91 protein-coding genes, 2 tRNA genes, 1 pseudogene and 1 riboswitch (2 of these 95 cut by a window edge) are annotated in these 115,343 nt (G+C 60.4%); of the genes and pseudogenes, 68 read left to right on the forward strand and 26 right to left on the reverse strand.

Features of this window, described 5'->3' with window-relative positions; translation table 11 throughout:
- From AC1DQM_RS20565 to AC1DQM_RS20580, 4 genes are all read left to right on the forward strand, one after another.
- Positions 1 to 1,759 carry the final stretch of an RHS repeat-associated core domain-containing protein gene (locus AC1DQM_RS20565; protein WP_477746763.1) on the forward strand. 2,999 nt of this gene lie to the left of the window's left edge, so the window shows 1,759 of its 4,758 coding nt (coding positions 3,000-4,758); its start codon lies beyond the left edge, outside the window; the stop codon is at positions 1,757 to 1,759.
- A gap of 8 nt (positions 1,760 to 1,767) precedes the next feature.
- Positions 1,768 to 2,190 (forward strand): hypothetical protein, encoded by a 423-nt coding sequence (locus AC1DQM_RS20570; protein ID WP_204123920.1) that lies wholly within the window; start codon positions 1,768 to 1,770, stop codon positions 2,188 to 2,190.
- 361 nt (positions 2,191 to 2,551) lie between these two features.
- Positions 2,552 to 2,875, forward strand: coding sequence for a hypothetical protein (locus AC1DQM_RS20575; RefSeq protein ID WP_477746764.1), 324 nt, complete (start codon positions 2,552 to 2,554; stop codon positions 2,873 to 2,875).
- Positions 2,876 to 3,198: 323 nt separating this feature from the next.
- Positions 3,199 to 4,038: a 23S rRNA (adenine(2030)-N(6))-methyltransferase RlmJ gene (locus tag AC1DQM_RS20580; RefSeq protein WP_018928567.1), complete on the forward strand. Its 840-nt coding sequence runs from the start codon at positions 3,199 to 3,201 to the stop codon at positions 4,036 to 4,038.
- 113 nt (positions 4,039 to 4,151) lie between these two features.
- On the opposite strand, the gene msrA is transcribed toward AC1DQM_RS20580, so the two are convergent.
- The 5 genes from msrA to aceE form a co-directional block, all read right to left on the reverse strand.
- On the reverse strand, positions 4,152 to 4,799 hold the full coding sequence (msrA, locus tag AC1DQM_RS20585; protein ID WP_018928566.1) for a peptide-methionine (S)-S-oxide reductase MsrA: 648 nt from the start codon (positions 4,797 to 4,799) through the stop codon (positions 4,152 to 4,154).
- A 68-nt stretch (positions 4,800 to 4,867) separates the two neighbouring features.
- Positions 4,868 to 7,561: a putative bifunctional diguanylate cyclase/phosphodiesterase gene (locus tag AC1DQM_RS20590; protein WP_477746765.1), complete on the reverse strand. Its 2,694-nt coding sequence runs from the start codon at positions 7,559 to 7,561 to the stop codon at positions 4,868 to 4,870.
- Positions 7,562 to 7,796: 235 nt separating this feature from the next.
- Positions 7,797 to 9,191 (reverse strand): alkaline phosphatase D family protein, encoded by a 1,395-nt coding sequence (locus tag AC1DQM_RS20595; RefSeq protein WP_477746766.1) that lies wholly within the window; start codon positions 9,189 to 9,191, stop codon positions 7,797 to 7,799.
- Positions 9,192 to 9,538: 347 nt separating this feature from the next.
- Positions 9,539 to 11,509, reverse strand: coding sequence for a dihydrolipoyllysine-residue acetyltransferase (gene aceF / locus AC1DQM_RS20600; protein WP_477746767.1), 1,971 nt, complete (start codon positions 11,507 to 11,509; stop codon positions 9,539 to 9,541).
- 11 nt (positions 11,510 to 11,520) lie between these two features.
- On the reverse strand, positions 11,521 to 14,166 hold the full coding sequence (aceE, locus tag AC1DQM_RS20605; protein WP_018928562.1) for a pyruvate dehydrogenase (acetyl-transferring), homodimeric type: 2,646 nt from the start codon (positions 14,164 to 14,166) through the stop codon (positions 11,521 to 11,523).
- A gap of 383 nt (positions 14,167 to 14,549) precedes the next feature.
- On the opposite strand from aceE, the gene glnE reads away from it, so the two are divergent.
- From glnE to AC1DQM_RS20685, 16 genes are all read left to right on the forward strand, one after another.
- Positions 14,550 to 17,489 (forward strand): bifunctional [glutamate--ammonia ligase]-adenylyl-L-tyrosine phosphorylase/[glutamate--ammonia-ligase] adenylyltransferase, encoded by a 2,940-nt coding sequence (glnE, locus tag AC1DQM_RS20610; protein WP_477746768.1) that lies wholly within the window; start codon positions 14,550 to 14,552, stop codon positions 17,487 to 17,489.
- 338 nt (positions 17,490 to 17,827) lie between these two features.
- Positions 17,828 to 18,862, forward strand: a complete 1,035-nt coding sequence (gene waaF / locus AC1DQM_RS20615) for a lipopolysaccharide heptosyltransferase II (RefSeq protein WP_477746769.1) — start codon at positions 17,828 to 17,830, stop codon at positions 18,860 to 18,862.
- 1 nt (position 18,863) lies between these two features.
- Positions 18,864 to 19,925, forward strand: a complete 1,062-nt coding sequence (gene waaC / locus AC1DQM_RS20620; protein WP_007939663.1) for a lipopolysaccharide heptosyltransferase I — start codon at positions 18,864 to 18,866, stop codon at positions 19,923 to 19,925.
- Entirely contained in the window at positions 19,925 to 21,046 is a 1,122-nt protein-coding gene (locus tag AC1DQM_RS20625) for a glycosyltransferase family 4 protein (protein ID WP_018928558.1), read from the forward strand. The genes waaC and AC1DQM_RS20625 overlap by 1 nt, the downstream gene beginning before the upstream one ends.
- The gene (gene rfaP / locus AC1DQM_RS20630) at positions 21,046 to 21,852 is read left to right on the forward strand and encodes a lipopolysaccharide core heptose(I) kinase RfaP (RefSeq protein ID WP_019582161.1); all 807 of its coding nucleotides are present in this window, start codon (positions 21,046 to 21,048) and stop codon (positions 21,850 to 21,852) included. Before AC1DQM_RS20625 ends, rfaP begins: the two co-directional genes overlap by 1 nt.
- On the forward strand, positions 21,852 to 22,586 hold the full coding sequence (locus AC1DQM_RS20635; RefSeq protein WP_477744212.1) for a lipopolysaccharide kinase InaA family protein: 735 nt from the start codon (positions 21,852 to 21,854) through the stop codon (positions 22,584 to 22,586). The genes rfaP and AC1DQM_RS20635 overlap by 1 nt, the downstream gene beginning before the upstream one ends.
- Entirely contained in the window at positions 22,583 to 23,335 is a 753-nt protein-coding gene (locus AC1DQM_RS20640) for a lipopolysaccharide kinase InaA family protein (RefSeq protein WP_064615984.1), read from the forward strand. The genes AC1DQM_RS20635 and AC1DQM_RS20640 overlap by 4 nt, the downstream gene beginning before the upstream one ends.
- Positions 23,335 to 24,786 (forward strand): lipopolysaccharide kinase InaA family protein, encoded by a 1,452-nt coding sequence (locus tag AC1DQM_RS20645; protein ID WP_064615985.1) that lies wholly within the window; start codon positions 23,335 to 23,337, stop codon positions 24,784 to 24,786. The genes AC1DQM_RS20640 and AC1DQM_RS20645 overlap by 1 nt, the downstream gene beginning before the upstream one ends.
- Positions 24,787 to 24,954: 168 nt before the next feature.
- Positions 24,955 to 25,290 (forward strand): YceK/YidQ family lipoprotein, encoded by a 336-nt coding sequence (locus AC1DQM_RS20650; protein ID WP_081626544.1) that lies wholly within the window; start codon positions 24,955 to 24,957, stop codon positions 25,288 to 25,290.
- Between the two features lie 174 nt (positions 25,291 to 25,464).
- Positions 25,465 to 27,222 (forward strand): carbamoyltransferase family protein, encoded by a 1,758-nt coding sequence (locus tag AC1DQM_RS20655; RefSeq protein ID WP_018928552.1) that lies wholly within the window; start codon positions 25,465 to 25,467, stop codon positions 27,220 to 27,222.
- Positions 27,206 to 28,336: a glycosyltransferase gene (locus AC1DQM_RS20660; protein ID WP_018928551.1), complete on the forward strand. Its 1,131-nt coding sequence runs from the start codon at positions 27,206 to 27,208 to the stop codon at positions 28,334 to 28,336. Before AC1DQM_RS20655 ends, AC1DQM_RS20660 begins: the two co-directional genes overlap by 17 nt.
- Positions 28,336 to 29,232, forward strand: a complete 897-nt coding sequence (locus AC1DQM_RS20665; RefSeq protein ID WP_111453898.1) for an antimicrobial resistance protein Mig-14 — start codon at positions 28,336 to 28,338, stop codon at positions 29,230 to 29,232. Before AC1DQM_RS20660 ends, AC1DQM_RS20665 begins: the two co-directional genes overlap by 1 nt.
- A gap of 8 nt (positions 29,233 to 29,240) precedes the next feature.
- Positions 29,241 to 30,674 (forward strand): PIG-L deacetylase family protein, encoded by a 1,434-nt coding sequence (locus AC1DQM_RS20670; RefSeq protein WP_064615988.1) that lies wholly within the window; start codon positions 29,241 to 29,243, stop codon positions 30,672 to 30,674.
- 52 nt (positions 30,675 to 30,726) lie between these two features.
- On the forward strand, positions 30,727 to 31,611 hold the full coding sequence (locus AC1DQM_RS20675) for a DUF6625 family protein (protein WP_477746770.1): 885 nt from the start codon (positions 30,727 to 30,729) through the stop codon (positions 31,609 to 31,611).
- On the forward strand, positions 31,608 to 32,762 hold the full coding sequence (locus AC1DQM_RS20680) for a glycosyltransferase family 4 protein (RefSeq protein ID WP_064615990.1): 1,155 nt from the start codon (positions 31,608 to 31,610) through the stop codon (positions 32,760 to 32,762). Before AC1DQM_RS20675 ends, AC1DQM_RS20680 begins: the two co-directional genes overlap by 4 nt.
- On the forward strand, positions 32,759 to 33,643 hold the full coding sequence (locus tag AC1DQM_RS20685) for a glycosyltransferase (RefSeq protein ID WP_064615991.1): 885 nt from the start codon (positions 32,759 to 32,761) through the stop codon (positions 33,641 to 33,643). The genes AC1DQM_RS20680 and AC1DQM_RS20685 overlap by 4 nt, the downstream gene beginning before the upstream one ends.
- A gap of 136 nt (positions 33,644 to 33,779) precedes the next feature.
- Here AC1DQM_RS20685 and AC1DQM_RS20690 read toward each other — a convergent pair whose 3' ends face one another.
- Complete coding sequence (locus AC1DQM_RS20690) at positions 33,780 to 35,645, reverse strand: O-antigen ligase family protein (RefSeq protein WP_477746771.1); 1,866 nt, start codon at positions 35,643 to 35,645, stop codon at positions 33,780 to 33,782.
- Positions 35,646 to 35,801: 156 nt separating this feature from the next.
- Here AC1DQM_RS20690 and msbA point away from each other — a divergent pair, with 156 nt between their 5' ends.
- The 4 genes and pseudogenes from msbA (at position 35,802) to hldE (ending at position 40,615) form a co-directional block, all read left to right on the forward strand.
- Positions 35,802 to 37,604, forward strand: a complete 1,803-nt coding sequence (msbA, locus tag AC1DQM_RS20695) for a lipid A export permease/ATP-binding protein MsbA (protein ID WP_064615993.1) — start codon at positions 35,802 to 35,804, stop codon at positions 37,602 to 37,604.
- Between the two features lie 185 nt (positions 37,605 to 37,789).
- A pseudogene (locus AC1DQM_RS20700) lies at positions 37,790 to 38,493 on the forward strand (sulfotransferase family 2 domain-containing protein).
- The gene (cysC, locus tag AC1DQM_RS20705) at positions 38,486 to 39,091 is read left to right on the forward strand and encodes an adenylyl-sulfate kinase (protein ID WP_477746772.1); all 606 of its coding nucleotides are present in this window, start codon (positions 38,486 to 38,488) and stop codon (positions 39,089 to 39,091) included. The pseudogene AC1DQM_RS20700 and the gene cysC overlap by 8 nt, the downstream one beginning before the upstream one ends.
- A 102-nt stretch (positions 39,092 to 39,193) precedes the next feature.
- Complete coding sequence (gene hldE, locus AC1DQM_RS20710) at positions 39,194 to 40,615, forward strand: bifunctional D-glycero-beta-D-manno-heptose-7-phosphate kinase/D-glycero-beta-D-manno-heptose 1-phosphate adenylyltransferase HldE (protein WP_477746773.1); 1,422 nt, start codon at positions 39,194 to 39,196, stop codon at positions 40,613 to 40,615.
- A 157-nt stretch (positions 40,616 to 40,772) separates the two neighbouring features.
- Here hldE and AC1DQM_RS20715 read toward each other — a convergent pair whose 3' ends face one another.
- The 4 genes from AC1DQM_RS20715 to AC1DQM_RS20730 form a co-directional block, all read right to left on the reverse strand.
- Positions 40,773 to 41,738, reverse strand: coding sequence for a hypothetical protein (locus AC1DQM_RS20715; RefSeq protein WP_019582177.1), 966 nt, complete (start codon positions 41,736 to 41,738; stop codon positions 40,773 to 40,775).
- Positions 41,739 to 41,770: 32 nt separating this feature from the next.
- Entirely contained in the window at positions 41,771 to 42,583 is an 813-nt protein-coding gene (locus AC1DQM_RS20720) for an aldo/keto reductase (protein WP_477746774.1), read from the reverse strand.
- Positions 42,580 to 43,755, reverse strand: a complete 1,176-nt coding sequence (locus tag AC1DQM_RS20725) for an NAD(P)/FAD-dependent oxidoreductase (protein WP_138866688.1) — start codon at positions 43,753 to 43,755, stop codon at positions 42,580 to 42,582. Before AC1DQM_RS20725 ends, AC1DQM_RS20720 begins: the two co-directional genes overlap by 4 nt.
- A gap of 231 nt (positions 43,756 to 43,986) precedes the next feature.
- Positions 43,987 to 44,319 carry a DMT family transporter gene (locus tag AC1DQM_RS20730; protein ID WP_007939639.1) on the reverse strand — a complete coding sequence of 111 codons (333 nt, stop codon included), beginning with the start codon at positions 44,317 to 44,319 and terminating at the stop codon, positions 43,987 to 43,989.
- A 103-nt stretch (positions 44,320 to 44,422) separates the two neighbouring features.
- On the opposite strand from AC1DQM_RS20730, the gene AC1DQM_RS20735 reads away from it, so the two are divergent.
- The gene (locus tag AC1DQM_RS20735; RefSeq protein WP_018928534.1) at positions 44,423 to 45,313 is read left to right on the forward strand and encodes a LysR family transcriptional regulator; all 891 of its coding nucleotides are present in this window, start codon (positions 44,423 to 44,425) and stop codon (positions 45,311 to 45,313) included.
- Positions 45,314 to 45,335: 22 nt separating this feature from the next.
- Positions 45,336 to 46,613, forward strand: coding sequence for a lipid IV(A) 3-deoxy-D-manno-octulosonic acid transferase (gene waaA, locus AC1DQM_RS20740; protein ID WP_477746775.1), 1,278 nt, complete (start codon positions 45,336 to 45,338; stop codon positions 46,611 to 46,613).
- A gap of 66 nt (positions 46,614 to 46,679) precedes the next feature.
- Here the strand turns inward: waaA and AC1DQM_RS20745 are convergent, their stop codons facing one another.
- Positions 46,680 to 48,113 (reverse strand): TolC family outer membrane protein, encoded by a 1,434-nt coding sequence (locus AC1DQM_RS20745; protein WP_477746776.1) that lies wholly within the window; start codon positions 48,111 to 48,113, stop codon positions 46,680 to 46,682.
- A gap of 51 nt (positions 48,114 to 48,164) precedes the next feature.
- Between AC1DQM_RS20745 and AC1DQM_RS20750 the strand changes: the two genes are divergently transcribed.
- The 3 genes from AC1DQM_RS20750 (at position 48,165) to cytX (ending at position 51,973) form a co-directional block, all read left to right on the forward strand.
- Positions 48,165 to 48,299 carry a hypothetical protein gene (locus AC1DQM_RS20750; RefSeq protein ID WP_477746777.1) on the forward strand — a complete coding sequence of 45 codons (135 nt, stop codon included), beginning with the start codon at positions 48,165 to 48,167 and terminating at the stop codon, positions 48,297 to 48,299.
- Positions 48,300 to 48,306: 7 nt separating this feature from the next.
- A riboswitch (TPP riboswitch) is annotated at positions 48,307 to 48,412 on the forward strand.
- 166 nt (positions 48,413 to 48,578) lie between these two features.
- On the forward strand, positions 48,579 to 50,468 hold the full coding sequence (thiC, locus tag AC1DQM_RS20755; protein ID WP_018928531.1) for a phosphomethylpyrimidine synthase ThiC: 1,890 nt from the start codon (positions 48,579 to 48,581) through the stop codon (positions 50,466 to 50,468).
- Between the two features lie 212 nt (positions 50,469 to 50,680).
- Complete coding sequence (cytX, locus tag AC1DQM_RS20760) at positions 50,681 to 51,973, forward strand: putative hydroxymethylpyrimidine transporter CytX (RefSeq protein WP_064616000.1); 1,293 nt, start codon at positions 50,681 to 50,683, stop codon at positions 51,971 to 51,973.
- Here cytX and AC1DQM_RS20765 read toward each other — a convergent pair.
- Positions 51,942 to 52,688 carry an RsiV family protein gene (locus AC1DQM_RS20765; RefSeq protein WP_064616001.1) on the reverse strand — a complete coding sequence of 249 codons (747 nt, stop codon included), beginning with the start codon at positions 52,686 to 52,688 and terminating at the stop codon, positions 51,942 to 51,944. The two genes, cytX and AC1DQM_RS20765, sit on opposite strands and share 32 nt — an antisense overlap.
- Before the next feature lie 229 nt (positions 52,689 to 52,917).
- On the opposite strand from AC1DQM_RS20765, the gene AC1DQM_RS20770 reads away from it, so the two are divergent.
- The 9 genes from AC1DQM_RS20770 (at position 52,918) to AC1DQM_RS20810 (ending at position 62,297) form a co-directional block, all read left to right on the forward strand.
- Complete coding sequence (locus AC1DQM_RS20770; protein WP_018928528.1) at positions 52,918 to 53,535, forward strand: NUDIX domain-containing protein; 618 nt, start codon at positions 52,918 to 52,920, stop codon at positions 53,533 to 53,535.
- Positions 53,526 to 53,978: a DUF1249 domain-containing protein gene (locus AC1DQM_RS20775; protein WP_007939629.1), complete on the forward strand. Its 453-nt coding sequence runs from the start codon at positions 53,526 to 53,528 to the stop codon at positions 53,976 to 53,978. Before AC1DQM_RS20770 ends, AC1DQM_RS20775 begins: the two co-directional genes overlap by 10 nt.
- 111 nt (positions 53,979 to 54,089) lie before the next feature.
- A complete protein-coding gene (gene cpdA / locus AC1DQM_RS20780; RefSeq protein ID WP_477746778.1) occupies positions 54,090 to 54,905 on the forward strand; it encodes a 3',5'-cyclic-AMP phosphodiesterase in 816 nt (271 codons plus the stop codon).
- A gap of 161 nt (positions 54,906 to 55,066) precedes the next feature.
- Positions 55,067 to 55,675 carry a YqiA/YcfP family alpha/beta fold hydrolase gene (locus AC1DQM_RS20785; protein ID WP_018928525.1) on the forward strand — a complete coding sequence of 203 codons (609 nt, stop codon included), beginning with the start codon at positions 55,067 to 55,069 and terminating at the stop codon, positions 55,673 to 55,675.
- 42 nt (positions 55,676 to 55,717) lie between these two features.
- Entirely contained in the window at positions 55,718 to 57,625 is a 1,908-nt protein-coding gene (gene parE / locus AC1DQM_RS20790; RefSeq protein ID WP_018928524.1) for a DNA topoisomerase IV subunit B, read from the forward strand.
- On the forward strand, positions 57,625 to 58,614 hold the full coding sequence (locus AC1DQM_RS20795) for an esterase-like activity of phytase family protein (RefSeq protein WP_064616003.1): 990 nt from the start codon (positions 57,625 to 57,627) through the stop codon (positions 58,612 to 58,614). Before parE ends, AC1DQM_RS20795 begins: the two co-directional genes overlap by 1 nt.
- A complete protein-coding gene (locus AC1DQM_RS20800; RefSeq protein ID WP_018928522.1) occupies positions 58,611 to 59,132 on the forward strand; it encodes a retropepsin-like aspartic protease family protein in 522 nt (173 codons plus the stop codon). Before AC1DQM_RS20795 ends, AC1DQM_RS20800 begins: the two co-directional genes overlap by 4 nt.
- A gap of 10 nt (positions 59,133 to 59,142) precedes the next feature.
- The gene (gene parC, locus AC1DQM_RS20805) at positions 59,143 to 61,407 is read left to right on the forward strand and encodes a DNA topoisomerase IV subunit A (RefSeq protein ID WP_064616004.1); all 2,265 of its coding nucleotides are present in this window, start codon (positions 59,143 to 59,145) and stop codon (positions 61,405 to 61,407) included.
- Between the two features lie 176 nt (positions 61,408 to 61,583).
- The gene (locus AC1DQM_RS20810) at positions 61,584 to 62,297 is read left to right on the forward strand and encodes a PqiC family protein (protein ID WP_018928520.1); all 714 of its coding nucleotides are present in this window, start codon (positions 61,584 to 61,586) and stop codon (positions 62,295 to 62,297) included.
- Positions 62,298 to 62,582: 285 nt separating this feature from the next.
- On the opposite strand, the gene AC1DQM_RS20815 is transcribed toward AC1DQM_RS20810, so the two are convergent.
- A complete protein-coding gene (locus AC1DQM_RS20815; protein ID WP_111453894.1) occupies positions 62,583 to 64,112 on the reverse strand; it encodes an AhpA/YtjB family protein in 1,530 nt (509 codons plus the stop codon).
- Between the two features lie 134 nt (positions 64,113 to 64,246).
- Between AC1DQM_RS20815 and serB the strand changes: the two genes are divergently transcribed.
- Positions 64,247 to 65,461 (forward strand): phosphoserine phosphatase SerB, encoded by a 1,215-nt coding sequence (gene serB, locus AC1DQM_RS20820; RefSeq protein WP_007939616.1) that lies wholly within the window; start codon positions 64,247 to 64,249, stop codon positions 65,459 to 65,461.
- 69 nt (positions 65,462 to 65,530) lie between these two features.
- Here the strand turns inward: serB and AC1DQM_RS20825 are convergent, their stop codons facing one another.
- The 4 genes from AC1DQM_RS20825 to AC1DQM_RS20840 form a co-directional block, all read right to left on the reverse strand.
- A complete protein-coding gene (locus AC1DQM_RS20825; protein ID WP_477746779.1) occupies positions 65,531 to 67,318 on the reverse strand; it encodes a molecular chaperone in 1,788 nt (595 codons plus the stop codon).
- A 135-nt stretch (positions 67,319 to 67,453) separates the two neighbouring features.
- Positions 67,454 to 68,314, reverse strand: coding sequence for an archaetidylserine decarboxylase (gene asd / locus AC1DQM_RS20830; RefSeq protein ID WP_007939614.1), 861 nt, complete (start codon positions 68,312 to 68,314; stop codon positions 67,454 to 67,456).
- A gap of 18 nt (positions 68,315 to 68,332) precedes the next feature.
- Entirely contained in the window at positions 68,333 to 69,148 is an 816-nt protein-coding gene (gene rhdA / locus AC1DQM_RS20835; protein WP_007939613.1) for a thiosulfate sulfurtransferase, read from the reverse strand.
- Between the two features lie 96 nt (positions 69,149 to 69,244).
- Complete coding sequence (locus AC1DQM_RS20840) at positions 69,245 to 70,777, reverse strand: HDOD domain-containing protein (protein WP_477746780.1); 1,533 nt, start codon at positions 70,775 to 70,777, stop codon at positions 69,245 to 69,247.
- A gap of 166 nt (positions 70,778 to 70,943) precedes the next feature.
- Here AC1DQM_RS20840 and motA point away from each other — a divergent pair, with 166 nt between their 5' ends.
- The 4 genes from motA (at position 70,944) to AC1DQM_RS20860 (ending at position 74,671) form a co-directional block, all read left to right on the forward strand.
- A complete protein-coding gene (motA, locus tag AC1DQM_RS20845; RefSeq protein ID WP_018928515.1) occupies positions 70,944 to 71,795 on the forward strand; it encodes a flagellar motor stator protein MotA in 852 nt (283 codons plus the stop codon).
- A 3-nt stretch (positions 71,796 to 71,798) separates the two neighbouring features.
- The gene (gene motB / locus AC1DQM_RS20850; protein WP_018928514.1) at positions 71,799 to 72,845 is read left to right on the forward strand and encodes a flagellar motor protein MotB; all 1,047 of its coding nucleotides are present in this window, start codon (positions 71,799 to 71,801) and stop codon (positions 72,843 to 72,845) included.
- Positions 72,846 to 72,955: 110 nt separating this feature from the next.
- Complete coding sequence (locus tag AC1DQM_RS20855) at positions 72,956 to 74,122, forward strand: sterol desaturase family protein (RefSeq protein ID WP_064616010.1); 1,167 nt, start codon at positions 72,956 to 72,958, stop codon at positions 74,120 to 74,122.
- A gap of 93 nt (positions 74,123 to 74,215) precedes the next feature.
- Positions 74,216 to 74,671 (forward strand): type VI secretion system amidase immunity protein Tai4, encoded by a 456-nt coding sequence (locus tag AC1DQM_RS20860; RefSeq protein WP_477746781.1) that lies wholly within the window; start codon positions 74,216 to 74,218, stop codon positions 74,669 to 74,671.
- Between the two features lie 86 nt (positions 74,672 to 74,757).
- Here the strand turns inward: AC1DQM_RS20860 and AC1DQM_RS20865 are convergent, their stop codons facing one another.
- Both AC1DQM_RS20865 and rsgA read right to left on the reverse strand, forming a co-directional pair.
- The gene (locus AC1DQM_RS20865; protein WP_086944084.1) at positions 74,758 to 75,243 is read right to left on the reverse strand and encodes a toll/interleukin-1 receptor domain-containing protein; all 486 of its coding nucleotides are present in this window, start codon (positions 75,241 to 75,243) and stop codon (positions 74,758 to 74,760) included.
- A gap of 300 nt (positions 75,244 to 75,543) precedes the next feature.
- Positions 75,544 to 76,575, reverse strand: a complete 1,032-nt coding sequence (gene rsgA / locus AC1DQM_RS20870; protein WP_018928510.1) for a small ribosomal subunit biogenesis GTPase RsgA — start codon at positions 76,573 to 76,575, stop codon at positions 75,544 to 75,546.
- A 107-nt stretch (positions 76,576 to 76,682) separates the two neighbouring features.
- Between rsgA and orn the strand changes: the two genes are divergently transcribed.
- Positions 76,683 to 77,225, forward strand: coding sequence for an oligoribonuclease (orn, locus tag AC1DQM_RS20875; protein WP_018928509.1), 543 nt, complete (start codon positions 76,683 to 76,685; stop codon positions 77,223 to 77,225).
- Between the two features lie 242 nt (positions 77,226 to 77,467).
- A complete protein-coding gene (locus AC1DQM_RS20880) occupies positions 77,468 to 78,079 on the forward strand; it encodes a trimeric intracellular cation channel family protein (protein ID WP_018928508.1) in 612 nt (203 codons plus the stop codon).
- A 93-nt stretch (positions 78,080 to 78,172) separates the two neighbouring features.
- Here AC1DQM_RS20880 and queG read toward each other — a convergent pair whose 3' ends face one another.
- Complete coding sequence (gene queG / locus AC1DQM_RS20885) at positions 78,173 to 79,237, reverse strand: tRNA epoxyqueuosine(34) reductase QueG (protein WP_086944082.1); 1,065 nt, start codon at positions 79,235 to 79,237, stop codon at positions 78,173 to 78,175.
- A gap of 63 nt (positions 79,238 to 79,300) precedes the next feature.
- Between queG and AC1DQM_RS20890 the strand changes: the two genes are divergently transcribed.
- The 12 genes from AC1DQM_RS20890 to AC1DQM_RS20945 all read left to right on the forward strand — a co-directional run bounded on the left by AC1DQM_RS20890 (position 79,301) and on the right by AC1DQM_RS20945 (position 94,300).
- Positions 79,301 to 80,800: an NAD(P)H-hydrate dehydratase gene (locus tag AC1DQM_RS20890; RefSeq protein WP_477746782.1), complete on the forward strand. Its 1,500-nt coding sequence runs from the start codon at positions 79,301 to 79,303 to the stop codon at positions 80,798 to 80,800.
- Positions 80,788 to 81,258, forward strand: a complete 471-nt coding sequence (gene tsaE / locus AC1DQM_RS20895; RefSeq protein WP_018928505.1) for a tRNA (adenosine(37)-N6)-threonylcarbamoyltransferase complex ATPase subunit type 1 TsaE — start codon at positions 80,788 to 80,790, stop codon at positions 81,256 to 81,258. The genes AC1DQM_RS20890 and tsaE overlap by 13 nt, the downstream gene beginning before the upstream one ends.
- On the forward strand, positions 81,259 to 82,689 hold the full coding sequence (locus AC1DQM_RS20900) for an N-acetylmuramoyl-L-alanine amidase (RefSeq protein ID WP_064616019.1): 1,431 nt from the start codon (positions 81,259 to 81,261) through the stop codon (positions 82,687 to 82,689).
- Entirely contained in the window at positions 82,686 to 84,596 is a 1,911-nt protein-coding gene (gene mutL, locus AC1DQM_RS20905) for a DNA mismatch repair endonuclease MutL (protein WP_018928503.1), read from the forward strand. Before AC1DQM_RS20900 ends, mutL begins: the two co-directional genes overlap by 4 nt.
- Positions 84,596 to 85,567, forward strand: a complete 972-nt coding sequence (miaA, locus tag AC1DQM_RS20910) for a tRNA (adenosine(37)-N6)-dimethylallyltransferase MiaA (protein WP_086944079.1) — start codon at positions 84,596 to 84,598, stop codon at positions 85,565 to 85,567. The genes mutL and miaA overlap by 1 nt, the downstream gene beginning before the upstream one ends.
- A gap of 94 nt (positions 85,568 to 85,661) precedes the next feature.
- Entirely contained in the window at positions 85,662 to 85,922 is a 261-nt protein-coding gene (hfq, locus tag AC1DQM_RS20915; RefSeq protein ID WP_007902656.1) for an RNA chaperone Hfq, read from the forward strand.
- A gap of 12 nt (positions 85,923 to 85,934) precedes the next feature.
- Positions 85,935 to 87,236, forward strand: a complete 1,302-nt coding sequence (hflX, locus tag AC1DQM_RS20920; protein ID WP_007939591.1) for a ribosome rescue GTPase HflX — start codon at positions 85,935 to 85,937, stop codon at positions 87,234 to 87,236.
- Positions 87,237 to 87,332: 96 nt separating this feature from the next.
- Positions 87,333 to 88,505 (forward strand): FtsH protease activity modulator HflK, encoded by a 1,173-nt coding sequence (gene hflK, locus AC1DQM_RS20925; RefSeq protein ID WP_018928501.1) that lies wholly within the window; start codon positions 87,333 to 87,335, stop codon positions 88,503 to 88,505.
- Positions 88,505 to 89,374 carry a protease modulator HflC gene (gene hflC, locus AC1DQM_RS20930; protein WP_007939589.1) on the forward strand — a complete coding sequence of 290 codons (870 nt, stop codon included), beginning with the start codon at positions 88,505 to 88,507 and terminating at the stop codon, positions 89,372 to 89,374. The genes hflK and hflC overlap by 1 nt, the downstream gene beginning before the upstream one ends.
- Positions 89,375 to 89,692: 318 nt before the next feature.
- The gene (locus tag AC1DQM_RS20935; protein WP_477746783.1) at positions 89,693 to 90,880 is read left to right on the forward strand and encodes an ATP phosphoribosyltransferase regulatory subunit; all 1,188 of its coding nucleotides are present in this window, start codon (positions 89,693 to 89,695) and stop codon (positions 90,878 to 90,880) included.
- A 54-nt stretch (positions 90,881 to 90,934) separates the two neighbouring features.
- A complete protein-coding gene (locus tag AC1DQM_RS20940) occupies positions 90,935 to 92,227 on the forward strand; it encodes an adenylosuccinate synthase (protein ID WP_018928499.1) in 1,293 nt (430 codons plus the stop codon).
- Positions 92,228 to 92,365: 138 nt separating this feature from the next.
- Positions 92,366 to 94,300: a methyl-accepting chemotaxis protein gene (locus tag AC1DQM_RS20945; protein ID WP_477746784.1), complete on the forward strand. Its 1,935-nt coding sequence runs from the start codon at positions 92,366 to 92,368 to the stop codon at positions 94,298 to 94,300.
- Positions 94,301 to 94,348: 48 nt separating this feature from the next.
- Here the strand turns inward: AC1DQM_RS20945 and AC1DQM_RS20950 are convergent, their stop codons facing one another.
- The 4 genes from AC1DQM_RS20950 to AC1DQM_RS20965 form a co-directional block, all read right to left on the reverse strand.
- Positions 94,349 to 95,914, reverse strand: coding sequence for an ABC transporter permease (locus tag AC1DQM_RS20950; protein WP_477746785.1), 1,566 nt, complete (start codon positions 95,912 to 95,914; stop codon positions 94,349 to 94,351).
- Positions 95,914 to 96,924 (reverse strand): extracellular solute-binding protein, encoded by a 1,011-nt coding sequence (locus AC1DQM_RS20955; RefSeq protein ID WP_018928496.1) that lies wholly within the window; start codon positions 96,922 to 96,924, stop codon positions 95,914 to 95,916. The genes AC1DQM_RS20950 and AC1DQM_RS20955 overlap by 1 nt, the downstream gene beginning before the upstream one ends.
- A gap of 333 nt (positions 96,925 to 97,257) precedes the next feature.
- Positions 97,258 to 97,344: transfer RNA gene (locus AC1DQM_RS20960), tRNA-Leu, on the reverse strand.
- A 165-nt stretch (positions 97,345 to 97,509) separates the two neighbouring features.
- Positions 97,510 to 97,596, reverse strand: a tRNA-Leu gene (locus AC1DQM_RS20965).
- Between the two features lie 226 nt (positions 97,597 to 97,822).
- Here AC1DQM_RS20965 and rnr point away from each other — a divergent pair.
- The 11 genes from rnr to AC1DQM_RS21020 all read left to right on the forward strand — a co-directional run bounded on the left by rnr (position 97,823) and on the right by AC1DQM_RS21020 (position 114,724).
- Entirely contained in the window at positions 97,823 to 100,453 is a 2,631-nt protein-coding gene (gene rnr / locus AC1DQM_RS20970) for a ribonuclease R (protein WP_477746786.1), read from the forward strand.
- Complete coding sequence (gene rlmB / locus AC1DQM_RS20975; RefSeq protein ID WP_018928494.1) at positions 100,450 to 101,217, forward strand: 23S rRNA (guanosine(2251)-2'-O)-methyltransferase RlmB; 768 nt, start codon at positions 100,450 to 100,452, stop codon at positions 101,215 to 101,217. Before rnr ends, rlmB begins: the two co-directional genes overlap by 4 nt.
- 234 nt (positions 101,218 to 101,451) lie before the next feature.
- Positions 101,452 to 101,874, forward strand: coding sequence for a 30S ribosomal protein S6 (gene rpsF / locus AC1DQM_RS20980; RefSeq protein ID WP_007939579.1), 423 nt, complete (start codon positions 101,452 to 101,454; stop codon positions 101,872 to 101,874).
- Between the two features lie 28 nt (positions 101,875 to 101,902).
- A complete protein-coding gene (gene rpsR, locus AC1DQM_RS20985; RefSeq protein ID WP_002551829.1) occupies positions 101,903 to 102,133 on the forward strand; it encodes a 30S ribosomal protein S18 in 231 nt (76 codons plus the stop codon).
- A gap of 36 nt (positions 102,134 to 102,169) precedes the next feature.
- Entirely contained in the window at positions 102,170 to 103,063 is an 894-nt protein-coding gene (locus AC1DQM_RS20990; protein ID WP_019582207.1) for a YybS family protein, read from the forward strand.
- A 19-nt stretch (positions 103,064 to 103,082) separates the two neighbouring features.
- Positions 103,083 to 103,529, forward strand: coding sequence for a 50S ribosomal protein L9 (gene rplI / locus AC1DQM_RS20995; protein ID WP_007939577.1), 447 nt, complete (start codon positions 103,083 to 103,085; stop codon positions 103,527 to 103,529).
- A gap of 136 nt (positions 103,530 to 103,665) precedes the next feature.
- On the forward strand, positions 103,666 to 105,063 hold the full coding sequence (gene dnaB, locus AC1DQM_RS21000; RefSeq protein ID WP_019650685.1) for a replicative DNA helicase: 1,398 nt from the start codon (positions 103,666 to 103,668) through the stop codon (positions 105,061 to 105,063).
- 271 nt (positions 105,064 to 105,334) lie between these two features.
- A complete protein-coding gene (locus AC1DQM_RS21005; RefSeq protein ID WP_026286605.1) occupies positions 105,335 to 107,638 on the forward strand; it encodes a YgiQ family radical SAM protein in 2,304 nt (767 codons plus the stop codon).
- A gap of 345 nt (positions 107,639 to 107,983) precedes the next feature.
- A complete protein-coding gene (locus AC1DQM_RS21010; RefSeq protein ID WP_477746787.1) occupies positions 107,984 to 111,259 on the forward strand; it encodes a transglutaminase family protein in 3,276 nt (1,091 codons plus the stop codon).
- 88 nt (positions 111,260 to 111,347) lie between these two features.
- Positions 111,348 to 113,834, forward strand: a complete 2,487-nt coding sequence (locus tag AC1DQM_RS21015; protein WP_204123902.1) for a circularly permuted type 2 ATP-grasp protein — start codon at positions 111,348 to 111,350, stop codon at positions 113,832 to 113,834.
- Positions 113,834 to 114,724: a transglutaminase family protein gene (locus tag AC1DQM_RS21020; RefSeq protein ID WP_477746788.1), complete on the forward strand. Its 891-nt coding sequence runs from the start codon at positions 113,834 to 113,836 to the stop codon at positions 114,722 to 114,724. Before AC1DQM_RS21015 ends, AC1DQM_RS21020 begins: the two co-directional genes overlap by 1 nt.
- A 129-nt stretch (positions 114,725 to 114,853) precedes the next feature.
- Here the strand turns inward: AC1DQM_RS21020 and AC1DQM_RS21025 are convergent, their stop codons facing one another.
- Positions 114,854 to 115,045 carry a hypothetical protein gene (locus AC1DQM_RS21025; RefSeq protein ID WP_018928487.1) on the reverse strand — a complete coding sequence of 64 codons (192 nt, stop codon included), beginning with the start codon at positions 115,043 to 115,045 and terminating at the stop codon, positions 114,854 to 114,856.
- Positions 115,046 to 115,113: 68 nt separating this feature from the next.
- Positions 115,114 to 115,343, reverse strand: partial view of an LOG family protein gene (locus AC1DQM_RS21030; protein WP_018928486.1) — the 3' portion only. Its footprint extends 358 nt past the window's final position; only the last 230 of its 588 coding nucleotides appear in the window; its start codon lies off the right edge, out of view; the stop codon is at positions 115,114 to 115,116.

Here is a 115,343-nt window from a genome sequence, read left to right on the forward strand (position 1 = left end):
CCGATTGGTCAGCGTCGACGACGGTCACGATCACCCGCTGGAGTTCGAGTACGACCAACAGGACCGCCTGATCACCGAGCATCAGGGCTGGGGAACGCTGCGCTATGGCTACGACGCCTGCGGCCAGCTCAACCGCCTGCGCCTGCCGGACGGCAGCAAACTCGACTACCACCACGCCAAGGGTGGTGCGCTGACGGCTATCGACCTTAATGGCACACGTCTTACAAACCACACGTACAAATCCGGTCGAGAACTACAGCGCCAGCAAGGCCTGCTGCTCAGCGAATATGCCTACGACGAACAGGGCCGGCTAAAGGCCCACGCCGTCAGTCAACAGCAAAAAAGCCTGTACCGCCGCGACTATGCCTACAGCCTCAACGGCAATCTCGACCACATCGCCGACACCCGCCACGGCCAGCGCAGTTACCAGTACGACCCGCTGAACCGGCTGACCCGCGTCCGCCGCACCCGCGACGACCCACCGGAAAGCTTCGCCCACGACCCCGCCGGCAACCTGCTGATGCAGGACCGCCCCGGCCCGACGACCGTCAAAGGCAATCGCCTGCTGATGCAAGGCGACCGCCATTACGACTACGACGCCTTCGGCAACCTGATCCGCGAACGCCGTGGCACCGCGCAAAAACTCGTCACCGAATACCGCTACGACTGCCAGCATCGGCTCATCGGTGTCACCACCCCGGACGGTCGTTGCTCAAATTACCGCTACGACGCCTTCGGCCGTCGTATCGCCAAAACCGTTGACGGCCACACCACCGAATTCTTCTGGCAAGGCGACAACCTCGTCGCCGAAAGCGGCCGCGAGCATTACCGCAGCTACGTCTACGAACCCGGCACCTTCCGCCCGCTGGCCATGCTCGACGGCAAAGGCCCGAAAAAGGCCTGCCCCTTCTACTACCAACTCGACCACCTGGGCACACCGCAGGAACTGACGGATTTCGGTGGCGAGATTGTCTGGTCGGCGAAGTACAACGCCTACGGCAAAGTCACGGACCTGGCACTCGGTGGAGGCGAGCAGCTTGACCAGCCACTACGTTTCCAGGGGCAGTATTTCGACGCCGAGAGCGGTCTGCACTACAACCGGCATCGGTACTATGATCCGGACGTTGGTCGGTACCTGACGTCGGACCCGATCAAGCTGGCGGGTGGGCTGAATCAGTATCAGTACACCCCGAATCCAACGGGTTGGGTTGATCCGTTGGGGTTGAGCGGGAATTGTCCGCCGCCCAATAAGCCAGGGTGTGGGGCGCCGGATGATACGACTGACGTTAGGGTTGATGAGGGTGAGCCTGAGTTACCGAAGCCTAAGTTAAGTGCTGCTGAGGTTGCTGAGAATGAAATTAGACGGTTGGATAAAAGCCAGGGCATGCACATGGTGGGGAAACATAGTCCAGCGGTACCAGATGCCAAATGGAAGCAGCGGGCTATTGATGGTACGGATCCGATAACTGGTAGAAGACCTCGGCACCAACGTGGCAATCCAAGCTCCAGATTTAGCTCTTGGGAGTTGATGCTCGAGGCTTACACTCTTGCAACAACGAGGACTGAGAGAGGGCTATCTCGATTTACGGGGACGGACGGGGAAGGTCATAACATCGTTAGAATGAGGCTTCCGGGTGCCGGGGAGGGATATATGCCAAACACTAGGTCAAAGGAAAATCCAAGGCTTATTAAGTTGGACGGCTTTGAAATGAAGTTTAGTGATGCTGGCGTTCCATTTACGTTATACCCGATCAAGTGAGGGAGATTATGTTTATTGATCCTGATACTCAGCAGCCATATATACCGACACCTTCATATTTTTTGGGGTGTTTTGATATTTATGATCGTGAAGAGACTCTTGGTGAGGAGTTAGAGAGGTTCGATCCTAATGATCCGACGGACAGGGAGGAGCTAATTCTCAAATACTGCCTCCCTAGAAAGCGATCATATAGGCAGAGATTTTTACTTTACAAATGTCTGGAGGAAGCTCTTCAGGACAAAAATTATGATTTCCAATCACTGCTGAAGTATGACCCTGAGGCGTATTCATCATTTCCTGATGGGTGGGATGAGATGAAAGATACCAGGGCATTTTTTGAAGACATTTTTCGCTTGGCAACTGTTGAGTGGAAAGACGACCTTCAAAAAGCCAGTCTCGAAGATCAATCCACTTGGACGGCTGTTGGTTAATTGCATGGACGTCGTACATCCTGCGAAATTTCTGGGCAAGGTCGTCGGAAGTTTCCTTCAAGTCGCGGCGGTTTCCATGAACTGGTGTGAAATGTTTTCCATCGATAGTCTTTGGCGGTCACTGAAAACTCAGTGGTGGGGTGTAGGAACCCTTCAAGACCGATGGGATGCTCTTAGCGTCAATGCTTGGTTTGCGGCCGTTAACATGCGCCCGTAAGATCAGTTGCGGCGGCTATGCGCGGGCACGCTTCGGCGTGGTCGAGTTTTCCCAAAGGTCTCGATATTCCTACCTCGCGCGTAGCTGCCACCCTAGCCTGTAGGAAGGCTGATGGCAGCTCTTATTCTTCTTTGGGAGCGTCTAATGAAAACATTTACACCCGATCCACCCTACGAAAAACTTATCCCCCATCCCACCAACCGCTTCATGGCCTTAACCGGCAACTGCACCGACATGCCCACCTTGTTCGTCGACACCCACGCGCCACTGGATATCTTGACCGACACTGCCAGCTACCGAATTCGCGCCGTCACTCAGGTGCTGGAAAACATGTCCATGCGCGGTTCGGTCGAGTGTGAATCTTTCATTCTTAGTGATTTTGCCTTGCTCTGTGCCATTTCATTGCGTGATGGGTGTGATGTGCTGGATGTGGTGGGGCGGCGGTTGCGGGCGCGGCCTTCGGAATAACGTCGAGTGGCTTTTGTGGCGAGGGAGCTTGCTCCCGTTGGGCTGCGTAGCAGCCCCAAAACCTGCAATCCCGTTTTGTCAGCTGTACCGAGTGGCTTGGTTTGGCGACTGCTTCGCAGTCGAGCGGGAGCAAGCTCCCTCGCCACAGGTTATGGGGTGGTCTGGATATTTTGGGGCTGCTTTGCAGCCCAACGGGGGCAAGCCCCCTCGCCACAGGGTTTATGGATTGGCGCGGTATTGGGGTTGTACTTGCCCGCTCAGCCACCAACCCCTGACGTCCTGCGCCGTACAGGGTAAACTTCCCGGCCTTCGCAGGAGCAGCCATGAATTATCGTCACGCCTTCCATGCCGGCAATCACGCCGATGTGTTCAAACACCTGACTTTGACCCGCCTCATCGCCTTGATGTCGCGCAAGGAGCAGCCGTTTGCTTATCTCGATACTCACGCCGGCATCGGCCTGTATGACCTGCAGGGCGATCAGGCCAGTCGTACCGGTGAGTACCTGGAAGGCATCGCGCGGTTGTGGGATCAGCCGGATTTGCCAGCGCTGACCGCCGATTACATGAAGGTGTTGCACGAGATGAACCCGGATGGCCAGTTGCGCTATTACCCGGGGTCGCCGGAGTTGGCGCGGCGTTTGACCCGGCCGCAGGATCGTGTGTTGCTCAATGAGAAGCACCCGGAAGACGGTGTGTTGCTCAAGGACAACATGAAGGGCGATCGTCGGGTGAAGGTTCACCTGGGCGAAGGCTGGCATGTGCCGCGTGCGTTGTTGCCGGTGCCGGAGAAGCGGGCGGTGATGTTGATCGATCCGCCGTTCGAACAGCTTGATGAGATGCAGCGTTGTGCGGCGTCGTTGAAAGAGGCGATTGGCCGTATGCGCCAGACGGTGGCGGCGATCTGGTATCCGGTGAAGGATCAGCGGGCGTTGCGGCGCTTCTATCAGGATTTGGCCGGAACGGGCGCGCCTAAGTTGTTGCGGGTGGAGTTGTTGGTGCATCCGCTGGATACGCCGAACAGCCTGAACGGTTCGGGGTTGGCGATTGCCAATCCGCCGTGGGGGCTGGAGGAAGAGTTGCGTGAGTTGCTGCCGTGGTTGTCCAAGAAGTTGGGGCAGACCCAGGGGGGGTGGCAGATGGATTGGTTGATTGCCGAGAGTTAATCAGTTGCATGTGTGGCGTCTAGTCGGACGCCTTCGCGGGCAAGCCTCGCTCCTACAGGTCGGTGTGACCGTAGGAGCGAGGCTTGCCCGCGAAGCTTTTCAGCGTCCGAAATTTAGATCGGGCACGTCACGCCAGTACCGCCAATCCCGCAATACCCCTCAGGATTCTTGGCCAGGTACTGCTGGTGATACGCCTCGGCGTAGTAGAACGTCGGGGCTTCGTCGATTTCAGTGGTGATGATGCCTTTGCCCGCTTTGGTCAGTTCCGCCTGGAACACTTTCGCGCTGTTCTTCGCCGCTTCCAGTTGTTCCGGTTTGGTGCAGTAGATCACCGAGCGGTACTGGGTGCCGATGTCGTTGCCCTGGCGCATGCCCTGGGTCGGGTTGTGCAGTTCCCAGAACATTTTCAGCAGCTGTTCGTAGCTGACTTTTTCCGGCTCATAGACCACGAGCACCACTTCGGTGTGCCCGGTCAGGCCCGAGCAGACTTCTTCGTAGGTCGGGTTCGGCGTGAAGCCGCCGGCATAACCGACCGAGGTGCTGAACACGCCTTCGCGCTGCCAGAATTTGCGTTCCGCGCCCCAGAAGCAACCCAGGCCGAAGATTGCGAATTCTACGTTGCCCGGAAACGGACCCAGCAGCGGGTTGCCGTTGACGAAGTGTTTCTCCGGAACCTTGATCGGGGTTTCGCGGCCAGGCAGAGCTTGTTCTTTAGTCGGGAGCACGTTTTTGTTCACCAGAATTTCCGAGCGCAGAACCATGATCAGTCCTCTCAGTCAGGTTGAGATGTAAATACAGACTGCCAGTTTGCCCGAGTGTTACGTCGCTGTCAGGCGATTGGGCCGCGCGGGTAGCGTTTGAGCTTTTCGATCAGCTCGGAGCCCGGGATCGGTCGGTCGAACAGGTAGCCCTGGCCGACGTCGCAGCGGTGGCGGCGCAGGAAGGCCAGTTGCTCGGCAGTCTCGATGCCTTCAGCCACGACCTTGAGTTTCAGGTTGTGGGCCATGGCAATCACGGCGGAGGTGATTTCCATGTCGTCCTGGTTGTCCGGGATTTCGTGGATGAAGCTTCGATCGATCTTGATGATGTCGATCGGGAATTTTTTCAAGTAGCTGAGCGACGAGTAACCGGTGCCGAAGTCGTCCATCGCCAGGGTCAGGCCCAGACGCTTGAGCTGATCGAGCTGCAAGTGCGTGTCTTCGGTGGCTTCCAGCAGCAGGCCTTCGGTCAGTTCCAACTCCAGCAGGTTCGCCGGCAGCGCTTCTTCCTTGAGGATGTTGGCGATGGACGCCACCAGGTCCGGGTCGGAGAACTGCTTGGGCGACAGGTTGATCGCCACCTGCAAGTTGCCCAGGCCAGCGGCGGTCAGGTCTTTGCTCATGCGGCAGGCCTGGCGGGCAATCCATTTGCCGATCGGGATGATCAGCCCGGTTTCTTCGGCCACGCTGATGAACTGGTCCGGGCGGATCATGCCTTTTTCCGGATGGTTCCAGCGCAGCAGCGCCTCCATCCCCAGCAACCGGCCGCTGCGCAGGCACAGCTTGGGCTGGTAGAACACGTCCAGCTCGTTCTGGGTCAGGGCGCGGCGCAGGTTGTTTTCGACGAACAGTTTGTAGCTGGCCTCGGCGTTCAGCGCTTCGGTGAACACTTGCACCTGGTGTTTGCCGTTGGCCTTGGCCTTGTGCAGCGCCAGGCCGGCGTTGCGCATCAGCGTCTGTGGGTCGCGACCGTGCAGCGGCGCGCAGGCCAGGCCCACGGAGCCGGTGACGCTGATCAACTGGTTGTCGACGAACATCGGTTTGTCGAGGGTTGCCAGCAATTGATTGGCAACCTGCTGGCCCGCCGAGAGGTCAGTGTCGTCCAGCAGCACCGCGAATTCGTTACTGGCAAACCGCGCCAGACTGCCGCTCGAACTCAGGCTGTTGCGCAGGCGCCGCGCCAGGCTGATCAGCAGTTTGTCGCCGGTCTGGTGGCCGAGGCTGTCGTTGATCCGCTTGAAGTTGTCGATGTCCACCAGCAGCAGGCTGATGGGTGTATCGCTGTCTCGGGCGAAGCGCTCATCGAGGTTGCGGATGAACGCCGGGCGGTTGCCGAGGTTGGTCAGGTTATCGGTGTAAGCCAGGCGCTCGATTCGTTGCTGGGCGAGCTTGGTCTGGGTGATGTCTTCGTAGATGCCGATGTAGTGCGTCAGCTCACGGTTGTCGCCGTAGACCTTGGAAATCGACAACTGGCCCCAGTAGGGTTCGAGGTTTTTACGCCGGCTCTTGAACTCGCCCTGCCAGCTGTTGCTTTTGGCCAGCGCGGACGGAGCGTCGAACAGCAGTTCGCTGAGGTTTTCCAGCGCCGGCAGTTCCGACAGCCGCTGACCGTGGACTTCCTCGGTGGTGTACTGGGTGATCGCGGTGAAGCTTGGGTTGACGTACTCCACCACGCCGTCGCAATTGACCAGCAGAAAGGCGTTGGCGCTTTGTTCCACCGCACGCTGGAACAGGTGCAGGGCGCTGGTGGCGGTACGGCGGTTGTGGTTGTTGATGACTTGGGCGAATTGATCCGCCAGTTCGCCGGCAAAGGCGATTTCGTCCGATTGCCAGGCGCGGGTCGCCCCGATCTGTTCCAGGCAGAGCACGCCGACCACCTGGCCATCGACACGGATGCTGGCGTCGAGCATGGCGTTGACGTCGCGCGGGCGCAGGTACTCGGCGATTTCCCGGGTGCGCGGGTCGCGCATGGCGTTGTGGGCGTCGATGGCGCGGCCGGTGTGCAAGGCCTCGAGGTAATCGGGAAAACCACTGGCGTCGATCGGCTCCGGCAGTTGGCGACCCCGGGTGGCGCGGTGATAGGCCGAGATCGGCGTCAGTAGCGAGCCATCGAGGTTCCACAGGCTGGCGCAGTCGATTTCATAGATGTCGCAGGCGCTGCGGGTGATCAGTTCGGCGGCTTCTTGCAGGGAGTTGTTGGTGCTATAGCGCTGGCGGGTCAGCAGCAGGATCAGGTCTTGCTGGGCGCGCACCCGGTCCAGGTGCTGCAGTTGTTCCTGCTGGGCACGTTGATTGAGTTCCAGGGCGATTTGCAGGCGTGAGTTCTGGGTTTCCAGATCCAGCGCCGGCAGCAAGGGTTCGCCGTCGAACAGACCGTCCACCACCATCAGGTAGCCGCGCAGCAGGTGCCGATTGTGTTGTTTGTAGGCTTCGCCCAGTTCCAGCAGGCTCAGAACGCCGGCGGCGGTGTGCAAGGTGTAGCGGATCAGGTAATGCGGGCTTTCGGTGAGTTGCTGCTGGATCGTGTCATGCAGTTGATAGCGCGCTTCGGGCTCCATCAGGCTGGCGTAGGGCGAGCCGACCAGAGCACAAAGCTCCACCGCCGGCAGGCCGAACTGTCGTTCGCAATTAGGATCGAGAAACAGCAGCGCCCAGCTTGGTTCATTCAGCCGTTCGAAACGCAGCATGCCGAGCCGCGAGGGCACAGGCAACTGCGTCACTACCTCGGCCACCATACGGCTGGCGGCATCGGGTTGGCTTTTCATTGAAGGAAACTCGCTTCGAATATGCTGATCGCGCCGGGCTCTCGCCCTCTTTACTGTTGCCTGCGGCAAGGTTGCATCATTGCGACACCGACTGACAAGAGACATGAAGGCCAAGTGCTATAAGAATATGTCGGCAGGCGCACAGTTTTCTCCAGCGAGGCGTCAAAAAGTAATGTTGTGGGCCAAAAGATTGCAGCCCGTAGGGGCTGCCGAAGGCTGTGATCTTTTCGAGGGATCAACGAAATTTGATGCTGATCGACTGCAATGGCTTGCCATCCCGATCGTGATAATTGACGCGAACCTGCTCGGCCTCGACGATCAGATGCGCGAAGTTGTCCTGGCTGATCACCTCGCTGGTCAGTTCATGCCGATAGTCGCCTGCCGCTGTTCGGGCCAGGGCCTGATCGAGGATGAAGGTCGATGCCTTGGCGTACGGCAGCAGTTTGCTGTTGCACAACGGTGAAGACACGATGGTGTGGACTTCGAAATCCGGGTCCTCGCTGTGGGTCAGGCGACTGGTGAGGGAGCCGTGAACATCGCCGGAGATGAACAAGACGTTCTTGATACCGCGTGTACGAATCGTCTCCAGCAGCCGTAGGCGTTGCTCCGGGAAAGCTTTCCAAGCGTCATCGCCGTGAAGTTTACGGTCGGGATAGAACATGACACTGGTGACCACGAATTTGACCCGGGCCGGGTTATTGATCAGCCATTTGAGCAGCGCCTGTTCCTGTTCTTCGTCAAGGATGCGCCGGTCGTTGGCCGACAGATTGCGTCGGGTTCGACTGTCGGTGACAAACCACCCGATATCACCCTCGGAGAACTGATACCAATACTTTTCCAGTCTTTTGCTTATTTGCCCATTGGCCAGCAGTTCATACGTGGGGCTGTGACTGGCTTGATACAACTCATATGCTGCAATGGCGTTTTTGTATAAGTAATCATCGGCGTTACTTTTGTTGGCGGGCCAGTTGTCTTCTATTTCATGGTCGTCGAGGATCATGTAAGTCGGCATGCCCGACATTAACTTGGAAATATGAGGCTGCGAAAAGGCTGTGCGGTATTTTTTGAGAATGTCCTTGTATTCCCGGTCGGGGGCCACGAGGTTCAAGTCGTCGACGTAAATCTGATCGCCAGTCATCAGCATGGCACTGACGGGCGGTTCGGCGCTGTCCGCCAGGCTGTTGATCGAGGCAAAAATCCGGTCGCCCAACTGTGGGGCCGACGCAATGCCGGCGGTCATTCGCAGGTAACGACACGAGCCGACGATATAGGCCCGTGGCTGGCTGATTTTGCTGGAGTGCGTGCGAAAGCGGTAAATCTCCCGTGGCCATTGCAGCGGCAGTTCCTGAACTGTCTCCACGGTATGCACCGGGCTCATGGGGCTGAACCAGCCTGCCTGGTACTCATAGTCGGTGTCGGTGACCAGGTCATTGAGTGCAATGACATCGGACATGTCGCGCAAGACGGACAGTTTTGCAAATACGCCTTTGGACCAGAGTTTCTCGCCTGTGCGTCGATAACGGATGCCCGCAAATACCAAGGCGTCGTTCTGTAATTCACCGCGCAAGAAAATACGCGCATGGTTAGTTGTGGTATGGCCGATAATTGGGCCGACAGTTGGTTTGAACATGTTCGAATCCATTCGAGGTAATGCTAACTAAGCAAATTAAGTCATCGAGGTTTCTATTAGAAATCTCCGAACTAAGCCTAGTTATTGGCTGGAGAAAAATATCGGGCAGAAGTGGACTGGGGTTGTAGGTGGCGTAAGCCTTAGATGTAGGAATAAGGCACGAAGAGGGTCAATCCCGTAGCAGCAGCCTCGCAAGCTCGACAGCTGCTACATAGGATGCTGAAACGCGGAGGGCTTTCTTCAGGGCAAAAAAAAGCCCCGCCAAATCGACGGGGTTGAGGTACGAGCGTGGCGCTCGGAAAACGTGGAACGCGATTGGCCCTCCGTGAGGGGAGGGCCAGTCGGTGTTACAGCAGGATGGTGCGGATGTCCGCCAGCAGGTCGCTCAGACGCTTGGTGAAGCGTGCAGCAGCGGCGCCGTTGATCACACGGTGATCGTAGGACAGCGACAGCGGCAGCATCAGTTTCGGCTGGAAGGCTTTGCCGTCCCAGACTGGCTGGATGGTTGCCTTGGAAACACCGAGGATCGCCACTTCCGGCGCGTTGACGATCGGCGTGAAGCCGGTGCCGCCAATGTGGCCGAGGCTGGAAATGGTGAAGCAGGCGCCTTGCATCTCGTCCGACGAAAGCTTCTTGGTCCGGGCTTTTTCAGCCAGGGAAGCAGCTTCGGCAGCCAGTTGCAGGAGGCTCTTCTGGTCGACGTTCTTGATGACCGGTACCAGCAGGCCATCCGGGGTGTCGACGGCGAAGCCGATGTTCACGTATTTCTTGCGGATGATCGCTTTGCCGCTTGGTGCCAGCGAGCTGTTGAAGTCCGGCAGTTCCTTGAGCAGGTGTGCGCAAGACTTGAGCAGCAGCGGCAGGATGGTCAGCTTGACGCCGGCCTTCTCTGCAACGGCTTTCTGGGCGTTACGGAACGCTTCCAGCTCGGTGATATCCGCCGAGTCGAATTGCGTCACGTGCGGCACGTTCAGCCAGCTGCGGTGCAGGTTGGCAGCGCCGACCTGCATCAGGCGTGTCATCGGCACTTCTTCGATTTCGCCGAAGCGGCTGAAGTCCACGACCGGAATCGGCGGGATGCCCGCGCCGCCGGTTGCACCAGCTGCAGCGGCCGGAGCTTCCTTGGCCTTCTGCATCATGGCCTTGACGTAAACCTGAACGTCTTCCTTCAGGATGCGACCGTGCGGACCGCTGGCGCCGACAGCGCTCAGCTCGACGCCGAACTCGCGAGCCAGTTGACGCACGGCAGGGCCGGCGTGAACTTTCGCGCCAGGCTTGGCAGGAGCAGCAGCCGGGGCAGCAGCAGGAGCGGCGGCAGCCGGAGCGGCAGCGGCAGGCGCTGGAGCACTCGGCGCGGCAGCGGCAGTCGGAGCCGGGGCTGCAGCAGGTGCCGCGCCTTTGACTTTCAGCTTCAGGATCAGGTCGCCGGTACCGACTTCGTCATCCAGCTTGATGGAAATGCTTTCCACCACGCCAGCGGCAGGCGATGGGATTTCCATGCTCGCCTTGTCGGATTCCAGGGTGATCAGCGACTGATCGGCGGCAACAGTGTCGCCAGCCTTGACCAGTACTTCGATGATCTTGGCCTTGCCCGCCGAACCGATGTCCGGGACGTGAATGTCCTGAACGCTGTCGGCAACCGGTGCAGCCGGAGCCGCGGCGGCTGGCGCCGGAGCAGCGGCAGCAGGCGCAGCAGCCTGGGCAGGAGCGGCAGCAGCAGGGGCCGCAGCACCCGCCACTTCCAGATCCAGAATCAGGTCGCCCGTGCCGACTTCGTCGTTGAGCTTGACGCTGATGGCCTTGACCACGCCAGCAGCGGGCGAAGGGATTTCCATGCTGGCCTTGTCGGATTCCAGGGTGATCAGCGACTGATCAGCCTCGACGGTGTCGCCGACCTTGACCTGGATCTCGATGATCTGGGCCTTGCCCGACGAACCGATGTCCGGCACGTGCACTTGCTGGATGCTGGCAGCAGCCGGCGCGGCAGCAGGCGCCGCCGGCGCAGGTGCGGCAGCCGGTTTGGCTTCAGCTTTGGCTGGCGCAGCGGCCGCCGCAGGGGGCTGTATAGAGGCTGGGGCAGCGGCACCTTCGACTTCCAGTTCCAGCAGTTCGTCGCCTTCTTTCAGGCGATCGCCCAGCTTCACTTTCAGGCTCTTGATGATGCCGGCCTTAGGCGCAGGCACTTCCATGCTCGCCTTGTCCGATTCCAGCGTCAGGATGCTCTGATCGGCTTCGATACGGTCGCCGACCTTCACAAACAGTTCAATTACTTCACCTTCACCGCTGCCGATGTCAGGTACGCGAATGAGTTCGCTCACAGAGTGTCTCCTCAGCAGTCCAGTGGGTTGCGTTTTTCCGGGTTGATGCCGAACTTGGCGATGGCTTCAGCCACCACTTTAGGTTCGATGTCACCACGGTCAGCCAAGGCTTCCAGGGCTGCCAACACCACGAAATGACGGTCTACTTCGAAGAAGTGACGCAGCTTCTTGCGGCTGTCACTGCGGCCGAAACCATCGGTGCCCAGGACTTTGAATTCCTTGGACGGGACCCACTGACGAATTTGTTCAGCGAACAGCTTCATGTAGTCGGTGGAGGCAATGACCGGACCTTTACGGCCGTTCAGGCACTCTTCCACGTAGCTCAGCTTAGGCTTCTGGCCAGGGTGCAGACGGTTAGTGCGTTCAACGGCCAGGCCATCGCGACGCAGTTCGTTGAAGCTGGTAACGCTCCATACGTCGGCGCCGACGTTGAACTCTTCACGCAGGATCTTCGCCGCTTCACGGACTTCACGCAGGATGGTGCCGGAGCCCATCAGCTGAACGTGGTGCGCCGCTTCGCGGGTGTCTTCCTCGAGCAGGTACATGCCTTTCTTGATGCCTTCTTCGGCACCGGCCGGCATGGCTGGCTGCTGGTAGGACTCGTTCATTACGGTGATGTAGTAGAAGACGTCCTGTTGCTCTTCGGTCATCTTCTTCATGCCGTCCTGAATGATCACCGCCAGCTCGTAGCCGTAGGTTGGATCGTAGGTGCGGCAGTTCGGGATGGTCGCGGCCAGCAGGTGGCTGTGACCGTCTTCGTGTTGCAGGCCTTCACCGTTCAGGGTGGTACGGCCGGCGGTGCCGCCGATCAGGAAGCCACGGGTACGGCTGTCGCCAGCGGCCCAGGCCAGGTCGCCAATACGCTGGAAGCCGAACATCGAGTAGAAGATGTAGAACGGCAGCATCGGCTGGTTGTGGCTGGAGTACGAAGTACCGGCAGCGATGAAGGAACTCATGGCGCCCGCTTCGTTGATGCCTTCCTCGAGGATCTGGCCCTTCTGGTCTTCCTTGTAGAACATCACCTGGTCTTTATCGACTGGCTCGTAGAGCTGGCCGACGGAGGAGTAGATGCCCAACTGACGGAACATGCCTTCCATACCGAAGGTACGGGCTTCGTCCGGGATGATCGGTACGATGCGCGGGCCGATTTCCTTGTCCTTGACCAGTTGCGCGAGGATTCGCACGAAGGCCATGGTGGTGGAGATTTCGCGGTCGCCCGAGCCGTCCAGGATCGCCTTGAGGGTGTCCAGTGGAGGGGTCGGGATGTTGAAGCTCTTGGCGCGACGCTGAGGCACGAAACCGCCCAGTGCGGTACGGCGCTCGGCCAGGTAGCGGGCTTCGGCGCTGCCTTCTTCCGGTTTGAAGAATGGCAGGTTCTCCAGCTCTTCGTCCCTGACCGGAATGTCGAAACGATCGCGGAACAACTTCAGGCTGTCGACATCGACTTTCTTGGTGTTGTGCGCAGTGTTTTTCGCTTCGCCGGCACCGGTGCCATAACCCTTGATGGTCTTGGCCAGGATGACAGTTGGTTGTTCCTTGTGGTTGACCGCTTCGTGGTATGCCGCGTAGACCTTGTACGGGTCGTGGCCGCCACGGTTGAGCTTCCAGATCTCGTCGTCGGACAGATCGGCAACCATCGCCTTGAGTTCTGGCGAGTTGAAGAAGTGTTCACGCACGAACGCGCCGTCTTTGGCTTTGTAGTTCTGGTACTCGCCGTCGATGACTTCGTCCATGCGGCGTTGCAGGATGCCGTCGACGTCCTTGGCCAGCAGTGGGTCCCAGAAGCGGCCCCAGATGACTTTGGTCACGTTCCACTGAGCACCGCGGAACACGCCTTCGAGTTCCTGGATGATCTTGCCGTTGCCGCGAACCGGGCCGTCGAGGCGCTGCAGGTTGCAGTTGATGACGAAGATCAGGTTGTCCAGCTTTTCGCGGCCGGCCAGGGAGATCGCGCCCAGGGATTCCGGCTCGTCGCACTCGCCGTCGCCCAGGAAGCACCAGACTTTCTGTTTGCCTGGCTGGATGAAGCCACGGTGTTCCAGGTACTTCATGAAGCGTGCCTGGTAGATCGCCTGGATCGGGCCCAGACCCATGGATACGGTCGGGAACTGCCAGAAGTCAGGCATCAGCCATGGGTGTGGGTAGGACGACAGGCCCTGACCGTCGACTTCCTGGCGGAAGTTGTTCATTTGGTCTTCGGTGATGCGGCCTTCCATGAATGCACGGGCGTAAACGCCTGGCGAGGTGTGGCCCTGGAAGTAGATCAGGTCGCCGCCATGTTCGTCGGTCGGGGCCTGGAAGAAATAGTTGAAGCCGATGTCGTACAGGGTTGCGCTGGAGGCGAAGCTGGAGATGTGACCGCCCAGGTCAGAATCTTTCAGGTTCGTGCGCATCACCATGGCCATCGCGTTCCAGCGTACCAGCGAGCGAATGCGGCGTTCCATGAACAGGTCGCCAGGCATGCGTGCTTCGTGGGTAACGGGAATGGTGTTGCGGTATGGCGTGGTGATGGCGTAAGGCAATTGCGAACCGCTACGGGTTGCGAGTTCGCCCATACGGGTCATCAGATAGTGAGCACGGTCTTCGCCTTCTTTGTCGAGAACCGATTCCAGGGCGTCCAGCCATTCCTGGGTTTCGACGGGATCGAGGTCTTGCATGGCTTGCTCCAGGGCGGAAAGGCTTCCAGAATCGGTTGCCTGAGTTTGCGACTGGCCTTGTGGGCAGACGATATAAATTCTTGGATTGCCGATAGGTTGTTCCGGCGGCGTGTAGTTTTACTACAAATCTTCGGGCATTTCAGCCTTTCGAATGTATAGACGAGTAGTAAAACTACAGATGATTGGCTTGTGGCCTCCGGCTGCGTTGTGAGAATAATCGTTAAGGTTGGTCTTTTGCCAATCGAAAAAGGTGGAAGCTTGATGATCGCTGCCAAAAAAAAAGAAATTTCAGCTATTTCTAACCTTTGTTCGACAGTCAGTCGCGTAGCGTGTTTTCACGAATCACTACATGCAGCCCTTCACACGCCGATCAAGGATAGACCATGAGCCTCCCTTCGCTTGCCGAACTGCCCGATGGGCTCCTGCCGTTAGTCACCCGCGCCGAGCAGTCGTTTCGTACGACGGTCGGGGTCCTTCCCGATGACCATGGCCTGTCTGCCTGGACGCCTGAGCGCTGGGCGCAATTTGCCCGCGTCGCCGCTGCCAGCGACTTTGTGATTGAACAGAGTCTGCGTGACCCTTTGATGTTGCTGGAACTGGTGCAGTCCGGCGAACTGGACCGCGCCTTGGCACCGGGCGAGTTGTGCGCACAGATCGCCACGGCGGTGAGCGCCGCCGAAAACGACGACCAGCTAGGTCGTGCCCTGCGCCGCCAGCGTAATCGTCACCAGGTGCGGATCATCTGGCGCGACCTGACTCGCCAGGCCGATCTGGTGCAGACCTGTCGCGACCTCTCGGACATGGCCGATGCCAGCATCGATCAGGCCTATCAGTGGTTGTACTCGCGGCATTGCCAGCAGTTCGGTGTGCCCACCGGGCGGCGCAGCGGCGAGCCGCAGCAGATGGTCATCCTCGGCATGGGCAAGCTCGGCGCGGTGGAGTTGAACCTGTCGTCGGACATCGACCTGATCTTTGCCTACCCCGAGGGCGGCGAAACCGTCGGCGTGAAGCGTTCGCTGGATAACCAGGAGTTTTTCATTCGCCTCGGCCAGCGTCTGATCAAGGCGCTGGACCCGATGACTGTCGACGGTTTTGTGTTCCGCGTCGACATGCGCCTGCGGCCTTACGGTTCGTCCGGCGCTCTGGTGCTGAGCTTCAATGCGCTGGAGCAGTATTACCAGGATCAGGGCCGTGACTGGGAACGCTACGCGATGATCAAGGCGCGGGTGGTGGCAGGTGATCAAGTGGCTGGCGCCCAGTTGCTCGAGATGCTGCGGCCGTTCGTTTACCGGCGTTACCTGGACTTCTCGGCCATCGAAGCGCTGCGCACCATGAAGCAGTTGATTCAGCAGGAAGTCCGGCGCAAGGGTATGGCCGACAACATCAAGCTTGGCTCCGGCGGCATCCGTGAAGTCGAGTTTATCGCCCAGGCCTTCCAGCTGATTCACGGTGGTCGCGACCTGAGCCTGCAGCAGCGTCCTCTATTAAAAGTACTGAGCACCCTGGAGGGGCAGGGCTATCTGCCGCCGGCGGTGGTCAGCGAACTGCGCCAAGGCTACGAATTCCTGCGTTACACCGAGCACGCGATTCAGGCGATTGCCGACCGCCAGACCCAGATGTTGCCGGACGGCCCGCAGGATCAGGCGCGCATTGCCTTCATGCTCGGGTTTGCCAACTGGACGGCATTCCACGAACAACTGATGTACTGGCGTGGCCGGGTGGCCTGGCACTTTGGTCAGGTGATTGCCGATCCCGATGAAGAGCAGGGCACCGAGAGCGAAGTGATGGTCGGCGGGGAATGGCTGCCGCTGTGGGAAGAAGCCCAGGACGAAGAAGCCGCGTGCCGCCAACTCGAAGAGGGCGGTTTCGCCGATGCCGCCAAGGCGCTGAAAGCATTGGCCAGTCTGCGCAGCAGTCCGCAATTGCGTGCCATGCAGCGCCTGGGGCGGGAACGCCTCGATGCTTTTATACCGCGCTTGCTGGCCCAGGCCGTGGAGCACGCCAATCCCGATCTGGTGCTGGAGCGCGTGCTGCCACTGGTTGAAGCGGTGGCGCGGCGTTCCGCCTATCTGGTGCTGCTGACCGAAAACCCCGGTGCGCTGCGCCGTCTGCTGACACTGTGCGCGGCGAGCCCGTGGATTGCCGAACAGATCACGCGCTTCCCGTTGCTGCTCGACGAATTGCTCAACGAAGGCCGGCTGTTCAAGCCGCCACTGGCGCCGGAACTGGCGGCCGAGTTGCGCGAGCGTCTGACGCGGATTCCCGAAGACGACCTCGAACAACAAATGGAAGCCCTGCGGCATTTCAAACTGGCGCACCGCTTGCGTGTCGCAGCTTCGGAAATTGCCGGTAGCCTGCCGTTGATGAAAGTCAGCGATTACCTGACCTGGCTTGCCGAAGCGATCCTCGAACAAGTGCTGGCCCTGGCCTGGCGCCAGACGGTGGCCAAGTACGGTACACCGCTGCGCACCGATGGCAGCGTGTGCGACCCTGGATTCATCATTGTCGGTTACGGGAAAGTCGGCGGCCTGGAATTGGGGCACAGTTCGGACCTGGACCTGGTGTTCATCCATGACGCGGATCCGCAAGCGGAAACCGACGGCCCGAAACCCATCGACGGTGCACAGTTCTTTACCCGGCTCGGGCAGCGGATCATTCACTTGCTGACGGCTCAGACCAACTCCGGTCAGCTATATGAAGTGGACATGCGCCTGCGGCCGTCCGGTGCTTCCGGTTTGCTGGTGAGTTCATTGGGCGCGTTTGCCCGGTATCAGGAAAACGAGGCCTGGACCTGGGAGCACCAGGCGCTGGTGCGGGCGCGGGTGCTGGTGGGCAGTCAGGATGTCGGCCAGGCATTCGAGAAGGTTCGCGCGACGGTATTGGCCAAATCGCGGGACTTGTCGACCTTGCGCCAGGAGGTCAGCGAGATGCGCGCCAAGATGCGCGATAATCTCGGCAGCAAGAGCACTGCGGCGGGCACGGCGGCAAATGCCTTCGAGGCCACGGCGCCGTTCGATCTCAAGCAGGACGCTGGAGGTATCGTCGATATTGAATTTATGGTGCAATACGCGGCTCTGGCGTGGTCTGAAACACATCCGTCATTGCTGCGCTATACCGACAATATCCGCATTCTGGAAGGGCTGGAGGAGGAAGGGTTGATACCCGCCGAAGACGCCAGCCTGTTGCGTGAGGCTTATAAAGCCTACCGCTCCGCCGCTCACCGGGAGGCCTTGCAGAAGGATGCCGGTGTGATACCGGGCGACCAGTTCGCGGATGAGCGACGGCAGGTCATGCGGATCTGGCGTGAGCTGGGGTTAAGCTGACATGAGTGTGGCAGGCTTTTGTGGCGAGGGAGCTTGCTGTGGCGAGGGGGCTTGCCCCCGTTCGACTGCGCAGCAGTCGCAAAGCGTTACACTCGATAATATGTGTAAGTGGTTGAAGATTTTGGGAGTGCTCCGCACTCCAGCGGGGGCAAGCCCCCTCGCCACATTAACAAGTCAGCCCAAGAGATTTACTGGCTAAGCTGCACGCACTGGATGTGCAAAAATTGATCTGACGAGCCTGTACAGGCTCGTCCAAATGACCTGGCGGCTCACCCCGCAGGTGCTGGATTCTCGAGGCGGGGAGGCGTATGCCTCCCCGGTTCGTTTTTGGAAACCACATGAAAATTCTGATCGTTGGGCCCAGTTGGGTCGGTGACATGGTGATGGCGCAGACACTTTTTCAGTGTCTCAAACAACGCCACCCGCAGTGCGAAATCGACGTGCTGGCCCCCGAGTGGAGCCGGCCGATCCTCGAGCGCATGCCCGAAGTACGCCAGGCCTTGAGCTTCCCGCTCGGCCACGGCGTGCTGGAACTGGCGACGCGTCGGCGCATCGGTAAATCCCTGGCCGGTCAGTACGACCAGGCCATCCTGCTGCCCAATTCGCTGAAATCGGCCCTGGTGCCGTTTTTTGCCGGCATCCCGAAACGCACCGGCTGGCGTGGCGAGTTCCGCTACGGCCTGCTCAATGATGTGCGCACGCTCGACAAAGAGCGTTATCCGTTGATGATCGAGCGCTTCATGGCCCTGGCCTTTGAGCCTGGCATCGAGCTGCCGAAACCTTATCCACGGCCGAGCTTGCAGATCGATCCGGTGACTCGCGACGGCGCGCGGGCCAAGTTCGGCCTGGCCCTTGACCGTCCGGTGTTGGCGCTGTGCCCTGGCGCCGAATTTGGCGAGTCCAAGCGCTGGCCGTCCGAGCACTATGCCAAGGTCGCCGAGGCGAAGATTCGTGAAGGCTGGCAAGTCTGGCTGTTCGGCTCGAAAAACGATCACGCGGTGGGCGAAGACATTCGTGGGCGGTTGATTCCGGGGCTGCGTGAAGAGTCGGTAAACCTCAGTGGCGGCACTTCCTTGGCCGAGGCGATCGATCTGCTGTCCTGCGCCGACGCGGTGGTCTCCAACGACTCCGGCCTGATGCACGTGGCTGCCGCGCTGAACCGCCCGTTGGTGGCGGTGTACGGCTCGACGTCGCCGGGCTTTACGCCACCGCTGGCCGAGCATGTCGAGATCGTGCGTCTGGGCATCGAATGCAGTCCGTGCTTCGATCGCACCTGTCGTTTCGGTCATTACAACTGCTTGCGCCAGCTCATGCCCAAAGCGGTGAACGAAGCCTTGCAGCGGTTGCTGGGCACTGTGGTCGAGGTCAAATAGTTTGCGGGTACTGTTGATCAAGACTTCTTCGCTGGGCGACGTGATTCACGCGTTGCCAGCGTTGACCGATGCGGCGAGGGCGATCCCCGGCATCAAGTTCGACTGGGTGGTGGAAGAAGGTTTCGCCGAGATTCCGACCTGGCACCCGGCCGTGGGCAAGGTGATTCCGGTGGCGATCCGTCGCTGGCGCAAGAACATCTGGCAGACCATCAAGAGTGGCGAGTGGAAGCGCTTCAAGCAAAGCGTTCGCGCGACGAAATACGACTTGGTGATCGATGCTCAGGGCCTGCTGAAAAGTGCGTTGCTGACGCGCTATGCCAAAGCGCCGGTGGCCGGGCTGGACAAGAATTCGGCCCGCGAACCGATCGCCGCGCGCTTCTATTCCCGACGTCTGGCCGTGGCCCGTGGGCAGCACGCGGTTGAGCGAGTGCGTCAGCTGTTCGCGGTGGCCCTGGGTTACGACCTGCCCAAAGGCCTGGGTGATTACGGCCTGAACGTCGAGCGGCTGGTGGAATTGCCGCGCAAGAATCCGTACGTGGTGTTTCTCCACGGCACCACCTGGGACACCAAGCACTGGCCCGAAGCCTATTGGCGCGAGCTGGCCGAGCGGGTGGGTTATCTCGGCGTGGCGGTGAAGCTGCCATGGGGCAACCCGGTCGAAAAAGCCCGCGCCGAGCGCATCGCCAAAGACATGAAACACGTCGAAGTGCTACCCAGGCTGAACCTGGCGGGTGTCGGCAAAGTCCTGGCCGGCGCGCAGGCGTGCGTGGCGGTGGACACCGGCCTCGGTCACCTGGCTGCGGCGCTGGACGTGCCGACCCTGTCGCTGTTCGGCCCGACCAATCCGGGCCTGACCGGCGCCTATGGCAAATCGCAGATTCACATGGCCAGCGACTTCCCTTGCGCACCGTGCCTGCAAAAGAAATGCACCTATCAACCGACGGCCGACGATGCCCGTCGGTTTGACCTGAAACGCGAGTGGCCCCTGTGCTTCACGCGTCTGAATCCCGAGCGTGTCGCGAGCCGACTGAGCACGTTGTTACTGGCTGAGGAGCTGCGCTGATGCAATTGGCATTTGTCCTGTACAAGTACTTTCCCTTTGGCGGCTTGCAGCGTGACTTCATGCGCATCGCCCTTGAATGCCAGCAGCGCGGCCATCAAATTCGTGTCTACACGTTGATCTGGGAAGGCGACATCCCGCCGGGCTTCGAAGTGTTGGTGGCGCCGGTCAAGGCGTTCTTCAATCATCGGCGCAACGAGAAACTCACCGAATGGATGGAGGCCGATCTGGCCAAGCGCCCGGTGGATCGCCTGATCGGTTTTAATAAAATGCCGGGCCTGGACGTTTACTACGCCGCCGACGGCTGCTTCGAAGACAAGGCGCAAAACCTGCGCAACTCGCTGTACCGTCGCTGGGGCCGCTACCGGCACTTCGCCGAGTACGAGCGCGCGGTGTTCGCCAAAGATGCCAAGACCGAAGTGCTGATGATTTCCGAAGTCCAGCAGCCGCTGTTCATCAAGCATTACGACACACCGCTGGAGCGCTTCCATTTGCTGCCACCGGGCATTGCCCAAGACCGTCGTCGCCCCGCGAACGCGGATGAAATTCGCGCCGGGTTCCGCGCCGAATTCAACCTGAAGGACGATGAGCTGCTGCTGGTGCAGATCGGTTCCGGGTTCAAGACCAAAGGCGTGGACCGTAGCCTCAAGGCACTGGCCGCGCTGCCCGCCGAGCTGAAAAAACGCACCCGGCTGTTTGTAATTGGCCAGGACGACCCCAAAGTATTCCAATTGCAGAGCGCCACATTGGGGCTCGGCGACAACGTGCAATTCCTCAAGGGCCGCAGCGATATCCCGCGCTTCCTGCTCGGTGCCGATCTGCTGATCCACCCGGCGTACAACGAAAACACCGGGACGGTATTGCTTGAAGCCCTGGTAGCCGGTTTGCCGGTGTTGGTGAGCGCGGTGTGTGGGTATGCCCATTACATCGCCGAGGCCGACGCGGGTCTGGTGCTGGACGAACCCTTCGATCAGGCGCAACTGACTCAGTACCTGACCGGCATGTTGAACGACACTGATGCACGGGCGGCCTGGAGCCGCAACGGTCTGGCCTTCGCCGAGACGGCCGACCTCTACAGCATGCCGCAGCACGCGGCCGATGTGATTCTGGCGGAGCACGCTTAATGAAGTTGATGCTGGCTGAACCGTTCAAGAGCCTCTGGGCCGGACGCGACCCGTTCGCCGAAGTCGAGGGCCTCAAGGGCGAGGTGTACCGCGAGCTCGAAGCGCGCCGGACACTGCGAACTGAAGTGGACGGCCACGGGTACTTCGTGAAGATCCACCGGGGCATCGGCTGGGGTGAGATTTTCAAGAACCTGCTGACCGCGAAGCTGCCGGTGCTGGGCGCGGGCCAGGAGTGGAAGGCCATTGAGCGCCTGCAAGAAGTCGGCGTGCCGACCATGACTGCCGTCGCTTATGGCGAAAAGGGCAGCAACCCGGCGGATCAGCATTCGTTCATCGTCACTGAAGAATTGGCGCCCACCGTCAGCCTTGAAGATTTCAGCATCGACTGGGTCAAGCACCCGCCGGAGCCAAAGCTCAAGCGCGCGCTGATCGCCGAAGTCGCGCGCATGACCGGCATGATGCACCGCGCCGGGGTCAACCATCGCGACTGCTACATCTGTCACTTCCTGCTGCACACCGATAAGCCGGTGACCTGCGATGACCTCAAGTTGTCGGTGATCGACCTGCACCGCGCCCAGGCCCGCCCGACGATTACCCGGCGCTGGCGCAACAAGGACCTGGCGGCGCTGTATTTTTCGGCGCTGGAGATCGGCCTGACCCGTCGCGACAAACTGCGTTTCCTCAAGGGGTACTTCCAGCAGCCCCTGCGCCAGATACTGGTTGAAGAAGCCGGGTTACTGGCGTGGCTCGAAGGCAAGGCCAACAAGCTCTACGAGCGTAAACAGCGCTACGGGGATGCGCTCTGATGTCGGGTTGGACACTGGAGCCGGCTTACAGCGATCTGGCAGAAGATTTCGGCAGTCTTGATGCGGTGTTTGCCCTCGAGGGCGAGCAACTGACCCATGATCCGCTGTCTGAAGTTATTCGCGTCCAGCGCAAAGGCGTCAACTTTTACGTCAAACGCTACGTCAGTGCCGGCAAAGGCCTGCGGCGCTACCTGGGCAAACCTCGGGTCAAGGCCGAATGGCAGAACCTCAAGCGTTTCGCCAAGTGGGGCATTCCCACCGCAGAGGTTGTGGCCTGGGGGTTGGAGCGGCACGGTGTGACGTACGCCCGTGGGGCAATGATCACCCGCGAACTGCCGCATACCGAAGACTTGTCGGTCCTGGCTAATCGGCATGATCCGAAACTGGCGGACCGCGCCTGGGTTGATACCGTCAGTCGCCAATTGGCCGGTTACACCCGGACCATGCACGACAACCGTTTCACTCATAATGATTTGAAGTGGCGCAACCTGTTGGTCGACGATGAGGCCCGGCTGTTCCTGATCGATTGCCCCAACGGCGATTTCTGGCGCGGCTTCTGGCTCAAATACCGTATCACCAAAGACCTGGCCTGCCTCGACAAGGTCGCCAAGTATCACCTGTCGGCGACCCAGCGCCTGCGCTTTTACCTGCAATACCGCCAATGCGCCCGGCTCGATGCCGCGGACAAGAAACGCATTCGGCACGTGGTGAGATTTTTTGAGGGGCGCGAATGACTGATTTTCTGGCTGCTGAAGACCGCGCGCTGTTCGAGCGTCATGGTCTCGGCACCTTCGACGCGCTTTGGGCCAAACAGCTCGACGCGGTGGACGAGCCCAATACCGGTCGGGGTGGCTGGAGCAGTGTGTTTCGGCTGGATCTGGACGGTCATGGCTACTACCTCAAGCGCCAGAGCAACTACCTGACGCGCTCCCGGCATTCGCCCTTTGGCGAGCCGAGTTTTGCCCGTGAATTTCGCAACATCAGTCGTTATCGGGCGCTGGGTATTCCGGCGCTGCAGGCGGCGTTTTTTGGTGAGCGCAAGGTCGACGGCGAAGTTCGGGCGATTCTGCTGACTCACGCACTGGACGGTTGGGATGATCTGGATTCGCTGTTGCAGCGCTGGTCGGAGCTGAGCGCGATACAGCACTCGGCCATTCTCAAGGCCTGTGGGCAACTGGCGCGACGCCTGCACGGCAGGCGCCAGGTCCACGGTTGCTTCTACCCCAAGCACATTTTTCTTCAGGCCACCGGCGACGGCTATCAGGCGCAATTGATCGACCTGGAAAAAACCCGGCCGCTGTTTTTCGGCCGGCGTGATCGGATCAAGGATCTGGAGCCGCTGCTGCGTCGGGCGCCGGAATGGAGCGACAGCCAGCTGCGCGAATTGTTGGCGGTTTATCTGGATCAGCCGCTGAACAGTTCGCGGGTGGACCGTTGGGTATCGCGCCTGAGTGCGCGGCGCAGTAACAAGGAGACGCGTTGATGCGTTTGTCCGAGCTGAAAAACGCCGGCCGCAGCCCGAGCCTGCCGCTGAGTATTCCACTGGCCGATGCCGCGGGGCCTGCCGATTTGCAGTTGCTGAGTCTGCTGCGGGTGTTGCCGGGACAGCGTTATGTTGGGGCTGGCGTCTGGCGCGGCCGGCCGGTGCTGGCCAAGTTGTTGGTCGGTGGCAAAGCGGCGCGGCATTTTCAACGCGAACTGGACGGTGTGCGTTTGCTGGCCGCTCAGGGGCTGACCACGCCGTTGTTATTGGCCGATGGCCTCAAGGACGGCGAGGGCGGTTGGCTGTTGTTCGATTTCCTTGAGGGTGCCGAGAGCCTGGGGGATGCCTGGAAGCAGGTCGAACACTTACCCGCATTGGCGGATGAACAATCCGCGGTGCTGGCTGAGGCGTTGGGCGCCATCGGCCAACTGCACAGCAAAGGCCTGTGGCAGGAAGACCTGCACCTGGACAACCTGCTGCGCCATGGCGGTCAGTTGTATTTGATCGATGGCGCCGGGATCTGCGTCGAGACGGCGGGCAAGCCGCTGTCGCAACAAAAAGTCCTGGAAAACCTCGGGGTGTTCTTCGCCCAGTTGCCCAAAGTGCTGGAACCCTTCACCGAAGAGTTGCTGGTGTATTACCTGCTGAGTAATGGCGAACACGCGTTGCCGATGGAGGCGTTGCAAAAACAGATCGACAAGGTCCGTCGCTGGCGTTTGAAGGACTTTCTGATCAAGGTCGGCCGCGAATGCACGCTGTTCAGCGTCCAGCGTGGTGCGTTCGGCTTGCGGGCGATTCGCCGTGAGGAAGAGGCGGCGATGCTGCCGGTGCTGGCACAGGCCGACGCCTTGCTCGATCAGGGGCATCTGTACAAGACCGGCGGCGCGGCGAGCGTCGGCAAGGTCGAGGTGGCCGGGCGCACATTGGTGGTCAAGCGTTACAACATCAAAGGCTTTACCCACTGGCTCAAGCGTTTCTGGCGCCCGAGCCGCGCCTGGCACTCATGGCGCGAAGGCAATCGCCTGGCGTTCCTCGGTATTGCCACGCCAAAACCATTGGCGTTGCTGGAGAAGCGTTTTCTCTGGCTGCGCAGCCGGGCGTACCTGGTGACCGAGTATTTGCCGGGGCCGGACATCATCGAGCGCTTCGCGCCGTACGTTGAGAGCGGGGACGCGCCAGAGGCTGAGCTGCAGGCTCTGGATTACCTGTTCGCCGAGCTGATTGGCGAGCGGATCAGCCATGGCGATTTCAAGGGCCATAACCTGTTCTGGCAACAGGATCGCTGGGCGCTGATCGACCTGGATTCGATGTGTCAGCATGGTTCGCTCAGCAGCTTTGCCCCCGCGTATGCGCGGGATAGGGCGCGGTTCATGCGCAACTGGCCCGAGAGCAGTGCGCTGTACCAAGTGATTGATCAGCGTCTGCCCAAAGATATTTCTAGCGCTGCTTGAAGCGGGTCTTCGACGCCATCGCGGGCTTGCCCGCGATGGCGCCAGATCAGTCTCCCGAGAACTGGCGGACAAGTTCTTGTGAATTGTCCTACATGATCTGCAGAACCCATGAACTGTGCCCTGAATAGCCGCGATGCTAGTTTGCCTGACGTTCTCGGAGGGCAGATTTTGACGATAAAAATGGCTGTGATGTTGAGCTCTTTTTCACTGGCGCTGTCTGGCTGCGGGACCGCTGTCACGGTGCTGCAGGATGACGAAGACGCCGCTCGTGGCCTCAGAAAGCAAAAGACCTACTGTCAGTCCATTCCTCGCATCTACAGCGGTCTGGCTCACGACTTTTGTCTCCTGCACGCGCCGCCCGATCCCACGGGTATTCTGGTGCCGTTCGTATTGCTGGACTTGACCCTTTCGGGTGTATTCGACACGGTTTTCTTGCCCTATACGATTTACCGGCAAGCTGCCGACGGAAACATCAGGATTTACTGGCGGCCGGGTCGCGGATGAGCAAAGGCGAACGCTTGGGCTCGACGTCATCTTCACGGCGCCGATAAGGGCAGGGTCATTCCCGCCACGTTTACGCTATAATCCCGCCCTTTAGCTGTCTCTCGCCCCTTGCGAGGGCACATTAATTTTTGAGGCGCGTTGCGCCTGCATGCAGACTAAAGAGGCTAGACCCCTGTGGCATTGACGATTCTTGGCCTGTCCGGCGCCCTTAGCCATGATCCTTCCGCAGCCTTGTACATCGACGGCAAGCTGGTCGCGGCGGCTGAAGAAGAGCGTTTCGTGCGCGATAAACATGCAAAGAACCGCATGCCTTACGAATCGGCGAAATTCTGCCTCGAGCAGGCGGGCATCAAGCCATCCGACGTTGACGTGGTGGCGATTCCATTCGCGCCGATCAGCCTGTTCGGCAAGGCTCGCTGGCACTACGCCAAGCGCTACTGGTACGCCCCGGACCGCGCCCTCGACGCGATCCTGATGGGTAACCGTCGCTACAAGCGCTATCGCAACAAGATTGTCTGGTGCCTCGAGCAATTGGGTTTCGATCCGAAAAAGATCAAGATCGAGCCGGTCGAGCACCACTTGGCCCACGCCTCCAGCGCCTACCACTGCTCCGGTTTCAAAGAGAAAACCGCGATCCTGGGGATTGACGGCAAGGGCGAGTACGCCACGACTTTCTTCGGTTATGGCGAAAACGGCAAGATCCACAAGATCAAGGAATTCTTCGATCCGGACTCCCTCGGCGGCCTTTACGGCGCGATCACCGAGTTCCTCGGCTTCGAGATGCTCGACGGTGAGTTCAAGGTCATGGGCATGGCGCCGTACGGCGACGCCAGCAAATACGATTTTTCGCGCCTGGCCTCGTTCGAAAACGGCGAACTGGTGATCAACACCGACTACGCCAACGTCATCGGTCTGCGTCGTTATAAAGAGAAGGGCAAGGGTTTCTACTTCTCGCCGAAGCTGATCGAGTGGCTGGGGCCGAAACGTGAAGGCGACATCGCCGACGAACCCTACATTCACTACGCCGCGAGCATGCAAGCGCTGTTCGAGAAACTGGCGTTGCAGATGATCGACCATTACCTGGGCGATGTGCTCAAGGAAACCGGCAAGCTGGCCTTCGCCGGTGGTTGTGCGTTGAACGTCAAGCTGAACCAGAAGATCATTGCCCGCGACGACATCAAAGAACTGTTCGTCCAGCCTGCGTCCGGCGATGCCGGTACCGCGGTGGGTGCAGCGGCTTATGTGTCTCATGCCCGTGGTGTACCGGTCGAGAAGATGGAACACGTCTACCTCGGTCCGTCCTACAGCAATGAAGACGTGATCGCGGCCTGCGCCCGTCATGCCGACAAGCCAAAGTGGCGCAAGCTCGACAATATGCCGGAGCAGATCGCCAAAATCATGGTCGATGGCAACCCGGTGGCCTGGTTCCAGGGTCGCATGGAGTTCGGTCCGCGTGCCTTGGGCGGTCGTTCGATCATTGGCTGTCCGAGCGTGGCCGGCGTGGCGGACCGTATCAACCATCAGATCAAGTTCCGCGAGCGCTGGAGGCCTTTCTGCCCGTCGATGCTCGACACCGTTGCGCCGCAAATGATCAAGATCGATCACCCTGCACCGTTCATGACCTTCACCTTCGAAGTGGCTGAAGAGTGGAAAACCCGCGTGCCGGAAGTCGTCCATGAAGACGGCACGTCCCGGGCCCAGGTGCTCAAGCGCGAATACAACCCGCGCTACTACGACATGATGAAGGCGTTGGAAGTACTGACCGGCAACGGTGTGTCGCTGAATACTTCGCTCAACCGTCGTGGCGAGCCGATGATCTGCTCGCCGACCGACGCCTTGAACATGTTCTTCGGTTCCGACCTGCAGTATCTGATCATGGAAGACATTCTGGTGGTCAAAGAAGGTGCGGACGCTTATGACTCGCTCGGCTGAACGCCATGTGCTGCAGTTCTGTCACGGCTATGACGGGCCGTTTCTGGACTGCGCCCGGCAGTACGCCAGCCTGTTCGCGGGGACCGGTTATCGCGTGACCACGGTGTTCCTGACCGGTGCTGCAGATAGTCAAGTCGCCGCGAACTGTGCGTCCGACGAGGTGCTGTTCATGGAGTACAGCTCCAAGGCCATTCGTGGCCTGAAGCTGGGCGCCATCGGCGATCTGCGCAAGATCGCCGCGTCGCGCAACTTCAGTTTCTGCATCGCTCACCGTTTCAAACCGATCTACATCGCCCTGCTCGGCACTTCGTTGCCGGTGATTGGCGTGCATCACGCGTTTGGTGATTACCAGCGCCGCACCCGCAAACTGTTCGCGCATATTTTCCGCAAACGCCTGAGCCTGCTCGGCGTCTCCGATGCGGTGCGTGACGACATGCGCCGTTGCTTGCCGAAATGGCCGCAGGCGCGGATTCAGACGCTCTATAACCGGATTGATGTACAGGCGTTACAGGCCAGTCAGGTGTCGGTTCGCGAGGCCCGGGAAACCCTCGGTCTGTCGATGGATGCCTGGATTGTCGGCAACGTCGGGCGCCTGCATCCGGACAAGGATCAGACTACGTTGTTGCATGGTTTTGCCACGGCATTGCCGGGGTTGCCGGCCAACAGTCAGCTGGTGATTCTGGGCAGCGGTCGGCTGGAGCAGGACCTCAAGGCCCTGGCGCGTGAACTGGGTATTGGCGATCGCGTGCTGTTCCTCGGCCAGGTGCCCGAGGCGCGTCGCTACTTCCGTGCTTTCGATGTGTTTGCCTTGAGTTCCGATCATGAACCGTTCGGCATGGTATTGCTGGAGGCCATGGCCGCCGGTGTGCCGTTGCTCGCCACCGCGTGTGGTGGCGCCAGGGAAGTGGTCGAAGGTGTGGGCATTCTATTTCCGCTGGGCGATGCCGGGCACCTGGCTCAAGGGCTGCAACATCTGGCCGCGATGGACGAGCAGCAACGCCGCCAGTGCGCCGAGCTGATGTTCGACCGCTTGCGTGAGCGCTTCTCCGATCGCGCGGTGCGCGATGCTTTCTGGCATTTGCCGCACGTTACCGAACTGGCACCGAGGGGCTGATGCTCAACCGATTTCAAGGCTGGCGCGAGCGTGGCTGGGTGCAGGTCGACGCCTCGACTTATGCACAAACCTGGCAGCGTTTTGGCGGCAGCGTCGCGACTCATCCTCTGGTAGTCGAACGTCTGGCACATTTGGCCGACATCCCGGTGCGTTACCTGGCTTGGGAGCAGGACGGCGAAGTGAAAGCCGCCATCCCGACCTGGGGGCGCGACCTGGCGCTGTCCAAGGACGTGCTCAAGCGCACGGGTAAAAAAGGCCTGTTCGACCTCGGCAATGCCGAACTGATCCTGCCGGCCGCCGCCGATGCCCAGGCACCGCTGCGCCATCGGGGGCGTTACCTGTCGGCGCTGAGCGAAGGTCGTTTTACCGGTATCAAGCTGCAGACAGAACAACTGGCGCTGGCCCGTACGCCTGAAGAATTGTCGAAAAAGTTTCGCTACAACCAGCGCCGCGAGTTGCGTCTGCTGGAAGAGGCGGGCGGCGTGGTGCGGCCGGTTACCGAGTTTTCCAGCAGTGAGCTGGCGGCGATCTATTGCGACCTGTTCCAGCGTCGCTGGGGCTTTCCGGCCACCGGTGCCGAGCGCATGGGCGAGGTGATCGAGTTGTTGCGCGAGTTGCTGATCGGCTCGGTGATTTTCCTCAACGACGCACCGATTGCGACTCAACTGGTGTACCGCGTCGAGGCGCCGGAATGGATCAGCATCGAATACGTCAACGGCGGTGTCGATCCCGAGACCCGCGAATTCAGCCCGGGCAGCGTGCTGAGCTTCCTCAACACCCAAAGCGCCTGGGAACATGCACGCGCGTTGGATAAACCCCTACGGTTTTCCTTTGGTCGAACCGACCGTGAGTACAAGGACCGTTGGTGCAATTCTGTGCCGGTCTTCACGGTATGAGCCAACCCATGAGTCGCAAACAGCAACTGCTCAAGCGCCATCGGCGCAACAAACGCATCGGCCTGTTGATTGCGTTGATGCTGCTGATTGCGATCGGCGTGCTGGTGGCCTGGTGGCTGCCGCTGGTGCTTGCGGTGCTGGGCTGGATCGCCCACGAGGCGTGGTTTGCCGACCATCTGTTTTATTCCCCCCAAGACGATTATCAATACAGCTTCCCGCCGTATACCCCGCAACCCAAGATTCATCTGGACGGTGAACGGTTACGGCTGGATGAGGGCGTCATGCTGGTCGATGACGCCACGCTGATACTGGCGCTGCGGGTGAAAAGTACTTGGCTGGGGCGCTTTATCGATCCGGTGGTCGAGTTGCTGGGGGGGGATAACCCCGACCGGCAAACCTTCGAGCGCGGTGTAAACGGCCTGCGTTACCTCAATCTCAGTGGTCAGGCAAACGTGTTGTCGCAAGGCGAGTTGCGTCTGCGCGGGCGTTTCTGTCGGTTGCTCGGCGAGCCTGTGCTCTGGGCGTTCGAGCAACCGGACTACCGCCGTCAGCGAGTGATGGTGATTGCACCCCATGCCGACGACGCTGAATTGGCCGCATACGGTTTGTACAGCCAGGCCGACGAAGCCTGGATCGTCACCCTGACCGCCGGTGAAATTGAAGCCGAACATTATCAACAGATGGGTCTGAACACGGTCGAGGCGGCTCGTCTCAAAGGCCGTTTGCGGGCCTGGGATAGCATCGCCGTACCGCGCTGGGCCGGGGTGCCTGAGGCCCATTGCGTGCAGTTGGGGTATTTTTGCCTGCAACTGGCGGCGATGCAGGCCGCGCCGGCCACACCGGTGGGTTCGCGCGAAGCGGATTTGGGAGACACCCGGTTATTTCGTCAGTTGAATCCATTTGCCCTGCCGGGCGATGTCGATGGTGCGCCGACCTGGAATAATTTACTGGCCGATCTGCGTGAACTGTTGCTGAGGGCGCGTCCGCAAGTGATCGTATTGCCGCACCCGTCCCTCGACCCGCACCCGGATCACATCTGTGCCCAGGCAGCGGTTCTCGAAGCGTTGAGCGGGCTGGAGTGGCAGCCGACCACCGTGCTTGGCTATGCCAACCATCTGCATGACAATGATCGTTGGCCTATGGGGGATGCGGGTCATGGCATCGCCCTGCCACCGGCGTTCGATTCGACAACGCCGATGCAGCCCTGCTGTCTGCGAATGCCTTTGGCGCGTCAGCGTGATAAAGCAATGGCGTTGGGCATGATGCACGACCTGCAACCGCCCATGCCGTTCAAGCGACGTTTACGACGGTTGATACAGTGGCTTCTGGCCAGTAGAGTGCCACCCGTCTATGGCGAGAACGAGTTCTTTCGCAAGGCGGTCAGGCAGCATGAGTTGTTCTGGGTTCTGAAGCATGGTGAAACATCTGTTAGGCAGAAATGAAGTATCGCGCGGCCTAGCATGGCGGCGTATCCACGCAGCAGTGAGTATTTCTGTGATCAATCCATGCCCGCGCATCCTGTTCCTGATTCCGTATTTCGGTCATTGGCCGTTCTGGATGCCGTTTTTCCTCGAGAGTTGCCGACGCAACGCTGATATCGACTGGTTGCTGTTCAGTGATTGCGGTACTCCTGAGAACCTGCCGCCCAACGTGACTGTTGAAGCCATGAGTTTCAGCGAGTACTGCGCGCTGGTGTCACAGCGGCTGAATATCGACTTTGTGCCGGACGCGCCTTATAAGCTCTGCGACATCAAGCCTGCCCTGGGGCATATTCATGTCGACCGCCTGCAAGGCTATGATTTCTGGGCGTTCGGCGATATTGATCTGGTATTTGGTGACCTGCGAAGTTATTTCACCGCTGATCGGTTGGCCAGTTATGACCTGTTCTCTACCCACGAGCGGCGGGTGGCAGGCCATCTCTGTCTGATGCGCAACACTGCCCGCAAACGTGAGTTGTTCATGCAGATCAAGGACTGGCGAACACGCTTTACCGATCAGGCGCATCACGCGCTGGATGAAGGCGCATTCAGTCGGATCTTCCTCTGGCGCAAGAATTTTCCCGAGCCACTGTTCTCTCTGTTGGGCAAGCTCAATTCGTGGCGTCGCCGCAGCGAATTCATCGAGGCGTTCAGTACGCCGGGCGGTTGCATCAAGTGGCACGACGGCACGGATGATTTTCCGCAGCACTGGTATTGGCGCAATGGCTGTTTGAGTAACGATCGCGATGGCGACCGCCGGTATCCGTATTTCCACTTCGTCTGCTGGAAACGCAACGAATGGTCACGGTTGCCCCCACCCGATCCAGCCGAGATCAGGCGCCTCGCCGCCGAGCCGGCATGGGTCATCGATGCGACTGGTTTTCACCGGGGAGAGTTATGAGTCAACGGTCAAAGGTTCTGCAGTTGCAGCCTGACTACAACGTCAAAGCCCATGATTTTGCCGACCTCGCGGAGCAGATCGTCAAGGCCCTGCCGAGCGATCGCTATGAAGTGACCGCGGCGTTCCTGCGTGGCAAGCCCGGGCCTGGCGAGGCCGTAAGTCGCGCCGACCGTTCGGTGTATTTCGAGTTTTCCGACAAGTCCCTCAAGGGCATGCGCCTGCGCGCCATGTGGCAGTTGTACAAGTTTTGCCGCGCAGAAAAATTCGACGTGGTGATTTGCAATCGCTTCAAACCGGTAAACATGATGCTGGCGCTCAACCGTTGGTTGAAAGTACCGCTGTGCATCGGCATCTCCCACGGTTTTGGCGAGTACGACCGGTTTTACCGGCGCCGCCAGACCCAACGCCTGATCGATCGCCATTGGCGCTTTGTCGGCGTGTCGCCAGCGGTCAAACAGTACCTGCTCGATTGCGACTGCGGCTTTACCGACCAGAATACCTACGCGATCACCAACGCCATCGACATCGAGCAGGCTGAAGGTTTGCAGCACAGCCGCGAGCGTGCTCGCGAGTTATTGGGCATCGAACCGTCGGTGCGCTTGATCGGTGCATTGGGCCGGCTGGTGCCGGTCAAGGGCCACACCTACCTGCTGCAGGCCTTTGCCACCCTCAAGGACAAATACCCGAACACCCAACTGGCAATCATTGGTGCGGGGCGTGAAGAGTCGCGCCTGGCCGCCGAGATCGAGCGCCTTGGGCTGACCGGTCGTGCGCATTTGCTGGGTTTCAAGGAAAACGCCTTGCAGTATGTTCGGGCGTTCGACATCTGGACCATGCCGTCCTTGGCTGAAGGCCTGGGGCTGGCATTGCTCGAGGGCATGAGCGGGCACCTGCCGGTAATCGCCTCGAACGTACCGGCCATGTTGCCGCTGATTCAGGGCGCGGGCGGTCTGGCAATTACCCCGGCGGACGTGCCGACGCTGGTCGCAGCGCTGGAGAACTACCTGGGGCTGTCGGATGACGAGCTCAAGGCCAAGGGTGAACAGGCCTACCGCTATCTCCAGGAGCAACACGACATCGAGGTATTCCGCCAGGAGTACCTGAACCTGATCGACTCCGGCTTGAGTCAAGCCCGCAGGGAGCAACCATGAACGACGTGCAACCTCTCGTCACGGTCATCATCGCGTCGTACAACCACGGTCGCTATATCGAGGAAAGCATCCTCAGCGTCCTCACCCAGACCTACAAGAATATCGAGTTGCTGGTCATCGATGACGGCTCCAGCGATGACAGCGTCGAGCGCATCAATGCCTTGCAGGCGCAGCACGATTTCGATTTCCGGGTCCAGCAGAACCAGGGGCTGACCAACACCCTCAACGGCGCCATTGCGCGCTCAAAGGGCAGTTTGATCGTGCCGTTCGGGTCCGATGACATCATGTTGCCGGAGCGCATCGCCACCCAGGTGGCGTATATGGATGGCAAGCCCGAGGTCGGGATCTGCGCCGGCAACATCGAACTGATCGACGCCGACGGCAATCTCTATCCGGAGAATCGTCAGCGTCGCGATGTGCCGTTCCGTCGCCTGGACTTCGATGACATGTTCCTGGAGCGCAAGCCTTATCCGCCGGCGCCGACCCTGATGATTCGCCGTGAAGCGCTGGACAAGGTAGGCGGCTTCGATCCGAACATTCGCCTGGAGGACTTGCTGATCGAGTTGAAGGTGACCCGCGCCGGCTACTTCATCGATGGCCTGAATGTGCTGATGGCGCGCTATCGCAAGCACGCCACCAACTCCTACAAGAATAACCGCTTCATGATCGACAACATCCTGCGCTCCTACGCGCTGTTCAGCGATCATCCGCTGTACGACGAGGTGCGCTACAAATTCCTCAGCTCGATGTTCCTGAAAACCTCCAATCGCGACCGCAAGCTGGCGCGCGAACTGTTGGCGCAGATACCGTTCAAGGCCTGGAACAAGAAGACCTGGCGCGGCCTGGGGCGGCTGTATTTCTCACCGCTGGAAAAAGACTGAGCCCACCCTGAGACGCGCAGCCATCGATGCCGGTATAGCGGCCCTCACCGGCATGCCTGAGGTGTCGGGAACAGGGCGGCGGTCACGATGGCCAGCAGGTAGGCCGCCAGCGCAATGAACGGGTTGGTTTCGACTATTAATGAGCCCGGGCGGGATGACTCCCGGTCAGTACTTGCCTGTGTAGGTTATCCACTGCAGATTTCGACGCCATCACGGCGTAGCCCTGAAGTAGCGCGCCAAAGTGGTCTTCGAACAGCCAGCGTCGATCCACGGCGTAACGCTGCATATGGCGCAGATTGCGCTTGCGCAGGGACAGGCTCAGCGATGACGGGTAGATGCGCATGTCCGCCAGATCGATCAGGCCGAACTCACCGTCATCCAGTACCAGTACATTGCCCAGGTGCAGTGACCGGAAATAGACACCTTGTTCATGCAGTTGCGCCATGAACTTGCCGAAACGCTCAACCAGCGCCTGACGCACCGCGGGCGCGGTGATGCCTTGAAGAACCTGACGCAAAGTGCTGCCCGGCAGCGGCGAATAGTGTACGGCACTGCTACCGTCCTTGAGTCGATACAGGTCCAGAATTTGCGGGGTCGGGATTCCCAGGTTGCGCAATTGCTCGCTGTTGGCGGCAAACCGTTCGGAATAGGGGTTGAAGCTACCCGAGGTGTACCAGCGACGGCGGCGGAACAACTTGAGGAAGCTGCCATCGACCAGGCGCAGGACTTTTGGCCCCAGCCCGTCTTCCTCGATCACCTGGGCACTGGCGGTCAACTGTTGCAGGGCGGCCGGCGTCAAGGTCCTGATCGGCATTGCCAATAGGCGCCTGGCCCGTTGGTTGATGCTTAATGCGGCGATCAGCGCCAGCGGAATCCACAGCAAAAACCAGTGCTCCTTGGGCCGGGAAATGATACCGCCGCCTTCGGTCAGGCCGGCGCCGATGCCGAATACCAGCCAGGTCGAGGCGATGATGAACAACGGCTGCAGGCGATACCGCCAGCTATTCAGCAAGCACCGGACCTGGAAGAACAGCCACGGCAGCAAGCCGAAAATACCAACGTAATAGAGCACCCCCAAGGCGAAGCTATGAGGCTCCTGCAAGGTGTAGCCGATACCGGGGTCGAGAGTCAGGGTGGCGTTGTAGCCATGACCGATCCACGGGTGCTCGGCAATTTTTTGCAGGGCCAGCTGCCAGATTTCAAAGCGATAGGAGTCGCCGCGCTCGACGATCATCTGCGAAAACAGTACGGCAACCGCTGCGCCACCGATCAACAGGGTACCCAGCAATATGAAAGAACGACGGTTCCAGCTGATGAAACTCAGCCATAACGCAGCCAGTGTCAAAGCAACCAGCGGGGTTCTGGAGCCGGTGGCGATCACCGTGGCGAACATGATCGCCATCGCCGGGATGCTCAGCCAGAGCATCTGGCGACGCTTGCAGGTCATGCTCACGCTCAGCCAGTAGGTACAAAAAAAGCCGAATACGTGGGAGCTGAGCAGTGGGTTGTCGAATGCGCCGCTCCCGATCAGGCGCATGCCCGGCTCGTAGTGGCGGGTAAACATGAATAGGTTGTAGGCCGACGCGATCAGCCCGACCATTGCGGCACTGAACAGCAGGGGCTGGATGATCTCGCTTCGGTAGCGCACCAGCAGGTAGCAGCCAGCGAACAACAGCAGGGTGTGCAAAGAGGGTTTGAACTGACCGGTGACGCTTTGATCCATCGGCGGCCCCCAGCTCAGGCTGAGCAAGGCCCAGGCGGCGAACAACAGCACCGCGACGAAGATCGGTTCGCGCAGCAACTCTTTGAGTTCGCGGGGGCGCAGGCACAGGACAATAAACGATGGGATGCTGAACAGGCCATAAAACATCTTGTGATGCAGGCTGCGACCAGGCAGAAAGAACATCGCGCACAGCAGCAGGAAGTAGCCGAGTGGAAGAATCCAGAGGCAAATGAAATCGAAGACTCGATTGGATGTGTTGTTGAAGCCACTGAGTTGCATGCTGAGAGATTCAATCCTGAAGTTGATCGGCCATTTGGGGTGATGGCTATTTGATGTTGAATTATGACGCTTAACAATAACAGCCTTTATGCGATTGCCAGAACCCTGAAGAAGCTGTGCTAAAGTCAGCGTCCTTTTTATCGACATTCGCGTGATATGACCGACTCCAGTCTCTCCGCAAGCCCATCGAGCTTGAAAATTTACTTCCGCCTGCTCAGCTATGTCCGGCCGTACATCAGCCTGTTCCTGATCAGCATTGTCGGTTTTCTGATTTTCGCTTCGACTCAGCCAATGCTCGGGTACATCCTCAAGTATTTCGTCGACGGCCTGTCCAATCCCGAAGCGGCGCTGTTTCCAACCGTACCGTACCTGCGTGATCTGCAACTGCTGCAGGCCGTGCCTTTGCTGATCATCCTGATTGCAGCGTGGCAGGGGCTCGGATCTTATCTGGGCAACTACTTTCTGGCCAAGGTTTCCCTCGGACTTGTCCACGACTTGCGTGTGCAGTTGTTCAACAACCTGCTGGTCTTGCCCAACCGTTATTTCGACAAGCATAACTCGGGTCATCTGATTTCGCGCATCACCTTCAACGTAACCATGGTCACGGGGGCGGCTACAGATGCGATCAAGGTCGTAATCCGTGAAGGCATGACGGTGGCGTTCCTGTTCGCCTCGCTGCTGTTCATGAACTGGCGCCTGACGCTGGTCATGGTTGCGATCCTGCCGTTGATCGCCTTTATGGTGCGCACCGCCAGCAAGAAATTCCGTAAACAGAGCAAGAAGATCCAGGCTGCCATGGGGGACGTGACCCACGTGGCCTCGGAAACGATCCAGGGCTATCGCGTGGTGCGCAGCTTCGGCGGCGAAGTCTATGAAGAAAGGCGTTTCTTCAATGCCAGCCAGGGCAACACCGACAAGCAATTGCGCATGACTCGCACCGGCGCCATCTATACGCCGCTGTTGCAGCTGGTGATCTACACCGCCATGGCGGTGCTGATGTTCCTGGTGTTGTTCCTGCGCGGAGATGCGTCCGCCGGTGACATGGTGGCCTACATCACTCTGGCAGGCTTGCTGCCGAAGCCGATCCGCCAATTGTCTGAAGTCAGCTCGACCATCCAGAAAGGTGTGGCCGGCGCCGAGAGTATCTTCGAGCAACTGGACGTCGAACCCGAAGTCGATAACGGCACCATCGAGCGCGATGCCGTCAGCGGTCGTCTGGATGTGCGTCACTTGAGCTTCACTTACCCGGGCACCGATCGCCAGGTACTCGATGACATCAGTTTCTCGGTCGAGCCGGGGCAAATGGTGGCATTGGTGGGGCGTTCGGGCAGCGGCAAGTCGACATTGGCCAACCTGATTCCGCGCTTCTATCACCACGACAAGGGCGAGATCCTGATCGATGGCGTTGAAGTGGAACAGTACAAGCTGCTGAACCTGCGCAGGCACATCGCACAGGTGACCCAGCATGTGACGCTGTTCAGCGACACCGTGGCCAACAACATTGCGTATGGCGATCTGGCTGGGGCTCCCCGCGAAGACATCGAGAAAGCGGCAAGAGACGCCTACGCGATGGACTTCATTGCGCAGTTGCCCGAAGGCCTGGACACCCAGGTCGGCGAGAACGGCGTGTTGCTGTCCGGCGGTCAACGTCAGCGTCTGGCAATTGCCCGAGCCTTGCTGAAGAATGCACCGTTGCTGATTCTCGACGAAGCCACTTCGGCCCTCGATACCGAATCCGAGCGGCATATTCAGGCTGCACTGGATCAGGTCATGAAAGGTCGAACGACGCTGGTCATCGCTCACCGGTTGTCGACCATCGAGAAGGCTGACCTGATTCTGGTCATGGATCAGGGCCGGATCGTCGAGCGCGGCACCCATGCCGAGCTTCTGGCGCAGAATGGCTACTACGCCCGCCTGAACGCCATGGGCCTCGACGCCCCGGCTGAAGACATCGCCTGATTCGATGCAAGGGTGAGCCCTGCTCACCCTTGCATTCACCGGCGTGCAACGCGTCCGGTGGATTGTATCCAGACCTTTACGCTTCTTGACCAAACCGGAATAAATCTCGGCAACGCGCTTGTTAAGGTTCCTGAACGAACTTTGACTTCAATCGAGGGGGGCAACCCTTTCGCGCGGGTACTGCCATGCTGCAACGTTATCTCTGGAAGCTCTTGCCCAAGCCGCAGCGGGCTTTCCTGCTGGGACGCCTGTCGGTCGTGGACCGTCAGGTGATCAACAAGTCGATGTCGGCCAGCCTGAGCTTCCCACGGGCCTTCGAGCAGCGTTCTTGTCTATTCATTCATGTTCCCAAGTGTGCCGGGAGCAGCGTATGTGCGGCGATGTTCGATGGGTGGAGCCCCGGGCACTTGCCGTTGTACTGGTACGAGCAGCAATTTCCCGAGCAGTTTGCCGCCAGCTTCAAGTTCGCCTTCGTTCGTGATCCGCTGGAAAGGGCCTACTCGGCTTATGCTTTTTTGCGCGGCAATGAGTTGGGCCGGCGCGATCAGGCGGCGCAGAGGCTGGTCTGCCACTACCGCGACTTCGATGATTTCGTCGCTCGCTGGCTGCATTCGGAGACAATCAGCCGACAAATGCATTTTGCCGCGCAAACGGATTTTCTGACCGACTCCCTGGGGCATCTGGCCCTGGACTTCATTGGCTACCAGGAGCATCTGGAGCGGGATTTTCGCCTGGTCTGCGAACAGGTAGGTCACTGGGCGGTGTTGCCTCACGTCACGGCTCGCAACAGCGGCGTCCGATGCTTGCCCGCGATTTCTGCTCGGTGCGTACCCGTCGGCTGGTGCGACGGGTGTACCAGCGCGATTACGAAATGCTCGGTTATGAATGAGACCCTGTCGATACCTGTTCCAGAGATCAGGCCTTACGATCTGTCACTGTCGAACCGCGACCGCGCCGCAATCAAATTCCAGCACCCGCGTTGCCTGTGGTTGACGGGCCTGTCAGGCGCGGGCAAGTCGACCCTGGCCAATGCACTGGAGTTGCAACTCAATCGGCGCGGGCTGCACACGTTCCTGCTCGATGGCGACAACCTGCGCAATGGCCTGTGTCGTGACTTGGGAATGAGTGCTGAGTGTCGCCGGGAAAACATCCGGCGCATGGCCGAGGTGGCACGGTTGATGGTCGACGCCGGTTTGATTGTGATTGTTGCGGCGATCTCGCCGTTTCGCGCAGAGCGTGATGCCGCTCGTCGGTTGTTCGCTGAGGGCGATTTCATCGAGGTATATGTGAGCACACCCTTCGCGGTGTGCGCGCAACGGGACCCCAAAGGTTTGTATCAAGCGGCCCGCCAAGGGCGGATCAAGAACTTCACTGGCATCGACAGCCCTTATGAGGCACCGCTGACGGCGGAGTGCGAGATCGACACCCAGGTGCTGCAACGTGAGGACGCTTGCCATCGTTTATCGCAATTTCTGCTCAATAAATGAACAGAATTCCCTGCCGATTCATCCGGTTGCAGCCGCCCCGCAAGCCAGCGCCAACCCTGTGTTAATATCGCGCCCCTGTTCATTTTGTATGTGGGTTGCTCCATGAAGTTGTCCATGCCGCGATTCAATCAAGCCCCTGTCTTGGTGGTCGGCGATGTCATGCTCGACCGTTACTGGCATGGTGGTACCTCACGGATCTCCCCTGAGGCGCCGGTACCGGTCGTCAAGGTCGAGCACATCGAGGACCGCCCGGGCGGTGCCGCCAACGTTGCCTTGAACATTGCCGCGCTCGGTGCGCCGGCCTCGCTGGTCGGCGTGACCGGCGACGACGAAGCCGCCGACAGCCTGGTCAATAGCCTCAAGGGTGCCGGCGTGCGGGCATTGTTCCAGCGCATTGCGCACCAGCCGACCATCGTCAAGCTGCGGGTCATGAGCCGTCACCAGCAATTGCTGCGTATCGACTTCGAAGAGCCTTTCGCAACTGACGCCCTGGCGCTGGGCGAGCAAGTCGACGAATTGCTCGAAGGCATCAAGGTGTTGGTGCTGTCCGACTATGGCAAAGGCGCGCTGAAAAACCATCAGGTGCTGATCCAGGCCGCCCGTGCCCGTGGCATTCCGGTGCTGGCCGATCCCAAGGGCAAGGATTTCTCGATCTACCGTGGCGCGAGCCTGATCACCCCGAACCTCAGCGAGTTCGAAACCATCGTCGGCGGTTGCGCCGATGAGCACGAACTGGTGAGCAAGGGCGCGCAGCTGATGCACGACCTCGACCTCGGTGCATTGCTGGTAACCCGTGGCGAGCACGGCATGACCTTGCTGCGCCCGGATCATCCGGCGCTACACCTGCCGGCCCGTGCCCGTGAAGTGTTCGACGTGACCGGCGCCGGCGACACGGTGATTTCTACCCTGGCGGCGGCGATCGCCGCTGGCGAAGAGCTGCCCCATGCGGTGGCCCTGGCCAACCTGGCGGCGGGCATCGTGGTCGGCAAGCTCGGTACCGCGGCCATCAGCGCACCGGAACTGCGTCGTGCGATCCAGCGCGAGGAAGGCTCCGAGCGCGGTGTGCTGGGCCTCGAGCAGTTGCTGCTGGCGGTCGATGACGCGCGAGCGCACAAAGAGAAGATCGTGTTCACCAACGGTTGCTTCGACATCCTGCATGCCGGCCACGTGACTTACCTCGAACAGGCGCGCGCCCAAGGTGATCGCCTTATCGTGGCGGTCAATGACGATGCGTCGGTGAGTCGCTTGAAAGGGCCGGGTCGGCCGATCAACAGCGTCGACCGTCGCATGGCGGTGCTGGCAGGTTTAGGCGCCGTCGATTGGGTGATCAGCTTCTCTGAAGGCACCCCGGAAAACCTGCTGCGTGCGGTCAAGCCGGATGTACTGGTCAAGGGCGGTGATTACGGGATCGACCAAGTGGTTGGCGCGGACATCGTCAACGCTTACGGCGGGACCGTGAAAGTGCTGGGGCTGGTGGAAAACAGCTCGACCACGGCGATTGTCGAGAAGATTCGCAATCACTGATTTTGGATGAGGGCTTGCTGTGGCGAGGGGGCTTGCCCCCGTTCGGCTGCGAAGCAGTCGTAAAACCTCCCGCTGCGATATGTCAGTAAAACCGCGGTGACCGGATCAGGGGTCGCTTCGCGGCCCAACGGGGGCAAGCCCCCTCGCCACAAGTGTTCTATCGTGCTGCCTTGCGCGGCACGATTCTTTTCAGCAGTTGCTTCGCCTTCCCGCGTAACCGGGCCAGGCCCGAATCCTTCCCCGGTGGGGTCAAACCCTGCTGCCGCACCCAATCCTTCCAGCGAATCCGCTCATCCCTCACCAGCCAGCCTTCTTGCCGGGCAAAACTCTCCGCCAGATACAACCCGCGGGTACTTGCCGGGTACAGGTGATCCTTTTTCAGGGTATAGAGCTCGGCCATCGGCTGACCGTCCTGCAGTGGCATCAGGTACAAATCGGGACGTTTGCGATCGAGCCGGGCCACCAGTTGATCGCCCTCCAGCCGCTCGTCGACATGGAACAGGCTCAGGGATTTGGCTTCCTTGGGCACGTCCAGGCGCAAATCGTAGATCAATTGCAGCGAGGCTGTCGGCAAGTGCACGTAGGCCCGGGGACGTTCGATCAGCGGCATGTTCGCGCAGCGCACCGGCCGCGCCGAGCCGGAGAGTGGTGTCAGGCGAAACGGCAGGGCTTCGCGGTAATGCAGGGCTGCCGAGTAGGGCGCTGGCAGCCAGGTTTCGTTGAAGCGCCCGCTGAGCCAGCCCTCCGGGGTTTCCAGCAGGCACTCTTCGGCAATTTCCTGGGTCGCCGTGTGCAGCGGCAGGTTCAGCTCATGGGCCGGCACGTAGCCGGAGATCAGCTTGAGCACCACGTCGCCGCGATCCTGCCGACGCTGACGCACCAACACCCAGTAATCGCGATTCTGCCAATGCAGGGTCAGGCGCACCGAGACCCCAAGGTTCGCCAGCTCCAGGGCAAACCGCTCGCTGTCGGCCACCGTCACTGGACGGCGGCGTTGCAGGGTCTGGGAAAAATTCAACGGCATCCCGACGCTCTGATAACTCAAACCTTCGGGTGTGGCTTCGACGAACAGCGGCAGGGTCTTGAAGTTGCTCGGGTTCTTTCTGATCAGCGTACGCGGCATGTCGGCTCCTGCTTAAGGCCGCGTGGGCGGCATCAATGGCTACGAAGGACCTGGGCAACGGTCGCGACGTTATGGGCGAGGTGCAGCGGATTGATGGTCCCGACAATAGCACTGGCCACCCCCGGGTGTTCAAACAACAACTCGAAGCTGGCACGCACCGGGTCCACGCCCGGGCTCAGGCACACATGGCCGCTGGCCAGGGCCTTTTTGACCAGGATCGCTTTGCCGTGAGCAGCAGCATAGTCAATGACTGGCTTCTCGTTCTGTTCGTTCAGATTGTAGGTGACCATTGCGCAATCACCTTGTTCCAGAGCCTTCAAGCCGCCTTCGACGGTTTTACCGGAAAAACCGAAACCGCGAATCTTGCCTTCGCGCTTGAGCTCGGCAAGGGTCGCATAGACCTCATTGTCGTTGAGGATCGCCAGGTCGTTGCCGTCGGAATGCACCAGCACCAGATCGATAAAGTCCGTTTCCAGGCGTTGCAGGCTGCGCTCCACCGAGAACCGGGTATGCGCAGCGCTGAAATCATGGCGGGACTGACCGTCGGCGAACTCTTCACCGACCTTGCTGACGATTACCCAGTCCTGACGCTGACCACGCAGCAACGGGCCGAGACGCTCTTCGCTGCGGCCATAGGCCGGGGCGGTGTCGATCAGGTTGATGCCCAGGTCGCGCGCGAGTTTGAGCAGCATGCGGGCTTCGTCGTCGCCGGGGATCTGAAAGCCGTTGGGGTATTTCACCCCTTGATCGCGGCCAAGTTTCACTGTGCCCAGGCCCAGGGGCGATACCAGCAGGCCGGTGCTGCCCAGCGGACGATGCAGGTCATGCAGGGTCGGTTGGCTCATGGCAGCAGTTGCTCCCAGGCAGGGGTGCCTATCGGCGGTTTCGGCAGTTCCGGCAGCGGGGCCGGATGGCTCGGCTGAATACCGTCGCGTTGCAGTGTGGCGAAGACGCGGTCGGCGAAGTCCGGTGCCAGGGCCAGTTTGGTCGGCCAGCCCACCAGCAGCCGATTCTGCTCGGCGAGGAAGGCGTTGTCCGGGCGGGTCAAGCCCGATTGCAGCGGCTCGGCGCGTTCGACCCGCAAGGTCGCCCACTGTGCGGTGCTCAGGTCGATCCACGGCAGAAGTTGGCCCAGTTCTTTCTGGGCGGCGGCAATTTGCGCGGCTGGCTCGCGGGCCACGCCTTCGGCTTCGGCGATGTCGCCGCCCACGTACCAGACCCACTGGCCATCGGCGGCCGGGTGAGTGGTCACGGTGACGCGCGGCTTCGGCCCGCCGCCCAGGCAGTGGGCGTACAGCGGTTTGAGGCTCGGGCCTTTGACGATGATCATGTGCAGGGGACGGCGCTGCATGGCCGGTTGGCTCAGGCCCAGCGCGGTCAGCAGGTCAGCGGTGCCGGCACCGGCACTGAGAACGATGCGCTGGGCGCGGATTTCGCGTTCGTCGACTTTCAAACCGACCAGTTCACCATTCTCCAGCAGCGGTTCGATGTGCTGACCGGCCAGCAGGCCGTCGCCAGCCAGGTCGGCCAGGCGCTGGATCAGGCTCGGCACGTCGACCACCAGTTCCGTCAGGCGATAGACCTTGCCCTTGAAGCGCTTGTCTTGCAGCGCCGGCGGCAATTGATCACCTTTGACCTGATCGACCCGCCCGCGCACGGCTTTGCTGGCGAAAAAGCTGGTGAGGTTGCCAGCGAGGGTGCCGGGGGACCAGAGGTAATGGGCATCGGACAATACGCGCACGCCGGACAGGTCCAGTTCGCCGTCGCCGGCCAGTGCTTCACGCCAGCGACGCGGCATGTCGGCAATGGCTTCCGAGGCGCCGGTCAGGGCGCCGTGCAACGCGTATTTGGCACCGCCGTGGATGATGCCCTGGGACTTCAGGCTTTGCCCGCCACCGAGGCTGGCGCTTTCCACCAGCACGGTCGAGAAACCCTGGCGGCGCAGGCGTGCATTCAGCCAGAGGCCGGCGACACCAGCGCCGACAATCAGAACGTCGGTGGAAATAACGGATGGCATGCAGCGACCTCAGTGTTCAAGACGAGGGCGCAGTATACAGACTCATGGATTGGAGGTTTTGCTGGCGATCAAGAGATCCATTGTGGCGAGGGGGCTTGCCCCCGTTCGACTGCGCAGCAGTCGTAAAGCCTGCCGCCGCAATATGTCAGAAAAAAGCGGTGACCGGATTCGGGGCCGCTTCGCGGCCCAACGGGGGCAAGCCCCCTCGCCACAAGAGGTTGATGTCGGCAGTTAATGCCCCGCGGTTTTCGAGAACAGCTGAATAACCACGACGCCCAGCACAATCAGCGCCATCCCCAGCATTGCCGGCACATCCAGTTTCTGCCCGTAGATAAACAGCGCCGCGACGCTGACCATCACGATGCCCATGCCGGCCCATACCGCGTAGGCCACGCCGACCGGAACGCTGCGCACCACCAGGGTCAGCATCCCAAAAGCAATGCCGTAACCGACGATGACCAGCAGCAGCGGCAGTGGCGTGCTGATACCCTTGACCGCTTTCATCGAAACGGTGGCGATCACTTCGGCGCAGATGGCGATGGCGAGGTAGTAGTAAGCGGTCATGGGTCAATCCTCGTATGAAGTGTTGCTTTCTGAGGTCGGCATTCTAGAGATCCGCCAGATGCGGTAAAGTCATTACCTATCTGTTCTGGAGATGGGTTGAGCCATGAATATGCAATGGAGTCTGGAACAGCTGCACTTGTTTGTCAGTGTCGCGGAACAACGTTCCTTTTCCGCGGTGGCGCGGGATCAGCGCAAGGCGCAGTCGGCGGTCAGCAGTTCGATTGCGCTGCTGGAAGAAGACCTGGGCGTCAGCCTGTTCGATCGCAGCAGTGGTCGCCAGCCGAAACTCACCGAAGCCGGCACCGCGCTGCTTGAAGAGGCGCGGGAAGTGCTGCGCCAATGTGAGCGCCTCAATGGCCGGGCACTGGCGATGATGCGCGGTCAGGAAGCGAGTTTGCGGGTGGCTCAGGACGAGGCAATGCCTTATCAGGCAGTGGTTGAAAGCTTCGAAGCCCTGGCCGAACAATTTCCCAGCCTCGAAGTGCAACTGACCAGTGCCGCCCAGGGCGATGTCGCGCGCAAACTGGTGGAGCGCCGGGCCGACCTGGGCTTGCTGTTTTATCACGAGCAGATTCCCGAAGCCCTTGAGCGCCGAGTGTTGGGCAGCGTTGAAATGGTCACGGTGTGCGGCGTGGGGCATCCGTTGGCGCAGCAGACGCAGGTCAATTGCCAGCAACTGGCGCAGCATCGACAGCTGCTGATGTCCACGCAGTCCAGCGTCTATCCCGGCAGTGAACCAGCCAGCCCGCAGGTCTGGCGGGCCGACAGTTTCTATGTGATGGCCGAATGGGTGATGCGCGGCCTCGGCTGGGCCTGGTTGCCGCGCCACGTGGTGCAGTACCCGGCGTATCAGAATCTGATGGTCGAACTGACCAGCGAATGGACGCCGCCGGCATTGATTGTGGAGCTGGTCTGGCGCCGCGACGAGCCCCTCGGCCCGGCAGCCCGTTGGCTGGCGGAACGTTTTGCCGTGCACTTGCAGGCGATTGGCTAAAAAACCGATAAACTCCGCCGCCATGAATAGAACCCTCTACACCGCGCTGTTTTACCTGGGGCTGCCATTGGTAGCGATTCGGCTTTGGCTGCGGGCGCGCAAGGCGCCGGCGTACGCCAAACGCATTGGCGAGCGTTTCTCCCTCGCGCTACCGGCGATGAAGCCGGACGGCCTTTGGGTGCACGCGGTGTCGGTAGGCGAAAGCATCGCCGCGGCGCCGATGATCCGTGCCTTGCTGCAGCGATATCCGACGCTGCCGATCACCGTCACCTGCATGACCCCGACCGGGTCTGAGCGCATCCAGGCGCTGTTTGCCAACGAGCCGCGCATCCAGCACTGCTATTTGCCTTATGACTTGCCTTGCGCTGCAGCGCGATTCCTTGATCGGGCCCGGCCGAAACTGGCGGTGATCATGGAGACCGAACTCTGGCCCAACCATATCCATCAGTGCGCCAAGCGTGGAATTCCCGTGGCCCTGGCCAATGCGCGACTGTCTGAGCGCTCGGCCAAAGGTTATGGCCGCTTCCATAAACTGACCCGGCCGATGCTCGCCGAGATGAGCCTGTTCGCAGTGCAGACCGAAGCCGAGGCGCAGCGTTTCCGCGATTTGGGCGCGCGCCCGGAAACGGTTGAAGTGACCGGTTCGATCAAGTTCGACCTGACTATCGATCCGCAACTGCTGCAGCGTGCTGCCGAGCTGCGCGGGCAATGGCAGGCGCAGGATCGCCCGGTGTGGATCGCCGCGAGCACCCATGAAGGTGAAGACGAAGTGGTGCTCGATGCCCATCGTCGGCTGTTGGCCAATCATCCCGATGCCTTGTTGATTCTGGTACCGCGTCATCCGGAGCGCTTCAACCCGGTGTTTGAGTTGTGCCGGCAAAAAGGTTTCACCACGGTGCGGCGTTCGACGGGCGAGCCGGTGACCGCAGATACTTCGGTGTTGCTGGGCGACACCATGGGCGAGTTGCTGTTTCTCTACGCCTTGGCCGACAGCGCTTTCGTCGGCGGCAGCCTGGTGCCCAATGGTGGCCATAACCTGCTGGAACCGGCGGCCTTGGCCAAACCGGTGCTCAGTGGGCCGCACCTGTTCAACTTCCTCGAAATCGCCGCGCAGTTGCGCAGCGCTGGGGCGCTGGCCGAGGTCGATGATGCTGAAGGTCTGGCACTGGCGGTGCAGCGGCTGTTCGAACTGCCGCGCGATGCACAGCAGATGGCGGAGGCGGGGCTGAAGGTAATGCGCACCAATCAGGGTGCGTTGCAGCGGTTGCTGGACGGGTTGGGCAGGTTGATCGAGCGGTAGACCGAGTCGCGCGAACAAAAAAGATCGTCCGAACGCGGCCCGAGCCTTCGGACGATCTTTTGCTGTTTAAGGCCTCGCTTTCAACTGCTCCGCCGCAGCCTTCGCCAGATCTGGTGGCAAGAAGTCCTTGTCCGGGTTGTAGTCGGCTTTGAGATAACGGGTCAGGTCCTGCAAGTCCCCCGGGTTCAAGGTGCCGGCGGCCTGCTTCAGGCGCAGGTTGTCGAGGATGTAGTCGTAGCGCGTGTTGTTGTAGTTGCGCACCGAGGTGTACAGCTGACGCTGGGCATCGAGCACGTCGACGATGTTGCGTGTCCCCACCTGATAACCGATTTCGGTCGCTTCCACCGCGCTCTGGTTGGAAATAATCGACTGCCGACGCGCCTGCACCTGCTCGACGTCGGTGTTCACGGCGCGGTGCAGGTTACGGGTGTTTTCCACGACCTGGCGACGCAGCGCCTCGCGTTGTTGTTCCGTTTGATCCAGCCGTGAATAAGACTCACGCACCTGGGAGCTGGTGAGCCCGCCGCTGTAGATCGGGATGCTCAATTGCAGGCCGACGGTACGTTGCTCCACATCGCCACCGTAACGCACACCGGTCGCGCTCGGGTTGGTAAAGCCGAGGGCGTCGTTGTCACCTTTCTTGTATTGCGCGACCGCATCCAGGGTGGGGGCATGCCCGGCCTTACGTTGCTTGAGGGTTTCTTCGGCGGCGCTCACCGCGTAGTTGCTGGCCAGCAGATTGAGGTTCTGCTTGGCGGCGGTGTCGACCCAGGCCTTGGCGTCATTCGGCGCCGGCGGCAGGATCGGCAAGGTGTGGACGATGCCCTGGATCGAGTTGTACTGACGGTTGGTCAGGGTGATCAGCGCTTCGAACGCGTCATCCACCTGACGCTGGGCGAGAATCCGGTTGGCCCGCGCCGTGTCATAACTGGCCTGGGATTGCAGCACATCGGTCTTGTCCGACAGGCCGACGTCGAAGCGCTCGTTGGACTGGTCGAGCTGGCGTTTGAAGGCTGCTTCTTCGGCCTTGGTCGAGGCCAGGTTGTCCTGGCTGCGCAGCACGTTGAAGTAGCTTTCGGCGCTTTGCAGGATCAGGTTCTGTTCGGTGGCCGAGAGTTGCAATGCGGCCTGTTCGTTGACGTCCTTGGCAGCCTGGAACTGGAACCAGCGATCAGCGCGGAAAATCGGTTGCGCCAGGGTTGCCTGATACACCGTGCCGCTGCGGTTCGAGGTCACCGATGGCTGATCGAGCGCGGTGCGGGTGTTGTTCATGTCGGCACCGGCCGACAGGTTGGGCAGCAGCCCGGCGCGGGCCTGGGGCACGACTTCCTTCTGGGCGCCGTACTGGGCGCGGGCGGCGGCGATATCGGCGTTGTTGTCCACCGCTTCTTGATAGACGCTGACCAGGTCGGTCTTGGTCGATAAGGGCGCTTCTGCTGCCCAGGCCATTCCATTGGACGCACAAGACACGGCAAGGGCCAGTGAGAGTTTGCGCAGCATGAGGCCATCCCTAAAAAATTATGCTGATAATTTGAACGCCAAGGCTACGGCGTGGCGCCCTGCAGCGTCAAGGCGCGGCACGGCGTAGCGAGTGTAGATGCACGCAGGCATCGCAACAATCCGCTGATTGCGCCATTCATCATGGTGTTTACCGTGGTGTTGGCGTTCTTTGCCGGTTATGTCTAGACTGGCCGGGTTCTTGTCGGGGTGCCTTGCTATGAGGCTGAGATCGAATAATTTCGGATCCCGTTGAACCTGATCAGGTTAGCGCCTGCGTAGGGAACAAGATTTCTCGTCACCCGGCGAGTCCTCTTGTGCTTCGTCCGGGATGTTGTTCGACAATCGAACACCCCTCGAGCATCGAGCACAGCACCTGCTGGAATTTCCAGCGCCCGTGCGTCCATTCGTTTACAGGTTCGCTCCGACAAAAATCCACCGCCTGGATGTGTGTCTGGAGAGCCCGTGATGACTACAAAATCAAAAAGCGCAACCAACCTGAGTGACTCGGCCAAGGTCGATCAGCAATCGGTTCAGCCGTTTACCCGCTCGCAAAAAATCTATGTTCAGGGCACACGCCCCGACATCCTCGTGCCGATGCGCGAAATCAGCCTGGATGTGACCCCGACTGACTTCGGCGGCGAAATCAACGCGCCAGTGGTGGTATATGACACCTCGGGCCCGTACACCGACCCCAATGTCACCATCGATGTGCGCAAAGGCCTGGGCGATGTGCGGTCGCCGTGGATCGAATCCCGTGGCGACACCGAGCGTCTGTCCGGCCTGAGCTCCAACTTCGGTCAGGAACGCCTCGCTGACCCGGAACTGACCAAGCTGCGTTTCGCTCACGTCAACAACCCGCGCCGCGCCAAGCCGGGTGCCAACGTCAGCCAGATGCACTACGCCCGTAAAGGCATCATCACCGCCGAGATGGAATACGTCGCCATCCGCGAAAACATGAAGCTCGAAGTGGCCCGCGCCGCCGGCCTGCTGGACCAGCAACACGCCGGCCACAGCTTTGGCGCCAGCGTGCCGAAAATCATCACCCCGGAATTCGTCCGTGAAGAGATCGCCCGCGGTCGCGCGATCATTCCGGCCAACATCAACCACACCGAACTGGAACCGATGATCATCGGCCGTAACTTCCTGGTGAAGATCAACGGCAACATCGGCAACAGTGCCTTGGGTTCGTCCATCGAAGAAGAAGTGGCGAAGCTGACCTGGGGCATTCGCTGGGGTTCGGACACGGTCATGGACCTGTCCACCGGCAAGCACATCCACGAAACCCGCGAATGGATCATCCGTAACTCGCCGGTGCCGATCGGTACCGTGCCGATCTATCAGGCACTGGAGAAGGTCAATGGCGTCGCCGAAGACCTGACCTGGGAGTTGTTCCGCGACACACTGATCGAACAGGCCGAGCAGGGCGTCGACTACTTCACCATCCACGCCGGCGTGTTGCTGCGCTACGTGCCGCTGACTGCCAAGCGCGTGACCGGCATCGTCTCCCGTGGTGGTTCGATCATGGCCAAGTGGTGCCTGGCGCATCACAAGGAAAACTTCCTCTACACCCATTTCGAAGACATCTGCGAAATCATGAAGGCCTACGACGTCAGCTTCTCGCTGGGCGATGGCCTGCGTCCGGGCTCGATTGCCGACGCCAACGACGAAGCGCAATTCGGTGAACTGGAAACCCTCGGCGAGCTGACCAAAATCGCCTGGAAGCATGACGTGCAGTGCATGATCGAAGGCCCGGGCCACGTGCCGATGCAGTTGATCAAAGAGAACATGGACAAGCAGCTGGAGTGCTGCGACGAGGCGCCGTTCTACACCCTTGGCCCACTGACCACCGACATCGCCCCAGGCTACGACCACATCACTTCCGGTATCGGTGCGGCGATGATCGGCTGGTTCGGTTGCGCCATGCTCTGCTACGTGACGCCGAAGGAGCACTTGGGCCTGCCGAACAAGGATGACGTGAAGACCGGGATCATCACCTACAAGATCGCCGCTCACGCCGCCGACCTGGCCAAAGGGCATCCGGGGGCACAGATTCGCGACAACGCCTTGAGCAAGGCGCGTTTCGAATTCCGTTGGGAAGACCAGTTCAACCTGGGCCTCGATCCAGACACCGCGCGCTCGTACCACGATGAAACCCTGCCGAAGGATTCGGCCAAGGTCGCGCATTTCTGCTCCATGTGCGGGCCGAAATTCTGCTCGATGAAGATCACCCAGGAAGTCCGTGAATATGCGGCCAACCAGCGGATCGAAACCGTCGATGCCGAAGTCGCCAAGGGACTGGCGGAACAGGCTGAGCGGTTCAAGCAGGAAGGCAGTCAGCTGTACAAGAAGGTTTGATCTGACCGGCGCACTCGGGTGCGCCGCTTACCCTTGTGGCGAGGGAGCTTGCTCCCGCTCGGCTGTGAAGCAGTCGTAAAATCGGTAATCGCAACCTGACTGTCAGACCGCGGTGACTTGTTTTGGGTCTGCTTCGCAGACCAGCGGGAGCAAGCTCCCTCGCCACAAAGGGTGGTCAACACCACAACACATGTTCCTCTGAGATAACACCCTTGAGCATCCAACCCAGCACTTACTCCCCGGATACCGCCGTGCCGACCGACAAGCGCGTCTTCGGCGGTCGGGATCTGTTTTCCCTGTGGTTCTCCCTCGGCATCGGCCTGATGGTATTGCAGACCGGCGCGTTGCTCGCGCCGGGTCTGGGCCTGTCCGGTTCATTGCTGGCGATTTTTCTCGGCACGCTGGTCGGCGTGCTGTTGCTGGCCGCTGTCGGCGTGATCGGCAGTGACACCGGCCTGTCATCGATGGCCGCGCTCAAACTCAGCCTCGGTGCAAAAGGCGCGAGCCTTCCGGCGGTGCTGAACCTGCTGCAACTGATCGGTTGGGGTTCGTTCGAAATCATCGTGATGCGCGACGCCGCCAGCCTGCTCGGCGCCCGTGCATTCAGCGAAGGCAGCCTGTGGTCGAACCCGCTGCTATGGACGCTGTTCTTCGGTGCACTGGCGACTTTGCTGGCGGTCAGCGGTCCGCTGACCTTCGTACGCAAGATCCTGCGCAAGTGGGGCATCTGGCTGTTGCTGGCCGCGTGCATCTGGCTGACCTGGAACCTGTTCGCCAAGGCCGACCTGGCGGCGTTGTGGGCGCAGGCCGGTGATGGTTCGATGCCGTTCGCCGTGGGCTTCGACATTGCGATCGCGATGCCGCTGTCCTGGCTGCCGCTGATTGCCGACTACTCGCGCTTCGGCAAGCGTGCGAAGAATGTGTTCGGCGGTACGGCGTTGGGTTTCTTTATCGGTAACTTCTGGCTGATGAGCCTGGGCGTGGCGTATACCCTGGCGTTCGCGCCGAGTGGTGAAGTGAATGCCTTGCTGCTGGCGCTGGCCGGTGCGGGCCTGGGGATTCCGTTGCTGCTGATTCTGTTGGATGAATCAGAAAATGCCTTTGCCGATATTCATTCGGCGGCGGTGTCCAGCGGGATTCTGCTGCGCTTGAAAGTCGAGCATCTGGCCTTGGCCATCGGCGTGATCTGCACGCTGATCGCTTGCCTGGCGCCATTGGCCCAGTACCAGAATTTCCTGCTGTTGATCGGTTCGGTGTTTGCGCCGCTGTTCGGCGTGGTGCTGGTGGATCACTTCATCCTGCGCAAGCGCAGTGCCCGTGTGGCATCGGCTGCCTTGCGCTGGCCGGCGTTGCTCGCCTGGCTGGGCGGGGTGAGCACTTATCACTTGCTGGCCAATCTCTATCCGGACATCGGCGCAACCCTGCCGTCGCTGGTACTGGCAGGGCTGCTGCAACTGGTGCTTGGTCGAGCCTTCAGCTACGGCCGGGAAACAGCTCAGGCTTGAGAATGCCGTTCAGGCGTGGGTAGGGGATCTTCAGTTCGACGTGGCCCAATGCGTAAGGCGCAAGGGTGCTCACTTCGTACTTGAGGATCACCCCGCCGTACGTCAACGCCACGTTCTGGGTTTTCACGAAGGGCCAGCTCTTGACGAACTCTGGCTCCTGATCGAGTTTGGTGCTGATCAGCCAGCTGTTGTGCGCCACCTGGGCCGCTTTCCAGAACGCTTCTTCCTGCCCCGGAATCACCATGTCCGACAGCGTCAGCACTTTATGCTGCTGACGCGAGTAGTTGATGAAACCGCGGCCCGGCGTGCCATGCGCACCGCCACTGTCCAGATAGCTGGACAATTCAATGATCACCAAGCCGTCATGCTGCTCACGTACCTTGGCTTGCAAGTAGCTGCTGTAGCGCGGCTCGGCACTGCTCAAAAATTGCTCGCGATACGCCGCCAGTGTCGGCGCTACAGGGGCGTCGGGTGAGGTGCGGGTCATTTGCAGCAAACGTTTTTCGATGATGCCGTCAAGCGCAGGCTCAGCCGGGAAGTGCAGCGTATCGATGTTCACCAGCGGGCAGTCAGGGTTGGCGCAACCCGGTTTCAGCTGTTCGGAAGCGTCGCGGGTGGTTTCCAGCGGCGCCCGGTAATTGGGCTGGAAAAGACTCTGGCACGCACCCAGGGTCAGGGCGATGGCGGCCACGGAGGCGATCTTGAAAAGCGACATGGGCGTCCTTAATGAAACAGGGGAAGGCGAAAAGTTACCCGCTTCGACTCTCAACGAGGCAGTCAGTTCGCCACTAAGCTAATTAGAGTTGGTTTCGCCCTCACCGTCTATCCCGCTGACTGTAAAGGGGCTGCATCAAACATCGCGGGCGCGTTAGGATGGCGCGAAGTCGAGGTTGCAAGTAACCAAAAGGAGCCTCGTAACGGATTTGCAGTAAACGAGGATTGTCATGACTGATTTTGCCAACGCCATTCCGACCGCCGTTGATATCGTTCGGCGCGAAAAGTGCTACGAGGGCTTCTACAAGCTCGACCGCGTGCACTTGCGCCACGAATTGTTTGACGGTGGCATGAGTCGCGAGATCAATCGTGAAGTGTTCTTGCGCCACGATGCGGTGTGTGTGCTGCCTTATGATCCACTGCGCGACGAAGTGGTGCTGATCGAGCAGTTTCGCGTCGGCGCCATGGGCAAGACCGACAATCCGTGGCTGATCGAACTGGTCGCCGGTCTGATCGACAAGGATGAAATACCAGAAGAAGTTGCTCACCGCGAAGCGCAGGAGGAAGCTGGACTTGTATTCGGGGCGCTCTGGCCGATGACCAAATATTTTCCATCGCCGGGTGGCAGTAACGAGTTTGTGCACTTGTACCTGGGGCGTTGTGACAGTGCCGGGGTTGGCGGCCTGCATGGGCTGGAGGAAGAGGCTGAAGATATTCGCGTCACGGTCTGGGCTTTCGAAGATGCCCTGCAAGCCGTGCGTGACGGACGTATTGCCAACGCAGCGAGCATCATTGCCTTGCAGTGGTTGGCTTTGAACCGCGTGGAAGTGAGGGGGTTATGGTCGTAAACAAGCTGCGCGATCGCTATCGGGTTGATCTCGTGGGGCTGCAAGCTTCCTGCGAGGCCAACTACGCGCGCCTGATGCGACTGTTGCCGGACATGCGCAACGATCCGGCGGCCCGGCGCATTGCCGTGACCCAGGGTGACCAGATGCTGGGCGTGCTGGCCCTGGAAGTGCTGCAAGCCTGTCCATACACCACCACCCTGCAAGTGCGTCAGGAACACAGCCTGCCCTGGTTGCCGGTGCCGCAACTGGAAGTGCAGGTGTATCACGACGCGCGCATGGCTGAAGTTATCAGCGCCGAACATGCACGACGCTTTCGCGGCATCTATCCTTACCCGAACGCCGCGATGCATCAGCCGGACGAAAAGGCTCAACTCAATCTGTTCCTGGGGGAATGGCTGAGTCATTGCCTGGCTTGCGGACACGAGTACGCCGTTGTGCGCTAAGAGTGCTGTGTAGTTGTGAACTGCTTCCGGTTCACAGGTTTCCTCTTTTGATCGTCCCCCAGCATAATTGCGGCACTTTCCAATCCCGTGATCACGCCCTGGGAGAACGCCTTGCCGAGCGTATCCACTTTGACCACCGCCGATCCGGCGTTGCTGGTGCAACTCTCCGACAGTCATCTGTTTGCCGAGGCGGACGCGACGTTGCTGGGCATGAATACCCGCGACAGCCTGCAACAGGTGATTGAGTTGGTATTGAAGCAGCAACCGCAGATCGATCTGATGATTGCCACTGGCGATCTGTCCCAGGACGGGACGCTGGAGTCGTACCAGCTGTTTCGCGACCTGACCCGGCAGATCGATGCCCCGGCGCGCTGGATCCCCGGTAATCACGACGAGCCGCGGATCATGGCCGAGGCGGCGGTGCACAGTGCATTGCTGGAGTCGGTGGTGGACATCGGCAACTGGCGGGTGACGTTGCTCGATTCGGCGGTGCCGGGTTCGGTGCCGGGGTATTTACAGGATGAGCAGTTGCAATTGCTCGTGCGCTCGTTGAGCGAGGCGCCGCAGCGGCATCATCTGGTGTGTTTCCATCATCATCCGGTGTCGATCGGGTGTGCGTGGATGGAGCCCATTGGATTGCGCAATCCAGAGGCGTTGTTCGCGGTGCTGGATCGATTTCCGCAGGTGCGTGCGGTGCTTTGGGGGCATGTTCATCAGGAGATTGATCAAGAGCGCAACGGTGTTCGCCTGATCGCATCGCCCTCGACCTGCATCCAGTTCGAGCCGGGCAGCGACGATTTCAAGGTGAGTGAGCAGGCGCCGGGGTATCGGTGGTTGCGGCTGTTGCCCGATGGTCAGCTTGAAACTGGCGTTGAGCGCGTGACCGGGTTCGATTTCCAGATTGATTACGGCTCCAACGGCTACTGATTTCTTTGTCATTTTCAAAGACCGAGGCGTGGCCATCGCGAGCTTGCCCGCGATGGCATTCGCTCAGGCGACATGAATCCCACGCATGTCCCCGATTCCCCCCGATTCCCCCCGAGTCCCTGTAAACTCCGCCTTCTTTACCCGACGCACAGGGAGCTCAAATGTCTGGTTCGATCCTTTATATCCATGGTTTTAACAGCGCGCCGGCGTCGAAAAAGGCCTGTCAGTTGATGAATGTGATGGAACGGCTGGGCTTGAGCGATCAGTTGCGTGTACCGGCCCTGCATCACCATCCCCGTGAGGCCATCGCTCAGCTGGAACAGGCGATTGTGGAGCTGGGGCGGCCACTGCTGGTCGGCAGCTCACTCGGCGGCTACTATGCGACTCACCTGGCCGAGCGCCATGGCTTGAAAGCCCTGTTGATCAACCCTGCCGTCAGCCCACACCGGATGTTCGACGGGTTTCTGGGGACGCAGAAAAACCTGTATACCGATGAGACCTGGGAAATGACCCACGACCACGTGACGGCCCTGGCCGAGCTGGAAGTGCCGGCGCCCCAGGATCCGCAGCGGTTTCAGGTATGGTTGCAAACTGGCGATGAAACACTGGACTATCGCCTCGCCCAGCAATATTACCGGGCCTGTGCCTTGCGCATTCAGGCCGGCGGCGACCATAGTTTCCAGGGTTTTGCCGCGCAACTGCCGGCAATATTGAGTTTTGCCGGCATCGGCGCAGATTTGTATCAGGCGATCGATTTCACAGCACTGTGATCATTGCCCCCTATTTTCACTGAACACTGACGACGAGACCCCATGGCCACTCCCAGCGCTAGCTCTTATAACGCAGACGCCATCGAAGTCCTCTCGGGCCTCGACCCGGTGCGCAAACGCCCCGGCATGTACACCGACACCAGTCGGCCGAACCACCTCGCCCAGGAAGTCATCGACAACAGCGTCGACGAAGCCTTGGCCGGGCATGCAACGTCGGTGCAGGTCATCCTGCACGCCGATCACTCCCTGGAAGTCAGCGATGACGGCCGTGGCATGCCGGTGGACATTCACCCGGAAGAAGGTGTTTCGGGCGTCGAGCTGATCCTCACCAAACTCCATGCGGGCGGCAAGTTTTCCAACAAGAACTACCAGTTCTCCGGCGGTTTGCACGGGGTGGGTATTTCCGTGGTCAATGCCTTGTCGACCGAAGTCCGGGTGCGTGTAAAACGCGACGGCAACGAATACCAGATGACCTTCGCCGACGGTTACAAGAAAACCGAGCTGGAAGTAGTCGGCACCGTCGGCAAGCGCAATACCGGCACCAGCGTGTTCTTCGCACCGGACCCGAAGTATTTCGATTCACCGAAATTCTCCATCAGCCGCCTCAAGCACGTGCTCAAGGCCAAGGCCGTTCTGTGCCCGGGGTTGCTGGTCAGTTTTGAAGACAAGGCCACCGGCGAGAAAGTCGAATGGCATTACGAAGACGGCCTGCGCTCCTACCTGGTAGACGCCGTCAGCGAATTCGAACGCCTGCCGGACGAGCCGTTCTGCGGCAGTCTGGCCGGTAACAAGGAAGCCGTCGATTGGGCGTTGCTGTGGTTGCCCGAGGGTGGCGACAGCGTTCAGGAAAGCTACGTCAACCTGATCCCGACAGCCCAGGGCGGTACCCACGTCAACGGTCTGCGTCAGGGCTTGCTCGACGCCATGCGCGAGTTCTGCGAGTTCCGCAGCCTGTTGCCGCGTGGTGTGAAGCTGGCGCCGGAAGACGTCTGGGAACGTATCGCTTTCGTCCTGTCGATGAAGATGCAGGAACCGCAATTCTCCGGCCAGACCAAGGAGCGCCTGTCCTCCCGTGAAGCGGCCGCCTTCGTTTCCGGCGTGGTCAAGGATGCTTTCAGCCTGTGGCTCAACGCCAACCCGGAAACCGGCATGTTGCTGGCCGAACTGGCGATCAACAACGCCGGCCGTCGTCTGAAGGCCAGCAAGAAGGTCGAGCGCAAACGCATTACCCAAGGGCCGGCATTGCCGGGCAAGCTCGCCGACTGCGCCGGGCAGGACCCGATGCGTTCCGAGTTGTTCCTGGTGGAAGGTGATTCCGCCGGTGGTTCGGCCAAGCAAGCGCGGGACAAAGAATTTCAGGCGATCCTGCCATTGCGCGGCAAGATCCTGAACACCTGGGAAGTCGACGGCAGCGAAGTACTGGCCAGCCAGGAAGTGCACAACATCGCCGTGGCGATTGGTGTCGACCCGGGCGCGGCGGACATGAGCCAGTTGCGTTACGGCAAGATCTGCATCCTCGCCGACGCCGACTCCGACGGTCTGCACATCGCCACCTTGCTCTGCGCCTTGTTCGTCCAGCATTTCCGCCCACTGGTGGAGGCTGGTCACGTCTACGTCGCGATGCCGCCGCTGTACCGTATCGACCTGGGCAAAGAGATCTACTACGCCCTCGACGAGGCCGAGCGCGACGGCATCCTCGATCGCCTGGTGGCCGAGAAGAAACGCGGCAAGCCGCAGGTCACCCGATTCAAGGGCCTGGGTGAAATGAACCCGCCACAGTTGCGCGAAACCACCATGGACCCGAACACGCGGCGTCTGGTGCAATTGACGCTGGGTGAAGATTTCGCCGAGACCTCGGAAATGATGGACATGCTGCTGGCGAAAAAACGCGCGGGCGATCGCAAGACCTGGCTGGAATCCAAAGGCAACTTGGCCGAGGTTCTGGGCTGATGCGCTTTGGCTGGGCCCTGGCGTGTGCGTTGCTGCTGACTTCGGTAACGATTTGCGCGGAACCCGCGCCAGAGCTGCGCCTGTTGTCCGAACATGCCGTCGACGGCATGCGCGGCGGCAATCTGTCGGGGCTGGCCCAGTGTGGCAAGGAGCTGTGGACCGTTTCGGATCGCGACGATGATCAAATCTATCGCCTCGACACCCGCAACCCCACCTGGCAAGCCGAAACCGTGCACATTGACGTACCCCTGGTGCCCGACACCGGTTTGCCTTGGGGCTTGCGTGCGCGGACTTGGGCGGCATCGTTCGTGCGGGGCGGGGATCTGGATTTCGAAGGCATCACCTGTGACAGCGCGGGCAATCGTTATATCGTCAGCGAAGGCCACGCCGCGGTGTTGCAAGTACCGCCAACCGGGCCTGCGTCCTGGCTGAAAATCTCGCCGATGCTGGTGCGCGAAGCGCGGGCGAGCGGCATGTTGTTGCACTTCAATGCGTTGTTCGAAGGCCTGGCGATCAATCCGGCCGGTGACACGCTGTGGCTGGCCGCCGAACGTGAGCGCCGCGGTTTGTTGCTGATCAAGCGCCAGCAAACAGTGTGGGACTGCGACGGTAGCTGTGTGCTGCTGAGTGAAGGCGGGGTGGAAATGCAGCCAGCGCAATTTCCCCACGCCAGAGCGCGCCCTCGGGATTTTTCTGATCTGTCATTGTTCGACGGCAAGCTGTTTACCCTTGAGCGCAACGCCTTTCAGATCTGTCGCCGTGATGCGGTGACGACCAAGGTCGAGCGCTGCTGGTCGTTTGCCGCCGAGGCCTTGCAGGAAAACCGTCGTTATTCACAGCCCTTTGGGCTGGCGGAAGCGTTGATCGTGGACGTCGACGGTGCCTGGATCGGTATCGACAACAACTACGGTGCGCGCGCCGACGGTGAAGTACGGCCGATTGTGTGGCGCTTTGCCGCGCCTGAAGGTGGCTGGAGTGCCAAGCCATGAGTCAGCAACCGCCGGGCAAACGCGCCGGTCGGGTGTTGATGGTGCTGGCCTGGGGCGCCGCGCTGTTTCTGGCAACGCGGTTCTTCGGTCAATGGGAGGAGCGTCAACAGAATCCCAACACCGTCGTCAGCTCTGAGCAGGGCCAGGGTTTTATCGAGGTGAAGCTGATCGGTAACAGCCAGGGGCATTTTGTCGCCACCGGCCAGATCAACGGCCAGCCCGTGGAGTTCATGCTCGATACCGGCGCAACCGATGTGTCGATCCCGGCCGAAATGGCTGAACGATTGAAACTGGAAAAAGGCTTCGGGGTGACCCTGAGCACGGCCAATGGCTTGAGTGAGGGTTATCGGACCCGCCTCGACCGGCTGCAACTGGGCGCCATCGTGCTGCGTGACGTTCGCGCGCTGGTGGCGCCCGGTTTGCACGGCAATCAAGTGCTGCTCGGCATGAGCGCACTGAACAAACTTGAATTTACCCAGCGCGGTGGCACCATGCTGCTGCGCCAGACCACGAAATAATGAGGCCCGCATGAGCGACTCCCTTGATCTCAGCCTGGACGGTGTAGAACGCCGGTCACTGGCTGACTTCACCGAAAATGCCTACCTCAACTACTCCATGTACGTGATCATGGACCGTGCCTTGCCGCATATCGGCGACGGCCTGAAACCGGTACAGCGACGCATCGTCTATGCGATGAGCGAGTTGGGGCTGGACGCCGATTCCAAGCACAAGAAGTCGGCGCGTACCGTCGGTGACGTGCTCGGTAAATTCCACCCCCACGGCGACTCGGCGTGCTACGAAGCCATGGTGCTGATGGCCCAGCCGTTCAGCTACCGCTACACGCTGGTCGACGGCCAGGGTAACTGGGGTGCGCCGGATGATCCCAAGTCCTTCGCGGCCATGCGTTACACCGAAGCGCGGCTGTCGCGTTATTCCGAAGTGCTGCTCAGCGAACTGGGCCAGGGCACGGCGGACTGGGGCCCGAACTTCGACGGCACCCTGGAAGAACCTCTGGTGTTGCCGGCCCGTTTGCCGAACATCCTGCTCAACGGCACCACCGGTATCGCCGTGGGCATGGCCACCGACGTCCCGCCGCATAACCTGCGCGAAGTCGCGACCGCTTGCGTGCGCTTGCTGGATGAACCGAAAGCCACGGTCGAGCAGCTCTGCGAACACATTCAGGGGCCGGATTATCCGACCGAAGCGGAAATCATCACGCCGCGCGCCGACCTGCTGAAAATCTATGAAACCGGTCGCGGTTCGGTGCGCATGCGCGCTGTTTACCACGTCGAAGACGGCGACATCGTCGTGACGGCGCTGCCGCACCAGGTCTCTGGTGCCAAAGTGCTGGAGCAGATTGCCGCGATGATGCAGGCCAAACCGTCGAAAGCCCCGCAGATCGCGGACTTGCGCGACGAGTCGGACCACGAGAACCCTTGCCGCATCGTGATTATTCCGGTCAACAGCCGGGTCGATCACGAAGCGCTGATGCAGCACCTGTTCGCGACCACCGAGCTGGAATCCAGCTACCGGGTCAACATCAATATCATTGGCCTCGACGGCAAGCCGCAGCTCAAGAACCTGCGTGCATTGCTGGTGGAATGGCTGGAATTCCGCGTGCGGACCGTGCGTCGACGCCTGCAATTCCGTCTGGACAAGGTCGAGCGTCGCCTGCACCTGTTGGACGGCTTGCTGATTGCCTACCTCAACCTGGATGAAGTGATCCACATCATCCGTACCGAGGAGCATCCGAAGGCCAGTCTGATCGAGCGTTTCGCCCTGAGCGAGATCCAGGCCGATTACATTCTCGACACCCGTTTGCGTCAGTTGGCGCGACTGGAAGAAATGAAGCTGCGTGCCGAGCAGGACGAACTGCTCAAGGAGCAGGCCAAGCTGCAAGCCCTGCTGGGCAGCGAAGCCAAGCTGAAGAAGCTGGTACGCAGCGAGCTGATCAAAGACGCCGAAACCTATGGCGACGACCGTCGTTCGCCAATCGTCGAGCGCGCCGAAGCCAAGGCGATGACCGAGCACGATCTGCTGCCGAACGAGAAAGTGACGGTCGTGTTGTCGGAAAAAGGCTGGGTTCGCTCCGCCAAAGGTCACGACATCGATGCTACCGGGCTGTCCTACAAGGCCGGGGATGGCTTCAAGACCTCGGCGGCCGGGCGTTCCAACCAGTTTGCGGTGTTTATCGACTCCACCGGCCGCAGTTATTCGGTTGCATCCCACACACTGCCGTCGGCCCGTGGTCAGGGTGAACCGCTGACCGGCCGTCTGACGCCGCCACCAGGGGCGAGCTTCGAATGCGTGCTGATGCCTGAAGACGATGCGCTGTACGTGATCGCATCCGACGCCGGTTACGGTTTCGTGGTCAAGGGCGAAGACCTGCAAGCCAAGAACAAGGCGGGCAAGGCCCTGTTGAGCCTGCCGAACAACGCCAAGGTCATCCTGCCGCGTCCAGTGGCCGACCGTGAACACAACTGGCTGGCCTCGGTGACCACCGAGGGTCGCCTGCTGATCTTCAAAATCAGCGATCTGCCACAATTAGGTAAAGGTAAAGGGAATAAGATCATCGGGATTCCCGGTGAGCGTGTTGCCAGTCGCGAAGAATATGTCACGGACATCGCTGTTTTGCCGGAGGGCGCCACTTTGGTGCTGCAGGCCGGCAAACGTACCTTGTCACTGAAGGCGGACGACCTTGAACACTATAAAGGTGAGCGTGGGCGTCGCGGTAACAAACTGCCACGGGGCTTCCAGAGGGTGGATGCGCTGTTCGTCGAAAACCTCAATTAAGCGTCCTAGAGCGCTCGATCTACGATTTGACGCGTAGATCGACGCTTTGGCGCTGGAGTCGGAACGCATATTCACGGATGATATGGCCTTTCAAGCGCCGGCGTAGCCGAGTGTTCTTCATATTTTTTGAGTATTTTCACTGTGGTGAGCCTTGTGGCAGCCACCTGGATGGGACGATGACTGCTCTGCGCCTTCCTTTTATTTTGATGCTCGCTGGCGTTCTTGGCCTGGCGGGTTGCAGCGTGCACCAGCCGGTGTCGCTGTATCAGCTGGACAGCGGAAGTCCGGCTCAGCCTGCGCAAAGCGCGGGCATGGCGGTATTGTTGGGCCCGGTAACGGTTGCTGATTACCTGCAACGCGAAACCTTGTTGCAGCGTCAGCCGGATGGCAGCCTTCAAGCATCGGCCGACGGTCGTTGGGCGGGCAGCCTGTCGTCGGACATCGATCAGCTGTTGCTGCGTCAGGTCGCTGGTCATCTGGACAGCCAGCGCGTTGTCCTGGCACCTGCGACAGTGGGCTTCACGCCGGATGTTCAGGTTCTGCTGACCATCACCCGTCTGGACTCGGGTGTGTCGCAACCGGCGATCCTGGACGCGCAATGGCGCCTGATCGATCGTCGTGGTCAGGTGCGTGATAACCGTATCGTTCATCTGCAGGAGCAGCACTCCGGCGGCACGGCGTCTCAGGTTCAGGCCCAGGGTGTGTTGCTGCAGCGTCTGGCCGAGCAACTGTCCACAGCGCTCAAGCCACTGGCCAACCAGCCACCGATCGCTGAAGCGCCGCGCAAACCGGCTGCCAAACCGGCAGCACCGGCAGCAGAGCCGGAGAAACAGCCAAAGATCCCGATGGCCTCGCCGATTCGTACGGATATGGAAGTGTTCAGGTTCTGAGCCTGGATTGATCCAAAGCAAAGCCCGCCATCGTGCGGGCTTTGTTGTTTCTGCGGTTGGTCGTAGCAGCTGCCGAGCCTGCGAGGCTGCGTTCGAGGACGAAGTCCTCGCAGACCCTGTTGGCGCGTTTTGCCTGACCGTACCCATCGTCTGATTTTACGACTGCTGCGCAGCCGAACGCAGCCTCGCAGGCTCGGCAGCTGCTACAAGAGTTAAGGGACAACAAAAAGCCCGCAGACGATCACTCATCTCCGGGCTTCTCTATAGCGGGCACAAGGTTACGGGTTATGCCCGGCGTTCGTGCATCCGCGCCAGTTGCCGCTCCAGCATCGACGGATAAGGCTCCATCAGGCGTTCTACGCAGCACGCCCCCTCAGGGCTTGCAATCGGGCGGATCCGCGCACGCTGGCGAATCAGCGCGTCGTCGCTGATCTTGCGCTCCACCAGCAGCAGGTTGCGGCTGTGTTGCGACAGGGCCAGCGCATCCTGAGCGGTTTCGGTCAGCAGCAGGTCGATCTGGCTCAAGCCGAACAGTTCGTCGCCCAGTGTCAGGCCCAACTGCAATTGCAGGGTGATGCCGCTGTCGGCGACTTCGATCTGCAATTGATGGCCCAGGGCGCGCAGCAACTCACCGCAGCAGATGGCGTTGGTCAGGTAGTCATCGCCGCTGTCTTCGGTATGGAACAGCATCAGCGTGCTGCCATCGTTCAGGGTGTGCAGTTCGCTCTGGTAGAGCGACGCCGCCTGATCGAGGCAATCGCGGTAGCGTTTGAGCAGCTCTTCCAGACGTGCGCGGGGCAGGCGACGCAGTTGATCCTGTGCGCCCAGTTGTACCGCCAGTACCGCGCTGTGTTGAGGTACGTTCGATACCTGCGGCTTTGCGACGGATTTCGGCGCACTGTCTGTCGAGTCGTCACGCAGATCGGCAAACGGATCCTCGTCGTCCTCGTCGTCTTCGACCGTGCTGACAATGCGCCGCGGCGCAGGCTTGAGACCTGCCACCGGTCGGGTTTCATCGAAGCTCGGATCACGCAGGTTGCGAACTTCGAAGGCCGGATCGGCCTCTTCGTCGTCATCGCTGTCGTCGAACTCGGGCTCTGGAACGGGCTCCGGTTCGGCCGGCTCCGGCGCGAAATTGGCGTGCAGCTGACGAGCCAGATCGCCGACTTCATCCTGACGCTCGGTGGCCGGGGTGTATTCGTCGATATTGCGCAGCCACACCCTCAGCTGCAGCAGCGGCGTGGAGATATTGCGGCCCAGGCGCAGGCTCAAGGCCAGGGACAGCGCCAGCAGAATCGCGCTCAGAATGCCCATGCTTTGCAGGCTGATGGTCATCGGCTGCTGGAACTGATCCATGTCCAGGCTGATGCGCAGTTGCCCGGCGGTCACGTCCTGGAAGGTGATCTTGCTCTGGTACATGCCTTCGGCTTCGCCCAGCAGGCCGTGCTTGGGACGCTGACCGGCTTCGGCGAGGATGCGGTTATCCACGCTGTAGATGGCAGCGTGGGCCACCAGCTTGTTCTTGGTCAGGTTGTTGAGCAGCACATTCAGGCTGAGGATGTCGTTGGACACCAACAGCTCCGTGGCCGACGTAGCCGTCTGGGTAGTCAGGCTTTCGCCCAGGGCATCCGCCTGCTCGTGCATGGCCTGCTTGAACTGCAAACCCATCACACAGGCATAGATCACCAGGGCCAGAGCGACCAGGATCACGTTATGGCTGGCAATGCGTAATGCGATCGGTACACGGCGATGACGCAGTGCCCGGAAGATCAGCAGAAAGAAGTTATCGGTTTTTACTGGCGTGGGCCGGTTCACTTGAGCTCGGCTCTTTGTCCGTGAAGTTGACGCGCAGTATAGCGACAGGCCCTAGGCCGTCAAAGCGCTCGCGGTGCCCGATGGTCACTGAAAATGGGTAGAATGCGGTTTTTTTCCACCTGCGGGGGTGCGCCTTGCGCGAAATCGTCCTGATAAACATCACGGGAGTCGACCGTCCGGGTCTGACTGCGGCCATAACCGGCGTTCTGGCCCAGGGTGGTGTGAACATTCTCGACATCGGTCAGGCGGTGATCCACGACACCCTGTCGTTCGGCATCCTGGTTGAAATTCCTGACACCGAGCAAGGCAACTCGGTGCTCAAAGACATCCTGTTCAAAGGCTATGAGCTTGAGCAACAAGTGCGTTTCACGCCGGTGTCCGAAGAGGATTACCAGCAGTGGGTCGGCAACCAGGGCAAGAAACGCCACATCGTCACCCTGTTGACCCGCAAAGTGACCGCCGAGCAATTGCAGCGTGTGAGTTCGATCACCGCCAAATACGGTCTGAACATCGACCATATCGACCGTCTGTCCGGCCGCATGCCGCTGGACACCCCGGCCGACAAGGGCAAGGGTTGCATCGAGTTTTCCGTGCGTGGCGAAGCGGCTGACCCGCAAGCGCTGCGGGCTGAATTCCTCAGCGTTGCGCAAGAGCTGAACGTCGACATCGCCTTCCAGGAAGATTCGCTGTTCCGCCGTAACCGTCGTCTGGCGGTGTTCGACATGGACTCGACGCTGATTGAAGCCGAGGTCATCGACGAACTGGCCAAGGCCGCCGGCGTTGGCGACCAGGTGTCCGCGATTACTGAGCGGGCGATGGCCGGCGAGCTGGACTTCCGCGCCAGCTTCAAGGAGCGCCTGGCCTTGCTGCAAGGGCTGGACGTCAGCGTGCTGGACTCCATCGGTGCTTCCCTGCGCCTGACCGAAGGCGCCGAAACCCTGTTCGCCGAACTCAAGCGCCTGGGCTACAAGACCGCGATTCTGTCGGGCGGCTTCACCTACTTCGCCAAGCAACTGCAGGCCAAGCTGGGCATCGACTATGTGTTCGCCAACGAACTGGAAGTGGTCGATGGCAAGGTCACCGGCGTGGCGGTCGAGCCGATTGTCGATGCACAGCGCAAGGCGGATTTGCTGCGTGAGCTGGCGCATAAAGAAGGTTTGCGTCTGGAGCAGACTATTGCCGTCGGTGACGGTGCCAACGACCTGCCGATGCTGGCGATTGCCGGGCTGGGCGTAGCGTTCCGCGCCAAACCATTGGTCAAACAATCGGCGAAGCAGGCGATTTCCACCCTTGGGCTGGATGGCGTGCTGTATCTGCTGGGTTTCCGGGATCGCGACGGGCAGCTCTGAGTTTTCGACCGTCCGGGCGAGCCCCATCGCGAGCCTGCTCGCGATAGGGGCACCCTCTGGGACTCGCCGTTATAGCGACTTCCACAACGAATCAAACTCTTGCGCTACCCCGATCACGCCGCCTTCCGCGGCGTTTTCGTTTCTGGCTACCTCCAGGGAGCGGTAGGCAAACTGATTGAAGCTGTTGGTGCTCGTCATCCGTCGCTCCAGCTCGGCCGGGCGTTCCTGGCCATTGGTGTTGATCAGCACCTTATTCCCTTCCTGGAACGGCAGGCGCGGGGTGAGCAGGGTGGCCGGCAGGTCGATGGCGCTGATGGCGGGCAGTAACAGCCCGCGCAAGTACTGGCTGTGTTCGTCGTCGGAGCGAATCAGTTGCAGGCCGCAGGGCTCGGCGTAAGGCGCAACCTGCTCGATACCCATCTGCGTGCCACCGCCCCGTACCTGGCGGATCCAGCGCACCACGGCAACGCTCCAGCCTTGACCGGCCGTATCCTCGATACCGACCATTTCGCCAGCCTGCAGTTCGGCAGGCACTGCGCCGGGCCAGGCCAGGCAATAACCGCCAGGGCTGTGATTGATCACCGGTAGCGCGTAGGTCGGGAAATGCTGTTGGCCGGACGCCTCGTGGTTGTCATGTTTCTGAAGGTGTGGATATTCGATCTCTTCGTAGGGCAGCAGCGTGTCTGCCGTGCCATGGGGGGCGGCGTCGAAGGCCTGTTTCCATTGGTCCTTGGCGCGTCCTGTCGGCTCGGTTGCCGAGAACTGCGCGGGACGGGCGCCGGGTTTTTTCAGGATGTCGTTGAACGGGCGTTTGCCACCGAGATAAAAGTGCAGGGCGCTCATGCCCACGCACAGGGTCAACGTGCCGTGGCCGACGGTGCGCTGGAAGCCGCGCTCGGAGGCCTGCCCCCAGGCGGCATGCAGGTGTTGCAGCGTATCCAGATTGAGGCCCATCGGAACCGGCAGCGGCGATGCCTTGTCGGCCGATTGTTGCAGATGGGTTTCGATGGCGGCGACCAGGGGCTGCGGGTCGATCCCCAACAAGCGCTCCTGTTGTTCGGCCGGGAACTTGGTGCGATAACGCGGGCCGCTGTCGAGGTCCGAGGCGACGGCAAACAGCCCGCTGTCCGGTTTGGCTGGTTGCAGTTTGATCCATTGGCTCCAGGGTTCCAGCACCTCGGCGAGCCGGGCGATCTGGTTCTGGCGCAGTTGATTGCAGCGTGAAGCGCCCAGCAGGAGGGCGACGACGTAGGTCTGCTCGATACTCAGGCTTTGCGTCTGGCTGGCCAGTTCATCGCGCACGCTCTGATGTTGCAGCTGATGTTCGCAGCCGATCCGGTACAGCTGATGCAGTTCCAGCCACAGCCCTTCGGGCGCCGGGCAATAGAGCTCAGTTGCGCGGATCAAAGTACCGTTCAAGCAATGAACGGCACGTTGCAATGACTGGGTCAGCAGCGGCGCACGGTCTTTACTGAAGCGCGGTGCGATGCGGACGACGATCTGCTTGTAGCCGATCGCCAAGTGGCTCTGCAGCGCCTGGCAAAGGTTGGCGATTTTGCGCGAACGCTCGTCGAGCACAATGGCCTGATGCAGGAAATGCCGCTCCAGGTGCTTGCAGACGTAATACACCTCGGGCCGCAGCAATTCGAGCAATTGCAGGCGATTGTCGCTGGGTGTGAGCAACTGGTTGAGTTCGCTCAGGCCTTGATACAACTGGCGAGCGGTTTCACCGATGTTGGCTTTGGGCAGGTTGGCGATCCAGCGCTTGAGGTCGCGTGGCGTGGCTTCGCAGAAAGACAGGCGCGACTGCGTCGGGATCGGTGCGCGTAGCAGCAGGACAGGATTGGTCTCATTCATGCCGTGGACAAACTCCGACCGTGAAATGGGCAACGAATGACTTTGACTGTAGCAGCTATGAACGCTGGAGGAGGGGGCGCAGCGGGAGGAAATGTCCGATCCCACGAAAGGCGTTCGTGGGATCGGATCGAGGGATCAGGCGGTTGGCAGGCCGATGCCCTGGCCCATCTGCACTGGCGAAAGGGCGCCCAGCCCTTCAGCCCATTTCACTTGATCCGGCCCGAACAGCACGACCGCCGTAGAACCGAGCTTGAAACGACCCAGTTCCGCACCTTTTTCCAAGTGAATCGGCGCACGGGCCGCTTCGTCGTAGCGGAAGGTTTTCAGCTCGCGTTTTGGCGGTGTGACCAAGCCAGCCCAAACGGTTTCGATCGACGCCACAATCATCGCGCCCACCAGTACCACGGCCATCGGGCCGCGTTCAGTGTCGAAAATGCACGCTACACGCTCGTTGCGGGCGAACAGTTCCGGAACGTTTTCAGCGGTGGTCTGGTTGACCGAGAAGATGCGGCCGGGGATGTAGACCATCTCGCGCAGGGTGCCGGCCAGCGGCATGTGCACACGGTGATAGTCTTTCGGCGACAGGTAAATGGTGGCGAAATCGCCGCCCATGAAGGGCGCTGCGTTGGCTGCGTCGCCACCCAGCAGTTCCAGCACGCTGAAGCTGTGGCCCTTGGCCTGGAAAACGCGACCGTGTTCGATCGGGCCGAGCTGGCTGACGGCACCGTCGGCCGGGCTGAGGATCGCGCCCGGGGTTTGATCCAGCGGGCGAGCGCCGTCTTTCAAGGCGCGGGTGAAGAACGCATTGAAGTGCTCGTAAGCGGTCAGGTCTTCGACCAGCGCCTGGGACATGTCCACTTGATAACGCTTGGCGAACCAGGCAGTAAAGGCATTCTTGAACCAGCGCACGCGGCATTCGGCAATGCAGCCGGCCAGTCGCGAGAGCAAGTGATGGGGCAGCAGGTATTGGCTGAGGATAAACAAACGCTTATTCATTAACTGTCCTTGAAAAACTTAAATCTCTACGGGCGTGTCAGGGTGGTTGCCCCATTCGCCCCAGGAGCCGGCGTAGCCTTTGACCCGCGGATAACCGAGCGCCTTGGCCACCAGATAGGTGAAGCCAGAACGATGGTGTGTCTGGCAGTGGGTAATGACTTCTTTGTCTTTGGTAATGCCGAGTTGTTCCAGGATTTTCGGCATGTCGGTGCGGATACGCAGGTTGCGCGCCTGATCCATGCCAGCGGTCCACTCGAAATTGACCGCGCCGGGAATGTGCCCGCCCTTGGCCGCCAGCACTTTCTCGCCGGAGTATTCCAGCGGGCCGCGTGCGTCCCAGATCGCCAGGTCAGCGGCGCCGAGGCGGCTTTGCAGGTATTCGCGGGTGGCGACAGGTTCGTCGTGCAGGGTCAGGGCGACCGGGCCGCCGACTGCCGGCGGGATCTGGATCGACATGGGCAAGCCTTCCGCCAGCCAGGCCGGCAGGCCGCCGTCGACATAGTGATATTTGCTGTGGCCGATGACATCCAGCAGCCAGATAAAGCGCCCGGCCCAACCGCCGCCTTCGTCGTCATAGACGACATAGACTGCATCGGGGTTGTGCCCCAGTTCGCCGAACAATGCTTCAAGCGCGGCGTGGGTCGGCAACAGGCCCGGCGCAGGCGCCTGACCCAGTTGAGTGCGTTTTGGATCGACAAAGCGTGCACCGGGGATATGCCCTTCGGCATAGCGGGCGCTGCTGGTCAGGTCCACCAGAATCAGTTCGCGGGAGTCGAGACGCGGGAGCAGGTCGCTCGGTTCGATCACCAGCGCCAAGCCAGAGAAGTCAGACATGTGAGGTCTCCAGAGCACAAAGGGGAGGATTGTAGCGCAGCGTCATGAGGGCCTGTTATCAGTTATTTTGGGGCAGGAAATAACTGATAACAGGCCCTAGCGGTGGCTAAAGCTGTGCAGGGCCTTTTCGATGCATTGAGCGGTTTTGCCGAACGCTTGCACGGTGATTTCCGAGAACGGTCCGCCGCCCTGATCCGCTACCACGATCATGATCACCCGGCCGTTGTTGACCAGTGAGCGCAGCAGCAGGTGTTCGCCGCTGAACTGTGAGCGCAGGCTGGCTGGCAGCAGGGCCGAGAATTGTGCGTTGTTGGCCGGCGTCAGGCGCACCTGGGCCTGTTGCGCGAGCAGGCGTTGCAGCACGGTGCTCTGACTGACCACCAGGTTCAGGCCGGCCACTTCCTTGGGCAGCCCGGCGGTCTGGTGCACACGCAAATTGGCGTGCGTGCGATTGGCCATCAGAATCATCACCCGGCGCATGCCACACGCCACCAGGGCGTCCCGGGCCGATGTGGTCAAGTGCATGGCATTGGTAAAGCGGCTCGGCTCCACCAGCAATTCGGCGCATTGCTTGCGCCACTTCGCCAGGTCTTCGGTGGTCGGTGCCGGTGCGGGCAACAAACCGGCATGCACGCGGTGCGCACCCGGTGGCCAGATCAGCGATTCGGCCGCGTGCCAGAGGTCCGGCATGGCGTGTTGACGAGCGCTGTTGGCGGCCTGCTGGTGCAATTGTTGTTGCACCTCATCCATCGGCATTTGCAGGTAAAGACTGGTCAGGTACTGCCAGCGCTCGCAGTGGGGGCTGTCCCAGGCCTGTTGTGCCGCCAACGCCAGACCGTTGGCCAGCAGCACGGTATTGGCAGGCTGATTGAGCCAGCGGCGCAACGTCGGGTCGTCATCCAGGCGGTTCTGTTGGCGCAACGGGTGATCGCTGTCGCGCGCGATGCGCAGGACTTTCACCAGCTCACGTTGTTCGCTGCGCAGCAGCCGATAACCTTGCTGTACCCAGATCGGCAGGCGCCAGACGTCCACCAGTGCCAGACAGATGTCCAGCAGGCGCACGCCGAACAATTGCTTTTCGACTTTGCGTGCCGACTCGCCTTTATGGATGACCCGCAGCTCCCATTCTTCAAGCAACTGCGGGTGGGTCAGCGCCATGGGCCAGAGTGGCGAAAGAAACAGCAGGCTGCCCCAGTGGATGTCCTGCCACAGTCGCGCCAGGCGACTGGCGAAAAAGCCGTTGGCCTGTTGAGTGGCGTGCTGGCTGATTAGTTGAAGCTGGCGCAGGGCGACGGGGATTTGCAATTGGGGTTCGGCGGGCAGGCGGTCGAGCAGTTCTTCGGTGCGTTTCAAACCGAGGCGATTGATCGCCACCTCAAGGTTTTCAGCAGGCTCGGTCATGCTGCCATGGGTGTGACGGTTGGCTTCGCGAATCACGCTCAAGGCCAGGGCCGGGCTTTCCTGCATCAAGTCGGCGATGTCGCGCAGCGAGCTGCGGTTATCGCGAATCGCTTTGCAGACCCGGTCGTGGCTGGCTTGCGGAACCGGCAGGCGTACGCCATCGAGAAGCTTGACCCAGCTTTCAAGCGTGGTTGGTTTTGGCGTTGGGACGTTCGTTTCGTTAGCCATGTCTGGACGCGATCATCGTCTGCTTTACCTATGCCCTGAACGGGTCAAATTAGCTTTTCGCCTTAACTGGCTATAGTCTGGCGCAGTTTTGCCGATAAGTAGAAGAAGAGATTTTTTAACTTCCGAATATGACCTTGAACCCGACTCAGTAAGTGCTCTCCTACCTATGGCTAAAATTATCGGCATCATCGTCGTATTCGCGAGCGTGCTCGGCGGATACGTGCTTTCCCACGGCAAGATTGCCGCTCTCATCCAGCCTTTCGAGGTGATGATTATCGGTGGCGCGGCCCTTGGCGCCTTCCTGCAGGCCAACCCCGGCCACATGACAATGCACGTGCTCAAGAAGTCCTTGGGCATGTTCAGCTCGCGTTTCAACCACACTTTCTACCTGGAAGTGCTGGGGCTGATTTACGAGATCCTCAACAAGAGCCGTCGCGAAGGCATGATGGCGATCGAAGGCGACATCGAAGATGCCGCCGCGAGCCCGATCTTCGCCAAGTACCCGGCGGTGCTCAAAGACGAACGCATGACCGCGTTCATCTGCGATTACCTGCGCATCATGTCCTCCGGCAACATGGCCCCCCATGAGCTGGAAGGCCTGTTCGACATGGAACTCTACAGCCTCAAGGAAGACCTCGAGCACCCGTCCCACGCGGTGAACGGCATCGCCGACGCCATGCCCGGTTTCGGTATCGTCGCGGCGGTATTGGGGATCGTGGTGACCATGGCATCCCTGGGCGAAGGCGACCAGAAGTCCATCGGTCTGCACGTGGGTGCGGCACTGGTCGGTACCTTCTTCGGTATTCTCGCGGCCTACGGTTTCTTTGGTCCGCTGGCCCACTCCCTGGCTCACGATGCCAAGGAAGAACTGAACACCTACGAAGCCATCAAGGCTTCGCTGGTGGCTTCGGCTTCCGGGATGCCGCCGTCGCTGGCGGTGGAGTTCGGTCGCAAGGTTCTGTACCCGGCGCACCGTCCTAGCTTCGCTGAGCTGGAACAAGCGGTTCGCGGTCGTTAAGTCATGGAAAATAACCAGCCGATAATCATCAAGCGCGTCAAGCGCATCGCCGGAGGGCATCACGGGGGCGCCTGGAAAATCGCCTTCGCGGACTTCGCGACGGCGATGATGGCGTTCTTCCTGGTGTTGTGGCTGCTGTCCACCGCGACGCCTGAACAGAAGATCGCCATCGCCGGTTACTTCAAGGACCCGGTCGGGTTTTCCGAAAGCGGTACACCGTACATCATCGACCTGGGCGGCACGCCGACCCTGGCGCCGGAGAACACCCTCAACCCGGAGGTGAAATCTCAGCCGCAGCCAGACAAGGTGACCATCGACGCCGAGCAGGTTGAAGGCATGGCCGAGCAGGTCGAGAAGGAACGCCTGGAGTTGTTGCTGCAAGAGTTGCAGAACAAGGTCAATGAAAACCCGCAATTGCAGAAATTCAAGGACCAGATCCTCTTCGAGATCACCCAGGACGGTTTGCGCATCCAGATCATGGACGCCGAAAACCGCCCAATGTTCGACTCTGGCAGTGCGCGTCTGAAGCCGTACTTCGAAGACATTCTGCTGGCCATGGCCGACACCATCAAAGCGGTGCCGAACAAGATCAGCATCAGCGGCCACACCGATGCCAAGCCGTACTCGGGCACCGGCGATTTCGGTAACTGGGAACTCTCGGCCAATCGCGCCAACGCGGCTCGTCGTGCATTGGTCGCCGGCAGTTATCCGGATGCCCAGGTCGCGCGAGTCGTCGGTTATGCCTCGTCGGCGCTGTTCGACAGAGAGAACCCGTTCAATCCGGTCAACCGCCGGATCGACATCGTGGTGCTGACCAAGAAAGCCCAGCGCGCCATCGAAGGTGAACAAGGTGCCGAACCGGCGCCAGCGCCGACGCAAGGGCAGGGTGGCCCGGGCGAAGTGCATGCGCCGCCAGCCGATCCGAACGCATTGCCGGCGGATAAGGAACCGCTGCCGGCACACGAACTTCGTGAGCGTTTGAATCTGTTTGATAATCCGGCGCCGAAGCCGGGCGAACCGCCCAAACCCGCTGTACCGCCCAAGCAATAACCTGCAGAAAAGCCACCATGAGTGGCTTTTCTGTTTCTGGCTGCGTCACTGCAGCGTCGCACTGACTCGACTCACTGCAAGTTTGTTTTCGGAATCATGGAAGATCAGTAATGGAAAGACTCAAGTCCTATTTTCAGCAGCATGGCAATGCACCCTTCAAGTTTGGTGAAGGGCGGGTCAGTGGCTACATCTCAGCCACGCTCGGGCTATTGAGCCTGCTGGCGGTATTGTGCTTTCTCTTTCCCGAATGGCTGACCACCGCCGAACTGCGCAAGGTGTACGACGAACAGTTTGCGCGCACCACGCTATTGCTTGGGCTGGTACTGTCTTTCAGCCTGGGCACCCTGAATATCCTGCTCAACAAGCGAAAGCGCTTGGGGATTACCGGACTTGTCGCCTCGGGGCTGGCGGTGTTTCTCGGCGGCACCAATGTGCAGATCAGCTCGATTGGGCAGACACCGTACTCGCTGGGGCTGGACTGGTTCGTCCTGGCTCTGCTGGTGTCGGCCATCGTCTTTATCCCCCTGGAAAAACTCTATTCCAAGGACCCTGAGCAAAACATTCTGCGTCCGCACTGGCGAACTGACCTGACCTACTTTTTTGTCAGTCATATGCTGGTGCAGTTCATCCTGATTTTCATCACTGCCTCGTCGAGCTTTATGGCTGGCTGGGCCGTGTCGGCGGATTTGCAGGCCAGCGTACAAAGCCTGCCGATCGTTGTGCAGTTCTTGCTGGCGGTACTGGTGGCTGACCTCGGTCAGTACTGGCTGCATCGGCTGTATCACGTCGTGCCGTGGTTATGGCGCATGCATGCCGTACATCACTCAAGCACGCACATGGATTGGCTCGCCGGTTCGCGTGTCCACTTCATCGAGATTCTGCTCACCCGTACCGGCGTGCTGGTGCCTTTGATGCTGCTGGGTTTTGCGCCCCAGGCGTTGAACGCCTACGTGATTCTGGTCGGGGTGCAGGCAGTGCTGGCCCACGCCAATGTACGGATCAACGGCGGCTGGCTGAATTATGTGCTGGTCCTGCCGCGCTATCACCATTGGCATCATGCCCGGCACAAGGATTACATCTACAAGAACTATGCGATCCATACGCCACTGGTGGATATGCTGTTTGGCACCTTCAAGTTGCCACCCAAGGAGTGGCCGACGCGCTACGGGGTTTTTGGCAAGGACTTGCCGGGCGGTATCCTGCGCCAGCACTTGTACCCGTTCCAGAAGCCTGGCCTGAAGAGCGTCGAGCCGAAACCGCCGGCAGCGGTTTCCTGAGGTCTAGACCTGAATGTGTTATGGCCACTGCTATTTCTATGAGCCAGGTGTGAATTATCAAACCGATCGCGCGAACTTCTGGAGTTTGTCGTGATGAAATATTTGACTGCGGTTTTGGTCCTGGCTTGGGCAGTCGTACCTTCCAACAGTTGGTCCAAGGATGATCCGACCCGCTCCCCACAGGCAGGCGGGCGCACCTACGCGCAGAATTACAAGGATATGGTGCTGGCAGACTGCATCGCGACAGCCTACAAGAGCGAACCTGAAGCCGCCCAGGATGCCGGAAACAGTACCAGTGCGCTTATGGACTGGACCTATTTCGATCTGGAGCAAGCACCTCAAGCCGGTAAATCTCTGGTTGACCAGTTTCTGGTTCTTGATTATCACAATCCACTGGTCGAATCAGAGCGACAAGGTGTTCGTTTTGAGCTGCTGAAATGCCTGGACCTGTATCACAGCAAAGAGTTGGACAGCCAGGTCAGGCAATTGGTCATCAATCCCCAGCACACCTATCGTCAGGACAACCCGACACGACCCAAAAAGGATTGACCTGCGCCGCGAGTAACCGTTCGGCCGTTGATTGGTCAGCATTGAAATACAAGAAAGCCGCGATCATCGCGGCTTTTTTGCACCTCTCAGAAACCCCGTCGGATGCGACTCTTGAGCTGGTCGTGGAACAGTTCCGCATTGCGTCTGTAGCTGCCGCAAAGGGATTCGCTGATTGAATCCAGTGTCATTGAACGCTTGGTCGCCACTTCTTCACGGTAGGCCTCAATGAAAAAATCCAGGTCCTTGTCAGTGCTGAGCTTCGGCCATTTATCGAAGTACAGCGGCAGTTCCGCCGGTTCGGTCTGGAATGAGCAAATCCGCCGGTTGCTGATGGTCGCTTCGCCGATTTCGAACGGTACCCACCATGGCGGCACGGTCTTGCCCGAGACAACGGCTATCAGATGCGTGCTCGCGCTGATGTAGCGGGTGATGACCCCGGTGATGTCGTCAGTGGTCTGGGATTCCGGATCCAGCACGTCGAAGTAGGTCTTGATGTTGGCCTGTATCAGACGGCTGCTGATGGCGATCGCGTAGGGGCGATCCGCGTGACGATAGCTGATGAATACAGGCATCAGAAGTGTCCCTTGAGGGCGAGTTCGCGGTAATGGGCGCCTGAACGGTTCCACGAGTGAACGATGAACAAGTGATAGGTTGGCATGGCTGTCCCTCAGTATCGCTAATATGCGAAGAGGGCTTGAATGTATGCAGTTGAAGGGCTGGAACAAGGCCTTTACGGTTAAAGAGAAGTACCCTTCAAACAGGCGTGCGGATGCCCTACAGAAATATCTGATGTTTAAGTCGATGGGTGGTTTTTGTAGGCTGCTGCGAGCAGCCAGCCGTCCCATTGATGTCGGGGCGGCTGGCGCGTCTGTTTAATAGCTGTTTTCAGGCAAGCTGGCGATGATCGACCGGTAGCTGTTCATCCGTTGCTGCTGCACGCGGCCATCTTCCAGGGCCTTGAGCAGGGCGCAGCCCGGTTCGCGGTCGTGTTTGCAGTCGCGGAAGCGGCACGTGCCGAGCAGGTCGTTGAACTCGATGAAGCCGGCTTCGACGTCGGCACGGCTGACGTGACCCAGGCCGAACTCGCGGATACCCGGGGAGTCAATCAACTCACCGCCACCGGGGAAGTGGAACAACCGCGCGGTGGTGGTGGTGTGGGTGCCCTGGCCCGACAGCTCGGACAGCGGGCCGACGCGGGTTTCGACTTCCGGCAACAGGCTGTTGACCAAAGATGATTTGCCGACACCGGACTGGCCGACGAACACACTGATGTGCCCGTCCAACAGTTTTTGAAGTTGTTCCATGCCGTTGCCGTGGTGCGCCGACACTTCCAGCACCGGGTAGCCCAGCGTGCGGTAAACCGCCAGCAAGGCATTCAGCGCCGGGGCGTTCTGCTCGTCGATCAGGTCGAATTTGTTCAGCAGCAACAACGGGCGGATACCCGCATGTTCCGCGGCAACCAGGTAGCGGTCGATCAGGTTGGCATGAGGCTCTGGCAGCGGTGCGAAGACGATGACGATCATGTCGACGTTGGCCGCCACCGGCTTGAGCTGTCCACGACTGTCCGGGCGGCAGAGCTCGGTTTTGCGCGGCAGTTGCGCCACGATCACGCCGATGCCCTGGTTGCCGGCACGCCATACGACCTGATCGCCGGTCACCAGCGCCGGCAGGTTGGCGCGCAAGTGGCAGCGGAATACCTGGCCGGCCAGCTCGCCATCGAGGGCTTCGACTTCAACCTGTACACCGAAGTGCGCGATCACCAGGCCCGTCTGTTCCGGACCCAGGTCGCCACCCTCAAGTGCCTCGACAGCCGAGGACTCGCGTTTGGCGGCGCGGGCAGCGCGCTCGCCCTGAATCTTTTCGATGCGCCAGTTTTGACGACGATTGAGTTGGCGTTTGGCCATGGGTGTTCCGTATCGAGAATGCAGCGATTAGGTAAAACGGTCGCGAGTTTAGCACGCCCGGCCGCCTCCCTAGGCTAAACTGCGAACCTACGCCGAGGAGCCGACATATGCAGAACCCGCAGAACCTGATCTGGATCGACCTGGAAATGACCGGGCTGAACCCTGATACCGACGTCATCATCGAGATGGCCACCATCGTCACCGACAGTAATTTGAACACCTTGGCTGAAGGTCCGGTGATCGCCATTCATCACAGCGACGAGATCCTCGCCGGCATGGACGAGTGGAATACCCGTCAACACGGCGGCTCCGGGCTGACCCAACGGGTTCGCGACAGCCGCATCAGCATGGCCGAAGCGGAAGCCCAGACCATCGCCTTCCTGGAGAAATGGGTGCCGAAGGGCAAGTCGCCGATCTGTGGCAACAGCATCTGCCAGGACCGTCGCTTCCTTTATACCCACATGAAGTCGTTGGAAAGCTATTTCCACTACCGCAACCTCGACGTGTCGACCCTCAAGGAGTTGGCCGCGCGTTGGGCACCGGACGTGCGCGACAGCTTCAAAAAGGGCAGCACCCACCTGGCCCTGGACGACATCCGCGAATCGATCGCCGAGCTGCAGCACTACCGCAAGAATTTCATCAAGTTCTGATTGGGCATAGGGAGGTTTTTGTGGCGAGGGAGCTTGTCGGAACGCCGCACCGCCCCGTTCGGCTGCGTAGCAGTCGCAAACCGGTCGGCGCGGTACGCCTGGAAGAACAGGGTGTCTGGTTTTGGGGCCGCTACGCGACCCAACGGGGGCAAGCCCCCTCGCCACAGGTGTGAATGCTTCGCCCTCTTTTGGTGCTTCGGTGAAGTGAGTAGACTGCGCGCCTTCTCGTAAGGACCGCCACCATGTTGCTGATGCTCTACCTGATCGCCATTACTGCCGAAGCCATGACTGGCGCCCTGTCTGCGGGCCGTCGCGGCATGGACTGGTTTGGCGTGGTATTGATTGCATGCGTCACGGCGTTGGGCGGCGGGTCGGTGCGCGACGTGTTGCTTGGCCATTACCCGCTGACCTGGGTCAAACACCCGGAATACCTGGTGTTGACGTCGATCGCAGCGATGTTCACCGTCTTCGCTGCGCGCTGGATGCGCCATCTGCGCTCGCTGTTTCTGGTGCTCGACGCCGCGGGCCTGGTGGCGTTCACCCTGATCGGCTGCATGACCGCCCTGGAAATGGGCCACGGCATGCTGGTGGCCTCGGTCAGCGGCGTGATCACCGGGGTATTCGGTGGCATTCTGCGGGACATCTTCTGCAACGACATCCCGCTGATCTTCCGCCGCGAACTCTACGCCAGCGTCTCGTTTGCCGCGGCGTGGTGCTATTTATTCTGTGTCTATCTGCAATTGCCGGGTGAACAGGCGATCCTGATCACGCTATTCGGCGGCTTCCTGCTGCGCTTGCTGGCGATCCGTTTCCACTGGGAAATGCCCAAGTTCGTTTATAACGACGAAGCCTGATTTACACGCAGTCCCTGTAGCAGCTGCCGAAGGCTGCGTTCGAGGCCGAAGGGCTCGCTTCGCAGTCGCGCCGAACGCAGTCTTCGGCAGCTACTACATAAGTCCGTGTTGTTTTAGCGCCCATTCGACATGCTCGCGCACCAGTTCCGACGGATAGTCCCGCCGTGCCTTCAACGCTTCCAGCACCGGAATGCTCGACGGCGCATTGCCCAGGCCGACCGCCAGATTGCGCAACCAACGCTCGTAACCGGCCCGACGCAACGGTGAACCTTCGGTGCTGCTGAGGAATTTTTCTTCGTCCCACATGAACAGTTCGGCCAGTTCGGCGTTGTCCAAGTTGTGCCGGGGTTTGAAGTCGCTTTCCCCGGAAGGCCGGGCGAAGCGGTTCCATGGGCAGACAATCTGGCAGTCATCGCAACCGAACACCCGATTGCCGATCAGCGGTCGTAAATCTTCAGGAATCGCGCTTTTCAGTTCGATGGTCAGGTACGAAATGCAGCGACGGGCGTCCAGCACATAGGGGCCGACGAAGGCATTGGTCGGGCAAATGTCCAGGCAGGCCGTGCAGCGACCGCAGTGCTCGGTGGCGTGGGGTGGGTCCACCGGCAGCGGCAGGTCGACGAACAGTTCGCTGAGGAAGAAGTAACTGCCGGCCTTGCGATTCAAGACCAGCGTGTTTTTGCCGATCCAGCCCAGGCCAGCCTGTTCGGCGATGGCCTTTTCCAGCACCGGGGCGCTGTCGACGAAGGCGCGGTAGCCGAACGGGCCGATCACTGCCTGGATCTTTTCCGCCAGTTGTTGCACGCGTTTACGAATTAATTTGTGGTAATCGCGGCCCAAGGCATAACGCGAGACGTAGGCTTTTTCCGGTTGGGCCAGCCGTTGCGCCATGTGCGTGTCGCCCGGCAGGTAGTCCATGCGCAGGGAAACCACGCGCAGGGTGCCCGGCACCAGTTCTTCCGGGTGCGAGCGTTTGCTGCCATGGGCGCCCATGTAATCCATTTCGCCGTGATAGCCAGCGGCGAGCCAGCGCTCCAGGTGCTGCTCATGCTCGGCCAGGTCGAGGCCGCTGATGCCGACTTGCTGAAAGCCCAGCTCGCGGCCCCAGTCCTTGATGGATTGGGCGAGGGCGGGCAGGTCTGTGGTAATAGCGGGCATGAGGCGAGAGAAACCGGAGCTGAGATGCGTATAATTCTGCCAGACATCGGAGCCTGAAGACGCATGCCGCACACTAAAGATGAATTACCCGACGCGCTGTATAGCGCCGCGCAAGTCCGAGGGCTCGATGCGAGCGTGATCGCGGCCGGTACACCGGGCTTCGAATTGATGCAGCGTGCGGCACGGGCGACCTGGCGTGCGCTGGTCCGCCATTGGCCGACCGGGCACGAATTGAGTGTGGTGGCCGGCCATGGCAATAACGCGGGCGACGGTTATCTGGTGGCCGTGCTGGCCCGACGTGCCGGCTGGCATGTGCGGGTGCTGGCCGCCGGTGACCCCGGGCGTTTGCAGGGCGATGCCGCGTCGGCGCATGCCGAGGCGGTGGCCGAAGGCGTGGCCATTCAAGGCTGGACCCCGCACTCCGAGTTGCGCGGCATTGTGCTGGATGCCTTGTTCGGCACCGGCCTGACCGGTGAAGTGCGCGAGCCGTTCGCCAGCGTCATCGCCGCGATCAATGCCAGTGGGCTCCCGGTTGCGGCGGTGGATATCCCCTCGGGGCTGTGCGCCGATACGGGTCGCCAGCTCGGCATTGCGGTTCGAGCAGACCTGACGGTGACATTCATCGGTTTGAAGGTGGGGCTGTTCACCGGTGACGCGGCGGATGTGGTGGGCGATTTGGTATTCAACGATCTGCACGTCGCCCCCGAGACATTTATTGGGGCCGAGATCAGTGCGCGTCGCCTGACGGCCGGTAATGTGCCGCGTCTGACCGGCCGCGCTCCAACTGCCCACAAAGGCAAATTCGGTCACGTATTGCTCATTGGCGGTGATCGCGGTTTTGGCGGCGCCATCCTGCTTAGTGCACAAAGTGCCCTGCGCAGCGGTGCCGGCATGGTGTCCGTGGCCACCCGCAGTGAGCACGTTCCGGCCGCCCTGGCGCGTTTGCCGGAAGCCATGGTGCTCGGCGCGTCGTCAGCCAATCAATTGATGGGCCTGCTGGAGAAGGCCGCGGTGCTGGTCGTCGGCCCGGGGCTGGGGCAGGCCGCCTGGGGGCGCAGCCTGTTGTCGGCCGCGGCCAACGCGTCGCAGCCACAAGTATGGGATGCCGATGCATTGAACCTGTTGGCCGAAGGTGGCGTGAGCTTGCCCGCAGGTAGTGTCATCACGCCGCATCCGGGCGAAGCGGCACGATTGCTGGGGATATCGACAACGGCCGTACAGGCTGACCGCCCGGCCGCGGCCCATGCGTTGAGCAAAAAATATACAGCGGTGGTAGTACTCAAGGGCGCTGGCAGTCTGATTGCCAGCCCCGATGGGCGTCTGGCGCTGTGTCATCAGGGCCATCCGGCCATGGCGTCGGCCGGGTTGGGTGATGTGCTGGCCGGTCTGGTGGGCGCCTTGCTCGCTCAGGGCCTGGACGCGTATGACGCGGCCTGCCTGGCGGTCTGGCTGCACGCCAATGCCGGTGCGCAACAAGGTAAATTAGGCCGCGGGCTGGCGGCCAGTGATCTGATTCCAGCCATTCGTCAGTTGTTGGAGGAGCAAGCACCGTGTCTGAAGTAACCCTGTACCTGGCTGATGAGCAGGCCATGAGCGATTTTGGCGCACGTATCGCCAAAACCACCGGAGGGCACGGTCTGATCTTTCTTGAAGGGGATCTGGGCGCGGGGAAAACCACACTGTCCCGGGGCATCATCCGTGGCCTGGGGCATACCGGCGCGGTAAAAAGTCCGACCTTTACCCTGGTCGAGCCTTACGAGATCGGCGCCGTCCGCGCCTTCCATTTCGACTTATATCGATTGGTCGACCCCGAGGAGCTGGAGTACCTCGGCATCCGCGACTATTTCGATGACGACGCATTATGTCTTATTGAATGGCCCCAGAAGGGTGCAGGCTTTTTGCCAAAGCCCGACCTGACCATTACCATTAGCCCGCAAGACAGCGGGCGTTCGCTGAGAATTTTGCCCCAAGGCTCGCGTGGCGAGTCGTGGTGTGCCGTTTTGGCATTGGAATCCAAATAAATGATGGGGTTAGGTATGCGCTTTCGCGCGTTGGTTGCTGCCGTAGGGGTGTTGTTTTTGGCGGTGACCGTCGACGCTGTGGCCGAGACGAAGGTCAACAGTGTTCGCCTTTGGCGGGCGCCGGATAACACTCGACTGGTGTTCGACCTGACGGGGCCTGTCCAGCACAGCGTCTTTACCCTGACCGCACCGGATCGGCTGGTAATCGACATCAATGGCGCGACGCTCGGCTCGCCGCTGAACGTCTCCACGGCCAACACGCCGATCACGGCAATGCGTTCGGCTCAGCGTACGCCGACCGATTTGCGGGTAGTCATCGACCTGAAAAAAGCCGTCACGCCGAAAAGCTTCACCTTGGCGCCGAACGCCCAGTACGGCAATCGCCTGGTAGTCGACCTGTTCGACAACGCGGCCGATGCCTCGCCACCGCCTGCGCCAACACCGTCTGTGGCCACGGTACCCGCCGTACCCGTCACGCCGTCCGAGCCTTCGATCAAGCTGCCACCCGCACCGGCTGGCAAGCGCGACATTATCGTGGTGATCGATGCCGGTCACGGCGGCGAAGACCCGGGCGCCTCGGGCTCTCGCGGTCAGCGTGAGAAAGACGTGGTGCTGGCCATCGCCCGTGAACTGCAGCGTCAGGTCAATGGCATGAAAGGTTTCCGCGCCGAACTGACCCGTACCGGCGACTACTTCATTCCATTGCGTGGCCGTACCGAAATCGCCCGCAAGAAGGGCGCCGACCTGTTCGTTTCGATCCACGCCGACGCCGCGCCGTCAGCCGCAGCGTTCGGTGCGTCGGTGTTTGCCCTGTCTGACCGCGGCGCTACGTCGGAGACCGCCCGTTGGCTGGCCGACAGCGAAAACCGTTCCGACTTGATCGGCGGTGCCGGCAACGTCAGCCTCGACGACAAGGACCGGATGCTCGCCGGCGTGCTGCTCGACCTGTCGATGACCGCTTCCCTGACTTCCAGCCTGAACGTTGGCCAGAAAGTCTTGAGCAACATCGGTCGCGTCACGCCGCTGCACAAACAACGTGTCGAGCAAGCCGGGTTCATGGTGCTGAAGTCGCCGGACATCCCGTCGATCCTGGTGGAAACCGGGTTCATCTCCAACGCCAACGAAGCCTCGAAACTCGCGGCATCGAGCCACCAGCAGGCGCTGGCGCGCTCCATCAGCAGCGGCGTGCGGCAATTCTTCCAGCAGAACCCGCCGCCGGGCACTTACATTGCCTGGCTGCGCGATTCCGGCAAGATCGCCCAAGGCCCGCGTGACCATCGCGTGAGCCCCGGCGAAACCCTGGCGATGATCGCTGTGCGTTATCAGGTGTCTGCGGCCACCTTGCGCAGTGCCAACAACTTGCAAAGTGACGAGCTGAAGATTGGTCAGACGTTGACCATTCCAGGCACTGAACTGGCGGCCAAAGAATGAACCAGGTGCTGACCAACACGGCGCGTATCGAGCTACTCAGTCCACGGCTGGCGAACCAGATTGCCGCTGGTGAAGTGGTTGAGCGCCCGGCCTCGGTGATCAAGGAGTTGCTGGAAAACAGCCTCGACTCCGGCGCCAAACGCATCGATGTCGATGTGGAGCAGGGCGGTGTCAAGCTGCTGCGGGTGCGCGACGATGGCAGCGGCATTTCCGCCGATGACCTGCCTTTGGCCCTGGCCCGTCACGCCACCAGCAAGATCCGCAACCTGGAAGACCTCGAACAGGTCATGAGCCTGGGGTTTCGTGGTGAGGCGCTGGCCTCCATCAGTTCCGTGGCGCGTCTGACCCTGACTTCCCGCACTCGCGACGCCGATCAAGCCTGGCAGGTGGAAACCGAAGGCCGGGACATGGCGGCTCGCGTGCAACCAGCGGCTCATCCGGTGGGCACTTCGGTGGAAGTGCGCGATTTGTTCTTCAATACCCCGGCGCGCCGCAAGTTTCTCAAGACCGAAAAAACCGAATTCGATCACCTGCAAGAAGTGATCAAGCGTCTGGCGCTGGCGCGGTTCGATGTGGCGTTCCATCTGCGCCATAACGGCAAAACCATCCTCAGCCTGCACGAAGCCCATGATGACGCGGCCCGCGCCCGGCGTGTGGCGGCGATCTGCGGGGCGGGCTTTCTGGAGCAGGCGCTGCCGATCGAAATCGAACGCAATGGCCTGCATTTGTGGGGTTGGGTCGGGTTGCCGACCTTCAACCGCAGCCAGGCGGATTTGCAGTATTTCTTTGTGAATGGCCGTGCCGTGCGCGACAAACTGGTGGCCCACGCAGTGCGCCAGGCTTATCGTGACGTATTGTTCAACGGTCGGCACCCGACATTCGTGCTGTTTTTCGAAGTCGATCCGGCGGGCGTCGACGTCAACGTGCACCCGACCAAGCACGAAGTACGCTTCCGTGACGGGCGCATGGTTCACGACTTCCTTTACGGCACTTTGCATCGCGCCTTGGGTGATGTGCGGCCGGAAGACCAGTTGGCCGCGCCTGTCGCGACAGCCATGGTCCGGCCAACCGGTATCGAAGCCGGCGAGTTCGGCCCGCAGGGCGAGATGCGTCTGGCGGCCAATGCGCTGCTGGAGCAGCCTCAGGCCCAGCCGTCCTTCAATACTTCGGCGGGCTCTGGCGCCGGTGCCGGTTATCAGTATCAATACACGCCACGACCTCAGTCCGGCGTGCCCGTCGCCGAAGCCCAGGCGGCCTATCGCGAGTTTTTCGCGCCGTTGCCCGAGGCCAATGCGGTCGCGCTGCCGGCCGGGCAAGATGACATTCCGCCGCTGGGCTATGCACTGGCGCAGCTCAAGGGCATCTACATTCTTTCGGAAAACGCCCAAGGCCTGGTGCTGGTAGACATGCATGCCGCCCATGAGCGGATCATGTACGAACGGCTGAAAGTCGCCATGGCCAGCGAGGGGTTGAGCGGTCAGCCATTGCTGGTGCCGGAATCCCTGGCGGTCAGCCAGCGCGAAGCCGACTGCGCCGAAGAAAACGTCGCCTGGTTCCAGCGTCTGGGTTTTGAATTGCAGCGCCTTGGCCCGGAAACCCTGGCCATCCGGCAAATCCCTGCGTTGCTGAAGCAGGCCGAGGCCAACCGACTGGTTAGCGATGTGCTGGCGGATTTGATGGAATACGGCACCAGCGACCGGATTCAGGCGCACTTGAACGAACTGCTCGGCACCATGGCCTGCCACGGCGCGATTCGCGCGAATCGGCGCCTGGCCTTGCCGGAAATGAACGGCCTGCTGCGGGACATGGAAAACACCGAGCGCAGCGGTCAATGCAACCATGGCCGACCGACCTGGACCCAACTGGGCCTGGACGATCTGGACAAACTGTTCTTGCGCGGTCGTTGATGAGCCAGTTCCCTCCCGCGATTTTCCTGATGGGGCCGACGGCCGCCGGCAAGACCGACCTGGCCATCGAACTCACCAAGGTCCTGCCCTGCGAGCTGATCAGTGTCGATTCGGCGCTGGTTTATCGCGGCATGGACATCGGCACCGCCAAACCCTCCAAAGAGATCCTGGCCGAATTCCCGCATCGTCTGATCGACATTCTCGACCCGGCCGAGAGTTATTCCGCCGCGGATTTCCGTCGCGATGCGTTGCAAGCCATGGGCGAGATCACCGCGCGGGGCAATATTCCGCTGCTGGTGGGCGGCACAATGCTCTATTACAAGGCTTTGCTCGAGGGGCTGGCCGACATGCCGGCGGCCGATGCGGACGTTCGTGCGCAAATCGAAGAAGAGGCTGCACGCCTTGGCTGGCAAGCCCTGCACGATCAATTGGCGGTGATTGATCCGCAATCCGCGGCGCGAATTCACCCGAACGATCCGCAGCGCCTTAGTCGTGCACTGGAAGTTTATCGCGTCAGCGGCCAGAGCATGACTGAGCTACGCTTGCGACAATCTGCGCAAAGTACTGAAGCAGCCGCTTCGGGACTGCAACAATTGCCCTATACTGTCGCGAACTTGGCCATCGCTCCGGCAAATCGCCAGGTACTGCACGAGCGCATTAAACAAAGATTCACAAATATGTTGGAACAGGGATTCGTCGATGAGGTCGTAGCCCTGCGAGATAGAGGTGACTTGCATTCCGGGTTGCCGTCTATACGTGCAGTAGGTTATCGACAAGTCTGGGATTACCTGGATGGCAAGCTGACGCAAGCCGAGATGCAGGAGCGTGGAATCATTGCCACGCGCCAATTGGCGAAGCGCCAGTTCACCTGGCTGCGCAGTTGGGCTGATTTACACTGGTTGGACAGCCTCGATTGCGACAATCTGCCGCGCGCCTTGAAATACCTCGGGACCATCTCCATATTGAGCTGAGTCCTTGCAATTGCCGTCTATCCTTGGGGGTGTGACGGCCCCAAGCCATCTGTTTACCTATTTTTTATATTGAATCCTTAAAGGAGTGCGGCACATGTCAAAAGGGCATTCGCTACAAGACCCTTACTTGAATACTTTACGTAAAGAGAAAGTGGGGGTTTCCATCTACCTGGTCAACGGGATCAAACTGCAAGGCACGATCGAGTCTTTCGACCAGTTCGTTATCCTGCTGAAAAACACCGTCAGCCAGATGGTTTACAAACACGCTATCTCTACAGTGGTGCCAGTTCGTCCAATTCGTCTGCCTAGCGCAACCGAATCCGAAGCAGGCGACGCTGAGCCAGGTAACGCCTGATAGGAGTCTCCTTTGTTCTTTGAGCGCCACGGTGGTGGTGAGCGGGCAATTCTCGTTCACTTGGATGGTCAGGACCCTGAGGCGCGCGAAGATCCGCAGGAGTTTCAGGAGTTGGCAATTTCGGCTGGTGCCGAGACCGTCGCGTTTTTTAACGTGCCGCGTCATCGGCCAACCGCCAAAACCCTGATCAGCAGCGGCAAGGTCGAAGAGTTACGCGACCTGGTCAAAGCCGAACAGGTCGATCTGGTGATTTTCAATCACATCCTCACGCCCAGTCAGGAACGTAACCTCGAACGTATTTTCGAGTGTCGCGTGATCGATCGCACGGGTCTGATTCTCGATATCTTCGCCCAACGCGCCCGCACCCATGAAGGCAAGCTCCAGGTCGAACTGGCCCAGCTTGAGTACATGAGTACGCGTCTGGTTCGCGGCTGGACTCACCTTGAGCGGCAGAAGGGCGGTATCGGCCTGCGCGGGCCGGGTGAAACCCAACTGGAAACCGACCGGCGCCTGTTGCGGATTCGTCTGCGTCAGATCAAGGGACGCCTGGAAAAGGTCCGCAGCCAGCGCGAGCAGTCTCGTCGCGGGCGCAAGCGTGCTGACATTCCGACGGTTTCACTGGTGGGTTATACCAACGCCGGCAAATCGACGCTGTTCAACTCGGTCACCGATTCCGACGTCTTTGCCGCCAACCAGCTATTCGCGACCCTCGACCCGACCTTGCGCCGACTAGAGCTCGAGGACCTCGGGCCGATCGTGCTGGCCGACACCGTGGGCTTCATTCGTCACCTGCCGCACAAACTGGTCGAGGCATTTCGAGCTACGCTCGAAGAGTCGAGCAACTCCGACCTGCTGCTGCACGTGATCGATGCGCACGAGCCTGATCGTATGGCCCAGATCGAACAGGTCATGGTGGTGCTCGGGGAGATCGGGGCACAAGACTTGCCGATCCTTGAGGTATACAACAAACTCGATTTGCTCGAGGGGGTTGAGCCGCAGATCCAGCGCGATGCCGATGGCAAGCCGCAGCGGGTCTGGTTGTCGGCCAAGGACGGTACCGGCCTGGACTTGCTCAAGCAGGCAGTGGCGGAACTGTTGGGCAGCGATTTGTTTGTTGGCACCTTGCGCTTGCCGCAACGTTTTGCTCGACTGCGTGCGCAGTTTTTCGAACTCGGTGCGGTGCAAAAAGAAGAACACGACGAAGAAGGCATCAGCCTGCTGGCCGTTCGCTTGCCACGGATCGAATTGAATCGACTCGTGAGCCGCGAAGGTCTGCAACCGATGGAATTCATCGAGCAACACACTTTGCAATAAAAGCCTGAGAAAGCGGTTGTGCCGCGGTGACAGGCATTCTGTAGCATTGGTCGGCGCGCCGTGGGTGCGTCTTTGCTTTATCAGATGGAGAGCGCTATGGCTTGGAATGAGCCGGGTGGCAACTCGAATAATCAGGATCCTTGGGGTGGCAAGCGCCGCAATAACGGCGACCGCAAGGGACCACCGGATCTCGACGAGGCCTTCCGAAAGCTGCAGGAAAGCCTGAACGGGTTGTTCGGTGGTGGCAAGAAACGCGGTGACGAGGGCGGTGGTCCGGGCAAGAGTGGCGGCTTTGGCGGTCTGCTCGGCATCGGTCTGACCGTGCTGGCGGCCGTGTGGCTGTACAGCGCTGTCTACGTGGTCGACGAGCAGGAGCAGGCCGTGGTGCTGCGCTTCGGCAAATATTATGAAACCGTCGGCCCGGGCCTGAACATCTATTTCCCGCCGATCGATCGCAAGTACCTGGAAAACGTCACGCGTGAGCGTGCCTATACCAAGCAGGGTCAAATGCTGACTGAAGACGAAAACATCGTCGAAGTGCCGCTGACCGTGCAGTACAAGATCAGCAACCTGCAGGACTTCGTGCTGAACGTCGATCAGCCGGAAACCAGCCTGCAGCATGCGACCGACAGTGCCTTGCGCCACGTGGTGGGTTCTACCGCCATGGACCAGGTGCTGACCGAAGGTCGTGAATTGATGGCCAGCGAAATCAAGGAGCGTCTGCAACGTTTCCTCGATACCTATCGCACCGGTATCACCGTCACTCAGGTCAACGTACAGAGCGCTGCTGCACCGCGTGAAGTCCAGGAAGCCTTCGATGACGTGATCCGCGCCCGTGAAGACGAACAGCGTTCGCGTAACCAGGCTGAAACCTACGCCAACGGCGTCGTGCCGGAAGCCCGTGGTCAGGCCCAGCGCATCCTCGAGGATGCCAACGGTTACCGCGACGAGACCGTCTCCCGCGCCAAGGGTGAGGCTGACCGCTTCACCAAACTGGTGGCCGAGTACCGCAAGGCGCCTGAAGTTACCCGTCAGCGTCTGTACCTGGACACCATGCAGGAAATCTTCAGCAACACCAGCAAGGTTCTCGTGACCGGCAACAAGAATGGCCAGAGCAATCTGCTGTATCTGCCGCTGGACAAGATGGTCGAGGATGGCCGCCGCACCAGCACTCCGGTGACCGGCGCAGCAGCCAGCAGCAATGAAGTGAATGTGCGTGCGGCGGCTGATCTGCAGCAACAGCAGGCACGTACCAGGGAGAGTCGCTGATGAGCAATAAATCGCTGATCGCCCTTATTGTCGGCGTCGTCGTGGCGATCGTTGCCTGGAACTGCTTCTACATCGTGGCTCAGACCGAGCGTGCGGTGTTGCTGCAATTCGGTCGCGTGGTCCAGGCCGATGTTCAGCCAGGCCTGCATGTGAAAGTGCCTTACGTTAACAAGGTGCGCATATTCGATGCGCGCCTGATGACGCTGGATGCACCGACACAGCGCTTCCTGACGCTGGAAAAGAAAGCCGTGATGGTCGATGCCTACGCCAAGTGGCGCGTGAAAGATGCCGAGCGCTTCTACACCGCGACTTCCGGCCTCAAGCAGATTGCCGACGAGCGTCTGTCCCGTCGTCTGGAGTCGGGCCTGCGTGACCAGTTCGGTAAACGCACCCTGCACGAAGTGGTATCCGGTGAACGTGATGCGCTGATGGCAGACATCACCGCTTCGCTGAACAAGATGGCGGAAAAAGAGCTGGGCATTGAAGTTGTCGATGTCCGGGTCAAGGCCATCGACCTGCCGAAGGAAGTGAACCGCAGCGTGTTCGAGCGTATGAGCACCGAGCGTGAGCGTGAAGCTCGCGAGCACCGCGCCAAGGGTAACGAGCTGGCCGAAGGCATCCGTGCCGACGCCGACCGTCAACGCCGCGTGCTGCTGGCTGAAGCCTATCGTGAATCCGAAGAGGTTCGCGGTGATGGTGATGCCCAGGCTGCTGCGATCTACTCCAAGGCATACGGCCAGGATCAGGAGTTCTACGCGTTCTACCGTAGCCTGCGTGCCTACCGTGAAAGCTTCGCGAACAAATCCGACGTCATGGTCCTGGACCCGAGCAGTGACTTCTTCCGTTACCTGGAAAAAGCCAAGCCTTGATACGACGTTGACCTGAATCATCCCCCCGCCTGGCGGCTAAAGCCTCGGGCGGGGTGATCCTTTGGGAAAACGTGTGTATGATGCGGCAGCCGGGAAATTCCCGGCTTTTTTGCGTCTGCACGTTTGATTGCTGTTTTTATGCAGGCGCCCGAGTTGAATGACTCGACAGGTTTTTCGAGGAAAGTGGTTGGCGAAGCCGGTTCCAGGCTTTTCGCCACGTTGTTCATGCGCGGGGTTTATGCACATGAGCCGATCATTTTCTGCTTCACTCAAGGCTCGCCCAAAGGCTTGCTGCCCGGATCATAGGGGAATGGCGTAATGGCAACGGTAGACCGCTGGCTGCTGCCAGATGGCATCGAAGAAGTACTGCCACCGGAGGCTGCGCGCATCGAAGTTGCGCGTCGCCAGGTGTTGGATCTGTTCCAGAGCTGGGGTTACGAGTTTGTCGTGACTCCCCATATCGAGTACCTGGAATCCCTGCTGACCGGCGCAGGCCAGGACCTCGATCTGCGCACCTTCAAGGTCATCGACCCGCAGTCGGGCCGGCAGATGGGTTTCCGTGCCGACATCACGCCGCAAGTGGCGCGCATCGATGCGCACACCCTGCGTCGCGAAGGCCCGAGCCGTCTGTGCTATGCCGGTAGCGTGCTGCATGCTCAGCCACGTGCGTTGTCGTCCTCGCGCAGCCCGATTCAACTGGGCGCCGAGTTGTACGGCGATGCCAGCCCGAGCAGCGACGTGGAAGTCATCAGCCTGATGCTGGCCATGCTGCAACTGGCCGATGTGCCGGATGTGCACATGGACCTCGGGCATGTCGGCATCTACCGCGGCCTGGCCCGCGCCGCCGGTTTGTCCGGCGAAGTCGAGCAACAGTTGTTCGATGCATTGCAACGTAAAGCCATCGACGAGGTCATTACCTTGACCGAAGGCCTGCCTGCCGATCTGTCGGGCATGCTGCGAGCGCTGGTCGACCTGTGTGGCGGTCGTGAAGTGTTGAGCGCTGCCCGCGAGCGTCTGGCCAATGCGCCGGCGCCTGTTCTGGCGGCCCTGGACGATTTGCTGGCGATTGCCGAGCGTCTGTCCACGCGTTTCCCGGAGTTACCGCTGTACTTCGACCTGGGCGAATTGCGCGGCTACCACTACCACACCGGTGTGGTGTTCGCCGTGTTCGTGCCGGGTGTTGGCCAGTCCATCGCTCAGGGCGGTCGTTACGACGATATCGGTGCCGACTTCGGTCGCGCCCGTCCGGCGACAGGCTTCTCCACCGATTTGAAAACCCTGGTGACCCTGGGGCGTGCTGAGATCGAGCTACCGTCTGGCGGTATCTGGATGCCTGACAGTACGGATGCAGCACTCTGGCAGCAGGTTTGCCAGTTGCGCAGTGAGGGTCAGCGTGTCGTTCAGGCATTGCCTGGGCAACCTTTGGCCGCCGCCCCTGAAGCGGACTGCGACCGGCAATTGATTCAGCAGAACGGGCTTTGGCAAGTATCGCCACTGGCTTCTTGAGTTTTCCTGCCGGCCGCCGCCGGCACCAAGTTTGCGCGAATGAGGACAAGTGTTATGGGTAAGAATGTCGTAGTCCTGGGCACCCAATGGGGTGATGAGGGCAAAGGCAAGATCGTTGATCTGCTGACCGAACATGCTGCCGCCGTAGTGCGCTACCAAGGTGGCCACAACGCTGGTCACACTCTGGTGATCGACGGCGAAAAAACCGTCTTGCACCTGATCCCGTCTGGCGTGCTGCGCGAAGGCGTGCAGTGCCTGATCGGTAACGGCGTGGTGGTTGCACCCGACGCCCTGCTGCGGGAAATCAACAAGCTGGAAGAGAAAGGCGTACCGGTGCGCGAGCGCCTGCGTATCAGCCCGTCCTGCCCGCTGATCCTGTCCTACCACGTAGCACTGGACCAGGCCCGTGAAAAGGCCCGTGGCGAGCTGAAGATCGGCACCACCGGTCGCGGCATCGGCCCGGCTTACGAAGACAAGGTTGCCCGTCGCGGTCTGCGCATCGGTGATCTGTTCCATCGTGAGCGTTTCGCCGCCAAGCTGGGCGAGTTGCTGGATTACCACAACTTCGTACTGGTCAATTACTACAAAGAGCCAGCGATCGACTTCCAGAAGACACTCGACGAGTGCATGGAATACGCCGAGCTGCTCAAGCCGATGATGCTCGACGTCACCGCAGAGCTGCACAACCTGCGTCGTGCCGGCAAGGACATCATGTTCGAAGGCGCCCAGGGCTCCCTGCTGGACATCGACCACGGCACCTACCCGTACGTCACCAGCTCCAACACCACCGCTGGCGGCATCGCCACTGGTTCGGGTGTTGGTCCGATGTTCCTGGATTACATCCTCGGCATCACCAAGGCTTACACCACGCGCGTCGGTTCCGGTCCGTTCCCGACTGAGCTGTTCGACGACGTTGGTGCGTTCCTGGCCAAGCGTGGCCACGAGTTCGGCGCCACCACCGGCCGTGCCCGTCGTTGCGGCTGGTTCGATGCCGTGATTCTGCGTCGCGCTATCGATGTGAACAGCATCTCGGGCCTGTGCCTGACCAAGCTGGACGTGCTGGACGGCCTGGAAACCATCAACATCTGCGTAGGCTACAAGAACGAAGACGGTGCAGTGATCGACGCACCGACCGACGCCGACAGCTACATCGGCCTGGAGCCGGTGTACGAGCAGATGCCGGGCTGGAGCGAGTCGACCCTGGGTGCCAAGACCCTGGAAGAGCTGCCTCAGGCCGCGCGTAACTACATCAAGCGCATCGAAGAGTTGGTCGGCGCGCCGATCGACATTATTTCGACGGGCCCGGACCGCAACGAAACCATCGTTCTGCGTCACCCGTTCGCTTAATAAGTCGTTGATGTAAAACACAAAGGCCCCTTAATCGGGGCCTTTGTCGTTTATGCCTGTTGGACGGCATGACCTTTGCTGTGAATATCGCCTTCAGAATGCCATCAATTTAATGGCGTTAGAGTAGAGGGATTTCCTGTGTCGGCCGTTCTCTCACTGTTACAAAGCCGTTTGTTGCGGCCCGTGTTCGTTACCCTTGGTATCGCCCTTTTGGTGCAGGTGCTGGTGGCTGTCGCTCTGACCCGGAGCACGGTGACTGCGCTGGAAACCGATCTGGGCGTGCGCCTGGGCGCCGATAGCCAAAAGCTCTCCGGTGAGCTGGAGCAGGCGGGGCGTGAAGTCACGTCGAGCCTGGATAACCTGTCCAGCAGTACCCGTCAGCGCCTGACCGCTGGGCTGTCTTCACGTTTGAAAGACGAGCAGGCTCAACTGCGTACGACGCTGGAGAAGGATTTGAAGGAGTCGGCCAACGACATGGCGCAACTTCTGGCCTCGGTCGCACCCCGCGCCATGTGGGATAGCGATATTCCTACCCTGTCCGAATTCGCTCGCCGCGCCCAGCGCAATCCCAACGTGTTGTTCGTGGTCTATGACGACGCCACGGGCCAGCACCTGACGCGCTATCTCAACCGGGAGAACCCGATCAACAAGGGGCTGCTGGAGAAAGGCCAGGGCGAGCGGGCGCTGGACAAGGTGCTGGATGCAGCGAAGAGCGATCCGTCGGTCTACTACCTTGAAGCCTCGATCAGTCCCAATGGGGTGGAAATCGGCAAGGTCTTGATGGGGGTCTCAACTGCCTCCGTGGAAACCGATCTTGCGGCGCTGGACAAGCGCTTCTCGGCGCTGATCGCCAGCAGCGATCAATTGGTGGGTGACAGCCTCAAAGGTGCGGCGGCCGACAGCGCAACGGCGATGCGCGGACGTCTGCAATCGGCGCAGTCCACTGCTTCTGAAATGAAAGCCAACACCACGGGCGCCGTGCAGGAAGCCGCGGGGGCTTTGCGCTGGCGCATCGGCATGGGCCTGGCGGTGGTGGGTTTCGGTGTGCTGCTGTTACTGGCGGTGGTGCTGGGGCGTCGAGTGGTCAAACGCCTGAAAATGCTTATTGTCGCGATGGATGACCTGGCAGCGGGTGAGGGCGATCTGACCAAGCGCGTGCAGATAAACAGCCAGGACGAGATCGGCGACATGGCCTCGGCGGTCAATCGCTTTGTGGATAAATTACAGCCGATCGTGCGCGAGGCGGGCGATGTGGCCCAGCGTACCGGCGTGGAAATCGGCGCCATGACCCTGCGCAATGCCGGTGCTGATGCAGCGGCTGGCATGCAGCGCGATGAAGTGGCCGAAAGCCTGCGCGCGTTGTCGCAAATGGCTGACGAGGCTCAGTCTGAAAGCCACGCCATGCAGGCCGCTTTGCAGCAGGTGGTGGACATTCGTCAGGCCACGGATGAGAACACCCGGACTTCGGCGAAAGTCGGCAGTCTCATCGAGGCATTGGCCGGACAAGTCGACACCGGTGCGAAAGTCATCGAGCGTCTGGCACAGCAGAGTGAGCAGATTGAAGTGGTGCTGACGGTGATTCACGGGATCGCCGAACAAACCAACTTGCTGGCGCTGAACGCGGCCATTGAAGCGGCGCGTGCCGGCGAGACCGGTCGCGGGTTTGCCGTGGTGGCGGACGAGGTGCGGGCGCTGGCGAGCAAGACCCAGAGCTCCACCGGCGATATTCAGGCGCACATTGTTGCGCTGCAGCAGGGTGCGCGTGAGGCGGTTGCGGCAATCGGGCAGGCTGGGCGTCAGGCCAGCGAAGGCCTGCTGGTGTTGCGCGATAGCGCGCGGTTGCAACAGTCGGTGCAGGCGTCGGTCGAGCAGGTGCATGCGGCGATCGGCCTGGCGACCCAGGCCGCGGCGCATCAGGCGCAAGGTGCGCAGGCCGTGCGTGGGCGGGTTGAGACCATCCATGCTCAAGCTGAGAAAGCAGCTCAGGCGGTCGTGGAGACCACGGCCAGCGGCAAGGTGCTGGATGGGTTGGCGGCGCAGTTGAAGGCGAGCCTGGGGCAGTTCAGGGCTTGATCTTCAGGCAGGACAATCGCCATCGCGAGCTGGCTCGCGATGGCGCTCTCAACGGCTCAAATACATTCGTGTCGTCAGCAGGTACACCGGTAATCCCGACACTAATATCAACAACGCCGCATAAGGCGCCGCCGCCGCGAACTCCACATTCGCGGTATGCGCCCAGACTTCCGTCGCCAGCGTATTGAGCCCGGTCGGGCTCAGCAGCAGCGTCGCCGTCAGTTCCTTCATCGCATCCAGAAACACCAGCGCAAACGCTGCGCCCAGGGCAGGAAAGATGATGGGCAGGGTCACCCGACAAAACGCGCTGAAAGACGACGCCCCCAGCGTGCGTGCGGCCTCTTCCAGTTGCGGTGCGGCCTTGTTCAGTGCGGTGCGAATCGGTGCTTGCGCCAGTGGCAGAAACAACAGCGCATAGGCTATCAGCAACAGCGCCGAGGTCTGGTACAGCACTGGCACATAATGCAGGGCGAAATACACCAGGGTCAGCGCAATCACCAATCCCGGCAGTGCATGCAGCAGATACGGCAAGCGCTCGGCCCAGATTGCCAGTCGGCCTTTATGGCGCACCACCAGCAACCCCACCGGCACCGCCAGCACCAGGCACAGCGCAGCGCCACCGAGCGACAGTGCCAGCGACGAGAGCAATGCCTCGCTGATCGCGGCCACCGGGAACGCTGCCGACGAACCCACCATCAGCCAGTACGCCAGCATTCCCAGTGGAATGCCGCTGCCGATGATCGCCAGCAGCAGGCAGTAAAGTTGTCCCACAGCCGCCCATCGCCCCAGACGAACCTGCTCCGCATGCCGCGCAGCGCCCTGACCGGTGCGTACGTGACGGCCTTTGCCGCGCACGCGTAACTCAAGCCATAGCAGCACCAGGCACAGCGCCAGCAACACCGCAGAAAGCATCGCTGCATTGGCGTTGCTGAATTCCAGTTCGAACTGCTGATAGATCGCCGTGGTAAAGGTTTGCAGGCCGATGATCGACAGCGCGCCGAACTCCACCAGCATGTGCAGCGCAATCAACAGTGAACCGGCCAGCAGTGATGGCCAGAGCAGGGGCAGGGTGATTTTGAAGAATACACCCCAACGATTCTGCCCCAGGGTGCGGGCAGACTCTTCAAGAGAGGGGTCGAGATTGCGCAGCGTTGCCGCGACCGGCAGAAAGATCAGCGGGTACTTGGACAGCGTCATCACCAGAATCGCCCCGCCCAGCCCTTCGAAGTGAGCACTCAGGGAAACCCAGGTGAAGCTGCTGACAAATGCCGGCACCGCGAACGGCAGGCACAGGATCACGCCCCATAACCGCCGTCCCGGCAGATTGCTGCGCTCCAGCAGCCAGGCGAGTGACAAGCCAATCACACCGCAGGCCAATGTGACGCCCAGCATCAGCGCCAGGGTATTGCGCAGCAGGCCAAACACGTAGGGCCGCCACAGCAGATGCAGTGCCTCGGCCCAGCCGGCTTGCCAGGTTTTGAGGCCGACATAGGCCAGCGGCAACAGGCTGAGTACCACCAGCAGCAGAACCGGTAGCAGTAGCCAGATCGACGGCCGCTTGCGCCTTGGCATGTAACCCCCATGCGAAGCGGGGGCGGATAACGAGGCGCTCATCAGTTCAAGCCAACGTCACGTTCCAGGTCCAGGGCTTCTTCGGCGTTGCCGAGATCGGCTGGCGTGACGTTCGGCGCTTGCAGTTCGCTGAACGGCTTGAGACCGCGATCCGATTCCATGCCCTTGTGCAGTGGGTATTCAGCGGTGGTCTGGGTGATCACGCGCTGACCTTCTTCGCTGGCCATGTAGGCGAGCAATTGCTGGGCTTCTTTTGGATGTTTGCTGGATTTCAGTACGCCAGCGCTGGAAACGGTGATCAGTCCGCCGACGTCGCCACCGGTGAAGTAATGCAGTTTCGAATCGAGTTGGCCTTTTTCACGCTGCAAGGCGAACCAGTAATAGTTGTTCACCAGCACGGTGGCGACTTCGCCATTTTCCACGGCTTTCAGTGCAACCATGTTGTTGCTGTAGGTTTTGCCGAACGCACGCAGGCCGGTCAGCCATTCTTCGGCGGCGTCCATCCCGTGGACCTTGATAATCGCCACGGCCTGTTCCTGGAAGGCGCCGCTGCTAGGCACGAAGCCGACCTTGCCTTGCCATTTTGGATCGGAGAATTCCATCACGGACTTGGGCAGGTCTTTTTCGTCGATCAGTTTAGGGTTGAAGGCGACGACCCGGACCCGCGCGGTGATGCCGATCCAGGTGCCGTTGCCGGCAACGTAGTCCTTGGGCAGAACTTCAAGTGTGGCGGCATCGGCTTTCGCCAGCAGGCCTTGTTCGCCGAGCTTGTTCAGCGGTGGCGATTCTTCGGTGTAGATCACATCGGCGGGGGAGCGATCGCCTTCTTCGACGATCTGGCTGGCGAGTTGGTTGCTGCTGCCCTTGCGCACATTGACGTGAATCCCGGTCTTGGCTTCGAAGGCTTTGGCGACGGCGTCGCCGACTTCCTTGTGTTGACCGTTATAGAGTGTCAGGGAAACCGGATCGGCGGCTTGGGTGAGGGGCGTGGCGAGTGTCAGGCCGAGGAGGGTGATGGTCAGGCCGCGGCGCAGGGTATTTCGAAGCATCATTCGCAGGGTTCCTCACTGTCGCATTGCAAAAACTTGAAACAATGATAAACGATATTGCTTCTCAAGTGCGCCTTGCGGGTCTGAGGAGTGTTTGCTAATGGGCTGGCGCTGGACTCTGTGGCGAGGGGGCTTGCCCCCGTTCGGCTGCGAAGCAGTCGTAAATCCTGAAGTTACGGTATGACTAACGAGTGATGAGGGCCGCTTCGCGACCCAGCGGGGGCAAGCCCCCTCGCCACGGGGAAGTAATGGCTTGGGGTTTTCAAAGGCCAGAAACGCAAAAACCCGCTTTCGCGGGTTTTTGTGAAATTCAAGATCGTGACCTTGAATTTGAATTGGTGCCCAGAAGAAGACTCGAACTTCCACGACCTTGCGGTCACCAGCACCTGAAGCTGGCGTGTCTACCAATTTCACCATCTGGGCATGATCTTCAGCGTTGCCGCTGTTGATGTGGCGCACTATACGGAGAGCATTTTGATCTGTAAACCCCTGATTTAATTTTAATAATTCAGAAGCCTGAAATGCAAAAACCCGCTTTCGCGGGTTTTTGTGTGAGCCTTGAAATTGATCTAATCTCAAGCTCGAAATTGGTGCCCAGAAGAAGACTCGAACTTCCACGACCTTGCGGTCACCAGCACCTGAAGCTGGCGTGTCTACCAATTTCACCATCTGGGCAGTATCGGCAGCGCTAGTGCGTCGTCGATGGCGCGCACTATACGGAGCGTCTTTTTAACTGTAAACCCCCGTCATCAAAAAAACCTGGAAAATTTTACCGGCGGCATTCAAATCAGCTTCGCGGTGTCGATAAAGGGCTTTAGATGGGCTGTCATAGCCTGAAATTTCCCGTTTCATTACGCCTATGCCAAACTAACCCGCATATAGACAAGGTGAAAACTCTCTAATGGCCGATTGGCAGTCCCTCGATCCCGAGGCCGCTCGTGAAGCGGAAAAATATGAAAACCCTATTCCTAGCCGCGAACTGATCCTTCAGCACCTTGCTGATCGAGGTTCGCCTGCTAACCGCGAGCAGCTGGTCGAAGAGTTTGGTCTGACCACAGAAGACCAGATCGAAGCCCTGCGCCGCCGCCTGCGCGCCATGGAGCGCGACGCTCAACTCATCTACACCCGTCGCGGCACTTATGCGCCGGTGGACAAGCTCGACCTGATCCTGGGCCGCATCAGCGGTCACCGTGACGGTTTCGGCTTCCTGGTCCCGGACGACGGCAGTGACGACCTGTTCATGAGCCCGGCGCAAATGCGCCTGGTGTTCGATGGCGACCGTGCCCTGGCACGTGTTTCCGGCCTCGACCGTCGCGGTCGCCGCGAAGGCATGATTGTCGAAGTGGTGTCCCGTGCCCACGAGAGCATCGTCGGTCGTTACTTCGAGGAGGGCGGTATCGGTTTCGTCGTCGCAGACAACCCGAAGATCCAGCAAGAAGTGCTGGTGACGCCAGGTCGCAACGCCAACGCGCAGATCGGCCAGTTCGTTGAGGTGAAGATTACCCACTGGCCGACGCCACGCTTCCAGCCGCAAGGCGACGTGGTCGAGGTGGTGGGCAACTACATGGCGCCGGGCATGGAAATCGATGTCGCCCTGCGCACCTACGATATTCCGCACGTCTGGCCTGAAGCGGTCTTGAAAGAAGCCGCCAAGCTCAAGCCTGAAGTCGAAGAGAAAGACAAAGAGAAGCGCATCGACCTGCGTCATCTGCCGTTCGTGACCATCGACGGCGAAGATGCGCGCGACTTCGATGACGCGGTCTACTGCGAAGCCAAACCGGGCAAGCTGCGCCTGTTCTCCGGTGGCTGGAAGTTGTACGTGGCGATTGCCGACGTTTCCAGCTACGTGAAAATCGGTTCGGCGCTGGATAACGAATCCCAGGTTCGCGGCAACTCGGTGTACTTCCCCGAGCGCGTGGTACCGATGCTGCCTGAGCAGTTGTCCAACGGCCTGTGCTCGCTGAACCCGCACGTCGATCGCCTGGCCATGGTTTGCGAGATGACCATCTCCAAATCCGGCGAAATGACCGACTACTGCTTCTACGAAGCGGTGATTCACTCCCATGCCCGCCTGACCTACAACAAGGTCAGCGCCATGCTGGAAACGCCGAAAGCCACCGAAGCGCGTCAGCTTCGTGGTGAATACACCGACGTCCTGCCGCACCTCAAGCAGCTGTATGCGCTGTACAAGGTTCTGCTGGCGGCTCGTCACGTGCGCGGCGCGATCGATTTCGAAACCCAGGAAACCCGGATCATCTTCGGTTCCGAGCGCAAGATTGCCGAAATCCGTCCGACCGTTCGCAACGATGCTCACAAGCTGATTGAGGAATGCATGCTGGCGGCCAACGTGGCCACCGCCGAATTCCTGAAAAAGCACGAAATCCCTGCGTTGTATCGCGTCCACGACGGCCCGCCGCCGGAGCGTCTGGAAAAACTGCGCGCCTTCCTCGGCGAGCTCGGCCTGTCCCTGCACAAAGGCAAGGACGGTCCGTCGCCGAAGGATTACCAGGCTTTGCTCGCGGGCATCAAGGATCGTCCGGATTTCCACCTGATCCAGACCGTCATGCTGCGTTCGTTGAGCCAAGCGGTGTACAGCGCCGATAACCAGGGCCACTTCGGCCTGAATTACGAAGCCTATACCCACTTCACTTCGCCTATTCGCCGCTACCCGGACTTGCTCACGCACCGGGCGATTCGCAGCGTCATCCATTCGAAAATGGACACCCCGCACGTTCGCCGTGCCGGTGCGATGACCATTCCGAAGGCGCGGATCTATCCGTACGACGAAGCGACCCTGGAGCAGCTCGGCGAACAGTGCTCGATGAGCGAGCGCCGTGCCGACGAAGCCACCCGCGACGTAGTGAACTGGCTCAAGTGCGAGTTCATGAAAGACCGTGTGGGCGAATCGTTCCCGGGGGTGATCACCGCCGTGACCGGTTTCGGCCTGTTCGTCGAACTGACCGATATTTACGTCGAAGGCCTGGTGCACGTCACCGCGCTGCCGGGTGACTACTACCACTTCGATCCTGTGCACCATCGCCTCGCCGGTGAGCGTACCGGTCGTAGCTTCCGCTTGGGCGACACCGTTGAAGTGCGCGTCATGCGCGTCGACCTCGACGAGCGCAAGATCGACTTCGAGATGGCCGAAAAAACCATCAGCGCACCGATCGGTCGCAAAAAGCGCGGCACTGAAACCGCAGCGCCTGCTATCAAAACAGCTGCCGAGCCAGTACTGGCCAAGGCCGGGCGTCGTCCTGCCAAGGAAAAGGCCGTCGAAGCCTATCGTCCGAGCGATGCGGCGGCAAAAAATGCCGAGTTGCGCAAAAGTCGTGAAATGAAACAGGCATTGCTGTCTGAAGCGAAAAGCGGCGGTAAAGCGGCGTCTGGGGGAAAGACCGGGCGGTCGGCGCCTGAGAAGGCCTCCGGCGGCAAGCCAGCCAAACCGAGCAAACACCGTAAAGGCCCGCCAAAAGCGGGTTCCGCTCCAGCCGCCAGAAGCGGCGGGGCGCGTAAACCTAAGGCCAAGTCATGAGTCAGTTGGAAAAGATCTACGGCGTGCACGCAGTAGAAGCGTTGCTGCGTCACCACCCAAAACGCGTCAAGCAGATCTGGCTGGCTGAAGGCCGCAGCGATCCGCGCGTTCAGACGCTGATCGAACTCGCTGCCGAAAATCGCGTGGCCGTCGGTCAGGCAGAGCGTCGCGAGCTGGACGCCTGGGTTGAAGGCGTGCACCAGGGCGTGGTGGCGGACGTCAGCCCGAGCCAGGTCTGGGGCGAGGCCATGCTCGACGAGCTGCTCGATCGCACCGAAGGCGCGCCTTTGCTGCTGGTGCTCGACGGCGTGACCGATCCGCACAACCTCGGCGCTTGCCTGCGTTCGGCCGATGCGGCCGGCGCGCTGGCGGTGATCGTGCCGAAGGACAAATCAGCCACGCTGACCCCGACGGTTCGAAAAGTTGCTTGTGGCGCGGCGGAAGTGATTCCGTTGGTCGCCGTGACCAACCTGGCGCGCACCCTGGAAAAACTCAAGCAGCGCGGCTTGTGGGTCGTCGGTACGGCGGGCGAGGCTGAACAGGATCTGTATCAGCAGGACCTGACGGGCCCGACCATCCTGATCATGGGTGCCGAAGGTAGCGGCATGCGCCGCCTGACTCGCGACCTTTGCGACTATTTGGTGCGCCTGCCGATGGCTGGCAGCGTCAGCAGCCTCAACGTGTCCGTCGCCACCGGCGTCTGCCTGTTCGAAGCGCTGCGCCAGCGTGGCGTCAAAGCCGCCGGGACCGCCAAAAAGTCCTGAGACTCCTCTGCAGGAGTCGCCGCAGGCGGCTCCTGCAAGTGTTCGGCTTTCCAGTCGAAGTGATTGTTCAAATAATCACCAATTGCCTTGCACCTCCCTCGACCCTTCTCTACAATTGCGCCCCTTGCTGTGACGGCAGGCACGCATGTGTCTATCGCAAGCAAGTCCATAAGTGTCATTCACTCCTTGTCTGACCGCTTTTGAGCGGCAGGCTACAACCCGTAAGGAGCATTCATGCGTCATTACGAAATCATCTTTTTGGTCCACCCGGATCAAAGCGAGCAAGTCGGCGGCATGGTTGAGCGTTACACCAAGCTGATCGAAGAAGACGGCGGCAAAATCCACCGTCTGGAAGATTGGGGCCGTCGTCAACTGGCCTACGCAATCAACAATGTTCACAAGGCTCACTACGTGATGCTGAACGTTGAGTGCACTGGCAAGGCCCTGGCCGAGCTGGAAGACAACTTCCGCTACAACGATGCAGTGATCCGTAACCTGGTCATCCGTCGCGAAGAAGCCGTTACCGGCCAATCCGAGATGCTCAAGGCTGAAGAAAACCGCAGTGAGCGCCGTGAGCGTCGCGACCGTCCTGAGCACTCCGACGCTGAAGGCGTTGACAGTGATGACAGCGACAACAGCGATAACGCTGACGAGTAATCCACGGACCTTTTGAGGAGCCTATTACATGGCACGTTTCTTCCGTCGTCGTAAATTCTGCCGCTTCACCGCTGAAGACGTGAAAGAGATCGATTACAAAGATCTCAACACTCTGAAAGCTTACGTATCCGAGACCGGCAAAATCGTTCCAAGCCGCATCACCGGTACCAAAGCACGTTATCAGCGTCAGCTGGCCACCGCTATCAAGCGCGCCCGCTTCCTGGCCCTGCTGGCCTACACCGACAGCCACGGCCGCTGAGACCGGGCAGTCGACACGTAGCAAAGGATTGAATGCATGCGCGCCTTAGCTGAGTTCATCATGCGCGGCCGTATGCAGGCCACTCTGGTAGTGGCCGGATGCGCAACATTGCCGTTGTTGTATTGGTTGGGTGCTGCCGCTGGATGCCTTGTGCTCCTGCGGCGCGGATTGAAGGACGCCGTTGGCGTACTTGCTCTGGGACTGCTGCCGGCGTTGATCTGGTGGCTTTTCTTCGATGATCCACGGGCACTTCTGGTGCTGCTGGGGTCTTCGAGCCTTGCGTTGGTTTTGCGCGCAAGCGAGTCCTGGAACCGCGTGCTGCTGGTCAGCATAGCGATGGGGTTGGTGTTTTCAGTGGTGCTGGGGGCGGCTTTTGCGCCCCAGATCGAGATGCTGGCGCAGGCTTTGATAAAAGTCATGCCGTCGCTACTCGGTGAGGTCTACCAGCAATTGTCGGTAGACGAGCAAGCGCGCTTTGCGTCCCTGATTGCACCGGTCCTGACCGGCCTGATTGCGGCCTTGTTGCAAATCGTCAGTGTGCTGAGCCTGATTGTCGGGCGCTACTGGCAGGCGTTGTTGTACAACCCGGGTGGTTTTGGTCGCGAGTTTCGCGCCATCCGAATCCCGCTGGGACCGGCGATGTTGCTGCTGGCGTTAATGCTTCTGGGGCCAAATCTTGGCCCGCAGATGGCCATGTTGACGCCGTTGTGCAGCGTACCGCTGGTGTTCGCCGGGCTGGCCCTGATTCACGGGCTGGTGGCGCAAAAGCGACTGGCCAAGTTCTGGCTGGTGGGGTTGTACGTCACGCTGTTGCTGTTCATGCAGCTGATCTATCCGTTGCTGGTGGTTCTGGCCATCGTCGACAGCCTGATTGATTTTCGCGGTCGTTCGGCACCGAAAGATGCCGATAGCGCGAACGGTGAAGGTTAAAAGTTAAGAGGATTTTCACATGCAACTGATCCTTCTGGAAAAAGTCACCAACCTGGGCAACCTGGGTGACAAAGTGAACGTTAAGGCTGGTTACGGTCGTAACTACCTGCTGCCATACGGCAAAGCTACCGCTGCGACCCCAGCCAACCTGGCTGCGTTCGAAGAGCGTCGCGCTGAGCTGGAAAAAGCCGCAGCAGACCGTAAAGCATCGGCTGAAAGCCGCGCCGCCCAACTGGCTGAGCTGGAAGTGACTATCACTGCCACCGCCGGTGACGAAGGCAAGCTGTTCGGTTCGATCGGCACCCACGACATCGCTGATGCACTGACCGCCTCTGGCGTTGAAGTTGCAAAAAGCGAAGTTCGTCTGCCGAACGGCACTATCCGCAACGTAGGCGAATTCGACGTAGCCGTGCACCTGCACGCCGAAGTTGAAGCCACCGTACGCGTTGTCGTGGTAGCAGCTTAAGCAGCACTTGTCGGCTGGCACCCTCGGGTGCTTGCCGGTAACATCGGGCACGATCCTGTTTACAGGTCGTGCCCTTTGTCTTTCTGCAGTTCCTGATTTTCACAACCTCTGCTTCTCCTGAATAAACCAAGTGGCCATGAACGATATCTCCGCTCCCGAGCAATACGATCTGCAAACCGCTGCCCTGAAGGTGCCGCCGCATTCCATCGAGGCCGAACAGGCCGTGCTCGGTGGGTTGATGCTGGACAACAACGCCTGGGAACGCGTGCTCGATCAAGTCTCCGACGGCGATTTCTATCGGCATGACCACCGCCTGATCTTCCGTGCCATCGCCAAACTGGCGGACCAGAACCAGCCAATCGACGTCGTGACCCTGGCCGAGCAATTGGACAAGGAAGGTCAGACGTCCCAGGTCGGCGGTCTCGGTTACCTTGGCGAACTGGCAAAAAACACGCCGTCCGTCGCCAACATCAAGGCCTATGCCCAGATCGTTCGCGAGCGGGCAACCCTGCGCCAGTTGATCGGCATCAGTACCGAAATCGCCGACAGCGCTTTCAATCCTGAAGGCCGCACCGCCGCCGAGATTCTCGACGAGGCCGAACGGCAGATCTTCCAGATTGCCGAGGCTCGTCCGAAAACCGGCGGTCCGGTCAGCGTCAACGACCTGCTGACCAAGGCCATCGACCGCATCGATACCTTGTTCAACACCGACAACTCGATCACCGGCCTGTCCACCGGTTACACCGACCTCGACGAGAAGACCAGTGGCCTGCAACCGGCCGACCTGATCATCGTCGCCGGCCGTCCGTCCATGGGTAAAACCACCTTTGCGATGAACCTGGTGGAAAACGCCGTGCTGCGCAGCGAGAAGGCTGTCCTGGTTTACTCCCTCGAGATGCCAGGCGAATCGCTGATCATGCGTATGCTGTCGTCCCTCGGTCGTATCGACCAGACCAAGGTCCGGGCCGGTCGCCTGGAAGACGACGACTGGCCACGCCTGACGTCGGCGGTCAACCTGCTCAATGATCGCAAGTTGTTCATCGACGACACGGCGGGTATCAGCCCCTCGGAAATGCGCGCCCGGACCCGTCGTCTGGTGCGTGAGCACGGTGAGATCGGTCTGATCATGATCGACTACCTGCAACTGATGCAGATCCCGGGGTCCAGTGGTGACAACCGGACCAACGAGATTTCCGAGATCTCCCGGTCCCTGAAAGCCCTGGCCAAGGAATTCAACTGCCCGGTGGTGGCACTGTCCCAGCTCAACCGTTCCCTGGAACAACGCCCGAACAAGCGCCCGGTGAACTCCGACTTGCGGGAATCGGGAGCGATCGAGCAGGACGCCGACGTGATCATGTTCGTTTACCGGGACGAGGTGTATCACCCGGAAACCGAACACAAAGGCATTGCCGAAATCATCATCGGCAAGCAGCGTAACGGCCCGATCGGCTTTATTCGCCTGGCCTTCATCGGCAAATACACCCGATTTGAAAACCTGGCGCCGGGTAGCTACAACTTCGACGACGATGAATAACTGTGGCGAGGGCTTCTGTGGTGAGGGGGCTTGCCCCCGTTCGGCTGCGAAGCAGTCGTAAATTCTGAATACACAGTCTCGCCAAATGAATGCTGGGGCCGCTTCGCAGCCCAGCGGGGGCAAGCCCCCTCGCCACAAGGGTTATATGTAGCCCCGGGATTTTTGCGAAAACAGCTCCACCGATTTCCGACCATAGCCGTCGGAATTGGTCAAAATTTGTGCTATATTCCGCGCCCGCGAAATTCAATGAAAGCCAACACCGGTTATCGACATGCAAGCAGCCAAGCCGTTATTTGACTATCCCAAGTACTGGGCCGAATGTTTCGGGCCAGCGCCATTCCTGCCCATGAGCAGGGAGGAGATGGATCAGCTCGGCTGGGATTCCTGCGACATCATCATCGTCACCGGTGATGCCTACGTCGACCATCCGTCGTTCGGCATGGCGATCATCGGCCGGCTGCTGGAGGCCCAGGGCTTCCGCGTCGGGATCATCGCGCAGCCGAACTGGCAGTCCAAAGACGACTTCATGAAGCTCGGCGAGCCGAACCTGTTTTTCGGTGTCGCGGCCGGCAACATGGACTCGATGATCAACCGCTACACCGCCGACAAGAAAATCCGTTCCGACGACGCCTATACCCCCGGTGGCCTGGCAGGCAAACGTCCGGACCGCGCGAGCCTGGTTTACAGCCAGCGCTGCAAGGAAGCCTACAAGCACGTGCCGATTGTGCTCGGCGGCATCGAAGCTTCCCTGCGCCGCATCGCTCACTACGATTACTGGCAGGATCGGGTGCGTAACTCGATCCTGATCGACGCCTGCGCCGACATCCTGCTCTACGGCAACGCCGAGCGTGCGATCGTCGAAGTCGCCCAGCGCCTGTCCTACGGCCACAAGATCGAAGACATCACCGATGTGCGCGGCACCGCGTTCATCCGCCGTGATACGCCGCAAGGCTGGTACGAAGTCGATTCCACGCGCATCGACCGTCCGGGCAAGATCGACAAGATCATCAACCCGTACGTCAACACCCAGGACACCGCCGCCTGCGCCATCGAGCAGGAAAAGGGGCCGGTTGAAGACCCTGGCGAGGCTAAGGTCGTACAGATCCTGGCCAGCCCGAAAATGACTCGCGACAAGACCGTCATTCGTCTGCCGTCGGTTGAAAAAGTCCGTGGCGATGCGGTGCTTTACGCTCACGCCAACCGCGTGCTGCACCTGGAAACCAATCCGGGCAACGCCCGCGCTCTGGTGCAAAAGCACGGCGAGGTAGACGTCTGGTTCAACCCGCCGCCGATTCCGATGACCACCGAAGAAATGGACTACGTGTTCGGCATGCCTTACGCGCGCGTTCCGCACCCGGCGTACGGCAAGGAAAAGATCCCGGCCTACGAGATGATCCGTTTCTCGGTGAACATCATGCGTGGCTGCTTCGGCGGCTGCACCTTCTGCTCGATCACCGAGCACGAAGGCCGGATCATCCAGAACCGTTCCGAAGAGTCGATCATTCGCGAAATCGAAGAGATCCGCGACAAGGTTCCGGGTTTCACCGGCGTCATTTCCGACCTCGGCGGCCCGACCGCGAACATGTACCGCATCGCCTGCAAGACCCCGGAAATCGAATCCGCGTGCCGCAAGCCTTCATGCGTGTTCCCAGGCATTTGCCCGAACCTCAACACCGATCACTCGTCGCTGATCCAGCTCTATCGCAGCGCCCGGGCCTTGCCGGGCGTGAAGAAGATCCTGATCGCCTCCGGCCTGCGCTACGACCTCGCGGTCGAGTCGCCGGAGTACGTCAAGGAGCTGGTGACCCACCACGTCGGTGGTTACCTGAAGATCGCCCCGGAACACACCGAGGAAGGTCCGCTCAACCAGATGATGAAACCGGGCATCGGCAGCTATGACAAGTTCAAGCGCATGTTCGAGAAGTACACCAAGGAAGCCGGGAAAGAGCAGTACCTGATTCCGTACTTCATCGCCGCTCACCCGGGCACCACCGACGAAGACATGATGAATCTGGCCCTGTGGCTCAAGGGCAACGGTTTCCGTGCCGACCAGGTGCAGGCGTTCTACCCGTCGCCGATGGCCACCGCCACCGCGATGTACCACTCGGGCAAGAACCCGCTGCGCAAGGTCACTTACAAGAGTGACGGCGTGACCATCGTCAAGAGCGAAGAGCAGCGTCGCCTGCACAAAGCGTTCTTGCGTTATCACGACCCGAAAGGCTGGCCGATGCTGCGTGAAGCGCTGACCCGCATGGGCCGCGCCGACCTGATCGGGCCGGGCAAGAACCAGTTGATCCCGTTGCATCAGCCCGCGACCGATAGCTACCAGAGCGCCCGTCGCAAGAACTCGACGCCGGCTGGCAGCCACAAAGTGGCCAAGGAAACGACCACCAAGATCCTGACCCAGCACACCGGCCTGCCACCGCGTGCCAGCGATGGCGGCAACCCGTGGGACAAGCGTGAACAGGCCAAGGCGGCGGCATTCGCCCGCAACCAGCAGGCAGCCAAGGAGCGCAAGGACGCGGCTAAAGGCAAGGGGCCGAAGCCTGCGCGCAAGCCGGTCGTGCCGCGCTAAACGTCGCTTGAGCTGAACAGAACGCCAACCTCCGGGTTGGCGTTCTGCGTTTCAGGAACAACGAATCTCATTGTGGCGAGGGAGCTTGCTCCCGTTCGGCTGCGAAGCAGTCGTCAGCTTTTTAGGGCCGCTGCACGCCCCAGCGGGAGCAAGCTCCCTCACCACAGAGACCGCGTACATTCACGTCCTCGCCACATTTGCGTGCAACTGCGCCAAACCAATTTTCCGCATCGCCCGATTTTGGTGCTGTACTGCCTCAAGCAATTGGAGAAAGCGCCAACGCCGCTGGGCTGGCATAAGTCTTGCGCGCTTTCCTATAAGTTTAAGGCTCGCAGGAGGCACGCCGTGTCGATTCATGTCGCATTGCATCACGTCACGCATTACTGCTACGACCGCGCCGTCGAGCTCGGTCCGCAGATCGTTCGCCTGCGCCCGGCTGCCCACAGCCGCACGCGGATACTGTCCTATGCGCTGAAAGTCTCGCCCGAGCAGCATTTCATCAACTGGCAACAAGACCCTCAGGGCAATTACCTGGCGCGGTTGGTGTTCCCGGAGAAAACCGATGAACTGAGGATCGAGGTCGACCTGCTGGCCGAGATGGCGGTCTTCAATCCCTTCGACTTCTTCCTCGAGCCCTACGCCGAGAAGATCCCTTTCGCCTATGCAGCGGACGAGCGCAAAGAGCTGGCGCCGTACCTGGAAACCTTGCCCCTGACGCCGACATTCAAGGCCTATCTGGACGGCATCGACCGCACGCCGCTGCCCAGCGTGGATTTCCTCGTCGCACTCAACCAGCGCCTGAGCGAAGACATCGGTTACCTGATTCGTATGGAGCCGGGCGTACAGACTCCGGAATACACCCTTGAACAGGCCTCCGGCTCCTGCCGCGACTCGGCGTGGTTGCTGGTGCAATTGCTGCGCAACCTTGGCCTGGCGGCACGATTCGTCTCCGGTTACCTGATCCAGCTGACTGCCGATGTCAAAAGCCTCGACGGTCCCTCGGGCACCGAAGTGGATTTCACTGACCTGCATGCCTGGTGCGAAGTCTATTTGCCCGGTGCCGGCTGGATCGGCCTGGACGCAACCTCAGGGTTGTTTGCCGGTGAAGGACACATTCCGTTGGCGTGCAGCCCCGACCCATCCTCTGCGGCACCGATCAGTGGTTTGGTGGAACCGTGCGAGTGCGAATTCACCCACGAAATGTCGGTCGAGCGGATTTGGGAAGCGCCAAGGGTTACCAAACCCTACACCGAAGACCAATGGCTGGCGATTCAGGCATTGGGCCGGCAGATCGATGCTGATTTGCTCGAAGGTGACGTGCGCCTGACCATGGGCGGCGAGCCGACGTTCGTTTCCATTGATGACCCGGACGGCGCCGAGTGGAACACCGCCGCGCTCGGGCCAGACAAGCGTCGGCTGTCAGCCGAACTGTTCCAGCGCATGCGCAAGCATTACGCGCCCAAGGGCCTGGTACATTTCGGTCAAGGCAAGTGGTACCCCGGCGAGCAACTGCCGCGCTGGTCGCTGAACTGCTATTGGCGCCGCGATGGCGTGCCGATCTGGCATAACAGCGCGCTGATTGCCGACGAGCGGGAAGATTACGGTGCCGATGGCGAACTGGCCGGGCGTTTCCTGGCGAGTGTCGCCGAACGCTTGAAGATTCCGACACGCTTCGTGTTCCCGGCCTACGAAGACAATTTCTATTACCTCTGGCGCGAAGGAACGTTGCCGCAGAACGTCAGCGCCGAAGACTCACGCCTGGAAGAACCTCTGGAGCGTGCGCGCCTGCGCAAAGTCTTCAGCCAAGGCCTGGACAAGGTCATCGGTCAGGTCCTGCCGCTGGCGCGCACCGCCAAGGGCGATCAATGGCAGAGCGGTCGCTGGTACCTGCGCGAAGAACACTGCCGACTGGTACCGGGGGATTCGCCACTGGGTTATCGCTTGCCGCTCGGCTCGCAGCCTTGGGTGAAAGCCGCGGAGTACCCGTTCATTCACCCCACGGACCCGAATCAGGACTTCCCTGAGCTGCCGGGTACCGACCAGCTACGGAATCACGCTCAACCGAAAACGGCTGACGAACGTGTGCCCGAGATCGACCAGTCCGCCGACTGGCTGACCCGCACCGCGTTCTGCGCCGAAGCACGTGAAGGTCGGTTGTACCTGTTCATGCCGCCACTGGAGCGGGTCGAGGACTACCTGGAACTGGTCGCCGCCATCGAAGCCACCGCCGAGGAACTGCATTGCCCGGTATTGCTGGAAGGCTATGAACCGCCGAGCGATCCGCGTCTGAGCAACTTTCGCATTACCCCGGATCCGGGCGTGATCGAGGTCAACGTCCAGCCGTCCGCTACCTGGGACGAGTTGGTGGAACGTACCGAGTTTCTTTACGAAGAGGCGCGCCAGACCCGGCTGACCACCGAGAAATTCATGATCGACGGCCGGCACACCGGCACCGGCGGCGGTAACCATTTCGTCCTGGGGGGCGCGACCCCGGCTGACTCACCGTTTCTGCGCCGTCCCGACCTGCTGCGCAGCCTGATCAGCTACTGGCATAACCACCCGTCCTTGTCCTACCTGTTTTCCGGGCTGTTCATCGGCCCGACATCCCAGGCACCGCGGGTGGACGAAGCGCGCAACGATTCGCTGTATGAACTGGAAATCGCCTTCGCCCAGATGCCGGAGCCGGGCGAAGAATGCCCACCATGGCTGGTGGATCGCTTGTTGCGCAATTTGCTGATCGACGTGACCGGCAACACCCACCGCGCCGAGTTCTGCATCGACAAACTCTATTCACCGGACGGCGCCACCGGACGCCTTGGCTTGCTGGAACTGCGAGCCTTTGAAATGCCGCCCCATGCGCGCATGAGCCTGGCTCAGCAGTTGTTGTTGCGGGCGCTGGTGGCGCGGTTCTGGCGCGAGCCTTATGCACCGCCGAAACTGGCGCGCTGGGGCACCGAACTGCACGACCGGTTCTTGCTGCCGCACTTTATCGAGCAAGATTTCGCCGATGTGATCGTCGACCTGAATGCCGCCGGTTATCCGGTGCAGGCAGAGTGGTTCGCGGCGCATCTGGAGTTCCGTTTTCCCAAGGTCGGCGACTACGCCGTCAGCGGCATCGAATTGGAATTGCGTCAGGCGCTGGAGCCCTGGCATGTGTTGGGCGAAGAGGGCAGCGCGGGCGGTACGGTGCGTTATGTGGATTCGTCCCTGGAACGTTTGCAGGTCAAGCTGACGGGGTTGCCGCCGCAACGTTATCTGCTGACCTGCAATGGCATCCCGGTGCCGTTGCAACCTACCGGTCGGGTCGGCGAGTTCGTCGCCGGTGTACGTTTCCGTGCCTGGCAACCGTACAACTGTCTGCAACCGACTATCCCGGTCCACGCACCGCTGGTGTTCGACTTGCTCGACACCTGGATGGGGCGTTCGCTGGGTGGTTGTCAGTACCACGTCGCCCATCCGGGCGGGCGCAACTACGACAGCCTGCCGGTGAACGCCAATGAAGCCGAGAGCCGGCGGATGGCGCGTTTCTTCCGCATCGGACACACGCCTGGGAAACTTCCTGTACCGAAACTGGAAATCAACGACGAGCTGCCGATGACACTCGATTTGCGACGCTTTTAAACCGTACGCGACGCTCGGATTTTTCGTCTATCCGGGCGTCATGAGCCTGCGTTAGTCTGACCGTTCTTTGCTGTCTGACGAGCTTTCCATGCCTGACCTGCTTGACCGCTACCCGTTGACTGCGGGCACCTATCACGAACTGCTCGACAACAGCGGCGCCGTGCGCCCGCACTGGCGGCGGCTGTTCGATCAATTGCAACGCAGCACGCCAGCGCAACTGGTGCAGCGTCAGGCGCTGCTGACCCGGCAGATTCAGGAAAACGGCGTGACCTACAACGTCTACGCCGACCCCAAGGGCGCTGATCGGCCATGGGAGCTGGATTTGTTGCCTCATGTGATTGCAGCCGATGAGTGGCAGCAGCTTTCGGCCGGGATCGCTCAACGGGCGCGTTTGCTCAATGCTGTGCTGGCGGACCTGTACGGTCCTCAACGCTTGATCGCCGAAGGCCTGCTGCCGGCTGAACTGGTGTTCGGTCATAACAACTTCCTCTGGCCTTGCCAGGGCATCGCACCGCCCGACGGGGCCTTTCTGCATCTGTATGCCGTGGATTTGGCGCGCACGCCTGACGGTCGCTGGTGGGTGACCGCCGACCGGACTCAAGCACCATCCGGTGCCGGTTACGCCCTGGAAAACCGCACCATCGTGTCCCGGGCCTTCCCCGAGTTGTATCGCGACTTGAAGGTGCGGCACCTGGCCGGGTTCTTCCGCACACTTCAGGAAACACTCGCCCGGCAGGCGCCGAGCGACGATGAAGCGCCGCTGGTGGTCCTGCTGACACCGGGGCGTTTCAACGAAAGCTATTTCGAGCACTTGTACCTGGCTCGTCAGCTCGGTTATCCACTGGTGGAGGGCGGTGATCTGACCGTGCGCGATGCCACGGTCTATCTGAAAACCTTGAGCGGGTTGCGCCGGGTTCACGCGATCATGCGTCGGCTCGACGATGATTTCTGCGACCCGCTGGAGCTGCGCACCGACTCGGCCCTTGGCGTGCCGGGGCTGCTCGAAGCGGTGCGTCAGGGCCGGGTGCTGGTGGCCAACGCCCTCGGCAGCGGTGTGCTGGAGTCGCCGGGTTTGCTGGGCTTCCTGCCGAAAATCAATCAATTCCTGTTCGGTGAAGAGTTGATCCTGCCGTCCATCGCAACCTGGTGGTGCGGCGAAGCGCCGGTGCTGGCCCAGGCCCTGGAAAAACTGCCGGAACTGTTGATCAAGCCGGCGTTTCCGTCGCAGAGCTTTGCACCGGTGTTTGGGCGTGATTTGAGTGAAAAACAGCGCCAGGCTCTGGCCGAGCGCATGCAGGCACGGCCTTATGCCTATGTTGCGCAAGAATTGGCGCAACTGTCCCAGGCGCCGATCTGGCAGGCCGAAGGCGGACAGTTGCAACCGCGAGCCATCGGCATGCGCGTGTATGCGGTGGCCAGTCGGGAGGGTTATCGAGTGCTGCCCGGTGGCTTGACCCGGGTTGCCGCCGAGGCCGATGCCGAAGCGGTGTCGATGCAACGCGGTGGCGCGAGCAAAGACACCTGGGTGTTGGGCGATCGCCCACCCAGCGGCGAACAATGGAAAGCCCAGCGCAACATTGGCGTTCACGATCTGGTGCGCCGTGATCCGTATCTGCCATCGCGGGTGGTCGAGAACCTGTTCTGGTTCGGCCGTTATTGCGAGCGCTGCGATGACAGCGCGCGGCTGCTGCGGGTCATGCTCGCGCGCTATGTCGATGGCGATGACCCGCAAGCCCTGGAGGCGGCGGTCGATCTCGGTGAACGCCTGAATCTGTTGCCGGAGGAGGGTGAGTTGCCGGAACGATTGCTGGCGGCGCTGCTCGGCGATGATTGGCCGTTCAGCCTGCGTTCCAATCTGCAGCGTTTGCAGTGGGCGGCGTCGCAAGTACGCGGCAAGCTCTCGCGAGAGAACTGGCAAGCGCTGGTGGAGTTGCAGCGCGAGGCCATGGAGCTGGAAACCGAAGAGCCGGATTTCGGCGAGTTGCTGGACTTCCTCAACCGGTTGGTAATGTCGCTGGCGGCGCTGTCCGGCTTTGCCCTCGACGACATGACACGGGACGAAGGCTGGCGTTTCCTGATGATCGGTCGGCGGATCGAACGGCTGCAATTTCTCAGCGGCAGTCTGGCGGCGTTTTTGCGCGGTGCCGGGGCTTTCGATCAGGCCGGGCTGGAATGGCTGCTGGAACTGGGTAACAGCAGCATCACCTACCGCTCGCGGTACCTGGCGGTGGCGCAATTGATCCCGGTGCTCGACCTGTTGCTGCTCGATGAACAAAACCCGCACGCGGTGCTGTTCCAGTTGAAACTGGTGACCCGTACGTTGAAGCGCTTGAATGACGACTTCGGCGCGCCGCGCGAAACAGGTCTGCTGCAGTTGGTGGAGCGGCTGGCGCACTTCGATCTGGGCTGCCTGGAGAACTCGCTGTTCGGCGAGGCCAGTGTTCATGCCGCCGTAGAGGGGCTGGCGGATCTGCTGCAAGAGATTGCCGATGCCAGCGGACAGGTGTCGGATCGCCTGGCCTTGCGCCATTTCGCCCATGTCGATGATGTCAGCCAGCGCACGGTGTCCGTCTGATGAGTGCCCATTACCAGATCTTCCACGACACCCATTATCACTACGACAGCCCGGTGTCCCTGGCCCAGCAACTGGCACATTTGTGGCCGCGGGCCTGTGCCTGGCAGCGCTGCACCGAGCAGCAGTTGCAGATCAGTCCCCAGCCGACTTCACGCCGGGATGAGCTGGATGTGTTCGGCAATCCGCTGACCCGGTTGGCGTTCGAGCGCCCCCACGATGAATTGCTGGTCAACGCTCGGCTCACCGTCGAAGTGCTGGAACGGCCGTCGTTGGACTTCAATCAATCGCCGGCCTGGGAAGCGACCTGCAACGCGCTGACCTACAGCGGTCAGCCACTCTCGCCTGCGTTGCTGGAAGCCTGCCGTTACCGCTTCGAATCGCCCTACGTGCATTTGAAACGCAGTTTCGTCGAGTTCTCCGAAAGTTGCTTTCCTGCTGGCCGGCCATTGCTGCTGGGGGCTCAAGCGTTGATGGAGAAGATCTTCAGCGAGTTCACCTTCGACGCCGAGGCGACCCAAGTGGCGACGCCGTTGGTGGAAGTGCTGGAGAGGCGTCGTGGGGTTTGCCAGGACTTCGCGCATTTGATGCTCGCTTGCCTGCGCTCCCGTGGGTTGGCGGCGCGGTACATCAGTGGCTATCTGCTGACACAGCCCCCACCGGGCCAGCCAAGGCTGATCGGCGCCGATGCATCGCATGCATGGGTATCGGTGTTTTGCCCGGTGTTGGGTTGGGTGGATTTTGACCCGACCAACAATGTGCAACCGGCGCTGGAGCACATCACCCTGGCCTGGGGCCGGGACTTTTCCGATGTGTCGCCGTTGCGCGGGGTGATTCTGGGCGGTGGCAGCCATGATCCCGAAGTTCGGGTGACAGTGATGCCATTGGAATAGCGCAGACCCCATGCGGGAATGTGTTTTTTGGAGGAGGGTTTCAAATTGGCCTGTGAGGGCCAGCAACATCGTTGCTGACCCTGGACACAGATCCGGTGGGCCTGATCAGATCATCGGGCCCTGAGGGTCTCAGGCGTCGGGCGCCTGATCTTTCGGTGCTTCAACATCATCTTCTGCCGCCACTTCACCTTCTGCATCCGGGTTCAGTGCTGCTGCTTCTTCTTCAGCTGTAGCTTTCTTGCGCTGAAGCTTTTCCTCTTTCTTCTGCTCCTTGGCCAAGTCTCTCTGACGTTTGGCGAAGGAATAATTAGGTTTAGCCATGGGCGATCCTCTGGGGTCGAAGGTGAGGTTGAGCGGCGCATATTCTGCCCTGTATCGGCACCGAGCCGTTAGCTGGGTTTTTGCTCGGTCCATTTTGGCGGTACCGAGGGTTGCCAGGCGTCCAGTGCATCGAGCAGGGTTTGCGGTGATTCGCTCATTTGCAGCATGTCACGGTGCTGCCCGCGAACGAAGCCTTCGCCGACGATATGATCGAGAAAAGACGTCAACTTGCTGTAGAAACCGTTCACTTCCAGCAAACCCAGCGGTTTGCCGTGATAACCGAGCTGGCCCCAGGTCC

The organism is Pseudomonas sp. 01L34 (genome assembly GCF_056400265.1).

Coding starts and splice junctions, on each gene's coding strand:
- AC1DQM_RS21015 (WP_204123902.1), top strand. CDS start 111,348: ATGCCTGACCTGCTTGACCGCTACCCGTTGACTGCGGGCACCTATCAC.
- AC1DQM_RS20795 (WP_064616003.1), top strand. CDS start 57,625: ATGCGCTTTGGCTGGGCCCTGGCGTGTGCGTTGCTGCTGACTTCGGTA.
- AC1DQM_RS20770 (WP_018928528.1), top strand. CDS start 52,918: ATGACTGATTTTGCCAACGCCATTCCGACCGCCGTTGATATCGTTCGG.
- waaA (WP_477746775.1), top strand. CDS start 45,336: ATGAATAGAACCCTCTACACCGCGCTGTTTTACCTGGGGCTGCCATTG.
- AC1DQM_RS20785 (WP_018928525.1), top strand. CDS start 55,067: ATGTCTGGTTCGATCCTTTATATCCATGGTTTTAACAGCGCGCCGGCG.
- AC1DQM_RS21025 (WP_018928487.1), bottom strand. CDS start 115,045: ATGGCTAAACCTAATTATTCCTTCGCCAAACGTCAGAGAGACTTGGCC.
- AC1DQM_RS20860 (WP_477746781.1), top strand. CDS start 74,216: ATGAAATATTTGACTGCGGTTTTGGTCCTGGCTTGGGCAGTCGTACCT.
- AC1DQM_RS20865 (WP_086944084.1), bottom strand. CDS start 75,243: ATGCCTGTATTCATCAGCTATCGTCACGCGGATCGCCCCTACGCGATC.
- miaA (WP_086944079.1), top strand. CDS start 84,596: ATGAGCCAGTTCCCTCCCGCGATTTTCCTGATGGGGCCGACGGCCGCC.
- AC1DQM_RS20580 (WP_018928567.1), top strand. CDS start 3,199: ATGAATTATCGTCACGCCTTCCATGCCGGCAATCACGCCGATGTGTTC.
- AC1DQM_RS20570 (WP_204123920.1), top strand. CDS start 1,768: ATGTTTATTGATCCTGATACTCAGCAGCCATATATACCGACACCTTCA.
- parC (WP_064616004.1), top strand. CDS start 59,143: ATGAGCGACTCCCTTGATCTCAGCCTGGACGGTGTAGAACGCCGGTCA.
- orn (WP_018928509.1), top strand. CDS start 76,683: ATGCAGAACCCGCAGAACCTGATCTGGATCGACCTGGAAATGACCGGG.
- msbA (WP_064615993.1), top strand. CDS start 35,802: ATGACCGACTCCAGTCTCTCCGCAAGCCCATCGAGCTTGAAAATTTAC.
- rpsR (WP_002551829.1), top strand. CDS start 101,903: ATGGCACGTTTCTTCCGTCGTCGTAAATTCTGCCGCTTCACCGCTGAA.
- AC1DQM_RS20825 (WP_477746779.1), bottom strand. CDS start 67,318: ATGAATGAGACCAATCCTGTCCTGCTGCTACGCGCACCGATCCCGACG.
- AC1DQM_RS20735 (WP_018928534.1), top strand. CDS start 44,423: ATGAATATGCAATGGAGTCTGGAACAGCTGCACTTGTTTGTCAGTGTC.
- asd (WP_007939614.1), bottom strand. CDS start 68,314: ATGAATAAGCGTTTGTTTATCCTCAGCCAATACCTGCTGCCCCATCAC.
- rfaP (WP_019582161.1), top strand. CDS start 21,046: ATGAAGTTGATGCTGGCTGAACCGTTCAAGAGCCTCTGGGCCGGACGC.
- AC1DQM_RS20715 (WP_019582177.1), bottom strand. CDS start 41,738: ATGCCGCGTACGCTGATCAGAAAGAACCCGAGCAACTTCAAGACCCTG.
- glnE (WP_477746768.1), top strand. CDS start 14,550: ATGAGCCTCCCTTCGCTTGCCGAACTGCCCGATGGGCTCCTGCCGTTA.
- AC1DQM_RS20940 (WP_018928499.1), top strand. CDS start 90,935: ATGGGTAAGAATGTCGTAGTCCTGGGCACCCAATGGGGTGATGAGGGC.
- AC1DQM_RS21005 (WP_026286605.1), top strand. CDS start 105,335: ATGCAAGCAGCCAAGCCGTTATTTGACTATCCCAAGTACTGGGCCGAA.
- rsgA (WP_018928510.1), bottom strand. CDS start 76,575: ATGGCCAAACGCCAACTCAATCGTCGTCAAAACTGGCGCATCGAAAAG.
- AC1DQM_RS20950 (WP_477746785.1), bottom strand. CDS start 95,914: ATGAGCGCCTCGTTATCCGCCCCCGCTTCGCATGGGGGTTACATGCCA.
- AC1DQM_RS20890 (WP_477746782.1), top strand. CDS start 79,301: ATGCCGCACACTAAAGATGAATTACCCGACGCGCTGTATAGCGCCGCG.
- rnr (WP_477746786.1), top strand. CDS start 97,823: ATGGCCGATTGGCAGTCCCTCGATCCCGAGGCCGCTCGTGAAGCGGAA.
- AC1DQM_RS20720 (WP_477746774.1), bottom strand. CDS start 42,583: ATGAGCCAACCGACCCTGCATGACCTGCATCGTCCGCTGGGCAGCACC.
- AC1DQM_RS20775 (WP_007939629.1), top strand. CDS start 53,526: ATGGTCGTAAACAAGCTGCGCGATCGCTATCGGGTTGATCTCGTGGGG.
- AC1DQM_RS20665 (WP_111453898.1), top strand. CDS start 28,336: ATGCTCAACCGATTTCAAGGCTGGCGCGAGCGTGGCTGGGTGCAGGTC.
- AC1DQM_RS20900 (WP_064616019.1), top strand. CDS start 81,259: ATGATGGGGTTAGGTATGCGCTTTCGCGCGTTGGTTGCTGCCGTAGGG.
- AC1DQM_RS20680 (WP_064615990.1), top strand. CDS start 31,608: ATGAGTCAACGGTCAAAGGTTCTGCAGTTGCAGCCTGACTACAACGTC.
- msrA (WP_018928566.1), bottom strand. CDS start 4,799: ATGGTTCTGCGCTCGGAAATTCTGGTGAACAAAAACGTGCTCCCGACT.
- AC1DQM_RS20730 (WP_007939639.1), bottom strand. CDS start 44,319: ATGACCGCTTACTACTACCTCGCCATCGCCATCTGCGCCGAAGTGATC.
- aceE (WP_018928562.1), bottom strand. CDS start 14,166: ATGCAAGACCTCGATCCCGTCGAAACCCAGGAATGGCTGGACGCCCTG.
- AC1DQM_RS20880 (WP_018928508.1), top strand. CDS start 77,468: ATGTTGCTGATGCTCTACCTGATCGCCATTACTGCCGAAGCCATGACT.
- mutL (WP_018928503.1), top strand. CDS start 82,686: ATGAACCAGGTGCTGACCAACACGGCGCGTATCGAGCTACTCAGTCCA.
- AC1DQM_RS20645 (WP_064615985.1), top strand. CDS start 23,335: ATGCGTTTGTCCGAGCTGAAAAACGCCGGCCGCAGCCCGAGCCTGCCG.
- thiC (WP_018928531.1), top strand. CDS start 48,579: ATGACTACAAAATCAAAAAGCGCAACCAACCTGAGTGACTCGGCCAAG.
- rpsF (WP_007939579.1), top strand. CDS start 101,452: ATGCGTCATTACGAAATCATCTTTTTGGTCCACCCGGATCAAAGCGAG.
- rplI (WP_007939577.1), top strand. CDS start 103,083: ATGCAACTGATCCTTCTGGAAAAAGTCACCAACCTGGGCAACCTGGGT.
- AC1DQM_RS20670 (WP_064615988.1), top strand. CDS start 29,241: ATGAGTCGCAAACAGCAACTGCTCAAGCGCCATCGGCGCAACAAACGC.
- AC1DQM_RS20685 (WP_064615991.1), top strand. CDS start 32,759: ATGAACGACGTGCAACCTCTCGTCACGGTCATCATCGCGTCGTACAAC.
- AC1DQM_RS20855 (WP_064616010.1), top strand. CDS start 72,956: ATGGAAAGACTCAAGTCCTATTTTCAGCAGCATGGCAATGCACCCTTC.
- AC1DQM_RS21020 (WP_477746788.1), top strand. CDS start 113,834: ATGAGTGCCCATTACCAGATCTTCCACGACACCCATTATCACTACGAC.
- rlmB (WP_018928494.1), top strand. CDS start 100,450: ATGAGTCAGTTGGAAAAGATCTACGGCGTGCACGCAGTAGAAGCGTTG.
- hldE (WP_477746773.1), top strand. CDS start 39,194: ATGAAGTTGTCCATGCCGCGATTCAATCAAGCCCCTGTCTTGGTGGTC.
- rhdA (WP_007939613.1), bottom strand. CDS start 69,148: ATGTCTGACTTCTCTGGCTTGGCGCTGGTGATCGAACCGAGCGACCTG.
- AC1DQM_RS20955 (WP_018928496.1), bottom strand. CDS start 96,924: ATGATGCTTCGAAATACCCTGCGCCGCGGCCTGACCATCACCCTCCTC.
- AC1DQM_RS20810 (WP_018928520.1), top strand. CDS start 61,584: ATGACTGCTCTGCGCCTTCCTTTTATTTTGATGCTCGCTGGCGTTCTT.
- AC1DQM_RS20725 (WP_138866688.1), bottom strand. CDS start 43,755: ATGCCATCCGTTATTTCCACCGACGTTCTGATTGTCGGCGCTGGTGTC.
- AC1DQM_RS20660 (WP_018928551.1), top strand. CDS start 27,206: ATGACTCGCTCGGCTGAACGCCATGTGCTGCAGTTCTGTCACGGCTAT.
- AC1DQM_RS20590 (WP_477746765.1), bottom strand. CDS start 7,561: ATGAAAAGCCAACCCGATGCCGCCAGCCGTATGGTGGCCGAGGTAGTG.
- waaF (WP_477746769.1), top strand. CDS start 17,828: ATGAAAATTCTGATCGTTGGGCCCAGTTGGGTCGGTGACATGGTGATG.
- AC1DQM_RS20800 (WP_018928522.1), top strand. CDS start 58,611: ATGAGTCAGCAACCGCCGGGCAAACGCGCCGGTCGGGTGTTGATGGTG.
- motB (WP_018928514.1), top strand. CDS start 71,799: ATGGAAAATAACCAGCCGATAATCATCAAGCGCGTCAAGCGCATCGCC.
- AC1DQM_RS20765 (WP_064616001.1), bottom strand. CDS start 52,688: ATGTCGCTTTTCAAGATCGCCTCCGTGGCCGCCATCGCCCTGACCCTG.
- dnaB (WP_019650685.1), top strand. CDS start 103,666: ATGAACGATATCTCCGCTCCCGAGCAATACGATCTGCAAACCGCTGCC.
- AC1DQM_RS20595 (WP_477746766.1), bottom strand. CDS start 9,191: ATGTTCAAACCAACTGTCGGCCCAATTATCGGCCATACCACAACTAAC.
- AC1DQM_RS20690 (WP_477746771.1), bottom strand. CDS start 35,645: ATGCAACTCAGTGGCTTCAACAACACATCCAATCGAGTCTTCGATTTC.
- AC1DQM_RS20575 (WP_477746764.1), top strand. CDS start 2,552: ATGAAAACATTTACACCCGATCCACCCTACGAAAAACTTATCCCCCAT.
- queG (WP_086944082.1), bottom strand. CDS start 79,237: ATGCCCGCTATTACCACAGACCTGCCCGCCCTCGCCCAATCCATCAAG.
- hflC (WP_007939589.1), top strand. CDS start 88,505: ATGAGCAATAAATCGCTGATCGCCCTTATTGTCGGCGTCGTCGTGGCG.
- motA (WP_018928515.1), top strand. CDS start 70,944: ATGGCTAAAATTATCGGCATCATCGTCGTATTCGCGAGCGTGCTCGGC.
- AC1DQM_RS20840 (WP_477746780.1), bottom strand. CDS start 70,777: ATGGCTAACGAAACGAACGTCCCAACGCCAAAACCAACCACGCTTGAA.
- hfq (WP_007902656.1), top strand. CDS start 85,662: ATGTCAAAAGGGCATTCGCTACAAGACCCTTACTTGAATACTTTACGT.
- hflK (WP_018928501.1), top strand. CDS start 87,333: ATGGCTTGGAATGAGCCGGGTGGCAACTCGAATAATCAGGATCCTTGG.
- cysC (WP_477746772.1), top strand. CDS start 38,486: ATGAATGAGACCCTGTCGATACCTGTTCCAGAGATCAGGCCTTACGAT.
- parE (WP_018928524.1), top strand. CDS start 55,718: ATGGCCACTCCCAGCGCTAGCTCTTATAACGCAGACGCCATCGAAGTC.
- AC1DQM_RS20625 (WP_018928558.1), top strand. CDS start 19,925: ATGCAATTGGCATTTGTCCTGTACAAGTACTTTCCCTTTGGCGGCTTG.
- AC1DQM_RS20990 (WP_019582207.1), top strand. CDS start 102,170: ATGCGCGCCTTAGCTGAGTTCATCATGCGCGGCCGTATGCAGGCCACT.
- AC1DQM_RS20935 (WP_477746783.1), top strand. CDS start 89,693: ATGGCAACGGTAGACCGCTGGCTGCTGCCAGATGGCATCGAAGAAGTA.
- AC1DQM_RS20640 (WP_064615984.1), top strand. CDS start 22,583: ATGACTGATTTTCTGGCTGCTGAAGACCGCGCGCTGTTCGAGCGTCAT.
- AC1DQM_RS20635 (WP_477744212.1), top strand. CDS start 21,852: ATGTCGGGTTGGACACTGGAGCCGGCTTACAGCGATCTGGCAGAAGAT.
- AC1DQM_RS20745 (WP_477746776.1), bottom strand. CDS start 48,113: ATGCTGCGCAAACTCTCACTGGCCCTTGCCGTGTCTTGTGCGTCCAAT.